This is a genomic window from Bosea beijingensis (assembly GCF_030758975.1).
Lineage (GTDB): Bacteria > Pseudomonadota > Alphaproteobacteria > Rhizobiales > Beijerinckiaceae > Allobosea > Allobosea beijingensis.
In genome coordinates this window covers 4,829,021-4,939,882 of sequence record NZ_CP132359.1, presented here as the reverse complement: position 1 = coordinate 4,939,882, position 110,862 = coordinate 4,829,021, and the positions used below count along the sequence as shown (strand labels likewise).

Here is a 110,862-nt window from a genome sequence, read left to right as displayed (position 1 = left end):
TCGTCGTGACCTCCGGCGCCGGCGGCGGCACCGACAATTTCGCCCGCATCATCCAGTCGATCATCACCAAGCACAAATTCACCGAGCAGCCGATCGTGGTGGTGAACAAGGGCGGCGGCTCGGGTGCCGAGGGCTATGTCTACGGCAAGGGCGCCAAGGGCGATCCGAACCGCGTCATCTTCGGCACCAACAACGCCTATCTGCTGCCTTACGTCGCCAAGCTCGGCTACAAGGTCTCTGACCTGACCCCGGTCGCGGCGCTGGCGCTCGACGAGTTCCTGCTCTGGGTCAAGGGCGACGCCCCCTATGCCGATGCCAAGGCCTATATCGAGGCGGTCAAGGCCAAGCCAATGGGCTTCAAGATGGGCGGCAGTCAGTCGAAGGACACCGACCAGACGCTGACCTCGATGATCCAGGACGCCACCGGCGTGAAATGGATCTATGTGCCGTTCCAGGGCGGCAGTGCCGCGGCCGTGCAGCTCGCCGGCGGCCATATCGACTCCAACACCAACAATCCCAACGAGAATATCGGCCAGTGGAAGGCTGGACAGGTGAAGCCGCTCTGCGTCTTCTCGCCAGTGCGCCTCGCCAAGGGCGAGCCGGTCTTCGAGGGCAAGGGCTGGGGCGACGTCCCGACCTGCAAGGAAGCCGGCCTGCCGCTGGAGACCTTCCAGATGCCGCGCACCGTCTGGCTGCCGGCCGACGTTCCCGCCGATGCGGTGACCTATTATGCCGGCCTGCTGGAGAAGGTCAGCCAGACGCCGGAGTGGAAGGAATTCGTGACGCGCACGGCTCAGACCGGCAAGTTCATGAAGGGCAAGGAGCTCGCCGATTTCGTCGCCAAGGACGAAGCGGCGAACAAGAAGGTCTTCGAGAACGAAGGCTGGGTCGCGAAGTAAGCGACCGACCGGACAAGACATCGAACCTGTACGTCATCCCGGGCGGCCAGCGGCCGACCCGGGATCCATCGAAGGGCGCTTGAGCTCTAGGATGGATTCCGGATCGACGCTTCGCTGCGTCCGGAATGACGAGGCGCCTTCCCGCCGCTCCCGCAAGGAGGAACCCACCGCATGATCACCCGCTTCTGGGCAGAGATCGGGATGGCCGTCCTGACACTGGTCTTCGGGCTCGTCATCGTGAAGGGCTCGCTCGAATTCGGCATCGGCTGGGATAATTCGGGCCCGCAGCCCGGCGCCTTTCCCTTCTACGCAGGCGCGCTGATCGCTCTGGCGAGCCTCGGCACGGTTGCCGTCACCATCGGCCAGCGCTTCGCGGGCAAAGCGGTGCTTGCGGAAGCCTTCCTCGATGCCGAACGCGGCAAGCGGGTGCTGTCCTTCCTGCTGCCGCTGATCGCCTTCGTGGTGCTCAGCGCGACGCTCGGCATGTATGTCGCGACGATCCTCTATCTCGTTTTCGCGATGCGCTTTCAGGGCGGTTATGGCTGGCTGCAGAGCCTCGTGACCGCCTTCGTGACCGCGGTCTTCTTCTATTTCGCGCTCGAGAAATTCTTCCAGATCGGCCTGCTCAAGGGCCCGATCGAGCCGCTCATCGGCCTCTGAGACGGCGGGGATATCAGCATGGATAACGTCGCCAACCTGATGCACGGCTTCTCGGTCGCGCTCACCACGCACCATATCCTGCTGATGATGGCAGGCGTGCTGCTCGGCGTGCTCGTCGGGGTGCTGCCGGGGCTTGGTGCGCCCAACGGCGTCTCGCTCCTGCTGCCGCTGACCTTCTCGATGGATCCGGTCTCGGCGATCATCCTGCTGACCTCGCTCTACTGGGGCGCGCTCTTCGGCGGCTCGACGACCTCGATCCTGTTCAACATTCCCGGCGAGCCCTCATCGGTCGCGACGACCTTCGACGGTCACCCGATGGCCAAGCAGGGCAAGGCGACCGAAGCGCTCTCCTTCGCCTTCCTGTCCGCCGGCTTCGGCGCCATGGCCGGCGTCATCCTGATCACGCTGCTCTCCGGCTGGGTCGCGAAATTCGCGCTGCGCTTCTCCTCGCCCGAATATTTCGCCGTCTATTTCATGACCTTCGCGAGCTTCATCGGGCTCGGCGGCGCCTCGCCCTTCAAGACGGTGGTCTCGATGGCGATCGGCTTTGCGCTGGCGACGATCGGCATGGACTCGGTCTCCGGCAATGTCCGCCTGACCTTCGAGTTCGACGTGCTGCTCGCCGGCGTCAGCTTCCTTATCGCGGTGATCGGCCTGTTCGGCATCGGCGAGTTGCTGCTGACCATGGAAGAAGGGCTGAAATTCGAGGGCGTCGCCGCCAAGGTGCGTGTCGGTGACGTGCTGCGCACGGCCGCAAAGCTGCCGCGCTATTGGCTCGCCCTGCTGCGCTCCTCGCTGATCGGCATCTGGATGGGCATCACGCCGGGCGGGCCGACGGCCGCCTCCTTCATGAGCTATGCGATGGCCAAGCGCTCCTCGCGCAACCCGGCCAAGTTCGGCAAGGGCGAGCCCGAGGGTGTGATCGCGCCGGAGACCGCCGACCATGCCGCCGGCTCCGCCGCCATGCTGCCGATGCTGGCGCTCGGCATTCCCGGTTCGGCGACGGCGGCGGTGATGATGGGCGGCCTGATGATCTGGGGTCTCAATCCCGGCCCGACGCTCTTCACCGACCGGCCGGACTTCGTCTGGGGCCTGATCGCCTCGATGTATCTCGGCAATGTCGTGGCCGTGGTGATCGTGCTGGCGACGGTGCCGCTCTTCGCCTCGATCCTACGCATCCCCTTCTCGATCATCGGGCCGATCATCGTGGTGATCTGCTTCATCGGCGCCTTCACCGCCGCGAGCAAGGAGTTCGATATCTGGCTCGCGCTGATCTTCGGCCTCGTCGGCTATGTCTTCAAGAAGCTCGATTATCCGATCGCGCCTCTGGTGCTGGCCATGGTCATCGGCGACAAGGCCGAGGACGCCTTCCGCCAGTCGATGATCTTCAGTCAGGGCTCGCTCTCGATCTTCTGGTCGAACCCGCTGGTCTCCACGTTGATGGCGATCGGCCTCGCGCTCTTGGTCATGCCGGTCATCGGTTCGGTCGCGCGCCGCTTGCGCGGCACCAAGGCCGCCAGCACTGTCTGATCCCCTCCTGTCCGCCACCGACGAGATGACGCCATGACCGAGCCTTACAAGGGCATCCTGCCGATCGCGCCGACCATCTTCCACGAGAACGGCGATCTCGATGTCGAGGGCAACAAGCGCGTCATGGACCTGATGGTCGACCAGGGCGTCGACGGCATCTGCATCCTCGCCAATTTCTCGGAGCAGTTCCTGCTCACCGACGAGGAGCGCGAGCAGGTCATGCGGCTCTCGCTTGAGCAGGTCGCCGGCCGCGTGCCGGTCATCGTCACCACCTCGCATTTCGCGACCCGCATCGCAGCCCAGCGCGCCAAGGCCGCAGCGGACGCCGGCGCCAAGATGCTGATGATGATGCCGCCCTATCACGGCGCGCTGCTCAAGGCCGACGAGCAGGGCATGATCGAGCATTTCAAGGCGGTCGCCGATGCCTGCGGTATCCCGATCATCCTGCAGGACGCGCCGCTCTCCGGCGTGACCATGACCGTGCCCTTCATGATCCGGCTGGCGAAGGAGGTTCCGCTCGTCCGCTATTTCAAGATCGAGGTGCCCGGCACGGCCAACAAGCTGCGCGCGCTGATCGAGGCCGGCGGCGATGCCGTGGTCGGCCCCTTCGACGGCGAGGAGGCGATCACGCTGATGGCCGATCTCGATGCGGGGGCCACCGGAACGATGACCTCGGCGATGATCCCGGACCTGATCAAGCCGATCCTCGCCGCGCACGCTGCTGGCGATCGCAAGCAAGCGGCGGCGCTCTATGCCCGCGTCCTGCCGATTATCAATTACGAGAACCGCCAATGCGGCCTGCGTTCGGCCAAGGCGGTGATGAAGGAGGGCGGTGTCATCAAGTCGGAGGCCGTGCGCCATCCATTGACGCCGCTGCATCCGAAGACCCGCGACGGCCTGATCGAGCTGGCCCGCGAGCTCGATCCGCTGGCGCTGCGCTGGGGCAAATAGGCGATATCCCGACAGGCAGAGGCGGGTTGCGTTTTTTGCTGATCGCACCGCCTTTACAAAGCAGGTCGGATCGCGGGAACCTCGCCGCCGCCTGCCGCCCGGCGGGATGCCACGGACGTCGGAAGGTGAACGCATGCCCAGTCTCAAGCCGGAAACCCGCGAGAAGCTGCGCGGGGTTTCCGTCGCCACGCTCTGCACCGCCCTGTTCAAACGCGGCCTGCGCAACCAGTTCATCCAGGATGTCCGCCCGCTCAACCCTGGCGCCGGCACCATGGTCGGCGAGGCCTTCACGCTCCGCTACATCCCGGCGCGCGAGGACCTGAACTCGCTCTCGGTCTTTCAGGATCGTGCCCATCCCCAGCGCAAGGCGGTCGAGGATTGCCCGCCCGGCGCCGTGATGGTGATCGACAGCCGCAAGGACCCGCGCGCGGCCTCGGCCGGGGGCATCCTCGTCTCGCGCCTGATGAAGCGCGGCGTCGCCGGCGTCGTCACCGATGGCGGCTTCCGGGATTCCTACGAGATCGCCGAATTGCCCTTCCCGAGCTATCACAACCGCCCGTCTTCCCCGACCAACCTGACCCTGCATCAGGCCATCGACATCAACGTCCCGATCGGCTGCGGCGACGTCGCGGTCTTCCCGGGCGATGTCGTGGTCGGCGATGCCGAGGGCGTCATCGTCATCCCCGCCCATCTCGCCGACGAAGTCGCAGTCGAAGCGGTCGAGATGACCGCGTTCGAGGATTTCGTCACGGAGGAGGTCCTGAAGGGCCGCTCGATCCTCGGCCTCTATCCGCCGACGGAGGAGCAGAGCAAGGTCGATTTCGCGGCATGGCGGAAGGCCAACGGCCGCTGATCCGGCCTGCCTGCCGGTTTGAGGTAGGTCAATTGGGGGTCGTCGGCGCCAGTTGCGCCCGGCCCAGAACCATCATCCGGTCGACCTGGAAGCCCGAGCGCTGGAGCGCGTCATGGTCCTGCGGCCAGGCCGCCGATCGCTCCAGCGAGATCGCGATCCGCGGCAGGTCGAGCTCGACCGCGAGCTGGTTGGCGAAGCGCAGCAGCGCGTTGACCAGATGCGTGCCCGGCAGCCGGAGCATCGCCAGTTCCGAGATTTCCAGCGCCGCGCCGCCCGCGATCGTCTGCGCGACGCGGAAGGTGAAGACGGCATGCGGCATGGTTCGCGCGTCGCGCAACGTGAAGACGCCGCGGGGCCGCGCGCCATCATGCGAATTGTCGCGCACGAAGGCGGCCCAGCCCTCCGGCGTCACCTCCGGATGCAGCATGGCGACGAGGCTGAAGACCGTGTCGGCGCCGGCCGGCGCGATGCGCGCGACCTCGAAGATATCATCGCCCGTCACCGTAGCCTCTCCCGAATTCAGGGCCGCACGGTGGTTGCGCTGGGCCTGTCGTCGCATTGATCTGGATCAATTTCGCCGGCTGCGGCAGGAAGCGTGCTTTGAGCCCCTGTCCGCCTCGGTTATGATCGAGCCGACAAGCGGGAAGATGCGATCGTGAACTGTCACCCTTCGGCCTGTAGCGCCGCGCACCGTGGTGAAGGCAATTGCCGAAGCTGCATGGTGCGTCTCGTCAGCGTCTGCGCGTCTCTTTCGGACGATGAGCTGTCGCTGCTGGAATCCCTCGCGCATCCCACGCATTTCGCCTCGGGCGAGACGTTGTTCACGCAGGGGCGCGAGGCGCATTCCGTCTACAACGTCACGGCCGGCGTCGTGCGCCTCTACAAGCTTCTCTCGGACGGTCGCCGTCAGGTCGTCGGCTTCGCCCTGCCGGGCGATTTCCTTGGCCTCGCGATGCGCGACGCCTACGGCTTCTCGGCCGACGCGATCGGCGAGGTCGCGGCTTGCGCCTTCTCGCGCGGCGCCTATACGGCCCTGGTCGATGCCAAGCCGCATCTGCTCAAGCGGCTGCACGAGTTCGCCACCCATGAGCTGACGCTCGCCCATGAGCAGATGATGCTGCTCGGCCGGCGGACCGCCGAGGAGAAGCTGATCTGCTTCCTGCTCGGCATGCAGCAGCGCTGGGCCAGGCTCGGCAAGCCCTCGGTCACGGTGCCCCTGCCGATGACGCGGCAGGACATCGCCGATTTCCTCGGCCTCACCATCGAGACCGTCAGCCGCACCTTCACCCGCCTGGCCAAGGACAAGACCATCCTGATCGTCCCGGGCGGCGTGCGCGTGATGAATGCCGAGCGCATGAGCGCCGTCGCGGCCTGAGCCTGCGCTGCGGCGCCGCACTCTACGCGGTGCCGCCCTTGACCTGAATCAACGCCCCTCCGCCCCCCGCTCGTTAAGTCTCACGCGAATGGCGCGCTCATGCGCTGGCGACGAAGCGGGGTCAGAAGGTGACGGCAACGGCAAGCCCAGTCAGGCAAGCGACTGTCGGCGAAATGATGGGAATGCTGATCGCGGCGGCCTGCGTGCTGCCTTTGATCATCATCGCCGCGCTGACCGAGAATTCCGGTTACGCCTTCCACGCCATGCTCGGCGTCCTGGCGTCCGTCGTCAGCATCGTCCTCATCGCCAATCGCTGCTTCGACGGCACCGTCCCGGTCGAGCCGCAGGAGATCGATGGCAAGCCCAACTACAATATGGGGCCGGTCAAGTTCGCGACCGTGGCCTCGATGATCTGGGGCATCGCTGGTTTCGCGGTCGGGCTGATCATCGCGCTGCAGCTCGCCTTCCCGGATCTCAACTTCGACCTGCCCTGGACCAATTTCGGCCGGATGCGGCCGCTGCACACCTCGGCGGTGATCTTCGCCTTCGGCGGCAACGTGCTGATCGGAACGTCCTTCTACGTCGTGCAGCGCACCTGCCGCGCGCGCCTCGCGGGCATCTTGTCGCCCTGGTTCGTCGTCCTCGGCTACAATTTCTTCATCGTCATCGCCGGCACCGGCTACCTGCTGGGGATCACCCAGGCCAAGGAATACGCCGAGCCGGAATGGTATGCCGATCTCTGGCTGACCATCGTCTGGGTCGTCTACCTGCTGGTCTTCCTGGGCACGGTGATGAAGCGCCGGGAGCCGCATATCTATGTGGCGAACTGGTTCTATCTCGGCTTCATCCTGACCATCGCGGTCCTGCATATCGGCAACAACGTTGCCGTGCCGGTCTCGCTGTTGTCGCCGCGCTCCTACGGTCTCTGGTCGGGCGTGCAGGATGCGATGTTCCAGTGGTGGTACGGCCATAACGCGGTCGGCTTCTTCCTCACCGCCGGCTTCCTCGCGATCATGTACTACTTCGTGCCCAAGCGCGCGGAGCGGCCGATCTACAGCTACCGGCTCTCGATCATCCATTTCTGGGCGCTGATCTTCATCTATATCTGGGCCGGCCCCCACCACCTCCACTACACCGCTCTGCCCGACTGGGCGCAGACGCTGGGCATGACATTCTCGATCATGCTGTGGATGCCCTCCTGGGGCGGCATGCTCAACGGCATCATGACGCTCTCCGGCGCCTGGGACCGGCTGCGCACCGATCCCGTGCTGCGGATGATGGTGGTCTCGCTCGCCTTCTACGGCATGGCCACCTTCGAGGGACCGCTGATGTCGATCAAGGCGGTGAACGGCCTGTCGCATTACACCGACTGGACCATCGGCCATGTCCATGCCGGCGCGCTCGGCTGGGTCGCCTATATCTCCTTCGGCGCGATCTACTGCCTCGTGCCCTGGCTCTGGAACCGCAAGGGTCTCTACTCGCTCAAGCTGGTGAGCTGGCATTTCTGGATCTCGACGCTCGGGATCGTCTTCTACATCTGCGCGATGTGGGTCTCCGGCATCCTCCAGGGCCTGATGTGGCGCGCCTACACCTCCCTCGGTTTCCTCGAGTACTCGTTCATCGAGACCGTGGCGGCGATGCACCCCTTCTATGTGATCCGCGCACTGGGCGGCGCCCTGTTCCTGATCGGCGCACTGATCATGGCCTTCAACCTCTGGATGACCGTGCGCTCGGAGAGCGCGGCCGAGATGCCGCGCGTGGACGAGGCGCCGGCGCCGCTGGCCATGGCCGTCTGAGGAGTTCCGGGCAATGACGAGCATCGAACACAAGCCCGTGCGCAAGTCGCTCTGGGCCAAGCACAAGATCTTCGAGACCAACTCGATCGTCCTGGTCATCGGTACGTTGCTGGTGATCTCGATCGGCGGCCTCGTCGAGATCGCGCCGCTTTTCTACCTGAAGAACACGATCGAGACCGTGCAGGGCATGCGCCCCTACACGCCGCTCGAACTCGCCGGCCGCGGGATCTATGTCCGCGAGGGCTGCTATAACTGCCACAGCCAGATGATCCGGCCGCTGCGCGACGAGGTCGAGCGCTACGGGCATTACTCGCTCGCGGCCGAGAGCATGTACGACAAGCCCTTCCAGTGGGGCTCCAAGCGCACCGGGCCGGACCTCGCCCGCGTCGGCGGCAAATATTCCGACGAGTGGCAGCGGGCGCATCTGGCCGAGCCGCGCGCGGTCGTGCCGCAATCGATCATGCCGGGCTATCCCTTCCTGGCGAAGACCGAGCTGAAATACGGCGACATCGCCGATGAATTGCGCGCCAACCGGGCCGGCGGCGTGCCCTACACCGACGCGATGATCGCCGAGGTCGAAAGCGACCTGAAGGCGCAGGCGACGCCGGACCACCCCGGCCAGTCCGAGCTGGAGAAGCGCTACCCCAAGGCGCAATCGCGCGATTTCGACGGCGACCCGCAGCGCATCACCGAAGCCGACGCCCTGATCGCCTATCTCCAGGCGCTCGGCACGTTCGTCGACTTCAAGCTCTACGACGACAAGGCCAACATCCGCTGAGCGAGGCTGCCATGCAAACGACCTATCACTGGCTTGCCGGTTTCGCCCAGTCCGCCGGCCTTCTCTACTTCGTCGCCGTCTTCCTCGGCGTCTGCGTCTACGCCTTCTGGCCGAAGAACCGCGCCCGCTTCGATCAAGCCGCGCTCAATCCGCTGCGCGAGGACTGATCATGGACCAGAAGAGCCACGACGCCCCGCATGTCGATCCGCATACCGGCATCGCCACCACCGGCCATGAATGGGACGGCATCCGCGAGCTCAACACGCCGCTGCCGCGCTGGTGGCTCGGCATCTTCTACGCCACCATCGTCTGGTCGATCGGCTACTGGGTCGTCTACCCGGCCTGGCCGCTCTTGACCGACACCACCAGGGGCGTGATCGGCTATGCCAGCCGCGCCGATATCAGCGCCGACATGGCGCAGCTCAAGGCGCAGCGCGCGGCCCAGGCCGCCGGAATGGCGGATGCCACGCCAGCGCAGATCAAGGCCGATCCGGCCCTCTTCCTGATCGCGATGGCGCAGGGCAAGGCCGCCTTCGGCGACAACTGCGCCGCCTGCCACGGCGTCGGTGGCGCCGGCGCCAAGGGCTATCCCAACCTGAACGATGACGACTGGCTCTGGGGGGGCTCGTTTGAGGCGATCATGCAGACGCTGCGCCACGGTATCCGCGTCGCCGGCAATGACGAGACGCGGGTGAGCCAGATGCCGGCTTTCGGCCGCGACGGCATGCTCAAGCGTGACGAGATCAATGCCGTCGCCAACCATGTCCGCGAGCTCGCCAGCCTTTCGACGGAGCCCAAAGCCAATCTTGCGCTCGGCCGCAAGCTCTTCGCCGATAACTGCGCCGCCTGCCACGGCGAGACCGGCAAGGGCAACGTGGAGATGGGCGCACCGAATCTGACCGACGCGATCAGCCTCTACGGCATGGACATGGCGTCGCTGACCGAGACCATCACCAACAGCCGCAACGGCGTGATGCCGGCCTGGGGCGGGCGCCTCGACGAGGCCACGCTGAAGGCACTGACCATCTACGTCCACTCGCTGGGGGGAGGGCAGTAGCGTGAGCACGGCCGGGGCCGACCCTGACGACACCCCGCTCTTCGCGGCGTCGGCGAAGGTCTATCCGCAGAGCGTGTCCGGCCCGTACCGGCGCGCGAAATGGGCGATCCTGTTCCTGTGCCTCGGCATCTACTACCTGCTGCCGTTCCTCCGCTGGGACCGCGGCCCGTATCTGCCCGATCAGGCGGTGCTGGCCGATATCGCCAATGGCCGCTTCTACTTCTTCTTCATCGAGATCTGGCCGCAGGAGGTCTACTATTTCACCGGCCTGCTGATTCTGGCCTCCTTCGCGCTCTTCCTGATGAACGCGCTCGCGGGCCGGGTCTGGTGCGGCTATCTCTGCCCGCAGACGGTCTGGACCGATCTGTTCCTCGCCGTCGAACGCGTCTTCGAGGGCGACCGGCGCGAGCGCATGCGCCTGGATGACGCGCCCTGGAGCTTCGGCAAGCTCTGGCGCAAGGTGACCAAGCACGCGGTCTGGATCGTCATCGCCTGGTGGACCGGTGGTGCCTGGGTTCTCTATTTCTCCGATGCGCCGACGCTGGTGCGGGAGCTCGCGACCTTCGCCGCGCCGCTCTCGGCCTATGTCTGGATCGCGATCCTGACCTTCACGACCTATACGCTCGCCGGCATCATGCGCGAGCAGGTCTGCAAGTTCATGTGCCCCTGGCCACGCATCCAGGCGGCGCTGACCGACGATGAGGCGCTCAACGTCACCTATCGCTATGATCGCGGCGAGCCGCGCGTCTCGGTCAAGCAGGGCTTGAAGCTGAAGGCGCAGGGCGCGCCGGCCGGCGATTGCATCGACTGCCATCAATGCGTCGCGGTCTGCCCGGTCGGCATCGACATTCGCGACGGCGCCCAGCTCGACTGCATCCAGTGCGGGCTCTGCATCGATGCCTGCGACACCGTCATGGCCAAGGTCGACCGCCCCAAGCGGCTGATCGCCTATGACACCGAAACCAACGTCAAGCGCCGCATGGCCGGCCAACCCGCCATCTACCGCCCGTTTCGGGCGCGAACGGCGATCTATGCGGCGCTGATCGTCGTGGTGGGCGGGGCCATGCTCTGGCAGCTCGCGACGCGCCGCACCGCCGGTATCTCCGTGCTGCACGAGCGTGCCCCGCTCTTCGTGACGTTGAGCGACGGCTCGATCCGCAACGCCTATGCGGTCCGCCTGCTCAACAAGCGCCCGGAAATCCGCCCCTTCGCGCTGACTGTCGATGGCCTGCCCGGTATCCGCATCGAGGTGGTCGGTGTTGCACCTACGGCCGATGTCAGGCCGGTCGTGACCGTCGATCCCGATTCCTCGCGCGAAGTGCGCGTGCTCATCACCGTGCCGGCCGGCGTGCCGCTCGAGGCGTCGCAGTCCATCACCATCACCGCCTCGGACCTTTTCGCCGGGGAGACCGTGCGCGCGGCCGACCATTTCATGGCGCCCGGAGCCAAACCATGAGCTGCTGCGGAGTTTTCCTGATGCCCTGCGACGCCCCTGCCGCCCCGCGCCCGCGCCGCCCCTTCAAGCTGACCGGCGGCATGGTCGCGGCGATGCTGGTGCTGTTCTTCGGCGTCATCGTATCGGTCAATGCGACGATCCTGACGGTCGCGCTGCGCACCATGCCGGGCGTCGAGACCAAGAGCGCTTACGAGACCAGCCAGCACTTCAACGAGGAGATCGCCCGCCAGCAAGAGCGCGACGCGCGCGGCTGGAAGGCTGTGGCCACGCTCGCCCGCCAGGGCGAGGGCGCCGCGCTCGGCGTGACCCTGGCGGACCGCCTCGGTCAGCCGCTCTCCGGATACACCGCGACGGCGCGACTGCGCCACCCCGCGACCTCGGCGCGCGATCACGCCGTCACGCTGAACGAGCGCCAACCCGGCCGCTACGAGGCCGGTCTCGACCGCGTCGAGACCGGTTCCTGGATACTGGAGCTGCAGGTGCGACGAGGCGAAGAAATCGTCTTCGCCTCGCGCAGCCGCATCACCCTGCCGGAGAAATAGAATGGCAGCGCAGGACCTCTCCGTCTTCGTGCGCCATCGCGATGGCGGCATCGCCAGCATGGAACTGGCGGTCGACGGCATCCGCTGCGCCGGCTGCATGCAGGCGATCGAGAGCGGGCTCGGCCGCGAGCCCGCCATCCTCGGCGCCCGCGTCAATCTCGCACTGAAGCGCGTCTCGGTCGAATGGCGCGAAGCGCTGCTCAGACCGGAGGCCGTCGTCGACAAGCTCGGCGCGCTCGGCTTCAAGGCCTATCCTTTCGTCGCCGAGCGGCAGGAGGACGGTGCTGTCGCCGAGGAACGCAGCCTGATGCGCCGGCTCGGCGTCGCCGGCTTCGCCTCGATGAACATCATGCTGCTCTCGGTCGCCGTCTGGTCCGGCAATAGCGGCGATATCGACCCGACGACGCGCGATTTCTTCCACTGGCTCTCGGCGCTGATCGCCCTGCCGACGGCCGCCTATGCGGGCCGCCCCTTCTTCGATAGCGCGTTGCGTGCCCTCAAGGCCGGCGCCGTCAACATGGACGTACCGATCACCATCGGCGTCGTGCTGGCGCTGGTCATGTCCGTCGCGGAGACCTGGACCCATGGCCGCCATGCCTATTTCGACGGCGTGGTGATGCTGCTCTTCTTCCTGCTGATCGGGCGCTATCTCGACCAGCTCATGCGCCGCCGCACCCGCGACCTTGCCGGCAATCTTGCTGCGCTCAAGGCCGAGACCGCGACCAGGCTCACTGACGACGGCAACTGGACGATCACGCCAATCGCGGCGGTCCAGCCGGGTGACTGCGTTCTCGTGCGTCCGGGCGAGCGCGTCTCGGTCGACGGCATCGTCGAGACCGGCCGCTCCGAGCTCGACCAGAGCCTCGTCACCGGCGAGACCGCCCCCGCCGCGATCGGTCAGGGCGAACGGGTCCATGCCGGCACGCTGAATCTCACGGGCGCCCTGACCATCCGCGTCGAGGCGGCCGGGCAAGGCACGCTGCTCGACGAGATCGACCGGCTCATGAATCAGGCCGTTGGCAGCCGCTCGCGCTATGTCCGCCTCTCGGATCGGGCGGCACGGCTTTATGCGCCGGTCGTCCATACCCTGTCGGCAGCGACCTTTCTCGGCTGGCTCGCCTGGGGACTGCCTTGGCCCGAAGCCTTGATGATCGCCGTGACCGTGCTGATCATCACTTGTCCCTGTGCGCTCGGCCTCGCGATCCCCGCCGTGCAGGTCGTGGCGGCCTCCGCCCTGTTCAAATGCAGGATCATGCTCAAGGAGGGTGATGCGCTGGAGCGCCTCGCCGAGGCCGATATCGCCGTCTTCGACAAGACGGGCACGCTCACCCTGCCCGAGCCCGATATCCTGAACCCTGAGGCATTAGCACCTGAGCGCCGGGCCGAGATCGGTGCGCTCGCCGCAGCCAGCAGCCACCCGCTGGCGCAGGCTCTGGCCCGCGCGCTCGGTAACACCTCTCCGCGAACGGATGTTCGCGAGGAGCGTGGACACGGCCTGTCGGCGGGGGAGGAGGCTGACGAGCAGCGGCTCGGCAGCCTCGCCTTCTGCGATGCCGAAGCTGAGGCCCTCGCGGTCAAGGCGCGGCACCCGGGCGCCTCCTTCATCGCCTATCGGCATGGCTCATATCGCACCGTACTGGCACTCGGTCAGAGCCTGCGTCCGGATGCGCGCGCGACGATCGACGCCCTGCGCGCGGCAGGCCTGGAGGTCGCGATCCTCTCCGGCGATCGGCTGGAAGCGGTCGCGCCGATCGCGGCCGCGCTCGACATCGCACATATCCAGGCCGGCCTGCTGCCGGCCGATAAGCTCGATCGGCTCGACAGCATGGCGGCGAATGGCCGCAAGGTGCTGATGGTCGGAGACGGGCTGAACGATGCGCCGGCGCTCGCTGGCGCGCATGTCTCGATTTCCCCGGTCAGCGCCACACATCTGGCGCAGGCCGCGGCGGATATCGTCTTCCTCGGCGACAGCCTCGCGCCGGTTGCGTCCGCGCTCGGCATCGCCCGGAAGGCGCGCGGGCTGATGCTGCAGAACCTCTGGTTTGCCGTGCTCTACAACGCGGTCGCGGTACCGATCGCGATTGTGGGGCTGGCGACGCCGCTGGTCGCTGCCATCGCCATGTCGGGCTCGTCGCTGGTGGTGACGCTCAACGCCCTGCGCGCACGCCGCGCGAGGTCTTCGGAGGCAGAGGCATGAACATCATCGTCATCCTGTTTCCCCTTGCGCTGGGGCTCGGCCTTTTGGGCCTGGGTGCCTTCTTCTGGTGCATGCGATCAGGTCAGTTCGCCGATCTCGAAGGCGCCGCCTGGCGCGTGCTCCAGGACGACGATGCTGCCGCGCCGACTGCGGAAAAGCAGACGCGTTGATGCTTGTCGCAAGCCTGAGCGCGCCAGCTTCGGACACCGGAAAGCGGACCGGCGGAACGGTCTCTTAACCCTGCCGGGCTAGGACTGGGTTTCAGGTTAACGAAGCGTAGTGTTCGCCTAAGCCCATGCAAAAACTGGATCGTCTTCGCCGCGCGAACGCCGTCGTTTCCGAGGATAATCGCCTCGTTCAACCACAGCAGACCGCACTCTCCGCAACCCCGGAAACCTCTGCCGCAGAGCCGCTTCACAGCGATCCGGCATCGTCCAGTCTCTGGCCGACCTATGTCCGCCCGTCGCGCTCCGCCGACGCCCAGCGCAAACTGGCACAGGCCGAGCGGGAACTCTCCGCTTCGCCGGTCCTCGGGCAGCGTTTCGACATCAGCCTGTCCCCGAACGCTCCTGTGCAGGGCGAGAGCCGCGTCCGCTTCTGGCGCACGCCGGATCACCTGATCCGGCAGGTCTGGGGCGCGCCGGGCACCGAGCCGGTGCCTGAAACCCTGATGGATGAACCGGTCGATGTCGAATTGACTTTCGACGCCGGCGAGAACGCCTTCGTCGATGAGATGCAGCCCGTCGAGATGGCGTTCGAGACGCCTGTGGAGATCGCTGCTCACCCTGAACAGGATGTCGCGACACCGCTCGATTTCATCTCGGACCACGCCTTCTGGGAATGCGTGCCCGAGGCCGAGCGCGACGACGCCGATTTCGCGTTCGATCCCGTTGCGCCGTCGATGACGGCGGAAGCGATGACCCATGCTCCGACGGCTGCCTTTGGGCAGCCTCCGGTCACAACGCCTGAACCCGCGCTGCTCGCGATGACAGCTCCGGTTCTAGCGCCCGCCTGGTCTGGCTTCGGCTGGGGGCAGGGCTATCAGGTGAGCTTCCAGATTGCGACACCGTCCTGGCAGGTGCCTGCCACTGAGACCTCTGTGACCGAGGATGACGCCCCAACTGCGGCCGAACCTGTCGCTGCGGCAAAGCCCGGCGTGCCGCTGGCGCGCAGCACGCGGCCTGTGGTCGAGTCCAAGCCCGTTCAGCCTCAGCCGGCCCAGCCCGCACCGGTTCAGCCTGAACCCGTTCGTCCCGAGCCGGTGGCGGTCGAATCGGCCAAGGTCACCCCGTTCCGGGCAAAACTTCGCCTCGTCGAACTGCCCGTCGTGCAGGATGCCGGCTTCCAGTTGCCGCCGATCGAGTTTTTGGCCGAACCGCCGCCAACACAGGATGAGAGGCTGCCGGTCGAGGTGCTTCAGCAGAACGCCGGCCTGCTCGAAGGCGTTCTCGAAGACTTCAACATCCGTGGCGAGATCGTCCAGGCCTGCCCCGGCCCGGTCGTCACCTTGTACGAACTCGAGCCTGCCCCCGGCATCAAGAGCTCCCGCGTTATCTCTTTGGCGGACGACATTGCGCGTTCGATGAGCGCTGTGTCGGCTCGTGTTGCGGTGGTTCAGGGCAAGAACGCGATCGGCATCGAACTGCCCAACACCCGCCGCGAGACCGTCTTCCTGCGCGAGCTTCTGGCCAGCCAGGATTTCGAGGCGACCAAGCACAAGCTCGCGCTCTGCCTCGGCAAGACCATCGGCGGCGAGCCGGTGATCGCGGACTTGGCGCGCATGCCTCACCTGCTCGTCGCCGGCACCACCGGCTCGGGTAAGTCCGTCGCGATCAACACCATGATCCTGTCGATCCTCTACCGGCTCAAGCCGGAGGAGTGCCGCCTGATCATGGTCGATCCCAAGATGCTCGAACTCCGCTCAGCGGCGGCGCCGTCTCGATGGCCGGTTTATAGGCCAGGCCCGGATTGGAAGTCAACACGCCTGATGAAGTTTTTTTGACGGATCGCATTTCTTGTTCCGAAGCCCGCTGAAACAGGCCTGGAAGGCCCTTGTTTGCACGCTTTGGCGTGGTTCCAAGTCGGGGCCGGCTATCCAATCCCGGCCTCGACCCTTGTCTGGCTCTGCTGCGGTGCGAAGTTTTTTCCCGCGAAGATCGACCGAGGTCCGGCGTTTCGAATGGTCGGCCTTCCCGACACAGCTTTCGAACGACGAACGGGCGGAGTTGTCCGGCCCGGTATATAGTACATGCAAGCGCGCTCTTGCGCGCGAGCGCGTCGAAGGCAGGCGGGCGATATCCGCTCTATCCCAAAACAGCCGCAATCTCCCAGCACAGGAGGTCGTCCACGGCTGAACGGATTGATTCCGGCTCCCGGCACGGGCATGGTCCTGGCGCGCTTTCGTCAGGGCGCGCTCAAGGCGCCTTCGCGGCAGCGAGGGTTGCCATCGAGATTTCGAGACAGCCCGCAAGAAGCAGCCGCCACACGATGAACGCCCATCCCGAGTTCGCACAGCCGGCCGAGCCGCTCGCCCCCGAGGCGGCGGCCCTGCTGGTCGATCTCGGGATCGAGCCGCCGATCCAGCCCGGCGATTCCCGCCAGCAGCCTTTGGATCGTCGTGGCGTCTCGCTGCGCTGGCTCTTCGCCTGCGCGCTCGTCGGTTCCTGCGGTGCGGCTCTGCTCGGCGCGGCCATCCTGGTAGCGATGCGCGGCGACACCAGCTATCCCGAACAGCCGGAGACGGTCGCGATCCGCGCCTCCTCGGCCGCCGGCGAAGGCGGCGGCGCACGCAAGGCCGACAAGCTCGTCGCGGACCAACCGGTCATGTCGGCGCGCCACACCTTGCGCGCGCCGATGTCACAGCGCACCGGCAACCGCGAGGTCATTCGCGTCCGCCCCTTCGTCCGCCTGGCTTCCAACCTGTCGCTCACCACCGGCGTCTATGCCAGCAATATCCCGCCCTTCAATCCGCTGCGCCTGTTCGCCGAGGGAGGCCAGCCCGAGGAACGCTATGCCGAGCCGGCCCAGGACATGCCGGATGCCGACGTCACCATCGTCAAGCGCGATCTCGGCGACCTGACCCTGCCCTCCGGCAAGCCGCAGCTCAGCGATGCCGAGGTGATCTCGCAGGTCGAGGAAGAGCGCGCCAACATGGCCAATTCCGGCCGCCAGCGCAGCTTGCCGATCCCGCCGCAACTGATGCTGAGCCGCACGCTCACCGGCACGGCGACGCCCGGCACCGATATTCTCGCCTACGCGCCGGCGACCGATACCCGCTTTTCCGGCATCGAGGTCCGCGTCGTGCCGGAGAACGTCACCAACGCGCCTAAGACGCCGATCCCCGCCTCGCGCGAGCCTCTCGTCGAGGACAAGCTGGTGATGGCCAAGCGCGGCGAGAATTTCGAGCAGGTCATGCGCGGCGCCGGCGCCGCGCCCGAATTGGTCCGCACGATGATCGCGGCCTTCGGCAGCAAGGTCCGAACCTCGGCCCTGCCCGACGGCCAGGTGCTGCAGGTGCTCTATGCGCCGGGCCCGCGCCCGGGCGACCCCCGGCAGATCATGCGCGTCTCGCTGCTCAGCAACGGCCAGCCCGATGCCTCGATCGCGATGAGCGACAAGGGCGCTTTCGTGCCGGTCGACCTGCCCCGCCAGGATGCCGCCGGCCCGCAGAGGCCGCAGCGGCGCAATACCGAGGATAGCGAGGACGACGAGAGCTCGGGCGGCGCCCGGCTCTACGAGAGCCTCTACGAGACCGGCGCCCGCCACGATCTGCCGCGCCCTCTGGTCGATGAGCTCGTGCGGATCTTCTCCTATGATCTCGATCTCCAGCAGCGCGTCCATGGCGGCGACAATCTGGAGGTGATCTTCACCGAGGAGGACGAGAGCGAGCGGGCCGAGATTCTGTCGGCGAGCCTGACCGTCAATGGCGAGACCCGCCGCGTCTTCCGCTACCAGGCCCCTGATGACGGGCTGATCGAGTACTTCGACGACGAGGGCAAGTCGCTGAAGAAGTTCCTGCTGCGCAAGCCGATCGCCGACGGCGAGCTGCGCTCCGGCTTCGGCATGCGCTACCATCCGATCATGCGCTATTCGAAGATGCATACCGGCATCGACTGGTCGAACCGGATCGGCACGCCGATCCTGGCTGCCGGCAATGGAACCATCCAGCAGGCCGGCTGGTCGTCCGGCTATGGCAAGCACACGGTGATCCAGCACGCCAACGGCTATGCCACCACCTATTCGCACCAGTCGAATTTCGCGGCCGGCATCGTGCCGGGCGCCAAGGTGCGGCAGGGCCAGGTCATCGGCTATCTCGGCAATACCGGCCTCTCGACCGGCCCGCACCTGCATTACGAGGTCAAGGTCAACGGCAATTTCGTCAATCCGATGAAGATCCGCGTGCCCCGGGGGCGTGAGCTCGAGGGCGCGACCCTGGCCGAATTCAAGCGCCAGCGCGACGAGATCCGCGGCCTGATCGAGAAGGCCGGCGGGACGCTCGCGCAGTTGCGTTGAACGCATGACGGCAAAGCGTCCGGTCCCTCGTCACGCTTGCAAAGCTTGACAGAGCGCGCGCAAGCGGACACCGCGGAAGCAGGCGTTCCTCTCTCGCGAGCTCCGAAGCCATGGTCGCTTCTCTCCTCGTCGTCCTGCCCGTCTTCGGGCTGATCGGCCTCGGCTATCTCGCGCGCTGGACCAAGCTCCTGCGCGAGACCACCGGAGAGGGCCTCTCCGACTTCGTCTTCGTCCTCGCCGTGCCTTGTCTGCTGTTCCGCACGCTCGCCAAGGCCGATATCCCGGTGACCCAGCCCTGGGGTTACTGGATCGCCTATTTCGCCGGGCTCGCCGTCGTCTGGGCCCTGGCCATGGTCATCGCCTCCCGCTTCTTTGCGCGAAAGGGGCCGGAACTGGTCGTCTCGGGCTTTGCCGCCGCCCAGTCGAACACCGTCTTCGTCGGCGTGCCCATGATCCTGAAGGCCTATGGTGATGCCGGCGCCGTGCCGCTCGGTCTGCTCCTTGCCGTCCATCTGCCGGTCACGATGACGGCGGCGACGCTGCTGGCCGAAGGGCGCTCGGCCTCGATCCCGCTCCTGATCAAGCGCCTCTTCACCCATCCGATCATCATCGGCATCATCCTCGGCTCGGCCGTGCGGCCGGTCATCCACCTCATCCCCACGCCTGTCTGGACGCTGGTCGACCTGCTCGCCGGTGCCGCCGTGCCCTGCGCGCTGATCAGCCTGGGCATCGCCATGCGGCGCTACGGCCTCGAATCCGGCCTCGCCTTGCCGACAGTGCTGAGCGGGCTGAAGCTCGGCCTGCATCCCCTGCTGGTCTATTGGCTGGCGACGCGGGTCTTCGAGATGCCGGCCCATTGGTCGGGCGTCGCCGTGCTGTTCGCGGCCTGCCCCTGCGGGATCAACGCCTATCTCTTCGCCGAGCGCTACCGGCAGGGCGTGGCGGACGCATCGAGCGCGATCACGCTCTCGACCCTGCTCTCGCTCTTCTCGACCGCGGCCTGGCTGACCTTCCTCGGCGTCGGCTGAAGGGATCAGGCGAAGCCGAGCTGCCGGCGAATCTCGGCCGCGGTAACGCTCCCGGCACGCAGAGCTGCCAAGCTTTGCGAATCGCGGCTCTTGGCGAGCTTTTGCCCGTCATTGTCGAGCAGCAACCGATGGAAATGATAGAGCGGCGTCGGCAGGCCGAGCAGGCGCTGCAGCAGCACATGGACATCCGTCGCCGCCTCCAGGTCACGGCCGCGCACGACATGGGTTACGCCCTGCAGCGCATCGTCGACCGTGACGGCGAGATGATAGCTCGTCGGCACGTCCTTGCGGGCGAGAACCACATCGCCCCAGCGTTCCGGCGCGGTCTGGACAACGTGCCGGGCATCCTCCGCATCGAAGACCGTGTAGGCCAGTGATCGTCCCGCCGCCGCGATCGCCGCGGTCATGTCGAGCCGCAGCACATGCGGCTTCCCGGTCGCGCTGCGTCGCGCCGCCTCGTCCGGATCGAGTCCCTTGCAGGAGCCGGGATAGAGCGGCGCGCCATCGGGATCGACCGGCCAGGGTTGCCCGGTCGCGGCCTGCCGCTCCGCGACCGCATTGCGGATCTCCTGTCGCGAGCAGAAGCAGGGATAGATCAGCCCATGCCGGCGCAAGCTTGCGAGCGCCGCGGCATAGTCGTCAAAATGTGCGGATTGCTTGCGGACACCAGGCTCGAACCGGATGCCGAGCCAATCCAGGTCCGTCTCGATCCCGCCGACGAATTCCGGCCGGCATCGCATCAGGTCGATATCCTCGATCCGCAGCAGCAGGCGTCCGGCGAAACGCTGCGCCAGCGCCTCGTTGGTCAGGGCCGACAGTGCATGGCCGAGATGGAGGCGCCCGTTCGGACTCGGCGCGAAGCGGAAAACCTGCTGACTGGAATCGGGTGGAGCGGGCGCCATCTCTTCTGTCTAGGGATTACGCACCCGGGCGCCAAGCCGCTCCCTGCTGACGAGAGCCGTCGCCTCTGCCAACGATAGCGGGATCATGATCGAGAGAATCACATCCAACGCCGATCTCGAGGAAGGCATGGCCGCGCTGGTCGCCCTCCATCCCGACTGGCAGCCGATCGTCGCGCGGACCGGCCTGCCGCCGCTCAGGCTGCGCGAGGGCGGCTTTCCAGGCCTCGCCGCGATCATCGTCTCCCAGCAATTGTCGGTTGCCAGCGCACGCGCGGTCTGGAACCGCTTCGCCAGCGTCTTCGTGCCGCTGACGCCTGAGCGCGTCCTGGCCGCGACAGATGACGACATGCGCCTGTCCGGCCTGTCGCGTCCGAAGCAGCGCACCCTGCTCGCGCTTGCTAGCGCATTGGTCGAGCGGCGCTTTGCCTTCGAGGCGCTCGACCATGCCTCTCCCGAGGAGGTCCACGCCCGGATGACGGCGATCTCCGGCATCGGCCCCTGGACCGCTGATGTCTATCTGCTGTTCTGCCTCGGCCATCGCGACGGCTTCGCCGCCGGCGATCTCGCCATCCAGGAGGCTGCGCGCCACGCCTTCGGCCTCACCATGCGCCCGAAGCCGGCCGAGCTGCAGGCGATGGCGGAGGCCTGGCGCCCTTGGCGCGGTGTCGCGGCGCGACTGCTCTGGGCCGATTACGCCCTGCTGAAGCGCCGCGAAGGTATCAATGCCTGAGGCGCAGCGTTTTCAATAAAGAGCACGGGTCATCCCGGACGCAGCGAAGCGAAGATCCGGGATCCATGCCAGAACCCTCACTGTAAGCGCTCCGGCATGGATCCCGGGTCAAGCCCGGGATGACGCGTGTTTCCGCGTCAGAACAAGAAACGAAGAGACATGATCCAGGATCAGCCCCGCGTGATCTTCAGTGCCGTCTGCGCCGCCGCTTTCAGCATGCCGGAATCGCTCATCACCGTGACCATGCGCGCACCCATTTCAAGGCCCTGTTTGGCGCGTTCGGCGGTCGCGCAATAGAACGCGACGGGCTTGTTCACCGCCGAAGCGCGGGCCACGACATGCTTGAGCGCTTCGTCGACCTCGCGCGCGGTGGCATCGACCTTCGCCCCGCCGGAGAGCGCGATCGACAGGTCGGACGGCCCGACGAACAGGGCGTCGATCCCGTCCAGCGCCAGGATATCGTCGACGATCGCCATCGCTTCGCGCGTCTCGATCATCGCGAAGGTCATCGAGAAGCTGTTGGCGGTCTTGAGATAGCTGTTCTGATCGAGACCAGAGGCCCCGAGTCCGCCATAGCTGCCCCAGCTCCGCTCGCCCATCGGCGGATACTTGGCATAGGCCGCGAAGCGGCGGGCATCCTCCATCGTGTTGATCATCGGCGCGATCACGCCGGAGGCACCGCTGTCGAACAGCTTCGAGACGTTCTGGAATTCGCCGACCGGAATGCGCGCGATCACCGGCTTGCCGGCGGCATTGATCAGCGGGATCGCGCGGATGACCTCGGCCAGCGTGATCGGCCCGTGCTGCATGTCGAGCGTGATCGCGTCGAAATCCTCCTGCGCCAGGAGCGCCGAGACGGACGGATCGGGCAGGCCGCACCAGGCCGAGACGACGCTGTCACCCCTGGCGAAACGATCGGCGAGGGAAGCGAGGACGGTGGGCTTGGCCATGGTCGAGTTCATCCGGTTTGGGCCGCATTCCGGGCGTTGCGGCAATCGCTGCAGGTTGACCAGTGCCGGGCCGGAAAAGCAAACGGGCGCCCATGCGCCCGTTTCAGAGACGTCCTGCGTCAGCCGGGACGCGCCCGGCGAGGTCGGCTCAGCGGCCGGCCTGGATGTCGTCGGCCGCCTTGATCAGGAGCTCGGTCATCACGGTGCGGATCTCGGCATCCGCGACAGTGACGCTGGCGAGCGCGAAGTCGTTCTTGACCTTGCGCACCACGTCCTCGTCGCCGGCCTCCTCGAAATCGGCCACGACGACCGACTTGGCATAGGCTTCCGCATCTGCGCCGCTCTTGCCGAGCTTCTCGGCAGCCCAGAGCCCGAGCAGCTTGTTGCGCCGGGCCGTCGCCTTGAAGCGCAGCTCCTCGTCATGGGCGAACTTGTTCTCGTAGGCGTCCTTGCGCTGTTCGAAGGTCGTCATGCGGCGTCCATGTCCTTGTCTGGAGCGATATATGCCCAATCATATAGGCTGCCGGCAGGACGAGGACCAGCCTACATCGTGCCCGCTTCAGCGCTCTTTAAGCCTGCGGAGGCCTCGAAATGCCGATTTGTTGCGTTTGCGGCCGAGACACTCCATATAGCAGGCGCGAGGGCGCCCCCTGGGCGCTCCCGTATGCAACCGGCTCCGTTGCCGCCGCTGGAATCGTCGTGGACGAGCCCGGCTGGCCGGTGGCGCCGGACAAGAACAGAACAGGGGCCAGATCCCGCCGCGACCCCATCGCGTCCAGAGAAGGGCCGACCTTTGGATTTCCTCAAGCCACGGTACATACCCATGAATCGCCGCCGTCGCATTTACGAAGGCAAGGCGAAGGTCCTCTATGAGGGACCCGAGCCCGGTACGCTGATCCAGCATTTCAAGGATGACGCCACCGCCTTCAATGCCAAGAAGCATGAAGTGATCGACGGCAAGGGCGTGCTCAACAACCGCATCTCCGAGCACATCTTCTCGAATCTCAACGATATCGGCGTGCCCACGCATTTCATCCGCCGGCTGAACATGCGCGAGCAGCTCATCCGCGAGGTCGAGATCATCCCGCTCGAGATCGTCGTGCGCAACATCGCCGCCGGCTCGCTGGCGACGCGGCTGGGCCTCGAGGAAGGCACGCAGCTTCCGCGCTCGATCATCGAGTTCTACTACAAGAACGACGCGCTCAGCGATCCGATGGTCTCGGAAGAGCACATCACCGCCTTCGGCTGGGCGACGCCGCAGGAGATCGACGACATCATGGCGCTGGCCATCCGCGTCAACGACTTCCTCTCCGGCCTCTTCCTCGGCGCCGGCATCCGCCTCGTCGACTTCAAGATGGAGACGGGCCGCCTCTGGGAAGGCGAGATGATGCGCATCGTCGTCGCCGACGAAATCAGCCCGGATTCCTGCCGGCTCTGGGACATCAAGTCCAAGGACAAGATGGACAAGGACCGCTTCCGCCGCGACATGGGCGGCCTGATCGAGGCCTATTCGGAAGTTGCCCGCCGCCTCGGCATTCTCGGCGAGAACGAGAACCCCGGCCCGACCGGCCCGCGTCTGGTGCAGTGAAGGCCATCGCGGCGCCATTTTCGCGACTGACACGGGAGCGCATGCGCTCCCGTTTTCATTTCGCGGCCCTGCTTCTTGCGAGTAGTCTCCTGCTCGGCGCCTGCTCGCATCATTTCGGGCCGGGCATTGCCGACCTGCCGGCCTCGCAGGGCTGGCAGCCCATGCCGATCGGCTCCTGGGTGCTGAATGACGGGCTCGAAGCCCGCTCCATGGTGTTCTGCCCGCGCGATACCTGCACGCGCCAGGGCTTCGCCGCGGTCATCGCCCTCGAAGGCGAGCAGGCCCGCGACATGGAAAAGGCCCTGTCGGAAAGCCCGGCGAGCCTCGGGCAGGTTTTCGCCCGCCTGGCCGCGGCGAAGGCGGCCGAGCGCCGCAAGGCACAGCGCAAACTGAAGAAGAAGCCGGACGCGAAACCGGAAGCCCGCAGCGCAACCGATGTCGTCCGCATCGATTCAAGCGAAGCCAAAGGCGTGCTCGTCACGATTCGCTCGCTCGATACCGCCGGTCGCCAGGCCGTCACCGCGATCCTCTATGGCCGCGAGACGGACCGTCTCGTCCTCGCGCTCGCCGTGAGCGAGACCGCCGAGGCCGCCCGGCGCGATGCCGAGGCAGCCTGGCGCGGCCGCTGATTCACGTGAAACGGCGGGAAACGGTTGAGCCCGCCCCGATTCACCAGCGCGCTTTCCGTTCGGCTGATATCAGCCGAACGGAGAGAATTCGCGCAAAACTGAAGGATTGAGCATGTTCTGATCGCAAAAGTGGTTTCCACTTTTGCGGAACATGCTCTAAGGCACCCCGTAACAATCCGCGTCCGGAGATCCCCATGAAAGCCCGCGTCACCGTCACCCTGAAGAACGGCGTGCTCGATCCGCAGGGCAAGGCGATCGAGGGCGCGCTGAAGTCGCTCGACATCGCCGGCGTCGAGTCGGTGCGCCAGGGCAAGGTCTTCGATATCGAGCTTTCGGGCTCGGACAAGGCCGCCGCCGAGGCCGCCCTCAAGGCCGCCTGCGAAAAGCTCCTCGCCAATACCGTGATCGAGAACTACCGCGTCGAGATCGGAGCCTGAGCGATGAAAGCCGCCGTCATCACCTTCCCCGGCTCCAATCGTGACGGCGACGTCGCCAAGGCGCTGAAGCAGGCCGGCGCCGAGGTCAATCATGTCTGGCACGGCGACACCGCATTGCCTGATGGAACCGATCTCGTCGTGCTGCCGGGCGGCTTCTCCTATGGCGACTATCTGCGCACCGGTGCCATCGCCGGCCGCGCCCATATCATGGACGCCACCCGCGCCCATGCCGCCCGCGGCGGCTATGTGCTAGGCATCTGCAACGGCTTCCAGATCGCCTGCGAGGCGGGTCTCCTGCCCGGCATCCTCGTGCGCAACGCCCATCTGAAATTCGTCTGCAAGCGCCAGCACCTCAAAGTCGAGCGCAACGACACGCCCTATACCAGCGCCTATGCCAAGGGCCAGGCGATCGATGTCTGCATCGCCCATGGCGAGGGCAACTACATCGCCGATGCCGAAACGCTCGCCCGCCTCGAAGGCGAAGGCCTCGTCGCCTTTCGCTATGCGGATGCGGAGGGCAACGTCACCCCGGCGGCGAACCCGAACGGCTCGCTCAACAACATCGCCGGCATTTACTCGCCCGGTTTCAACGTGCTCGGCCTGATGCCGCACCCGGAGAACCTGATCGATTCGCTGGTCGGCGGCACCGATGGTCGCGGCCTGTTCGACAGCCTCGTCAGCTCCAGGCGCGCAGCCTGATCCTCAGCGGGCCTTCAGCGCCCGCTGCAGCAGCTTGCTCGCCGCCGCCTGATCGAGCGGGCCGACATGCTTTTCCAGGATATGGCCGTCCGGCCCGATGACGAAGGTCTCGGGCACGCCGTAGACGCCCCATTCGATCGCACCGCGCCCAGCCCGGTCGACGCCAACAGCCGAGAACGGATTGCCGAGCGCGCCAAGGAAGCGGCGGGCATTCTCGGCCTCGTCCTTGTAGTTCATCCCGACCAGCGCGACCTTGCCCTGCTTCACGGCATCGGTCTCGGCCAGGCCCATCAGCACGGGATGCTCGACACGGCAGGGCGCGCACCAGCTCGCCCAGACATTGACCAGCGTCGCCTTCCCCCCAGCGAGATCGGCATTGCCGAAAGCCGGCACGGGCTTGCCGTCCCGCTGCAGCCCCTCCAGCGGGGCAAGAGCTATCGTGGGAGCGGCGCGCCCGATCAGGGCGGAGGGAACCTTGCTCTTGTCGCCGCTGAACAGCCCGACACCGAACACGATCGCGAGCAGGCCGAAAATGACCAATGGCGCGAGGAAGACGAGCGGCGAGCGCCGCCGCGGCACGGTTTCGACCTGGCTCATGCCGCCTCCCGGCCCGAACGACGGCCTGCACCGCGGCGCTCCAGCGCATCGAGCGCGCGCTTCTGGGCAGCGTGGTCGCGCAGGATCATGAGCGTCAGCCCGGCGAGGACGAGCGCCGCAGCACCATAGGAAGCCAGGATGAAACCGGCATGCGGCCCGATTGCGTCGAGAAGCCCGCTCATGCCGGCACGCCCTGGACGGCCAGCCGGTCGAGCCGCTCCGCTTCAAGGATGGTCAGCGTCCGCACGCGTCGGCGCATGATCTCGGCGCGCATCGCGATCATGTGCAGGGACAGCGCCATCAGCGTGAAGCCGATCGCGAGGATCAGCAGCGGCCAAAGCATCGAGGGATGGATCGTCGGTCCGCCCATGCGCAACACCGAAGCCGGCTGGTGCAGCGTGTTCCACCAGTCGACCGAGAACTTGATGATCGGCACGTTGACGAAGCCGACCAGCGTCAGGATGGCGACCGCCCGCGCCGCGCGCGAGGGGTCGTCGAGCACCCGCCAGAGCGCGATCAGGCCGAGATAGATCAGCAGCAGCACGAGCATGGAGGTCAGCCGCGCGTCCCAGACCCAATAGGTGCCCCACATCGGCTTGCCCCAGAGCGAGCCGGTGATCAGGCAGATCAGCGCGAAACAGGCCCCGATCGGCGCCGCCGCCTTCTGCGCGACATCGGCGAGGGGATGGCGCCAGACCAGAGTGCCGAGGGCGGAAAGCGCCATCATCGAATAGAACATCATGGCGAGCCAGGCGGCGGGCACATGGATGAACATGATGCGGATGGTCTCGCCCTGCTGGTAATCGGCAGGCGCCTTGAACCAGGCAAGATAGAGCCCGACGACGATCAATAGCGTCGCGATGGCGGCGAGCCACGGCAGCACCACGGCCGAAAAGCGCATGAAGCGCGTCGGATTGGCGAGGTCGATCAGGCCGGCCATGATGCGGGCGATGTCAGTTGCGGGAGCTTGAGCGCCATGACGAGAGCTTTAGCAATCTCGACCCGTTCCAAGCAATCCATGCCTGGGGGATGCGACAATCACGCTTCGGCTAGGCATCCTCGTCCGACGAGGCATCCGCACCGCCCTTGTCGACGATGCCGAACTGCTTGGAACGAATGCCCTCGCCGGCGAGGTCGAATCCTTCGGCCGCCAGCCCGCGCCGCAACAGCTCGCGCACCGCTGCCGCCCGGCTCGGCATGCGCTTGGCGAAACGCCAATCCTCCAGAGCGCGCAGCTCCTCCTGACTGAGCATGATCTGGAGGCGTTCGCCCCGTTCGTCCGCCGGCATTTTTGTGCAACCGCATCAAAATAAGTAAATGACGATAGCAGGGCTGACGGCTGCGATGCAAGCAGCGCCCCCGATGCCGCTACCAGAGTCTATGCCTCCAACTTGTTATTTTGCTAAGGCATTGAAAATATTATTCTTTTTATGGATTCAAGGTTGCATCGACAGCTCTCTTACGCTAGCTTGTCAATCAGGAGGATCGACCATGTTGATCAAGCTGTCGGAAGACATGCAACGTGCCGTCGAAATGAAGGTACGCAGCAAAATCGACGAGACACCCATCCTCGACGTCAATGCCGCGGCCGAGGAAATCCGTCTTGTTTTCGCCGAGCGGAACATCGCTCTCGAGGATATCGCAGCCAGCGTCGCCAGATTCGCGACCCAATGCGGCCACCCCGTCGAATTCGTCGCACTGGCGCCCCAGCGCGACTGAACTCCCTACTCGGCTGACCTCAGGGCTGCCGCTGCAGCCACCGTACCGACCACGATCGCGCCAAGCGAGATCGCACACAGGATCAGGAACGGCGTCAGGAAGGGCACGGTGCCGCCCACGGCCGCATTCGCGGCGGAAACACCGAAGATCAGGACCGGCACCGTGAGCGGTGCAACCAGAACCGGCACGATCAACCCACCTCGCCGCAAGCTCGCGGCCAGCGCCGCCCCGCCCGCCCCGATGAAGCTCAGCGCCGGTGTACCGACCAGAAGCGTCGCGACCAGCGGCAACACGCCCTCGCCCGGCAAGGCGACCAGCAGGCCGAGCAATGGCGAGACCAGCGCCAGCGGCAGCCCGGTCGTCAGCCAATGCGCCAGGCCCTTGGCCAGCACGGCGAGTTCCAGCGGCAGGGCCGAGGCGCGGATCAGGTCGAGCGAACCGTCTTCCTCATCGCTCTGGAACAACCGGTCGAGCCCGATCAGCACCGAAAGCAGCGCGCCGAGCCAGAGTATCGCCGGCCCGATCCGCGAGAGCAGGTTGAGATCGGGTCCCAGAGCGAAAGGCACGAGCACGACCAGCGTCAGGAAGAAGACGAGCGCGAGCTCGCCACCCCCGCCGGCCCGGCCGGCGACGGCGAGGTCGCGTTTCAGAATGGCAAGGAAGGCGCGCTTCACCGGCCGATCCTGACTTCGCGCGCGCCCTCGATCCCGAGCGGTCCATGGGTCGCGGCCAGGATCGCGCCGCCTTCGGCCAGATGATTCCGCATCAGCCCCGCGACCATCGCTTGCGAGGCCGTGTCGAGCGCCGAAAGCGGCTCGTCGAGCAGCCAGTAGGGCCGGCGCGACACTAGAAGTCGCGCCAGCGCGACGCGCCGCCGCTGCCCCGCAGACAGATAGCCCGCCGGCAGCTCCGCGGCATGGCCGAGCCCCACGACGGCCAGCGCCTCGTCCGGGGTCGCGGCGGTATCGCCCAGCACATCCTGCGCGAAGGCGAGGTTTTCGCGCGCCGTCAGCGCCGTCTTCAAACCGTCCCGATGTCCGACAAGATGCGAGATTTCGGCAAGTTCGGCCTCGTCCTCGCTTCCCTCCAGCCGAATCCGGCCGCCATCGGGCCGCAAGCGCCCGCAAAGCATGGCGATCAGGCTCGACTTGCCGGCGCCATTGCGGCCGGTGAGCGCGATCGCCTCGCCCGGTTGCAGCGTGAAGCTCAAGCCTTCGAAAATCAGCCTGCCGCCACGTCGGCAAGCGAGATTCTCGGCGAGAAGGCGCGTCGGCGGGAATGAAACTTGCTTCAAGGCAGCGCTGCCGCAGATACGTCCGAGCTCATTTCGTTCATCTAGCGCGCTTCTTGGAATTGCTCTATAGAACCCGCGGCTACGCCGCACGCCGATCCGGCGCGGGGCTCGGGCACTCCCGAGGCGGCGCGCGCGTCATGCGCATTAGGCCTTCGAACGGCGGTGTCCGCAAGGGCGCTCCGGTCGCGACCGCAACCCCTTGATCAGGATCAAGCCCGAATGGCCTCGCTCGACTCATTCAAAGCCCGCAAGACGCTCACCGCCGGCGGCAAGACCTACACCTATTATTCCCTCCCCGATGCCGAGAAGAACGGCCTGCCCGGTATCTCGAAGCTGCCCTTCTCGATGAAGGTGCTGCTCGAGAACCTCCTGCAGTTCGAGGACGGCCGCTCCGTCACCAAGACCGATATCGAGGCCTTCGTCGCCTGGCTCGACGACAAGGGCACGGCCGGCAAGGAGATCGGCTTCCGCCCGGCGCGCGTGCTGATGCAGGACTTCACCGGCGTTCCCGCCGTGGTCGACCTCGCCGCGATGCGCGACGGCGTCAAGGCGCTCGGCGGCGACCCGCAGAAGATCAACCCGCTCGTGCCGGTCGATCTCGTCATCGACCACTCGGTCATCGTCGACGAGTTCGGCACGCCCAAGGCGCTCGCCCAGAACGTCGAGCTCGAATACGAGCGCAATGCCGAGCGCTACAAGTTCCTCAAGTGGGGCCAGGGCGCCTTCGACAATTTCCGCGTCGTCCCGCCCGGCACCGGCATCTGCCACCAGGTCAACCTTGAATACCTTGCCCAGACCGTCTGGACCCGCAAGGAGACCATCGACGGCGTCGAGGTCGAGGTCGCCTATCCCGACACGGTCGTCGGCACCGACTCGCACACCACCATGGTCAACGGCCTCGCCGTTCTCGGCTGGGGCGTCGGCGGCATCGAGGCGGAAGCCGCCATGCTCGGCCAGCCGCAGTCGATGCTGCTGCCGGAAGTGATCGGCTTCAAGCTGACCGGCTCGTTGAAGGAAGGCATCACCGCGACCGACCTCGTGCTCACCGTCACCCAGATGCTGCGCAAGAAGGGTGTCGTCGGCAAGTTCGTCGAGTTCTTCGGCCCCGGCCTCTACAACCTGACGCTCGCCGATCGCGCCACCATCGCGAACATGGGTCCGGAATACGGCGCGACCTGCGGCTTCTTCCCGGTCGATGCCGAGACGCTGGACTATCTCACCACAACCGGCCGCACGGCGGACCGCATCGCGCTGGTCGAGGCCTACAGCAAGGCGCAAGGGTTGTTCGCCACCCGCGAGACGCCCGATCCGGTCTTCACCGACACGCTCGAGCTCGATCTCTCCTCGGTCCAGCCCTCGATGGCCGGCCCGAAGCGTCCGGAAGGCCGCGTCGATCTCTCCGCCGTCAAGGCCGGCTTCGCCGCCGCCATGGACACCGACTACAAGAAGGGCGCCGAGATCGCGCGCCGCGTCCAGGTCGAAGGCGAGGATTTCGATCTCGGCCATGGCGACGTCGTCATCGCCGCCATCACCTCCTGCACCAACACCTCGAACCCGTCGGTGCTGATGGCGGCGGGTCTGCTCGCCCGCAACGCGGTCGCCAAGGGCCTCAAGGTCAAGCCATGGGTGAAGACCTCGCTGGCCCCCGGCTCGCAGGTCGTCGCCGAATATCTCGCCAAGTCCGGCCTCCAGACCGATCTCGACACGCTCGGCTTCAACCTGGTCGGCTTCGGCTGCACCACCTGCATCGGCAATTCCGGCCCGCTGCCGGCGCCGATCTCGAAGGCGATCAACGAGAAGGGCCTGATCGCGGGCGCCGTCATCTCCGGCAACCGCAACTTTGAAGGCCGCGTCTCGCCCGACGTGCAGGCGAACTACCTCGCTTCGCCGCCGCTGGTCGTCGCCTATGCGCTCGCCGGCTCCATCCAGATGGACCTGACCACACAGCCGATCGGTCAGGGTTCGGACGGCAAGGACGTCTACCTGAAGGACATCTGGCCCTCCAACAAGGAGATCCAGAGCTTCATCCGTGAGAACGTCACCCGCGCCATCTTCGAGGCGAAATATGCCGACGTCTTCAAGGGCGACGCGCACTGGCAGGCGGTCAACGCTCCGACCTCGGAGACCTATGCCTGGGACGACGCATCGACCTATGTGCAGAACCCGCCCTATTTCCAGGGCATGGGCAAGAAGCCTGCCGCGATCGGCGACATCAAGGGTGCGCGCATCCTCGGCCTGTTCGGCGACAAGATCACCACCGACCACATCTCCCCGGCCGGTTCGATCAAGGCGGCCTCCCCGGCCGGCTCCTATCTCACCGAGCATGGCGTCGCGGTGGCCGACTTCAACCAGTACGGCACGCGCCGTGGCAACCATGAGGTGATGATGCGGGGCACCTTCGCCAATATCCGCATCCGCAACCACATGCTCGGCCCGAACGGCCGCGAGGGTGGCTACACCATCCACTACCCCTCGAAGGAAGAGCTGCCGATCTACGACGCGGCGATGAAGTACCAGGCGGAGAAGGTGCCGCTGGTGATCTTCGCCGGCGTCGAATACGGCAACGGCTCCTCGCGCGACTGGGCGGCCAAGGGCACCAACCTCCTCGGCGTCAAGGCGGTGATCGCCCAGAGCTTCGAGCGCATCCATCGCTCGAACCTGGTCGGCATGGGCGTCGTTCCCTTCACCCTGCAGGAAGGTACGAGCTGGGCCTCGCTCGACCTGAAGGGCGACGAGAGCGTCACCATCCATGGCCTCGCCAACGTCAAGCCGCGCCAGATGATGGAAGCCGAGATCACCTATGCCGACGGCTCTGTGAAGAAGGTGCCGATCCTCTGCCGCATCGATACGCTGGACGAGATCGACTACTTCAAGAACGCCGGCATCCTGCACTACGTGCTGCGCGGGCTGGCCGCCTGACGGCGACCTCACCGCATTCGCCCGACCAACAAGAAAGCTCCCGAGGACATCCTCGGGAGCTTTTTTAGTTCAAGCCACAGCGCGTCCGGTTCGGTCGGTCAGCCTGCTCGCAACCAGGCCGTCTTGCCCGGGGTTGCAACGCGCTCGCCATCGTTGGCCGTCCGGAATGCCGCCACCAGCGTGTCGAGCTGTTCGATCTTCTGGCTCAACAGGATCGCCGACGCCGCGCTCTGCTCGGCAAGCGCCGCGTTCTGCTGGGTCATCTCGTCCATATGGGCCACGGTCTGGCTCATCTCGTCGATGCCGTTGGCCTGCTCGCCGGACGCCGAGGAAATCTCGGCAATGGTGCTCGCGACCTTTTGCGAAGCGCCGACGATCGCGCCCAGCGCTTCGCCCGCATTGCGAACGAGTTCGACGCCGTTCGCAACCTCGTGGGTCGAATGGGCGATCAGGGACGAGATGCTCTTTGCTGCATCCGCGGTTTGCTGCGCCAGCGTCCGCACCTCGGAGGCAACCACCGCGAAGCCCTTGCCGGCTTCGCCGGCGCGCGCCGCCTCGACCGCGGCGTTGAGGGCCAACAGATTGGTCTGGAAAGCGATGTTGTCGATGACGGAGGTGATGTCGGTGATCTTCCCGCTCGCCTGCTCGATCCGGCTCATGGCGTCGATCGCATTCTTCACAATGCCTCCGCCACTCTCGGCGACCTGCGTGGCCTCCCGCGCGAGATTGAGCGCCCGATGCGATGCATGGGCCGAAGCTTTCACCGACGCGGCCAGCTCCTCAGTCGTGGCGGCGGTTTCCTCCAGCGACGAAGCCTGGCTTTCGGTCCGGTGCGACAGATTCTCGGCGCCCGTCTGGATCTCGCTCGCCGACAACCGCACATCAGTCGCCGTTTCCTTGATGACGCTCACCGTCTGCGACAGCTTGCCGACCATCTCGTTGATCGACCCACTGAGGTCGGCGAGCCGCCCGGAATAATCGTCTGCGGCAACTCGAGTGAGGTCTCCCCCGGCAATCGCGGTGAGGATTGTCGCGAATTTCGTTGTAGCGTCGTCGATCGCTTCGTTGATCCGGTTGATGCCAACGACGAGCGCTGCCATCTCGCCCTCGGCCAGCCGCGTATCGACGCGACGGCTGAAGTCACCGCGCGCGGCCGCCTCGACGACAGTCTGGATCTGCCGGGCTGTTTCCGCAGTCGACAGGCGCTGATGCTCGACGGCTGCGAGCTCGTCCTCCGCCCGGCGCCTGTCGGTAGCAGCGCGCTCGTGGAGCGAGCTCTGGAAGGAGCCGATCGCCCGCGCCATCTCGCCGATCTCGTCGCGCCGGCCGGTATGGGGGATATCCGCCGAGGCGCCGGTCGCTCCGAGGCCGCGCATTGCCTGGACGATGCCCGAAACGGGACGGACCACACTGAGGAGCACCGTCGCGAAAAGGCCGAGCGCGGTCGCGATGGCGATCACCAGGCCGCCGATGGCCGCGATATTGGCGAACTGGCGGGCCGTGCTGGCCTCCGCCTGCGCCTTCAGCGCCTCCGCCTCCAGCGCATCGCCGACCGTCTTCATCGAGACTTCGAGCGCTTTGAAGCGATCGTCGAAGCGCGGCATCGCAGCCAGCGCCGCCGCACGATCCCGGAAGGCAAGCGCCACGATGTCGAGCGCCTGGCTGATGTACTGCTCCAGGGGCTCGTCGAGCGTCCGGAGCCGATTGGCGCTGTCCTCCGATCTGACGAGGCTTTTCGTGGCGGCGATCTTCTCGCGGAACTCCTTGGCATGCTCCTGGACCTGCTCGATCGTCTCCGCCCCATCCTTGCCCGCCGCAGACCGGATCAGGGCAGCGTAGACATCGGCTCGCATGCCATCATGGAGCATGTCGCCGATCGTATGATTGCGGATCGACGTAGCGGAATTGGCGATTTCGTCGATCGTCGCGCCCATCTCGCGAGATGTGTAGATCCCGATGATGGCTGCTGCACCAGTGATCGCTGCCAGGAAGAGGCATAGAACGGCGAAGCGATGCTTGAGCGATGACATCGTTGTTATCCGGCCCTGCTGGAACGGAAGCATCGTGAAGGGCTATCGTTAACACGCCGTCAACCAACGTCGGCCCGCTAGGTTTTCATGCGCTTTTCCAACGGCGTGAGGAGTCTCCGCTCCGCATCACCGCGCAGTTGTCCTCGAGCGACTTGCAGTGTAAGGGGGCGGTTCAGTCATCCTCGGTGGCGACTTGGGGCAAGCGCAGGGCGATATCCCGCGCTCGGATGTCGTCCGCCATCACCGATACCAGACGGGAGCACCCGCAGCATGTCCGCCACGTTCGAGACGGTCGCCGGCATCATTTCCGAAACCTGCGACATTCCGCGGGAGAAGATCACGCCGCAGAGCCACGCGATCGAAGATCTCGGCATCGATTCCCTGGCCTTCCTCGACATCGCCTTCGCGATCGACAAGGCCTTCGGCATCAAGCTGCCGCTCGAGCAGTGGACGCAGGAAGTCAACGAGGGCAAGGCCCCGGCCGAGCAGTATTTCGTGCTCGAGAACCTCTGCAAGCGCATCGACGATCTCGTCGCCGCCAAGAAGGCCTGAATCGGTCAGGCGTGATCGCCTTCCGCCGCCGCCGGACTTGAGCCGGCGCGCGGCTCCCGATAGAGCATAGGGGCCGTTGCGCGGATCGCCCGATCCGTGTCGCGGCCTTGCGCCGTTCTGGCGCCGATAGAGCCAAGGATCGCATGCGCCTCGAATATTTCGACATGATCGACAGGGTCGTGACCTTCGATCCGTCGCAGAAGCGCATCGTGACGCGCTCCACCGTTCCCGCCGAGAGCCCGGTCTTCGAGGGCCATTTCCCCGGCCACCCTCTGGTGCCCGGCGTGCTCCTGACCGAGACCATGGCGCAGGCCTCGGGCTATCTCCTGCTCGGCCTCAACGGGCTCTCGCAGATGCCGTTCCTGATGACGGTCGACAAGGCGCGCTTCCGCACCTTCGTCGAGCCCCGCACGGAACTGGAAGCCAGCGCCGAACTCGTCATCGAGGGCTCCGGCTATGCCGCAACCAAGGTAAAGCTGACCAGCGAAGGCAAGCCGATCTGCGATGCCGAACTGCGCTTCCGCCTGATGCCTTTCCCCGCCGATATGCGCGCGCTGATGCTAAGCCGCATCGAGACAATCGGCCTGACGCCGGAGCCTGCCCCATGAACCGCCGCGACGTGGTCATTACCGGCATCGGCATCGCGTCGAGCCTCGGCGAGGGCGTCGAGACCCATGCCGCTGCGCTCGCCGCCGGCGGCCCGCCGGTCGTCGACACCGAGAATTTCAAGCCCTATCCGCTCCACCCGCTGGCGGCGCTGGAGCTGGACAGGCAAATCCCGAAGAAATCCGACCAGCGCCAGATGGAGCCCTGGCAGCGGCTCGGCGTTTATGCGGCCGGCCTCGCCCTCGATTCCGCGGGCTTGAAGGACGATGTCGAGGCCAAGAGCGCCCTGCAGGTCATCGTCGCGGCCGGCGGCGGCGAGCGCGACCATGCGGTCGATGCCGCCATTCTCGAAGGCCTGCGCGGCGCCAATGAGCCCGGCTCCTTCCTCAACGAGCGCCTGATGGGCGACCTCCGGCCGACGCTGTTCCTGGCGCAGCTCTCCAACCTGCTCGCCGGCAATATCGCGATCGTCCACGGCATCACCGGTCCGTCCCGCACCTTCATGGGCGAGGAGCAGGCCGGCGTCGACGCGATCCGCACCGCCCATGCCCGCATCGCATCGGGCCAATCCGACCTGATGCTGGTCGGCGGCGCCTATAACGCCGAGCGCCGCGACATGCTGCTGCTCTTCGAGCTCGGCGGCTATCTGCACCGCGACGATTTCAAGCCGGTCTTCGAGCGCGAGGACGCACCCGGCCTGATCACCGGCAGCGCCGGAGCCTTCCTCGTACTGGAATCGGCCGAGCGCGCTGCCGACCGCGGCGCCAAGGCCTATGCGAAGCTGAATCACACCGGCGCGGCGCGCAGCCGTCGCGAGGCGGGCACGGTCCAGTCCGCCTTGAACGGCTTGCTCGGCAGCTTCGGCCCGATCGCCAGCAATGCTCTTGCAATCTCCGCCGCCACTGGCTGCGCCGGCATCACCGCTGAGGAAACCGCAGCCATCGCCGCGGCGGCGCCCTCCGCCAAGCGTATCGCGAGCGGCGATCTCGTCGGCCATGGCGTCGAGGCTGCCTTCCCGGTTTCGGTGGCGCTGGCGGCAATCGCCCTGTCAGCCGGACAGGCCAGGGAAGCGATCGTTACCGGCGCCGGCCACTGGCGCGGCGAAGGCGCCGCGCATCTCGTTCAAGCGTGAGGGTTGAAGCCATGACCACGCATCGCGACGCCAAGGGCCGTCCGCTCGTCGCCGTCACCGGGCTCGGCGTCGTCACCTCGCTCGGCCAGGGCAAGGAGACCAACTGGCAAGCCCTGACATCAGGCAAGTCCGGCATCCACCGCATCGACCGCTTCCCGACCGACGGGCTGAAGACCAGCATCGGCGGCACCGTCGATTTCCTGTTCGACGGCCCGTTCACCGCCCCGCAGCTCTCCGAGAAGCTCGCGACGCTCGCGGCCGAGGAGGCTGTCGGCCAGAGCGGCATCGGCACGGCTGGCGATTTTCCGGGCGAGCTCTTCATGGCGGTGCCGCCAGTCGAAATGGAATGGCCGCAGAAGCAGGAGATGGCTCAGGCGACCGCGGGCGAAGCCGATTACGACGGTCTGCTGCGCACTGCCGCGACCGGCAAATTCCGGGCAATGCACGAGCTCTTCGTCTTCGGCGGCGTCGCCGACCATATCGCCGACCGCTTCGGCACCAAGGGCTCGCCGATCTCGCTCTCGACCGCCTGCTCCTCGGGCGCAACCGCGATCCAGATGGGCGTCGAGGCGATCCGCCGCGGCGATACCCAGGCCGCGCTCTGCATCGGCACCGACGGCTCGATCCATGCCGAGGCGCTGATCCGCTTCTCGCTGCTCTCGGCGCTCTCGACCCAGAACGACCCGCCGGAAGGCGCGGCCAAGCCGTTCTCGAAGAACCGCGACGGCTTCGTCATGGGCGAAGGCGCCGGTGCGCTGGTGCTGGAGGATTACGACCACGCGCTGGCGCGCGGCGCGACCATCCTGGGCATCGTCGCCGGCTGCGGCGAGCGCGGCGACGGCTTCCACCGCACCCGCTCCAGCCCGGACGGCAAGCCCGCCATCCTCGCCATGCAGGACGCGCTCGCCGATGCCGGCCTGACGCCTGACGATGTCGACTACATCAACGCCCACGGCACCTCGACGCCCGAGAACGACAAGATGGAGGCGATGAGCTGCGCCGCCGTCTTCGGCGAACGCATGGCGAGCCTGCCGATCTCCTCGAACAAGTCGATGATCGGCCACACCCTGACGGCGGCAGGCGCGGTCGAGGCGGTGATCTCCTTCATGACCATCGCCAACGGCACGATCCCGCCGACGATCAACTATGTGAACCCCGATCCCGCGATAGCACTCGACGTCGTGCCGAATACCGCCCGCAAGGTGAAGGTGAAGACGATTATCTCCAACTCCTTCGGCTTCGGCGGCCAGAACACCTGCCTCGTGCTGACGGCGCCTCCGGAGGCTGCATGACAAAAGTTCTCGTCACCGGCGGCGCCAAGGGTGTCGGCGCCGCGATCGTGCGCGCGCTCGCCGCGGCCGGCCATGATGTCGATTTCACCTTCCGCTCCTCCGCCGACCAGGCGAAGGCGCTGGCGCAGGAGATCGCCGCGAGCCACCCTGGCCGCGCCATCACCGCGCTGCCGCTCGACCTCTCGGACAAGGAGGCGCTCGACGCCTTCTGCGAGGCGCGCGAAAGCGAAACCTATTTCGGCCTCGTCCACAATGCCGGCCAGCCCTATGATTCGCTCGCCGCGATGATGGCGCAGGACAAGGCCGAAGCGGCGATGCAGGTCAATTTCTGGGCGTTCACCCGCCTCGCCAAGAGCCTGATGCGCGCCATGATCCGCGCCCGCGCTGGCCGCATCGTCGCGATCGGCTCCGTCGCGGCGCTGCGCGGCAATCCCGGCAATGCGGCTTACGCGGCCTCCAAGGGCGCGCTGATCTCCTATGCCAAGACGCTGGCCGTCGAGACCGGCAAGCGCGGCGTCACCGTCAACGTGATCGCACCGGGCTTCGTCGACACCGACATGATGGCGCCCTACGCCGCCTATCGCGACAAGATGCAGGGCCAGATCCCGGCCGGCCGCTTCGCGAGGCCGGAGGAGGTCGCCGGCCTCGCCGCCTTCCTGATGAGCGAGCCCGCCGCCTATATCAGCGGCACCGTGCTGCCGATCGATGGCGGCCTGACCGCCCAGCTCGGCGTCCACCGCTGAATCGACCGGGGTATCCTCTCGTGATATGGTTCGCTCCGAACCGGAGTGAACCGACATGACGGCAGCCTTCACCATTCGCCTCGACGACGAGATGCTGGCCAGGCTCGACGCGCTCGCCGCCGACACCGACCGCTCGCGGAGTTGGCTCGTTACCAAGGCGATCGAGAGTTATGTCGAGCTGAACGCTTGGCAAATCGAGCAGATCAAGGCGGGTTTGGCCGAGGCCGACCGCGGCGAGTTTGTCACCGAAGCCGATCTTGATGCGATCGAGGCCGAGATTCAGGCCAAGATCGACCGGCAATGAGAATAGTCTGGACGCCAAGGGCGCAGCGCAATCTGCGCGACGCGGCGCGCTATCTGGCGCAGTTCAATCCCTATGCCTCCCTGTCGATGATCCGCATGATCCGCGCCGCACCGGCGCAACTGCTGCATCATCCGGCAAGCGGCCGGCCAGGGCGCATCGAGGGCACTCGCGAACTCGTGGTTCCCGGGACGTCGCATATCCTGCCCTATCGCGTGCATGATCACTCCGTTCAGATCATCGCCGTGATCCATACCTCCCGGCAATGGCCGGACAAGCTCTGAAAGCGTTCGAATCTCATGCGTTCTCTCCAGCTCCATGGTGACCGTGATCTCCGTCTCGAAGACATCGAGCCGCCGCCGTCGCCGGCTCCCGGCGAGGTGCAGATCCGCATCAAGGCCGTCGGGCTGAACTATCTCGACCTCTGGGGCTTCCGCGGCATGGCCTTCGCCAAGCGCAAGATGCCGCAGGCGGCCGGCGTCGAAGCGGCCGGCGAGATCGTCTGCGTCGGCGAGGGCGTCACCGGCTTCGCACCCGGCGACACCGTCACCGCCTATGGCGCCGATACCTGCGGCCAGTGCAAGGCCTGCCGCGAGGGCCGCGACAATCTCTGCGAGAACGTCGCCGGCATCATGGGCTTCCATATCGACGGCTTCGCGCGCGAATTGCTCAACCGCCCGGCCCGCCTCACCATCAAGGCGCCGAAGGGCGTCTCCTTCGAGGATGCCGCCTGCGCCCCGATCGGCTTCGGCACGGTCCAGCACATGCTGTTCGACAACGCGAAGCTGGAGCCCGGCGAATCCGTGCTCGTCCATGCCGGCGGCTCCGGCATCGGCACGGCCGCGATCCTGATGGCCAAGGCGATCGGCTGCACGGTCTACACGACGGTCGGCGACGACGAGAAGGGCGCCAAGGCCAAGGCGCTCGGCGCAGACCACGTCATCAACTACCGCGAGGACCGGTTCGAGGGCGTCGTCCGCAAGCTGACCGGCCGCAAGGGCGTCGATGTCGTGTTCGAGCATGTCGGTGCCGACACCTGGAACGGCTCGCTGCTCTGCCTGAAGCGCGGCGGCCGGCTCGTCACCTGCGGCGCGACCTCCGGCCCCTCGGCCACGATCAACCTGATGCAGCTCTTCCAGCAGCAATATCGCATCACCGGCTCCTTCGGCTGCCGGATGGAGAATATCGCGCAGTCGCTGGAGAAGATGGCCGGTGGGATGAAGCCGGTGATCGACTCGGTCTTCCCGCTCGCCGAATTCGAGAAGGGGCTCGCCCGGATCGAGGGCCGCAAGGTCTTCGGCAAGGTCGTCATCGCCTTCTGATTGCGACCTGTTTCCCGTCAAAGACTTGACGCGGGCGCGTTCCTGCCCCAGATCGCGCCTTCAAGGCCCGGTCTTGCTCTCGGCACGGGCGTTTCAGGCAGGACCGACCTTGAGACGATTGAAGGCTATCGCCGCGCGCGCCGGCGCCGCGGTGATGATCGGCGTGATCCGCGCCCTGTTCGGCTTCCTGCGCCTGCTCGGGCCGGAGCGCGCCAGCGACCTCGGCGGCTGGCTCCTGCGCAGCGCGAGCCCGCTGATTCCGGTCAATCGCGTCGCACTCGCCAATATCCGCGCCGCCTTCCCCGAGAAGGACGAGGCCGAGGTGAAGCGCATCGCGCGCGGCGCCTGGGAGAATCTCGGCCGCGTTGCCGGTGAATATGCCCATCTGAAGACGCTCTTCGATTACGATTACCTCAACCCCGACAAGCCTTCGCGCGTCGAGGTCAAGGGCATCGAGCATTTCATCGCGCTCAAGGACGACGAGAAGCCCGGCCTGATCTTCTCGACGCATCTCGCCAACTGGGAGCTGCCGGCGATCTGCGCGCAGGCCTATGATCTCGAGACCACCGCGGTCTTCCGGGCGCCGAACGACCCGGCGATCGCCGCTGTCGTCCACGAGATCCGCTCCGGCACGATGGGTGGGCTCGCCGCCGCCAAGCAGGGAGCGGCCTTCGCCATGCAGGGCGTGCTGGAGAATGGCGGCCATCTCGGCATGCTGATCGACCAGCATTTCACCCGTGGCGTCGTGGTGCCTTTCTTCGGCCGCCCGGCGCTGACCAACCCGATCATGGGCAAATTCGCCAGGCGCTTCGAATGCCCGGTCCATGGCGTGCGCGTCATCCGCCTGCCGAACCACCGCTTCCGGCTGGAACTGACGCCGCCGCTCGACCTGCCCCGCGACGCCAATGGCGAGATCGACGTCCAGGGCGCGATGGCGATGATGACGGCGGTCGTCGAGGGCTGGGTGCGCGAGTATCCCGAACAATGGCTCTGGATGCATCGCCGCTGGCGGCCCAACATGATCTCGGCCGCCGCGCGTGAGGCCTTCGATCACGCCGGCGCGACCGTGCCGGTTTTCAAGGCAACGTGATTTCCCTCGCGTGCAGATTGCGGGCTTTGGTAACCTCCGGAAAAGAAGTCGTCCGCAGAGTCCAGAACATGTCCCCTCGCCCGCGCCATCTCGCAGCGACCGTCGCCGCCTTTGCCCTCGGCATGGCTGCGGCGCAGGCGCTGGCGCAGACGCCCGCGAAGCCCCTGAAGGCGGTGATCGAGCTCTTCACCAGTCAGGGCTGCTCCTCCTGCCCGCCGGCCGATGCGCTCGTCGCCGAACTGGCCAAGGACCCGGAGTTGATCGCGCTGACCCTGCCGGTGACCTACTGGGACTATCTCGGCTGGAAGGACACGCTCGGCAAGGATTCCTTCGCGAAGCGCCAAAAGTTTTACGCCAAGGCCCGCGGAGACGGGCAGGTCTACACCCCGCAGGTCGTGATCAACGGCGCCACCCATGCGATCGGCTCGGAGCGGGCGGAGATCGAGAAGGCGGTCAACCAGTTCGCGACGACCGGCTTCGCCGCCAAGGTCAGCCTGAAGGAAGAGAACGGCGCTCTCCAGATCCAGGTCGCTCCGACGGGGAGCGAGAGCGAGACCACGGCCGGCATCTGGATCCTGCCGACCACGCATCAGGCGGCCGTGCCGGTGACGCGCGGCGAGAACCAGGGCCGCACGCTCGCCTATGCCAATGTCGTGCGCGGGATGGTCCGCGTCGGCGAGTGGGCCGGCAAGGAGGCGACGGTCACCGCGCCGCTATCCGCCACCCAGGCACCCGAGGCCGATGGCTATGTCGTCGTCGTCCAGACCGAGCGCCCCAACAAGTACGGCTATATGATGCCCGGCGCGATCCTCGGCGCCGCGAAGGGGCTGGCGAAGCGCTGAACCTGCCTGCGGCGTCGCCCGCTTAAAGCAGGATGACCTTGTTCGAGAGTTCGTCGACATCGCCGGGCACGGGCGGCACATGCTGCCCCAGCACGGCCCCGACCGAACCCACGGCTGCAATCAGACCTTCGGTCAGGCGGTCCTCCCGCGCAGCGGCAAGCAATGGCTCGATGATTCCGCGCCAAGTATCCTTCTCGACCAGCCCGTCGATGCCGGTATCGGCGATAATCTCGGCATAACGCTCCTGCAGCGCGATATAGAGCAGCACACCGGTGCGTCCCTTCGTCCGCGTCAGCCCGCGCGCCGTGAACTCGCGCAGCGCCACGTCATGCGCGCGCCGGCGTTTGACGAAACCCGGCACGAAACGTCCGCCTCGGCCATACCAGAGCAGGCTCGCCAGCAGGCCGGCAGCGCAGATCAACTGGATCAGGAAGATCCGCGGCGCGCTCATCACCGTGAGCCACAAAAGCGGCCAGGGCACGAACAGCGCCAGCGTCAGCGCCATGATCACCGGGACGTTGCGATAGCTTGACGCCGCGCGGTCGATCACCACGACGATCTCGCCCGCGGTCATGCTCTCGGCCCGGCGCACGGCTTCCGAGATCGCGTCCCTGTCGGCTGTATCCATCACCAGTCTCCCGAAGCCCCGCCGCCGCCCGAGGAGCCGCCGCCACCTGAAAATCCGCCGCCGCCCGAGCTCCAGCCGCCTCCACCGCCGCTCCAGCCCGAGTTGGAACCGGAGCCGGTGCTCCAGCCCGTGCTCTGCGGCAGCGTCACCCACTGGCCGTTGCGCAGGCGATGCCGGCGCACGCCGCCCTGCTGGCTCAGCCCGCGCAGGAAGGCGACGATGAACAGGAAGATGAAGATCATCGCGATGATGACCGCGATATCCTCGCCCAGCGTGCTCTCGTCCGAGCGCACCTCGGCCTTGCGCTGCCATTCCTCGGCATCCCCCGCAAGGATCGTCAGGATGGCGTCGACGCCAGCCTCGATACCCCCGGCAAAGTCGCCGGTCTTGAATTTCGGCGCGATCGCCGTGGTGATGATGACCTTGGAGAGGGCATCGGTCAGAGCCCCTTCCAGGCCGTAGCCCACCTCGATGCGGACCTTGCGCTCCTTCGGCGCGACGATCAGCAGGGCGCCGTTGTTCTTGGCCTTCTGGCCGAGCTTCCAATACCGGAAGAGCCCGTTGGCGAAATCCTCGATCGTGACGTCCTGCAGCGACGGCAGGGTCGCGACGACGACCTGGTCGGAGGTCTTGTCCTCATGCGCCTTGAGCTTGTCTTCGAGCCGCTGCCGGACATCGGGCGCGAGCAGATTGGCGCCGTCGACGACCCGCCCGGTCAGGGCCGGATAGGTCGGCTCGGCGGCGAACACGGGAAGAGCGCAGAGCAGAAAAACGAAGAATGCGGAAACACGACGCAGAAACCCTCTCCCACACGGGGGAGGGGTTTCCCGCGCCTCTTCCGGCAAGGTCGTCACAACCTTAGAACTTCACCGCCGGCGGCCGCTCGGCACCCGCGGTCGCCGTGAAGGTCTCCATCGGCTTGGCGCCCCAGAACAGCTTCGCCCAGATCACGCCCGGGAAGGTACGGATCTCGGTGTTGAAGGCCTGCACCGCCTGGATGTAGTCGCGCCGCGCCACCGCGACCCGGTTCTCGGTGCCTTCGAGCTGCGATTGCAGGGCGAGGAAGTTCTGGTTGGATTTCAGGTCCGGATAGCGCTCGACCGTGACGAGCAGCCGCCCCAGCGCGCCGGTGAGCTGGTTCTGCGCGTCCTGGTATTCCTTGAACTTCGCGGGGTCGTTGATCGTGGAGGCATCGACCTTGACCTGGCTTGCCTTGGCGCGGGCCTCGACGACCGCGGTCAGGACTTCGCGCTCCTGCGCGGCGTAGCCCTTCACCGTTTCCACCAGATTCGGGATCAGGTCGGCGCGGCGCTGGTACTGATTCTGCACCTCGGACCAGGCGGCTTTCGCCTTTTCCTCCAGCGTCGGCACGTTGTTGTAGCCGCAGCCGGCGAGCACGATTCCGAGCATGCCGAGGACGAGCCAGGAGAGCGGCCGGCGAAGGTGGGTCGAAAACGACATGCCGAAAACCCCTTTTTGGCAACGTCAGAACAAGCGATTCGGACCTTACCCGCCAGCGCTTATCGATCCAAGCTGTCAGGCCGCGGCGAATAGCCTATCCTGCGCGCCTCACCGGAGCTTCGCCCATGCGCCTGTCTCTCTTTCTCTCGGTTCCCGCAGCCCTGCTCGCCACCCAGATCGCCATCGCCCAGCCACAAGCCCCCGCCCCGGAGGCAGCGACCGGGCGCGCCGTCAAGACGCTCGGAACGGCCCAGCGTTTCATGGCGGCCGCTGCCAATCCGCTGGCCGCGACGGCCGGGCGCGACATCCTGCGCGCCGGCGGCAGCGCCACCGACGCCGCGATCGCCATCCAGCTCGTCCTCAATCTCGTCGAGCCGCAGAGCTCCGGCATCGGCGGCGGCGCCTTCTTCGTCCATTGGGACGAGGCCGGCCGAAAGGTGACGACGCTTGACGGCCGCGAGACCGCCCCGGCCGCCGCCAAGCCCGACCGCTTCATGAAGGACGGCAAGCCGATGCCGTTCAAGGAGGCCGTGGTCGGCGGCCGTTCGGTCGGCGTCCCCGGAACGCTGAAACTGCTGGAGGAGGCGCATCGCCGTTGGGGCAAGCTGCCCTGGCCTGACGTCGTCGCCCCTGCCCTGAAACTGGCGGAGGAAGGCTTCGCGATCTCGCCGCGGCTCAATGGCCTGCTCGCCGGCGAAAAGGACCTGCCGAAAAACGCGCTCGCCGCCGCCTATTTCTACGAGCCGGACGGCAAGCCCAAGGCTGTCGGCACCGTCCTGAAGAACCCGGCCTTCGCCGCGACGCTGCGGGCCGTTTCATCCCAAGGCTCGGAGGCGCTCTACAAGGGACAGGTCGCCGAGGATATCGTCGCGACGGTCACCGGCCATCCGACCAATCCGGGCGATATCACGCTCGCCGATCTCGCCGCCTACAAGGTTGAGGAGCGGGAAGCGGTCTGCGGGGCCTACCGCATCTGGCGCCTCTGCGGCATGGGGCCGCCAAGCTCGGGCGCGGTCGCGCTCCAGCAGATGCTCGGCATCCTCGAAAGCCAGGACCTGCGCCGGATGGGACCGGGCGCTGACGCCGCGCACTGGTTCAGTGAAGCCGGCCGGCTCGCTTTCGCCGACCGCGCGCTCTACCTCGCCGATCCCGCCTTCATCAGCGTGCCCGTCAGCGGCCTGATCGATCGCGACTATATCCGCTCGCGCGCCGGGCTCGTCAGCCCCGAACGCTCGATGGGCCGCGCCAAGCCCGGCGATCCCCCGAACAAGCGCGCGCAATTGCTCTCCCCCTCCGACGGCATCGAGAACGGCACCAGTCATATCTCCGTCGTCGACGCGGACGGCAACGCCGTCGCCATGACCACGACGATCGAGGACGGCTTCGGCTCCCGCCTCATGACCAGGGGCGGCTTCCTGCTCAACAACGAATTGACCGACTTCAACTTCGCACCGGAGGAGGACGGCAAGCCCGTCGCCAATCGCGTCGAGCCCGGCAAACGCCCGCGCTCGTCGATGGCGCCGACGCTGGTCTTCGATGCCTTCGGCCGGCTCTATGCCGTGGTCGGCTCGCCCGGCGGCAGCCAGATCATCGGCTATGTCGGCAAGACGCTGGTCGCCCTGCTCGACTGGAAGATGGATCCGCAACAGGCCGTGGATTTCGGCAATTTCGGCAGCCGCAACGGCCCGACCGAGCTGGAGAAGGGCACCGAGGCCGAGGCTTGGAAGGCCGCGCTGGAGGCGAAGGGCCACGAGGTCCGCCTGCTGGAGATGACCTCTGGCACGCAAGCCATCGTCAAGACGCCGGAAGGCTTTCTGGGCGGCGCCGACGGCCGCCGCGAAGGCGTCGCGATCGGGGACTGAGGTGGCTAGGGCTGCGCCGGGCGCTCGCCACCAGCGCCGCGCCCGGCGATCAGCCAGTAGACGAAGCCCGTCGCCGCGCCGACCAGGAAGAGGCCGGAGATGATCTGGATCTCGGCCGTGCTCGGCGCGCGCGACAACCTCAGCATGGCAAGCGGCAACAGCGCGGCCAGAAGTCCCGTGAAGCCGCTCTGAAGCAGGCCGCTGCGCAAACGGAACAGCTCCGAGCCGACTGCGACCAGCACGACCGGCGCGACAATGATCGCCAGACCCAGCTTGCCGATCAGCGCGAACGCCGCTTGCGCGGCCGGCGCCGGGTCGATGCCGCTTTCGGCGAGCCCGAACAGGATATCGATGAGGCGCTCGATGCCGCCGCCGATCAGCATGGCCACGGCGGGCGAAGCGAAGCTCGCCGCGCCCAGGAAGAACAGCCCCGCCCCCATCGCGACGAGGCAGGCGAACGGAATCAGCAGCAACCAGCGCAGCAAGGCTTATTCCGCCGCGACGGCCGGAGCGTCGGCTTGCGCCTCGTCCAGCATCAGGCGAGCGCGGGCGGAGAGCTTCTCCGTCTCGCTCTTGAGCTGGCCGCATGCGGCGAGGATGTCGCGCCCGCGCGGCGTGCGCACCGGCGAGGCATAGCCGGCACGGAAGACGATCTCGGAAAAGCGCTCGATCCGGTCCCAGTCCGAGCATTCGTATTTGGTGCCGGGCCAGGGATTGAACGGGATCAGGTTGATCTTGGCCGGAATGCCCTTGAGCAGGCGCACGAGCTCGCGCGCCTCGGCATCGGAATCGTTCACGCCCTTGAGCATGACATACTCGAACGTGATCCGCTTCGCGTTCGAGAGTCCCGGATAGTTCCGGCAGGCCTCGAGCAGGTCCTTGATCGGGTATTTCTTGTTGAGCGGCACCAATTCGTTACGCAGCTCGTCGCGCACGGCATGCAGCGAGATCGCCAGCATGGTGCCCATCTCGTCGCCGAGCGGGCCGATCTGCGGCACCACGCCCGAGGTCGAGACGGTGATGCGGCGGCGCCCGAGCGACAAGCCCTGGTCGTCGGTGATCACGCCGATCGCGTCGCGCACGCCATCGAAATTATAGAGCGGCTCGCCCATGCCCATGAAGACGATATTGGAGACGAAGCGCCCACCGTCATTCGGCACGAAAGCGCCATCCGGCGCCTTTCGGTTCGGGAAATCGCCGAGCCGGTCGCGCGCCACCATCAACTGGGCGACGATCTCTTCGGTCTTGAGATTGCGCACCAGGCGCTGCGTGCCGGTATGGCAGAAGGTGCAGGTCAGCGTGCAGCCGACCTGGCTGGAAACGCAAAGCGTGCCGCGATCGACCTCGGGGATATAGACGCATTCGATCTCGGCGCCGCGATCATGCGGCCCGGTCGAGGGCATGCGCATCAGCCATTTGCGGGTGCCGTCGGTCGAGACCTGCTCGGCGGTGACGGTGGGCAGGTCGAGCGAGAAATGCGCCGCGAGTTCACCACGCAGCCCCTTGCCGATCGTCGTCATCGCGTCGAAATCGCGCACGCCGTAATGATAGATCCAGTTCCAGAGCTGGCCGACGCGCATGCGCCGTTCCTTCTCGGGCACGCCGATCTCGGCCAGCGCCTCGATCAGGCCGGCGCGGGTGCGCCCGACCAGCGAGGGGCGTCGCAAAACGGGTTCGGCCGCCGGAGCGGCGGTGGCGGGAACGGATGCGGTCATCGGAGCTCTGTCGTCGCCCATCGGGGAAGGCGCGGGATTTCGCGGCTCCCTAGCACAATTCGGGAAGAATCGGAAATTGCGCGATTCGCAGGCGCTACCCGCCTAGGACGAATGCCCCTCGAATTGCGGCAGATCGTCGGTGATATCGTACCAGGGCGCCTTCGAGCCGACGAAGATGTGATGGTCGGGCCGGAGGCTGGGAGCATCATCGAGCGTCCCCAATGCGACATGGACATAGGCCCCTTCGCGAACCACCGAGAACAGCAGCGAGCCGCAGCAGCGGCAATGTGCATTGTGATTATCGGGCTCGCCGACGATCAGAAGGGCATCCGCGCCCGCGGTGACCGCGAGTTTCGCCCGCTCGATACCGGCGAAAGGCTTGAAGGCCGATCCGGTGGTACGCCGGCATTGCGAGCAATGGCAATTGGCGGCGTAGCGGAAGGCATCCGCAACCTCGAAGCGAGCCGCTCCGCAATAGCAGCGGCCCTTCAACCGGCGCACCGATCCGGTTACGCCCGAGGCCATGGCCCGAAATGCCTTACTTGCAGGCGTCCTCCGCCCGCTTCACGATCTGGCTGATGCCCGCGAGCGAGTACTTGTCGCTGGTCGGATTGCCGCGCTTGGAGGTGCCCTTGATCTCCAGCCCGGAGCCGCGGCGCAGCGCGTCGAGCATGCGCGGCTCCTCGGCGGGGTTCTTCAGCCACATGTTCTGGCCCTTGGCGACCAGCGCGAAGCGCTCGTTGCCGATGATCGCCTGATGCTCGACCCCTTCCTTGAGGTCGAAATTCATCACGAAGCTGATCTCGTTGCGCACGCCCTCGCCCGGCCGGCTGGAGACGAAGAGCAGGCCTTCGACTTCCTTGAGGTTGGCGGGGATGCGGGTCTCGGCCTTGGACAGCGCATAGCAGACCTTGGAGCGGCCCTGCTGGGAGGAGAAGGCCTGCCACTTGCCGGCGGTCTCCAGCAGCATGGCCTGGCCCTGGCCGGGAGCGGCTGCGGCCGGGGCGGGCTTGGCACGCTGCTGGGCGGCTGCGCCTGTCGGTAGCAACAGAACAGCGGTGCTGCCCGCCGCGAGGGTGGCAGCGAGAGCAGAACGGAGGGCAGCGGCGCGGGAGGTGCGGAGGAACGAGCTGATCATGGACCGCCATCAGTCACTAAAAAACTTAATACCGCGTTTACCACCTGTTGATCAGGCGCGCTCACGCGGGACGGCGGCATAGAGTGTCACGATCCTGGCGAAAATACGAATGATGACGAGGCGGTTCCGTGCCGCATCCGGCCATGCCAGGATCGGATGCGATGACGACGAAGGCGGATCGACGATGAAGGCCCTGCTCTGCGACCATCACGGCCCGGCCGAGGACCTGGCGATCCGCAACCTGCCGGATCCGAAACCGGGCCCCGGCGAGATCGTCGTCGCCGTTAAGGCCGCCGCGCTGAACTTCTTCGACACGCTGATCATCCAGGGTCGCTACCAGACCAAGCCTGCCTTCCCCTTCTCGCCCTCGGCCGAATGCGCCGGCACGATCAGCGCCATCGGCGAAGGCGTGGCCGGCTGGCAGGTCGGCGAGCGCGTGGCTGCCTGGCTGGGCTACGGCGCGGCGCGCGAAAAGGTCGCCGTCCCCGCCGACCAGCTCATCCGCATCCCCGACCGGCTCGACGATGCACAGGCGGCCGGCCTCTTCGTTACCTACGGCACCGCCATGCATGGACTGATCCAGCGCGCCGGGCTCAAGGCGGGCGAGACGCTCGCAGTCCTCGGCGCCTCCGGCGGAGCAGGGCTCGCGGCGGTCGAGATCGGCGCTCTTCTAGGCGCCCATGTCATCGCTTGCGCCTCCTCGCCCGACAAGCTCGCGCTTGCCCGCGAGCACGGCGCGCAGAAGGAGATCGATTATGCGCGCGACGACATCCGCGCCGAGCTGAAGAAGCTGACCGAAGGTCGCGGCGTCGACGCGCTCTACGACACGGTCGGCGGAGAGCTGGCCGAGCCGGCCCTCCGCTCGATGGCTTGGGAAGGGCGCTATCTCGTCGTCGGCTTCGCCGGCGGCGAGATCCCGAAGATCCCACTCAACCTGCTATTGCTCAAGGGTTGCGACCTGCGCGGCGTGTTCTGGGGCCAGTTCGTCGCGCGCGACCCGGCCGGCCATCGCCGCAACATGGAGCGCCTGCTGGACTGGGCGGCGGGCGGCCATATCCGCGCCCATGTCCATGCCACGATCCCGCTCGAACGCTGGACCGAGGCCTATGCGCTGATCGCCGACCGCAAGGCGAAGGGCAAGATCGTGCTGACGCTGTGACGGAGCCTTATAGCTCCGCCAGCGTCTGCCTCGCCCGCTCGCGATGCTCGGGCGTGATCGAACCGGCGACGGCTGCGATGGCAGCCGCGATCACCGCCGCGTCATCGGTGAAGCCGAGCAGCGGCATGATGTCGGGAATGGCGTCGACCGGCAGCACGAAATAGCCGAGCGCGGCGAGCAGCGTCAGCCGCACGCGCCGTGGCGTCGCCGGATCGCGCGCGCAGAACCACGCCGCCAGCAAATCCTCCGCAAACGGAATACGCTTCGCGACGCGCTTGAGCCGGGCCATGAAATCGGACCCGAACTTCGCCTCGTCGCGCAGGCTCTTGCGGATCGCCTCCATCTCCTCGCGGCTGAAGCTTGCGCTGAACCCCTCGCTCATCCCTGTTCTCTCCTTGGCACCTGTGATGCCGATCATCGCGCGCCTCCCATCAAAGCGCCATGTCGAAAGATGGCCCCGGCGCAATCCTGCACAAGAGGGCGCCAGCAAAACCCGCTTGGAGCGAGGCAAAACCCCCTCTAAACCGGCTGTCACAACAAGATTGACGGGAAACGCGCCATGAAACTCGATTCCTCCCTCGCTGCCATCGTCACCGGCGGCGCCTCCGGCCTCGGCGAGGCGACCGCGCGCATGCTGGCCAGCCAGGGCGTCAAGGTCGCGCTGCTCGATCTCAATGCCGAGCGCGGCGAGGCCATCGCCAGGGAAATCGGCGGCGTCTTCGCCCTCTGCGACGTCACCAGCGAGGCCTCGGTCGACGAAGCCTTGGCCAAAGCCCGTGCGGCCCATGGCGTCGCCCGCATCATCGTCAACTGCGCGGGCATCGCACCCGGCCGCCGCGTCGTCTCGAAGAAGCGCGACACCGGCGAGCTCATCGCCCATGACCTCGCCACCTTCGAGAAGGCGGTCGCGATCAACCTGACCGGTACCTTCCGCATCATCGCCAAATCGGCGGCCGCGCTCGCCGGCCTCGATCCCGTTACGGCCGATGGCGGCCGCGGCGTCATCATCTGCACGGCCTCGGTCGCAGCCGAGGACGGTCAGATCGGCCAGGCCGCCTATGCCGCCTCCAAGGCCGGCGTCGTCGGCCTGACTCTGCCGGTCGCGCGCGATCTCGCCGGCGTCGGCATCCGCATCGTCACGATCATGCCCGGCCTGTTCGAGACGCCGATGTTCGCCGGCCTCCCCGACGACGCCAAGGCCTCGCTCGCGGTCTCGGTGCCGCACCCCTCCCGTCTCGGCCGCCCGGCGGAATATGCCGCGCTCGCCCGCAGCATCATCGAGAACGACATGCTGAACGGCACCGCGATCCGCCTCGACGGCGCAATCCGGTTGGCGCCGAAATAGGCCTCAAACGATGCGGAAAACCTCGCCGGCACTGCGGTCCCGGTAGAGGTCCACCCGCTCGCCGTTCCAGTGATAGTCGAGATGCCGGCCCTGCACGGGGTGGCTCGCGCCATCCGGATAGAACAGCCCGACGCATTCGCCGCCAGGACAGCGCACGCTTGGATAGGCGATACCGGCCGAGCCGAGCGCCCGCAAGCCGATGCCGAGCGTCTGGCTCGCGACATAGTCGGCGGGATCGAGTACCGGTGCTGCTTCGGCCCCGAGTGGCCGGATGTCGTGAAGCTCCGCGTCGATCTCCAGCACGATCTCGCGGAATTGCGAGGTCCAACCCGGCGGCTGGGCCGTCGCCAGCATGAAGCGGGCATGGTGGTGGATCGTCTCCAGCAGCGCCACCTCGAAGCGATCGCCGACATAGAGCACGCCAAAACTGCCATCGCTGAAGCGGCTCGGCCGGTCCGGGCTGACATGGGTGAAGGGCGCCATCAGCCAGCTCGCCCCCGGCCCGGAGACGCGCCGCTCCGTGGGGACCAGATCGAGATTGCCGATCGTCTCCATCAGGCGCGGATTGGTCTTCTGCTCGGCCGCGATCAGCAGCGGCCAGTCGGCGGGATCGGCGATATCCTCGAACAGGTCGATCGGCGGGAAGATGCTGCGGATGATCCGGACCGCCCCGCGCCATTCGATCTCCGCGACCGGCAGGCTCGCCGGATCGATCACCAGGCGCCCCGCTCGGCATCGAGCAGCCGGCGCACCCGCATCAGGTCGGTGAGTTCGCCGCCGAGCATCACATCAACAGCCGATTTCCCGCCGAAACCGGCATTGGCCCGTTTGATCCACTCATAACCGCGCTGCGGCTCGGTGAAGATCAGGCGTAGCGCCTTATGGATGCCCATCAGGTTCGAGAGCCGGGCCTTGCCGTCGCGCGAGATGCGGCCGATCTCGCCGGCTTTCCAGCGCCGGTAGCTCCTGACCGGCAGGTCGACCAGCACCGCCGCTTCCTCGTCGGTGATCCGCCAGAGCCGGAACAGATTGACCGCGGCGCGAAACATCGCCGCCGCCTCGTCATCCGTGATCGGATCGGGGACAAAATCGCGCTGGGCCGTCTCGATGCGCAGCAGGCCAGTCATGGCGTCGCTCTCCATTTGGCATAAAATGGAGATAATATTGCCAAATGGCAATAGCCTGCCAAATCGAGCCTATTCCTCGGTCTTCGGCGGCTTGATCTCGTGCTTCAGGATCAGGGGTGTCTGCGCCAGCGCGAAGGCCATGGTCAGCGGCATCACGCCCCAGACCTTGAAGGCGACCCAGAAATCCTGGGTCTGCGTACGCCAGACCACCTCGTTGATGGCCGCCAGCACGAAGAAGAACAGGCCCCAGCGGAAGGTCAGCTTGCGCCAGCCCTCCTCGTCGAGCTGCAGCACCGTCTCCAGCACCAGTGAGAGCAGCGCGCGCCCGAAAAACAGCCCGCCGAGCAGTACCGAGCCGAACAGCGCGTTCACGATGGTCGGCTTGACCTTGATGAAGAAGGCATCGTCCAGGGCCAGCGTCAAACCGCCGAAGACGGTGACGACGATCGCGTTCACGATCGCCATGCGCGGGAGGTAGCCCATCAGCGCCCGCGACAAGGCCAGCGCGATCAGCGAAGCCGCGATGAAGATACCGGTCGCAACGAAGATGCGCCGGTCTTCGGTGACGCCGAACAGTCGGTCGCCATAGGAATTGGCGAAGAAGAAGATCGCCAGCGGCCCGAATTCCAGCGCGAGCTTGAGCAAAGGGCTGACCGTCTTGCCCTTGGCCGCCTCGACCGGAACTTGCTGTGTGGTCTCGCTCACGCCGCCTCTCCCGAAGCTGATTCCATGCCCGCCACAGCCCGCGCGAAATCGCGCGCCGAGAACGGCTCCAGATCCTCGACGCTCTCGCCGACGCCGATGAAATGCACAGGCAGGCCAAACTGCGCGGCGAGCGCCACCAGGATGCCGCCGCGCGCCGTGCCGTCGAGCTTGGTCATGACCAGCCCGGTCACCCCCGCGGTTTCGCGGAAGGCTTCGACCTGGCTGATCGCGTTCTGGCCGACGGTCGCGTCGAGCACGAGCAGCGCCGCATGCGGTGCGCTCGGGTCCTGCTTGCGGATGACGCGCACGACCTTGGCGAGCTCGTCCATCAATCCCTGCTTGTTCTGCAGCCTGCCGGCCGTGTCGATCAGCAGCACGTCGGTATTGTTCGCCTTCGCCTTCTGCAGCGCCTCGAAGGCGAGGCCCGCCGCGTCGGCGCCCTGCTGGCCATGGACGACCTCGGCCCCGGTGCGCTCGCCCCAGACGCGCAATTGCTCGATCGCCGCGGCGCGGAAAGTGTCGCCGGCGGCGAGCATCACGGACTTGCCCTCGCTGCGGAATTTCGCGGCGAGCTTGCCGATCGTCGTGGTCTTGCCGGAGCCATTGACCCCGACCATCAGCAGCACGAACGGCTTTTTCGTGGCGTCGATCGCCAGCGGCTGGGCGACGGGCAGCAGGATCGTCTCGACCTCGCGCGCCAGGATCGCCTTCACCTCGGATGGCTCGATCTGCTTGTCGTAGCGCCCGTCGCCGACGGCCTTGGCGATCTTGGCGGAGGTCGCGAGGCCGAGATCGGCCTGGATCAGGATATCCTCGAGGTCTTCCAGCGTGCCGGCGTCGAGCTTGCGCTTGGTGAAGAGATCGGTGATCCCCGTCGTCAGCGCCGAGGAGGTCCGCGACAGCCCCTCGGTCAATCGCCGCCACCAGCTCCGCTTCGGCTGCGGCGCAGGGACGGGAGCCGCAACGGGCTCGGACTGCGGAACGATGGCAACGACCGGCTCGGGCTCGACCGCAGGCGCAGCCTCTTCGACCGGAGCCGGCGGCGCAACCGGCTCAGGGGCCGACGCCTCGACGACAGGCGCTTCCGCCTCAGCCGCCGCCGCGGGAGCAACCTCTTCAGCTTCCGGCTTTCGCTCCTCGACCGGCTCGACAGCCTGTTCGGTCACCGCCTCCGGGGCGGGAGCCGGCTTGACCGGTTCCTCGTCGCGTCCGAACAGCCTTGAAAAGAAGCCGCGTTTCTTCGGTTCGGTCTCGCTCATCGTCGTCCTGTCTTCGGTTCGGCAGGCATATCGGGTTGCGCCGCCGGGCCGGCTTCGCTAGCGCAATGCCATGGCAGCGCCGGACCGACCAGAAAATTCGCAATCCCATGGGCAGATCGAGGAAGAACTGCCGGTGCCGCTGCTCTATCGCGACGCCATGATGCTCGTCATCGACAAGCCTGCCGGATTGCCTTCGCATCGCGGGCCGCAGGCCAAGCGCCGCATCATCCCGGTCCTGACCGATTATCTCGACGCATTGCGCTTCGGCCTGCCGCGCAAGCCTGAAGCGGCGCACCGACTGGACAAGGACACCTCCGGCTGCCTCGTGCTCGGCCGGCACCCTCGCGCCATGGCGGAGCTCAACCAGATGTTTCGTGATGGCCGCATCGACAAGACCTACTGGGCGATCGTGCAGGGCGAGCCTGCGCAGGACGAGGGATTGATCGACCTTCCCCTCGCCAAGCGCTCGCCCGAACGCGGCTGGTGGATGAAGGTCGATCCCGCCGGCCTGCCCTCGCAGACCCGCTATCGCGTGCTGGGCCGGGGCGAGAGCGAGCACGGCCCGCTCGCCTGGCTCGCGCTGGAGCCGCTGACCGGCCGCACCCACCAATTGCGCGTCCATTGCCAGGCTTCGGGCTGGCCGATGCTCGGCGACGAGATCTATGGCGATGCCCCGCGCGAAGGCGGGCCGGGCCTCCAGTTGCACGCCCGGTCGATCGCGATCCCGCTCCACAGGAAGCGCGATCCGATCACGGTCGAGGCACCGCCGCCGCCGCATATGCTGGCGGCGCTCGGTGCCTGCGGCTGGAACAGGGTTTAGGACGCGTCAACGCGGCGCCTGCGACCTGCCGGCAGCGATCAATCCTTCGCTAATCCGGCGCTGCTATACGACGGCTGCCCCTTCTCCCGTCATGTAGCCATGGCCGATAGCACCGTCGCCGAACCCGAGCTTCTGACCCTGCCCGAAGCCCGGGCCCGCTGCGCGGACGGCGCCGCGCCGCCGCTGGCCGTGCTCGTCGATTGGATCGAGACCTATCTGATGAGCGCCCATGCCGATCTCGGCCGCACCGGCGCCGTCTGCCCCTTCACCCGCCAGGCCGCGAAGCTCGACACCGTCCGCCTCGGCATTTCCACCGCAATCGCGGCCGATGAGGATGCAGCCTTCGCGACCGTGAACCGCAGCTTCGCCGATCTCGACGCGATTCCAGCCCAAGCGACCCTGCAGCATTTCCGCACGGTCATCATCGGCTTTCCCGGCTGCGCCGACGCGGCCGGCACGGCAATGCTGCAACGGGTTCAGAAGCGGCTGAAATTCGTATCGCTCCGCCGCTTCCGCATGATCGGGCTGATGCATCCGGACTCGGAGGCGCCAGGCCTCTGGAATCCCCGGTTCCGCCCGTTGCGCGCGCCGTTTCCGGTCGTGGCCGTTCGCCATATGGTCGAGCACGACGCGCCCTTCGCCGCGCGCCATCCGCTCTTGATGCTGCCCTATCTCGCCCGCTTCCGCATGGCGGGCGCGAAACGCCTCATCGCGCATCTGCGTGCGGGGCCATGAACGCGGCGATGCCCTTGCCCACCGCGCGCGACGATACCGTGACGCTCGATCTCGTCGAGGATGTCGCCGGCTTCCTGGCGCTGCGCCGGGACTGGGAGGCGCTGTTCGAGCGCTCGGCCGCGCCGTCGCAGCTCTTCCAGAGCCATGTCTTCCTGCGTCATTGGGTGGCGCATTACCTCACCCCCGGCACGCGGCTCAGCATCGTCACCGCACGGCGGGCCGGTGAATTGGTCATGGTCTGGCCGCTGATTCGCCAGAAGCGCTACGGCCTCGACACCCTGCGCTTCATGGGCGTTCCGGTCGCCCAGTTCGGCGATGTGCTTGTCGGCGATGGCGAGGAGGCGCTGCAGCGAGCGAGCTGGGCCTTCATCGAAAACATGCGCGCCGATCTCTTCGAGGCCCGCAAGCTGCGCGCCGATTCGCGCCTTGCCCGGAGCGGCCTGCTCGGCGGCGCGGTGCAGGGCGACCGGCAGGACGCGCCCTTCGCCGATCTCGTCCGCCGCGTGGGAGAGGCAGGCCCAAGCCTCGTCTATCCGGCCCGCGAACGCTCGAACCATCGCCGCCGCCTGCGCCGCCTCGAGGAGCGCGGCCCGCTCACCCATGCCATGCCGCCGCCCGGCCCGGAGGCGGCGCAACTCGCCGCCACCGCCATCGCGATGAAGCGCACGACACTCGCCCGGCGCGGCATCGTTGCGCCGGTCCTCAACGATCCCCGCTTCGCCGCCTTCTTCATCGATCTCGCCGCCGATGCTTCCGGCGAAGCCACGCTGCGAATCGCATCGATCTTCAGCGAAGGCGCCCCGATCGGCATCGACCTGTCCTTCGACTGCAAGGGACACAGCTTCGCGCATGTCCTCGCGACCGATCCCGGGCACGGGCAGGACGGCATCGGCAAGATCCTGATCCATCACAGCTTCGCCCGCGCCCGCGCCCGCGGCAGCACGATCTTCGACCTGCTCGCGCCGTCGGAGCCTTACAAACTCGAACATGCCGATGGCAGCGTCGCGGTCAGCGACCATCTCCGGCCGCTGTCGCTGAAGGGGCGGCTGGCCTGCCATCTCGGCATCCAGCACTGGCGCCCGCTGCTGAAGACCGTAGCGAAGCGCCTGCCGGCAAGCCTCGCGCGCCAGGTCATGCCCGCGCCGCGGCAAGGCGGGTAGCGCAGTCCCGACTCAATCCGAGATCGCGTCGATGGCGCGCGCCAGCTTCACGTCGAGCTCGGTCAGGCCGCCGGCATCATGGGTCGCCAGCGTGATGTCCACGGTGCGATAGACATTCGACCATTCCGGATGGTGATTCATCGCCTCGGCCAGCAGCGCAACCCGCGTCATCCAGCCGAAGGCCTCGCTGAAATCGCGGAAGACAAAGCGCTTGGCGATGGCCTCGCGACCTTGCGCGAGCTTCCAGCCGGTCAGGGTCGCCAACGCCTCGGCCTGTGCCTCGGGCGAGAGTCGCTTCGGCCGCGTCATCGCCGCATCTCCCGCGACAGGCGATTCGGGTAGGATGGGCCGAGCGGATAGGCCGCCTCCAGCACATAGGGCCCGCCGCCGATCGAATCACGCGAGGACATCAGGGCCACCCGGCGCGCAGTGAAGGTGAACGGACGGACGATCGGGTGCAGGCTGAGGAAATGCGCGAGCTCGACGGGAGTCGTGTCGCGCAACCGCGCCAGCGTGACATGAGGCACGAACTTGCGCGCTTCCGCCGGCAGGCCGAGGCGGCGCATCTGCCGTTCGAGATCGCCCTGGAGATCGGTCAGCGTCTTGCCGGGCTGCGCCCGCGCGAAGAGTGCCCGCGGCTTGTCGCCGCCGAAGCTGCCGAGCGCGTCGAGCGTGACCTCGAACGGATAGGCTGTGAGATCGGAGAGCATGTCGTCGATATCGTTCGCCATGCGCCGGTCGACATCGCCCAGGAAGCGCAGGGTGATGTGATAGTCGGCCGGCTCGATCCAGCGCGCGCCCGACAATCCGCCGCGATGCAACGTCAGCCCGGTCGCGACCTCGGCGGGGATTTCCAGAGCGATGAACAGCCTCGGCATGAGCGAATCCCTGCCAAGCGAATGTGACTCTGGCGAGACGGTAAGCGCGCAGCCGGCTCAAGGGAACCGTTTTTGCACTGTCGCAACCGACCAGCCCCGCCGNTCCCTGCCAAGCGAATGTGACTCTGGCGAGACGGTAAGCGCGCAGCCGGCTCAAGGGAACCGTTTTTGCACTGTCGCAACCGACCAGCCCCGCCGCGTCATCCCGGACAAGCCGCGAAGCGGCGCCGATCCGGGATCCATGCCGGAGCGCCTCCGATCAAGGTTCAGATGGATCCCGGGTCTCCCTTCGGTCGCCCGGGATGACTGCGGTTAGGTTGGAAACAAGCCGTTACGGGCAGGGATTGCCGACGAGCTGATGAATCGCGTCGATCCCGGCCTCGACCTCCGGCGAGAGCTTCACGTCGATCGAGGCAATATCGGTCCTGAGCTGCTCCATCGACGTGGCACCGATGATGTTGGCGGTGACGAAGGAGCGGCTGTTCACGAAAGCCAGAGCCATTTGCGCCGGGTCGAGCCCTGATTCGCGGGCAAGCGCGATATAGCGCTTGATCGCCGCCTCGGCGCCGGCCGTCTGGTAGCGCTGGCCGCGGTCGAACAAGGTCGTGCGCGCTCCGGCCGGACGGGCGCCGTCGAGATATTTGCCGGTGAGGAAGCCTTGCGCCAGCGGCGAATAGGCGAGCAGGCCGACATCCTCATGCAGCGCGACCTCGGCCAGAGCCGTCTCGAAGGTGCGGTTGAGCAGGCTGTAGGCGTTCTGGATCGACTGGACCCGCGGCGTGCCGCGCGCTTCCGAATCGGTGACGAAGCGCATCGTGCCCCAGGCGCTCTCGTTGGAAAGGCCGAGATGGCGGATCTTGCCGGCCTTGATCAACTCGGCGAAGGCGTCGAGCTGTTCGGCGATCGGGGTTTCGTCGGCCGCCGAAGCGTAGGCGTCCTTGGTGAAACGTGTCGGATTTGAGCCCCAGGGCATCGGCCGCTCGGGGAAATGCAATTGATAGAGGTCGATATAATCGGTCTGCAGGCGCTGCAGACTCTTGTCGACGGCTTCGAAGACCTGCTTGCGCGTCACCCGTGTCGGGCTCTTGTCGTCGCGGAACCAGGTGTTGCCGCCGCGCCCGCAGACCTTCGACGCCAGGATGATCTTGTCGCGGTTCTTCCGCGCCTTGAACCAGTTCCCGATGATCCGCTCGGTCGAGCCTTGGGTCTCCGGCTTCGGCGGGATCGCATAGAGTTCGGCCGTGTCGAAGAAATTGATCCCCTGCTCGACGGCGTAGTCCATCTGGGCATGGCCTTCGGCTTCGGTGTTCTGCTCCCCCCAGGTCATGGTTCCCAGGCAGATCACCGAGACCTTGAGATCGGTGCGTCCGAGGCGGCGGTATTCCATGGCGATGCAACTCCGGAAGCAGGGGCCGGCAAGCGGCAAGACGGGAAGCGGGGATACGCCGCGCGGAGAACCCGCGGGCGGCTCAGGTCCTGGGGGACAAGGAGAGGATGAAGCGCTCGACCGTCGGCAGGATGGTCCGGACGATGACGGCGACGCCATCGGCCGTGGGATGAAGCCCATCCGCCTGGTTGAGGGCACGGTCGCCCGCGATGCCTTCCAGGAAGAACGGGTAAAGCACCAGCCCATGCTTCTTCGCAAGCTCTGGATAGATCGCGTCGAAGCGTTTCGCGAAATCCTCGCCGAGATTGCGCGGCGCATACATGCCCGCGAGCAGCACCGGGATTTTCCGCTCGATCAGGCGCGCGACGATCGCCTCGAGGTTCTTTCGGGTCACCGACGGGTCGACGCCCCGCAAGGCATCGTTCGCGCCGAGTTCGAGGATCACGCCGTCGGCCCCTTCCGGCACCGACCAGTCGAGCCGTTCGAGCCCACCCTGCGTCGTGTCGCCGGAGACACCGGCGTTCACGATTTCGACAGAAAGGCCCTTCTGGCGCAAAGCCTGCTCCAGAACGGCCGGGAAGGCGGCGCTGCCCGGCAGGTTGTAGCCGGCCGTCAGCGAATCGCCGAGGGCGACGAGCTTCAGCGAGCGCCCGGCGCTGGCATCGGAGGGAGGAGTCTGGGCGCCGGCCATGTCTGTGACCCCGATCAGAAGCAGCAGCAAGCCGACGAAAAACGTCGCAGCCGATTGGACAAGCGCGAACCTGAGCCCATATGGCCGCAGACCACGCCGCGCCGTGGTTCCGCCTCGCTCGTGGCGCGATACGGTGCGAGCGGGGTTGGTGATGGAAGCGTAAGTCGGGATCATGGCGTGATGAGCGATAAGGCCGCTTCGGCAATCGAGTTGCAGGATGTCCACCTGAGTTTGGGGCGTGGCGCCGCCCGCGTCCATATCCTCAAGGGCGTATCGGTGTCGCTGGCCGATGGTGAGGCGACCGGCCTCGTCGGCCCCTCCGGCTCCGGCAAGTCGACCCTGCTGATGACCATGGCCGGCCTGGAGCGCCCCGATTCAGGCCTGGTCAAGGTCGCCGGCCAGGATCTCGGCGCCCTCGACGAGGACGGGCTCGCGATCTTCCGCGGCCGGCATATCGGCATCGTCTTCCAATCCTTCCATCTCGTCCCGACCATGACGGCGCGCGAGAACGTCGCCCTGCCGCTCGAACTTGCCGGCCACACGGACGCCTTTAGCCGCGCCGAGGCGGAGCTGCGCAATGTCGGGCTCGGCCATCGCATGGACCACTATCCCGCCCAGCTTTCCGGCGGCGAGCAGCAGCGCGTCGCCATCGCTCGCGCCGTCGCGCCGGACCCGGCAATCCTCGTCGCCGACGAGCCCACCGGCAATCTCGACGAATCGACCGGCCGTTCGATCGTCGATCTGATCTTCGCCCTCAAGCGCGAGCGCGGCGCCACGCTGGTGCTCGTCACGCATGATCTCTCGCTCGCCGCGCTCTGCGAGCGCACGGTCCGCCTGCGCTCCGGCGTGATCGAGGCCGAGCCCGAGACTGTGGTCGCCTGATGCACGCGCCCGTTAAGCCGACCTCGCTCCCTCCCGCCCGCGTTCCGGGCATCGGCCTCGTCCTGCGCCTCGCCATCCGCGACCTGCGCGCCGGCTTGCGCGGCTTCGGCATCTTCATCGCCTGCCTTGCGCTCGGCGTGATGACCATCGCCGCGGTGGCCTCGGCTTCGCGCGGCCTGACCGAGGGACTGGCCCGAGAAGGCCGGCGCATCCTTGGCGGCGATGCGGCCTTCAGCCTGATCCACCGCGAGGCCACGCCGCCCGAGCTCGCTTTTCTGACCGCCCGCGGCACCGTCTCCAGCATCGCCACCATGCGCGGCATGGCCAATGCCGGCGAGAAGGGCGCGGCCCTCGTCGAGATCAAGGCGGTCGACACGGCCTATCCGAGCATCGGCGCGGTCGAGACCGATCCGCAGGCGCCGCTACCCGGCCTGCTCGACCCGCGCGATGGCGCCTATGGCGCTGTGGCCGATCCCGTCCTCTTCGGCCGGCTCGACCTCAAGCCCGGCGACATCGTCACGGTCGGCGGTGCGAAAATCCAGTTGCGCGCCAATCTGATCTCCGAGCCCGACAAGATCGCGGCCGGCGTCGGCTTCGGCCCGCGCCTTCTCATGTCGCAGGAGGCGCTGAAGGCGACCGGCCTGATCCAGCCCGGCAGCCTGATTCGCTGGACCTACCGCCTCCAACTGCCGCAGACCGCGACGAGCGACGCTGATCTCGACAAGCTGATCGCCGACGCCGGCACGCAGCAGCGCGATGCCGGCTGGGAAATCCGCTCCCGCGCCAATGCGGCGCCGAGCTTCCAGCGCAATCTCGAACGCTTCACCCAGTTTCTGACGCTGGTCGGCCTCACCGCCCTGCTCGTCGGCGGCGTCGGCGTCGCCAATGCGGTGCGCCGCTTCGTCGAAGCCAAGAAGCTCGATTTCGCCACGATGAAGGCGGTCGGGGCGACCGGCGGGCGCGTCGTCGCGATCCATCTGACCGAGGTCATGCTCGTCGCCGCGATCGGCACCGCGATCGGCCTCCTGCTCGGCGCCGCCGCGCCCTTCGGCCTCGGCGCCATCGTCCAGAGCATCCTGCCGGTGCCGTTCGAACCCACGCTGGCTCCGGGCGAACTCGCCATCGCCGCGCTCTACGGCCTGCTGACCGCATTCGTCTTCGCCATCATCCCGCTCGGCCGTGCCCATGACATTTCCGTCTCGGCCCTGTTCCGCGACAAGGTCGAGCCCGATCCGCGCCGTCCGCGCGCGATCTATCTCGTGCTTTGCGCGCTCGCTTTGGCCGGTCTCGCCGGCGTCGCCATCGGCTTCGCCTATGAGCGTCGGATCGCGCTGATCTATATCGGCGTGATGTTCGGCGTCTTCCTGCTGCTGCGCGCCGTCTCGCTCGGCCTGATGGCGCTGGCTCGCCGCATCCCGCGCCCGCGCCGCCCGGCGCTCCGGATGGCGCTCGCCAACAGCCATCGCCCGGGCGCGCTGACGCCCGCTCTCGTGCTGTCGCTTGGCCTCGGCGTCGCCCTGCTCTCGGCACTCTCCTTCATCGATGTCAGCCTGACCCGGCAGCTCACCGGCGCCCTGCCCGACAAGGCGCCGAGCTTCTTCTTCCTCGACGTACCCAGCCGCGATTCCGAGCGTTTCGATGCCTTCCTCGCCGCGGAACGGCCGGGCGCGAAGACCGAGCGCGTGCCGATGATGCGCGGCCGCATCGTCTCCGTGAACGAGACCCGTGCCGAAGACATCAAGGCGAGCGAGCAATCCGCCTGGGTGCTCGACGGCGACCGCGGCATCACCTACGCCGCCGCGCTGCCGGAAGGCTCGCGCGTCGCAGCCGGCGAGTGGTGGCCGGCCGATTATCGCGGCGAGCCGCTGGTCTCCTTCGACTCCCAAAACGCCGCCGGTATCGGCCTGAAGATCGGCGACAGGCTCACCGTCAACGTGCTCGGCCGCAACATCACGGCCCGCGTCGCCAATTTCCGCACGGTCGACTGGCGCTCCTTCGGCATCAATTTCGTCATGGTGTTCTCGCCCAACACCTTCGCTGGTGCCCCGCACACCAATCTCGCCACCGTCGCGGCGAACCCGGACGGCCAGGGCGCGACCGACGCCGCCCTGATGCGACGCCTCGCGCTCGACTTCCCCGCCGTCACCGCGGTCCGGGTCAAGGACGCGCTCGAAGCGGTCAACACCATCGTCGCCCAGCTCGCCATGGCGATCCGCGGCGCGTCGGGCCTCGCCATCGCAGCCAGCCTGCTCGTGCTCGGCGGCGCGCTCGCCGCCGGTCAGCGGGCGCGGCTCTATGACGCGATGATCCTGAAGACGCTCGGCGCGACCCGCCGCTTCATACTTTCGTCGTACGCCCTTGAATACGCCGCCATCGGCCTCGTCGCGGCCGTCTTCGGCGTTCTCGCGGGTACAGCGGCAGGCTGGGGCATCGTCACGCAAGTGATGCGGATCGAGTTCGTCAGTGATCCCATAGGAGCTATACTGGCTGCGACTGCCGCCGTTGGCGTTACCGTCCTGTTCGGGCTCGTCGGTACGATAAAAATACTGACGAAAGCGCCGGCTTCTCATCTCAGGAATTTATGATGACTATCTGAGAACGACTCTCGATAGACATTAAAATCCTGTAATTCTGCATGGGTGCAGTGCCGAACTTCTATCCCGGCACCGGCCTTAACCATGGCGGGCTCTTGTAAGAACCGGCAAAGCCGCCCATATTCCCGTCATCGCGACTTTCGTGCGCGAGGACGGCTGGCGCCTGTGCGCCCTCCGTCGTCCGAAACTAAGTCAGGGGAAACTCTTTTAATGAGCAACTTCGACCGCAATGCTCCAGTCTGGGGTGCCGGCCGCGCACAGCAGACCAGCGCCGTCGAGATGGATCAGGGCCTGCGCTCGTTCATGCTCGGCGTCTACAACAACATGGTGATCGGCCTTGCGATCTCGGCGCTGTTCGCGCTGGGCATCAACAAGATGGCCGTGACCGATCAGGCCAACGCCGTCGCCAAGATCGGCAACACCTATCTCACCGCCTTCGGCAAGCTGCTTTATGGCACGCCGTTGATGTGGGTGGTCGCGCTGGCGCCGCTGGCCTTCATCTTCTTCTTCTCGTTCCGCGCCGACAAGATGTCGGCCGCGTCCGCCCGGACGATGTTCTTCGCCTTCGCGGCGGTGATGGGCGTCTCGCTCTCGACGATCCTGATCCGCTACACCGGCGCGTCAGTGGTGCAGGTCTTCTTCATCACCGCGGCGGCCTTCGGTGGTCTCAGCCTTTACGGCTACACCACCACGAAGTCGCTCTCCGGCATGGGCTCGTTCCTGGTCATGGGCCTGATCGGCCTGATCCTGGCCTCGATCGTGAACATCTTCCTGGCCTCGGGTGCGCTCGGCTTCGTCATCTCGCTGGTCGGCGTCGGCATCTTCGCCGGTCTGACCGCCTGGGATACCCAGCGCCTGAAGGAGATGTATCTCTCCTCGGACCTCGGCCCGGAGGAAGCTGCGAAGCTCTCGGTGAACGGCGCGCTGTCGCTCTACCTGAACTTCATCAACATGTTCCAGTTCCTGCTCTCGCTGATCGGCAACCGCGAGTGAGAACGACATGCTCCTGAACGGGAGCGCACGAGCCCCGGCCTCACGGCCGGGGCTTTTTCTTTGAGCGGGGCTTCCCTTCTGGCACGCGCATTGCTCATGCTTCGGGCATGACGACGCCTTCGATCCGCCAGGGCCATCCCGCCGACATTCCCGCCATCGCCGCCATCTACGCCGATGCGGTGCTGCACGGCACGGCCTCCTGGGAGCTGGAGCCGCCGGACGAGGCGGAGATGCAGCGGCGCTACGAAGCGATCCTGGCAGGTGGCTATCCCTATCTCATCGCAGAGCGGGACGGCGAGATCCTCGGCTATGCCTATGCCGGCGCCTACCGGCCGCGCCCGGCCTACCGCTCGACCGTCGAGAACTCGATCTATCTCGCGCCGACGGCGCAGGGACTCGGCATCGGCCGGCTGCTGCTCGCTGCCCTGATGCAGGCCTGCACCGAGCGCGGCTTTCGCCAGATGATCGCGGTGATAGGCGACGGCACCGGCGCCTCGGTCGGCTCGCGGCGCCTGCATGAGCGGGCGGGCTTCCGCCTGATCGGGGTCGCCGAGAAGGTCGGCTTCAAGCACGGCCGCTGGCTCGACCAGATGCTGATGCAGAAGGAGCTGGGCGAAGGCGCCAGCACGCCGCCCGGCATCTGACACCAGCCACGGACGGGCAGGCGCGTCAGCTCACCACGCTGAGCTTGTTGTCGAGCACCTTGAGCACGCGCGAGAGCTCCGAGCCGCGCTTCAGGATCAGCCCCGTCGCCGCGACGACCGAGTAGGCGCCCTGCCGCCGCGCCAGCGCCGGGTCCTTGACGATCCTGTAGAGCGGCATTTCGGACGAACGCCGGAACACCGAGAACTGCGCCTTGTCCTTCAGGAAATCGATGGCGTAGTCGCGCCATTCGCCGGCCGCGACCATCCGGCCATAGAGATTGAGCAATTCGCTGAGTTCGCGCCGGTCGAACGTCACGGTGGTTAGTCGCGCCGGCGCTGGGAAGTTCACGACCGCGCCGGCGGCTTGCGGTTGTGGCGTTTCGCTCTCGCTCATGGCGCCTCCCTGGTCGGGGCCTCACCAAATCATGCGAGGATGATGCTCCTGCAGTCCTGTGCTGGCAAGGGACTAAGCCGGCGCGGGACCGCTGCCTGGGTCGGCATTGTCAGCGAATGCCCCATTTTCGCCGCGAACGCGTCAAGCGAGCGCCAAGTTGCGACGTTCAACTCTCTGCGTTGCCTCGACGGCCCGGTTTCGCTGATCGCCGGTTTGTCAGCCCCCCAGCCCCCCGGAGTTCGGGCGGAGCCGGGCCACCGAGTCGAGGCCAACTAGCGGCTGGCATTGCGCCGGCCGTTTTTCTTTTCCGATACAGACTTGGAGATCGCGGCGGCCTCGCACCACCGCTGTCATTCCGGAGCGCCCTACCGAGCCTGCCCGTGATATTCGGCGTTGGGCCGCATATCGACCGCCGAGGCCATCCGGTTCGACATGTTGTAGAACGACGCGACGGCGCCGATATCCCAGATGTCGCGCTCGCCGAACCCGGCCTTGCGCAGCGCTTCCCTGTCGTCTTCGCCGATGAGATGCGGCGTCTCCGTCAGCTTGACCGAGAAATCGAGCATGGACCGGTGCCGAACCGACAAGTCCGCCGCCCGATAATTCATCACCATCAGCTCGCCCAGCACCGGGTCCCCGGAGAGCTGGCGCACCGCCGCGCCATGGGCAGTGAGGCAGTAATAGCAGCGGTTCACGCTGGAGACGGCGACCGCGATCATCTCCCGCTCCAGCTTCGACAGGCCGGACGGCGCCAGCATCAGGTCGTTGTAGAAGGCGGCGAATGCCGTGAGCTTGGCGTCGTCATGCGCGTAGGAGGTCAGGACATTCGGCACGAAACCGAGCTTCTCCTGGCATTTCGCGAAATAGGCCTGATTTTCGGCCGAGAGCGCACCCGGCTTCAGGTCCAGCGCCATCACGGCCGGCGGCGAATCCTGGCGCGCCGGCTCTTCTCCCACCTTGGGTTTGTCATGCTTTGTTGCCATGGTGTGTCCTGTCGAGTCGGGGAGCGTCGGTTTGCCGCTTTTTCAGGCACGGCAAGTTGAAAGGCTCCGCAGCCTATGTCATCGCTGCGGCAAAACAACTGGGGTTGGGATATGGGCAAACGGGTGACGAACGCGACTGCGAGTGCAATCGCAGCGATCGAGGCCGCAGCCACCGGACTGAAGAGTTCGATGCCTGCCGAGTTCCCCCGCCTGCTCTTTGGCCGCTCAGTCGCCGAGGATCTCGAAGCCCTTCCGGCCGACATGCTGGCCCGTACCGCAGCCGCCGCCTTCGAGCAGCTCGCCGAGCCGCGCAAGCCTGATAGGATCAACCTGCGCTTCCGCGACGAGGAATACGGCGAGGGCGAGCGCAAGAACCAGCTCACCGTTCTCGAGGTCGTCAACGACAACAAGCCGTTCCTGCTCGATTCGACGCTGGCCGAATTGCAGGAGCAGGGCCATGAGCCGCGCCTCGTCGCCCACCCGATCCTGGCCGTCGCCCGCGACGCCAAGGGCAAGTTCGCCTCGCTCGCCGGCGAGGCCGCCGGTCGCGCCCCCGAGGGCACGCGCCGCGAGAGCCTGCTCCACATCCATGTCCCGCGCATCGACACGCCGGAAGCCCGCGAGAAGCTGCGCGCCGGGCTCGACCACGTCTATGCCGATGTCGCGCTCGCCGTCGATGACTGGGCCGCGATGCGCGGCCGCATCACCGAGGTGATCCAGGCCTATCGCGCCAATCCGCCGCCGCTGCCGGAGGACGAGATCAACGAGGCGCTGCAATTCCTCGAATGGATCGCCGGCGACAACTTCACCCTGCTCGGCATCCGCGCCTATCGCTTCCCGGGCGGCGACGTCGCGGCCGACCCGATCGAAGGCTCGGGCCTCGGCATCCTGCGCGATCCCACCGTCAAGGTCCTGCGCAAGGGCCGTGAGCTGGTCACGGTCACGCCGGAGCTGCGCTCCTTCCTGGCCAAGCCCCAGGCGCTCATCATCACCAAGGCCAACGTCAAGAGCCGCGTCCACCGGCGCGTCCATCTCGACTATGTCGGCGTCAAGCTGTTCACGCCGGACGGCCGTCTCGACGGCGAGTTACGCATCGTCGGCCTGCTGACCTCGAACGCCTATACCGGCTCGGCCCGCGCGATTCCCTATCTGCGCCTCAAGGTCGCGCGCGTCGCCAAGAATATCGGCTTCGACCCGGCGAGCTATTCCGGCCGCGCCCTGATGAACGTGCTCGACGCCTATCCGCGCGACGAACTCTTCCAGATCGACGTGGCGACGCTGGAGCAGTTCGCGCTCGACATCCTCCAGCTCACCGAGCGGCCGCGCATCCGCGCGCTCGCCCGCGTCGACGAGTTCGACCGCTTCGTCTCGATCCTCGTCTTCATCCCGAAGGACCGCTACGACACCACGGTGCGCCTGCGCGTCGGCGATTTCCTGGCGCGGGTCTATGGCGGGCGCCTTTCGGCCGCCTACCCCGCCTACCCCGAGGGTCCGCTCTCGCGCACCCACTACATCATCGGCCGCGACGAGGGCAAAACCCCGCGCGTCGAGCGTTCGACGCTGGAATCCGGCATCAGCGCCATCGTCCGCACCTGGGGCGACGGACTGAAGGACGTGCTCGACCAGGAGAAGGCCGGCCCCGCCGCCCGGGCGCTGGCCGAGCGCTATGCCGAGGCCTTCGGCGCCGCCTATCGCGAGCGCTTCTCGGCCGCCGACGCGCTCGTCGATATCGAGATGCTCCAGCAGCTCACGCCGGAGCGGGCGCGCGCCGTCAATCTCTACCGGCGCGAGGGCGACGACGCCAAGCGCGCCAATCTCAAGGTGTTCTCGCGGGGCGCGCCGATCTCGCTTTCGGCCCGCGTCCCGGTGCTGGAGAACATGGGCTTCCGCGTCGTCAACGAGCGGACCTACAACGTCATGCCGCAGGGCAACGGCGACGCGGTTCGCATCTGGCTGCATGACATGACGCTGGAGCGCGCCGACGACGGCGAGATCGATATCGAGCATCTCGATCCGACCATTGAGGCGGCCCTGATGGCGCAGTTCCGCGGCCTCGCGGAATCCGATCGCTTCGACCAGCTCGTGCTCGTCGCCGGCCTCGCCTGGCGGGAGGCCGCGCTGCTGCGTGCCTTCGGCCGCTACCTTCGCCAAGCCGGCGCACCCTATGCCCAGGGCTATATCGCCGATGCGCTGACCAGCCATCCCGATATCGCTGCCGGGCTCGTCGCCTATTTCACTGCCAAGTTCGACCCGCGCGTCCCGGCGGACGAACGCGAGCAGCGCATGGCCCAGAAACATGCCGAGATCGAGGAGGCCCTCGACGCCGTCACCAGCCTCGACGAGGACCGCATCCTGCGCCGCCTCGTGAACCTGGTCGACGCTGCGCTACGCACCAACTTCTTCCAGATCGGTCCCGACGGCCAGCCGCGCCAGACCATCACCTTCAAGTTCGACTGCGCCAAGGTCGACGGCCTGCCGCTGCCGCGCCCGCTCTACGAGATCTTCGTCTATTCGCCGCGCGTCGAGGGCATCCATATGCGCTTCGGCAAGGTTGCCCGCGGCGGCCTGCGCTGGTCCGACCGGCCGCAGGATTTCCGCACCGAGGTGCTCGGCCTCGTCAAGGCTCAGCAGGTCAAGAACGCGGTGATCGTGCCGGTCGGCGCCAAGGGCGGCTTCTTCCCCAAGCAGCTCCCGCCGGCCTCGGACCGCGCCGCCTGGCTCACCGAAGGCACCGAGAGCTACCGCATCTTCATCCGCAACCTGCTCGAGCTCACCGACAATCTCGACGGCGAGACCATCGTGCCGCCGCCGGATACGGTGCGCCATGACGGGGACGACCCCTATCTCGTCGTCGCCGCCGACAAGGGCACCGCGACCTTCTCCGACACCGCCAACGCGATCTCGCTGGAGAAGCATCACTGGCTCGGCGACGCCTTCGCCTCGGGCGGCTCGCAGGGCTACGACCACAAGGGCATGGGCATTACGGCGCGAGGCGGCTGGGAAGCCGTGAAGCGCCATTTCCGCGAGGTCGATGTCGATATCCAGACCACGCCCTTCACCGTCGCCGGCGTCGGCGACATGTCGGGTGACGTCTTCGGCAACGGCATGCTGCTCTCGCCGGCGATCAAGCTGGTCGCGGCCTTCGACCACCGCGACATCTTCCTCGATCCGGGCCCCGACCCGGCGAAGTCTCTGGCCGAGCGTCAGCGCCTCTTCGCCCTGCCGCGCTCGTCCTGGGCCGATTACGACAAGAGCCTGATCTCGAAGGGCGGCGGCGTGTTCTCGCGCCAGGCCAAGAGCATCCCGCTCTCGGCCGAGGTTCGCGCACTGCTCGACCTCGACAAGAAGGAGGTCTCGCCACCTGAGCTGATGACGGCGATCCTCAAGGCGCGCGTCGACCTGCTCTGGTTCGGCGGCATCGGCACCTATATCCGCGCGACCGACGAAACCGACGCCCAGGTCGGCGACCGCGCCAATGACGCGATCCGCATCACCGGCAACGATCTCAGGACGCGTGTCGTCGGCGAGGGCGCCAATCTCGGCGTCACCCAGCGCGGCCGCATCGAGGCGGCCCGCAAGGGCGTCAGGATCAACACCGACGCGATCGACAACTCCGCCGGCGTCAACACCTCCGACGTCGAGGTCAACATCAAGATCGCGCTCGCCGGCCCGGTGAAGGACGGTCGCCTGAAGGAAGACAAGCGCAACGAGTTGCTGGCGGCGATGACCGACGAGGTCGGCGATCTCGTCCTGCGCAACAACTACCTGCAGACGCTGGCGCTCTCGCTGACCGAGGCGCAAGGGGCGGCCGCGACGCCGGGCCTGCGCTTCCTGATGCAGACGCTGGAGCAGGACGGAAAGCTCGACCGCTCCGTCGAATACCTGCCGAGCGATGCCCAGCTTGCCGAGCGCGAGAAGCGCAGCGAAGGCCTGACCCGGCCGGAACTCGCCGTGCTGCTCGCCTATGCCAAGCTCTCGCTGCACGACGCATTGCTCGAATCCTCGGTGCCGGACGATCCCTATCTCGCGACCGAACTCGTCCGCTATTTCCCGAAGGCGCTGCGCGAGGCCTATCCGGATGCGATCGCCAGCCACAAGCTGCGCCGCGAGATCGTCGCGACCCAGCTCGCCAATGCCATCGTCAACCGCGGCGGCCCGGCCCTCGTGCCGGTGCTGGCGGCGCTGACCCGCTCGGATGCGCCGGCCATCGCGGCGGCCTACGCGATCGCGCGCGATTCCTTCGATCTCATCGCGCTCAACGGCGAGATCGACGCGCTCGATGCGAAAATCCCCGGCAGGACCCAGCTCGGCCTTTATGGCGCCGCGCAGGAGCTCGTCACCAACCGCATGGGCTGGTTCCTGCGGCGCAGCGTCGCCAAGCCGGGCACGATCGAGCAGACCATCGCCCGCTATGCCAAGGGCGTGAAGGAACTGTCCGAGCATCTCGGCAGCCTGCTGCCCGAGGCCGCTTCGCAGGCAAGGCTCGCGCGCATCGCCGTGCTGACCTCCGAGGGCGTACCGGAAGCGCTGGCGACGCGCGTCGCCAGCCTGCCGGCGCTCGCCGAAGCCACCGACATCGTCGACATCGCCGAACGCAGCAAGCGCAAGATCGGCGAGGTCGCCCGCATCCATTTCGGCGTCGACGCGCTCTTCGGCCTGTCGAGCCTGAAGGCCGCGGCGGCGGCCGTGCCTGCGACTGACGATTACGAGCGCCTCGCCCGTGAACGTGCGGTCGAGACCCTCGACGACGCCCAGTCCAACCTGACGCAGGAGGTTTCGGCCTCGGCCAAGGGGCAGGGCACGCTGGAGAGCTGGCTCGGCGAGCGCGGCGAGGATGCGGAGCGCACCCGCAGCACCGTGAACGCGATCGCCAGCTCCGGTCTCACCTTGCCGAAGCTGATGGTGGCGGCCGGCATGCTGGCCGATCTGCCGCGCAAGCGCTAGGTTGCCGAGCGCGCCACGCGCCAAACGACCTGAGCTCTATGTCTTGACATCGGACCGGAGGGCGGTAGCCGCTTTTCGGTCCGATGCACTTGTTGAACGGAAACACCGATGACCGGCGAAGCCGACACGACCACCCGCATCGACCCCAAGCTGCTCGAAATCCTGGTCTGCCCGCTGACCAAGGCGACGCTGGAATATGACGCTGCGAAGCAGGAACTGATCAGCCGGCCGGCCAAGCTCGCCTACCCGATCCGCGACGGCATCCCGATCATGCTGCCGGAAGAGGCGCGGCAACTGGAAGATTGAGACAGGGCGTCGTTCTGGGGCAGCGTGCGGCGGCTAGAGCGCCTCGCCTCTCAGCAGCCGCGGCGGCGCGCCGGCGACGCCTGCCGCCTCGCGGATGAAGAAGCGCTTCAGCCCCGGCATCCGGTCGACGATGCCGAGCCCGAGATCGCGCGCCAGCCTGAGCGGCGTCGCATCGTTCGAGAACAGCCGATTCAGCCCGTCGGTCACGGCACCCATCGCCACCGTGTCGAAGCGCCGCGCTTTCTCGTAATCTTCCAGCACATCGGCCGAGCCGGGATCGAGCCCGAGCCTCGCCGCATCGACGACCGCCTCGGCCAGCGCCGCAACGTCCTTCAGCCCGAGATTGAGGCCTTGCCCGGCGATCGGATGTATCAGGTGTGCGGCATCGCCCAGCAGGGCCAGCCGCTCGCCGACGAAGCGCCGCGCGACACCGAAGCCGAGCGGATGTGCGCTGACAGCGCTTTCCAGCGCGATCTCGCCGAGTTCGAGCCCGAAGCGCCGCTCGATCTCGGCCAGCATGTCCTGGGCGTCGAGCGAGAGCAGTGGCGCGACATTCTCCGCCCGCTCCGTCCAGACGATCGAGGAGCGATGCCCGAGCGTGCCGCCATCGGCCAGCGGCAGGATCGCGAACGGCCCCGACGGCAGGAAATGCTCGACCGCTCGGCCGTCATGCGGCCGCTCATGCCCGATCGTCGCGACGATACCGGACTGGCCGTAATCCCAACCGACCCAGCCGATACCTGCCTGCTCGCGCAGTTTCGAGCGGGAGCCATCGGCCGCGACCAGCAAAACAGCCGCGCAGCGCGTTCCGTCACTGAAAACCAGTTCGACCGCGGCATCATCGGCCGTGAAACGCTGCACGCCGGTGCTGCGCAATTCAACGCCCGCCTTCTCGCAGGACGCCTTCAACGCCGCGACCAGCGCCGCGTTCTCGATCATATGGGCGAAGGGTTCGCCGGGTTCGATCTCGCCGTCGAAGGTCAGGAAGACCGGGCGGACCGCATCTTCGGTCCGGCTGTCCGAGACGATCATCTCCAGCATCGGCTGGGCGGTATGCGCAATCGCATCCCAGATGCCCAGCGTCTTCAGCATCGCCCGACCGCCAGCCGCGACCGCATAGGCCCGATTATCGACGCGGGGCGCCGCCGCCAGAGCCGGATCGGCCAGGATGACCGAGAAGCTCTCGCCCAGCCCCTGCTTCAGCGCGAGCGCCAATGCCAGCCCGGCGATGCCGCCGCCGGCGATGACGATGCGCATGGCGCCGCTGCCTTGTTCGATAGCCATACCGTCCTTCTCTCCGCGCCAACTTGACGCCACGGGATGCCTCGGTGCTGATGCCAGGCGAAACCGGTTGTCCCTGTGCGGGGCGCCGGCTCGTCCGTCAACCAGACCGCGATACCGCCGAACATGTCCCAGATCAGCGCCTCCCTGACGGCGATCCTCGACCTCGAGCAGCTTGAGCGCAACCTGTTCCGCGGTCGCAGCCCCAAATCGAGCTGGCCGCGCGTCTTCGGCGGTCAGGTCATCGCGCAGTCGCTCTATGCCGCCTGCAAGACGGTCGAAGGCCGGCAACCGCATTCGCTCCATGCCTATTTCCTGCTGGCGGGCGATCCCGAGGTGCCGATCGTCTACGAGGTCGACCGCCTGCGTGACGGCCGCTCCTTCACCACGCGCCGCGTGCTGGCCGTGCAGAAGGGCGAGGCGATCTTCGCCATGTCGGCCTCCTTCCATGTCGAGGAACCCGGCTACGAGCACCAGATGCCGATGCCGAAGGTGCCGATGCCGGAAGAGCTGCCGGATCGCGAGGAGATGGTGAAGCTCTTCACCGCGCCGGAGCACAACCCGCTCCAGACCTTCTATCAGCGCAAGCGGCCGATCGAGATTCGCCCGGTCGAGCTGGATCGCTATCGCGGCGGCGGCAGCCTGGAGCCGAAATTCAACGTCTGGATCCGCGCGATCGAACCTTTGCCGGACGAGCCGGCCTTTCACCGTAGCGTGCTCGCCTACGCATCCGACCTGCTGCTGCTCGATTCCAGCCTGATCGCCCATGGCGCGACCGTTTTCGACCAGAAGATCCAGGCCGCGAGCCTCGATCACGCCCTGTGGTTCCATCGCCCGTTCCGGGCCGACGACTGGCTGCTCTACTCGCAGGACAGCCCCTCGACCTCCGGGGCGCGCGGCTTCTCGCGCGGCCTCGTCTTCGATCGGCAGGGCCGCCTCGTCGCTTCTGTCGCCCAGGAAGGGCTCGTCCGGCCCCGGCCCGATCTCGGCTGACCGGATTTCGGGCAGATGCGTAGAATCCAAGCTACTGCCTGATTCTTAGGCAAATCTCCCCGCCATTTCGCTGTGACCTTCGTGATTCCACCTCCGGATGCGCCTCTGCGCCGTCCGGAGCGGGTTGGCACGTCCCTTGAATTGCATGTTGCGACGCAACTGCGATCCCGCAGGCGCGAGAGGTGCAACGAGATCGCCGGGGCTGACGACCGGGCGGCGCAGACGGGAAACCCAGCTCATGAAAATCGTGATGGCGATCATCAAGCCGTTCAAGCTGGAGGAGGTGCGCGACGGGCTCACCGCCGTCGGTGTCCATGGCCTGACCGTGACCGAGGTGAAGGGCTATGGCCGGCAGAAGGGTCATACCGAAATCTATCGCGGCGCCGAATATGCCGTGAGCTTCCTGCCGAAGATCAAGATCGAGGTCGCTGTCTCCGACGAGCTCGTCGACCGGGTGATCGAGACGATCACGGCCGCTGCCCGCACCGGCCAGATCGGCGACGGCAAGATCTTCGTTTCCTCGATCGAGAAGGCCGTGCGCATCCGCACCGGCGAAACCGATGCCGACGCGCTCTGAGCCACGCCCCTTCCAGGAGTTTTCGACGATGATTTTCAGGAACTCGTTGCGGGCCGGGTCCGCCAGCCTCGTTCTCACCGCGCTTTCGGCCGGCGCCGTTCTGGCTCAGGCCCCGGCGACTGCGGCCGCTGCCGTGCCCAACAAGGGCGACACCGCCTGGATGCTGGTCTCGACCCTGCTCGTGCTGTTCATGACGCTGCCGGGCCTTGCGTTGTTCTATGGCGGCCTCGCCCGCTCGAAGAACATGCTCTCGGTGATGAGCCAGGTCACGGCCGTCGCCGCCATGATGTGCATCGTCTGGGTCGTCTACGGCTACAGCCTGGCCTTCACCGGCGGCGGTGCGCTGACCAGCTTCATCGGCTCCTTCTCCAAGGCCTTCCTCGCCGGGGTCACCGTCGAGAGCACATCCGACACCTTCACCAAGGGCGTCGTCATCCCCGAATACGTCTTCATCAGCTTCCAGATGACCTTCGCCATGATCACGCCGGCGCTGATCGTCGGCGGCTTCGTCGAGCGCATGAAGTTCTCGGCCCTGCTTCTCTTCGTCCTGCTCTGGGCGACCATCGTCTATTTCCCGATGGCGCATATGGTCTGGTTCTCGGAGGGTTACCTCTTCACGCTCGGAGCGCTCGATTTCGCCGGCGGCACGGTCGTCCACATCAATGCCGGCATCGCCGCGCTCGTCGGCGCGCTCGTGATCGGCAAGCGCATCGGCTACGGCCGCGAGCTGATGTCGCCCCACTCGCTGACCATGACCTTTATCGGCACCGCCGTGCTTTGGGTCGGCTGGTTCGGCTTCAATGCCGGCTCGAATCTCGAAGCCACGGGCGGCGCGGCGCTCGCCATGATCAACACCTTCACGGCGACGGCCGCCGCGGCACTGGGCTGGCTCTTCATCGAATGGATCATCAAGGGCAAGCCCTCGCTGCTCGGCATGCTCTCCGGCATCGTCGCCGGCCTCGTCGCGGTCACCCCGGCCGCCGGCCTCGTCGGTCCGATGGGCGCGATCGTGCTCGGCGCCATTGCCGGCGTGGTCTGCTTCTTCTTCTGCACCACGGTGAAGAACGCGCTCGGCTACGATGATTCGCTCGATGTTTTCGGTGTCCACGGCGTCGGCGGCATCATCGGCTCGATCGGCACCGGCATCTTCGTCGCGCCCGCTCTGGGCGGCGTCGGCGTCGCCGACTACGCCATGGGCGCCCAGGTCTGGAAGCAGTTCGTTGCGGTCGTCATCGCCGTGGCCTGGTCCGGCATCGGCTCCTTCGTCCTGTTCAAGATCATCGACGCGGTGATCGGCCTGCGCGTCACCTCCGATCAGGAGCGCGAGGGCCTCGACATCGCCGAGCACGGCGAGCGCGCCTACAACATGTGATCCTCCCACCGCCTCGGCGGTACCTCGACCCCGGCGGGCAACCGCCGGGGTTTTTTCTCGGCCTCAACCCGGCTCGTTCACGGCGATCTCGAGAACCTGCACGGCAGCGGGCAGTTCGATCAGGAACTCGGCATCGCGCGGCAAGTGGTGGATGCGCCGCGGATCGGGCCCGGCGAAGCGGGACATCGCCTCGACGCTCTCCCAATAGGAGATCGTGACGAACTCGCTCTCGGTCTCGCGATCCTCCCGGAACATCTGCGCGCCCAAAGCCTTCTCCAGCAGCGGCGTCACGCCCTCTCTGCGCAGGTAAACGGCATAGTCATCGGCTTTCTCGCGCGTCGTGCGGCCACGCCAGATCCGTGCGATCCGGGCTTGAACGGTCTTCGATCCGGTCATGGAACACCTCCTGTCCGTCTCGGATTCAAAAGGCAGGGCACCGCGATCCGTTCCATCCGCTCCCGACAATCGGCGGCAGGAGTCCACGAGCGCGGTTCAAGGTTAAGCGGGTCTTAACCTCGGCTTCCTAACCTTCCGCTGATGGCCGGAATGATGCGGCCCGACAGCCCGGACAAGACCCGAAACCGCATGCGCACGATCCGCCGCTCCCAATCGCTCATGGACCGCCTGCCCGACTCGGTGCGCGAGTTCCTGTCGCGCCGCGCCTCGGAGCTGACCGGCATGGGCGTCCTCGCCCTGATGATCGCGGTATCCACGGCGCTCGCGAGCTGGTCGGTCGACGATCCCAGTCTCAACAACGCCACCAGCGGCGCGGTCCGCAACTGGCTCGGCCGCCCCGGCGCGATGGTCGCCGACCTCCTGATGCAGCTCATCGGGCTCGGCGTCATCGCTTTGCTGTTCCCGCCGGTGATCTGGGCGCTCCGGCTCGTCCGTTTCCACATTTTCGATCGCGGCGCGCTGAAACTCGGCCTCTGGGTGATCGGCGTCGCCGCCACGGCCGCCGTCGCCAGCGCGCTCCCCGCGACCCCGCGCTGGCCCCTGCCCACCGGTATGGGCGGCGTCATCGGCGACGGCCTGCTCTTCGGCACCCGCAATATCGCGGGCATTGCCGGCAGCGCGGTCGGCAGCCTCGTCGGCTTCCTCTATGCCGGCATCGCCATTCTCGCGGTCACCGCCGCCGCCGGCTTCGGTTTCGTCACCGATGAAGATCCCCCCCTCGACAGCGACGAAACCGAGGATAGCTGGTCCGATAACGACGAGCGTCGCGACGACGAGCCCGGCATCGCCGTCATCCTGATCGGCTGGCTCGCCCATGGCGCGATGGCGCTGCGCGCCGCGATCCTGCGCCGCCTGCCGCAACCACCCGAGCCTGCCGTGGATGCCGGCGTGGTTCCGACGCGCGACAGCAGCCGCGTCCGCCGCGAGCCGCAATTCGGCGAGGCACAGGCCGGCCGCCGCAGCTTGCCCGAATTCGATCCCGAGCCCCTGCCCGGCACCCGCCCTGCCGTGTCCGGCCGGGCGGCCGACGATTACGATGCGCCCTTCGATCTCGATGACGAGCCGCAAGACCTGCGCGACCTCAACGCGCCGCGCGTGACCATGCCGCGCGCCGCGCCGAAGCCCGGCAAGCGCATGCAGCGCGAGGCGCAGCCCTCGCTGCTCGACCGCGACACGTTCGAATTGCCGCCGCTGACCTATCTGGCGGAGCCGAAGAAGGTCGCCGCCAATGCGGTCTCGACCGATGCGCTGGAACAGAACGCAACCCTGCTCGAAGGCGTGCTGGAGGATTTCGGCGTGCGCGGCGAGATTTCGCAGGTGCGCCCCGGCCCGGTCGTGACGCTCTACGAGCTTGAACCCGCTCCGGGCACGAAATCGTCCCGCGTGATTTCCTTGGCGGACGACATCGCGCGTTCGATGAGCGCTGTGTCGGCGCGTGTTGCGGTGGTGCAGGGCAAGAACGCGATCGGCATCGAACTGCCTAACACCCGCCGCGAGACCGTCTTCCTGCGCGAGTTGCTCGCCAGCCAGGATTTCGAGGCGACCAAGCACAAGCTCGCGCTCTGCCTCGGCAAGACCATCGGCGGCGAGCCGGTCATCGCGGACTTGGCGCGGATGCCTCACCTGCTCGTCGCCGGCACCACCGGCTCGGGCAAGTCGGTGGCGATCAACACCATGATCCTGTCGATCCTCTACCGGCTGAAGCCGGAAGAGTGCCGCCTGATCATGGTCGATCCCAAGATGCTCGAACTTCGCGCAATCCATGCCGCCGACCTTCCAGGACAGAAGCTGGGCTGTGGTTTCGGGGCGGGTGGCCATGACGTGTTTCCATCTCGATTTCGCTATGGGACACGTCTCTACAAGCTGTAGTCACTATAGGTTCAAGAGAGAAAATGCGCTTCGCGAGCATGGCCGTCATGCTCTGGCCTGACCCGAGCATCTCAGACCGGAGGAGGCCCCTCCCACCTACCCGGCATAAGATTCCCGGGTCTGCGCTTCGCTTCACCCGGAAATGACGGCTGGCATCAATCCAGCGGAAACACCGGCCGGCGCAGCCGCTTGTAGGGTAGGCCCGCGATCCGGCTGGTGCAGGGGCCGGGCGTCGTCACGGTGAAGCTGCCCCTGGCGATCTTGTCGTAGGCGCGCCGGTGCGCGACCGCAGCCTTCACGCCGATCGCCTTCAGCGTCTCCGGCTGGATGCCCTGCGAGCGGAGCTGACCGAGATCGAAGGGCGGGGTCTTGCGGCTGCTCAGCAGCACGGTAACGCCCTCGACCTGTACGACCGCACACGGTCCCATGCTGAAATGCGAGCCCTGCGCCGCCGCAAGGTGGCTGCTGAGGTCCTCCAGCGCGAATTCGCCATCGCTGGCGCTGACGAAGCTGGCCTCGATCTCGACCGGCCCCTCGGCGATGGGACTGCCCTTGCCACCGATCGAGAGCTTGCGGGTTTCGCCGGGCTTCGCGCCCGCCATGGCAGCGACGGCCGCCGGATCGGCGATGGCAACGGTGCAGTTCTCGACGCCATGGCGCAGGAAGGCGCGCAGCACCGAGGTCGCGTCGCCCGGCGCGCCGCCGCCGATATTGTCTGATGGCTCGACCACGATATACGGCCCGCCCTCGGAGCGCAGGATCTCCGCGACCGCCTCATCGAGATTCCATTCCGCCGGCAGGCCGGATTCGCGCAGCTCCGTCGCGGTCGCGGTCAGGCGATCCAATGCGTCGCGGGCCGCTGCTTCTGGGCCGGTGAAGGCAACAGCGAAGGCGACGCCGGCCTCGGGCACATCGGAGAAGGAATAGCCGCCGACGACATTCGCCACCCAGATATCCGGATTCTCCTGCTCGATCCGGCGCGCCAGCGCCTCCAGGTCGTGCATCGGCCGGTCGGCGGTGCCGGTGCCGGTCGGCGGCCAGATCACGGGAGCGTTGCAGGAGAGCATGCGGGGCAGCTTCCCGCTGGCGAGCGATTTTGCCAGCAATCTCGCGGAGCGGACGGCGGATTCTCGGGCATCCGTGTGCGGATTCTCGCGATAGGCGACGAGGGCGTTGGCATGCTCGGCCATCGCCGCAGTGAAATTCGCGTGCAGGTCGAAGACCGCGAAGACCGGCAGCGTTTCGCAGCCGGGCACCGAGCGGATATGGGCCAGCAACGCACCTTCCGGGTCGAGGCATTCGGTCGTGACCATGGCGCCATGCAGGGCAAGCCAGATGCCGTCGAGACCACCATTGGCGAGGGCCGCTTTCAATCCGGCGTCGAATTCCGCGAGGAAGCGCTGGAACACCGCGTGGTCGACCGTGCCGGCCGGCAAGGCGCCATAATCGATGGTCGGCAACACCTCCCAGCCTTCGGCCTCGGCGACCTCCAGGAAGCCGTCGAGCGTCGAGCCGTCGCCGCGGCGGGCCAGCAATTCTTCACCCTCGCGGATGGTGAAATCGGCGAGCGTCGTCTCTTCGTCGACGAAGCTGTGGGTCTCGTGGAAGAGCGATCCCAGCAGGATGCGGCGGCGGGACATGATCGGCTGAAGCTCCTTGCTCACAGGATGCATTCATCTCGGCTACCGATCTGTTCCGGATCAAGCCTGCATTGTTCCATTCGGAGGAACGCGGGTGCTTTGACAGGCCGCGCCCAGTCCCGGCTTCATGGGCGGGTCGGCAGTCCGAAGGGGCGGCTGCCGCCTCTGACCGAAAGAGCATGCGAATGCGCGTCTTCACTGCGTCGCTGGCGACGGAAACCAATACCTTCGCGCCGCTCTTCGTCGATCGCAGTGCCTTCGAGGGCGGCTTCTACTGCCCGCCCGGCACGCATCCGGACACGCCGACGCTGTGCTCGGCGCCGACCGTCGCGGCGCGCCGCCGGGCCGCCAGCGAGGGCTACGAACTGGTCGAGGGCACTGCGACCTGGGCAGAGCCCGCGGGCCTCGTCTCGCAGGAGGCCTATGAGAGCCTGCGCGACGAAATCCTCGATCAGCTCAAGGCTGCACTGCCGGTCGATATCGTGCTGCTCGGCCTGCACGGGTCGATGGTGGCGCGCGGCTATGACGATTGCGAGGGCGACCTGATCACGCGGGTCAGGGCGCTGGCCGGGCCGGATTGCGTGGTCGGAGCCGAGCTCGACATGCATTGCCATCTGACAGCCGAGATGGTCGAGGGGGCCGACATCATCGTCGCCTTCAAGGAGTTCCCGCATACGGATTTTCTGGCGCGAGCCGAGGATTTGCTGGAGCTCTGCCTGAAGACGGCGCGCAAGCAGGTGAAGCCGGTGAGCGCTGTGTTCGACTGCCGCGGGCTCGCCGCCTTCATGACCAGCCGCGAGCCCGGCCGCAGCTTCGTCGACCGGCTGCTCGCGATGGAGGGCAAGGGCGGCATCCTCTCGATCTCGGTCGCGCATGGCTTCCAGGCGGCCGATGTCGCCGATGTCGGGACGAAGGTGCTGGTCATCGCCGATGGCGACGAGGCCAAGGCAACGGCGCTGGCGAAGGAGCTCGGCCTCGAAATCCTGCGCTGGGGGCAGGGCGCCTCGCCGAAACACTACAAGCCCGAGGAGGGGATCGCGGCGGCGCTGGAGCTGGCGCAACCCGGCAAGCCGGTCGTGCTGGCGGATCGCTGGGACAATCCGGGCGGCGGCGTCGCCGGCGATTCCTCGGTGATGGTCGAGGCGCTGCTGAAGCATCCCGAGGTTCCGGCGGCGATCGGTGCGATGTGGGATCCGGTTGCCGTGAGCCTGTGCCGGGCGGCCGGCGTCGGCTCTGAGATCCCCTTGCGTTTCATAGGCAAGGCTGCGCCGTCCTCGGGCCGGCCGATCGATGCGGTGGTGACGGTCATCGGCACGACCGCGGACCTGTTGATTCCGTTCGAGCAGAGCTGGGTCTCGCTCGGGCCGGCGGCTGCGATCCGGATCGGCAAGCTCGACGTCGTGCTGGCCTCGACGCGGGCGCAGACCTTCAGCCCGCCGGTCTTCACCGATCTGGGCATCGATCTGCGCGCGAAGAGGGTCGTTGTGGTGAAATCCTCCAACCATTTCCACGCCGCCTTCGCACCGATCGCGGCACAAGTGCTTTACCTCGACAGCGGTGGACCCTATCCGCCCGATGCGAGCAAGATCCCCTATACCAAGGTGAAACGCCCCTTCTCTCCGCTGGACCCGAACCCATGGCTGTGACTGCTTCCGCTCCGCTTCCACGCCTCTCGCTCCGCGAGATCGAGGACCAGCGCCTCGATGTGCTGGTGAAGGGCCTGCCGCCGGGCGCGTCGCTCCGGCTCGGCGATGTCGGCAGGCAGGGCTGGAACGTGCTCGCCGGCGACATGCCGATGCCGCTCGCCGTGATCCGCGAAAGCGTACTCAAGGCCAACAGCGCCTGGATGAGCGCTTTCAGCGCCGCGAATGGCCTGCTCATCGCGCCGCACGGCAAGACCACGATGGCGCCGCAGCTCTTCGACCTGCAGATCGCGGATGGCGCCTGGGCGATCACCGTCGCGACGATGCAGCAGCTCGCCGTCGCCCGGCACTTTGGCGTCAAACGCGTCATCCTCGCCAATCAGCCGATCGGGCGACAGGAGGTTGCGGCCTGTTTCGAGGCGCTGCGGGAGCCGGGCTTCGAGCTTTACTGCCTTGCCGACAGCGTCGCCGGGGTCGGTCTGCTGGCGGAGGCTGCGAAGGGACATGCGGGTGACAATCCGTTGCGTGTCTTCGTCGAAATCGGCTTCATGGGCGGGCGCACCGGCGCACGGACCCGCGAAGAGGCGCTGGCCGTGGCGCGGGCCGTTGCAGGTACGCCGGGTTTGCGGCTTTCCGGCTTCGAATGCTTCGAGGGCCTGCACAGCGACAGTGCCGGCGCGGATAAGCTGCTCGACGAGGTGATTGCTGTCGCGGCGGCGGCGAATACCGAGGGCCTGCTCGGTCCCGAGCCTCTGGTCCTGAGCGCCGGCGGAACCGCTCTGTTCGACCGCGTCGGCGAAAAATTCAACGCGGCGAGCCTCGGGCGCCCGCTGCTCAAGGTGCTGCGCTCCGGCTGCTACCTGACGCATGACGATCTCGGCTATTCGGCCTCTTTCCGTCGGATCATACTGGAGACCAGCCTCAAGCTGCCGCCGGGCGGGCTCGAACCCGCTCTCGAGGTCTGGGCCTATGTCCAGTCGCGGCCGGAGCGCGGACGCAGCCTGCTCACGCTCGGCAAGCGCGACGTAACCTATGATTCCGCTTTGCCGGTTCCGCTGCGCTGGTATCGCCCGGGCAGTGGGATGGCGCGCCCCGCGGCGATGCCGCCCGGCCACCACGTCCTGTCGCTCAACGATCAGCACTGCCATCTCGGCACGCCTGACGAGAGCCCGCTCCAGGTCGGTGATCTGGTGGCCTTCGGCATCGCCCATCCCTGCCTGACCTTCGACAAATGGGCGGTGCTGATGCTGGTCGACGATGACTGGAACGTCACCGGCGCAATCCGGACCTTCTTCTGACGCGCTTCCGAATCTGTTCCTTCTGGTGAAACCTGCAATCCTTGACGTGAATTCAGGCCGTTCCTAGCCTGCATCTCACAGAGGGAAGGCCCGCCATCCGCGACGCGGACGAGACGGGCAGCGATGGCGGGAAGCACGGCGAAGGCTGGCTCCCGTTTCGCGCCGAAGCGGCCAGCCTGGCCGGCAAGCAGGATGCTGGAGGATCGTTCGTGACGACACCGTCATTCCCGATGACCGATGATGCCGACCTCGCCGCGCAGGGCCTGCACCGGCGCAGCCTGCTGCAACTGCTGACGGCAGGCGGCGCGGCGGTTGCGGTGCCCGGCCTGTGGAGCAGCCTGGCTCAGGCGCAGACGCCGGTTGCCGGCGGCACGCTGACGATCGGTGCCGATGCCGACCCGATCGGGCTCGATCCGGTCACGGTCAACGCCTTCTCGTCCTTCGATTTCACCAGCCTGCTCTATACCGGCCTGCTGCGCTGGAACGCTGAGATGAAGGTCGAGCCGGACCTCGCCACGGGCTACGAGCAGCCCGATCCGAAGACTTATGTCTTCAAGCTCCGGCAGGGCGTGAAATTCCACAACGGCAAGGATTTTTCCGCCGCCGACGTCAAGCACACGTTCGACCGGATCATGAACCCTGCGACGGGCAGCAGGCTCAAGGCGCTCTATTCCAGCGTCGAGTCGGTGACGGTGGTCGATCCCTTCACGGTGAAGTTCCAGCTCAACGCCACCGATGCGGCCTTCCTCAGCAACCTCGCCAGCAACCCGAACGGCGCGATCGTGCCGGCCGGCGTCGAGAACCTCGTCACCCAGCCGGTCGGCACCGGCCCCTTCGCCTTCGAGGCCTATCGGCCGAACCAGCAATTCTCGCTGACGCGCTTCGACGGCTATTACGAGAAGGGCGAGCCCTATCTCGCGAAGGTGGTCTTCAAGTTCTACAAGGACCAGGCGACGCTGACCTCGGCGCTGCGCTCGCGCGCCATCGACATGACCTGGGTGAAGGACCCGAAGGTCGCGACCGCGATCTCGCGGGCCTCGCAAAGTTTCGTCTCGGCGCCCGGTCAGACCTCGCGGACCTTTCCGATCTGGCTGAACATGAAGGCGAAGCCCCTGAACGACGTGAAGGTGCGTCGCGCGCTCAGCCTCGCGACCGACCGCAAGGCCTGCCTCGACACCGTGCTCGGCGGCGCCGGCAAGGTCGGTGCGATGATCCCGGAAAGCCAGGTCGGCGGCTATGATGGCGTCGGCGAGCTCCCCTATTACAAGCACGATCCGGCTGCGGCGAAGACGCTGCTGGCCGAGGCCGGCTATCCCAACGGGATCGACCTCGGCGACTATATCGTTGTCGCAGCCAACCCGCTCGACGTCGCCTGCGCACAGATCCTGCAGCAGCAATGGCAGGCGGCCGGCATCACCGTGAAGCTGGTGCCGATGGAGACCGCGCCGCTTCTCGCAAAATGGGCGAGCGGTGACTGGCCGACGCTGCTCTCTGTCGCGTTGTCCTGGACGCCTGATCCGGATGGCATTTTCCAGTACATCGTCTCGACCAGCGGCTATGGCAAGGCGATGGGCTCGAACGATCCCGAGCTCGACAAGATGATCGCCGAGGCACGGTCCGAGCTCGACGTGCCCAAGCGCGCCGCGAAGAACCAGGCGATCCAGAAGCGCATCGCCGAGAATGCCTATGTCATCCAGATCTACCAGTACCCGCTGCGCTGGGAGATCTGGTGGAACCATGTGCAGGGCTATGTGCCGCTCGCCGCGAATATCCGCTCCTTCGTGCGTACGACATGGCTGAAGAAATAGGTCCGGCCTGCCGCCTCCCGGCGGAGGCCTGCCGATGACGCGTTTCGTCCTCGGGCGTCTCGCCTGGATGGCCGCGATCCTGCTCGGCGTCTCCTTCGTCGCCTTCATGCTGATGCGGGCTATCCCCGGCGATTTCGCCATCGCGGCGGCAGGCTCACAGAGCGTGGCGCCGGAGGTTCTCGCGACGATCCGGCGCGACCTCGGCCTCGACCAGCCCTTGATGGCGCAATATCTGAGTTGGCTGGGTGCGGCGCTGACCGGCGATTTCGGCAAGTCCTTCGTCACCCGCCAGCCGGTGCTCGGCGAATTGCTGAACAGGCTCATCGTGACCGTCCAGCTCACGCTCCTTGCCGCGGTCATCGCGGCGGTGATGGGTGTCGTCTCCGGGCTCGCGGCGGCGCGGCTGCGGGGCGCGACCGACTGGCTGGTCCGGCTCTGGAACGGACTGATGCTGGCGGTGCCGAACTATGTCGTGGCGACGCTGATCGTGCTGCTCTTCGGGCTGTATTTTCCCGAGATCACGGTGCTCGGCTACACGCCGTTTCTTGAAAGCCCGCTCGGCAATCTCGCCAGCCTTCTGCTGCCGGCCTTCGCGCTGGCGCTCGCGGTCTCGGTGACCATCGCGGAGAATACGCGGGCTGCCGTGCTCGAAGTCGCCAACCAGGATTTCGTCATGGTCGCCCGCGCCAAGGGGCTGACCCCGGCCGCGATCCTGCGAAACTACCTGATGCGCAACGCACTGACGCCGGTGATCACCGCCGCCGGCCTGAAGATCGCGGCGTTGCTCGGCGGCAGCATTCTGGTCGAGACCATCTTCGCCATCCCCGGCATGGGGCAGTACCTGTTCGATTCCATCAACAGCCGGGATTATCCGGTGATCCAGGCGATCGTGCTGGTCGCCGCTGGTATCGTCGTGCTGGTCAACACGATGATCGACATCGCCTATGCCCGCGTCGATGCACGGGTGCAGATGTGAGCGGCGCGATGCAGGACAGCGCGCCGGTTGCGACACCGCGCAAAGGGGCGGGGATCACACAGGGCTGGCTCTTGCTCGGCCTCGGCCTCGCCATGCTGGCGGCAATGCTGGTGCTGACGATCTTCGCGCCGCTGGTCGCGCCGTACAGTCCTTCAGCCACATCTCCGGATTCGCTTGCGCCGGCCAGTGCCGCGCATTGGCTCGGCACGGATTCGATCGGGCGCGATGTGCTGAGCCGCCTGATCGTGGGTGGGCGCACGACGCTGCTCATTACCGTCTCGGCCGTGCTGATCGCGCTGGTGGCGGGGCTGATCCTCGGGCTGGCGGCCGGCTATCTCGGCGGGCGGACCGACGAGGTCATCATGCGCCTGCTCGATGTCGTCTTCGCCTTCCCGGTGCTGCTCCTGGCGATCGCGGTGGTGGCGGCGCTGGGGCCGACCGTTCCCAACCTGATCCTGACCATCGCCATCGTCTACACGCCGGCCATGGCGCGGGTGGTCAGGGCGCCGGTGCTCAGCGTCAAGCAATGGGACCATGTCGAGGCTGCCCGCAGCGTCGGCATGAGCGAGATGCGCCTCGTGCTGCGCCATATCCTGCCGATCGTGGTCTCGCCGATCCTCGTCGCGACGAGCCTGACGCTGTCGCAGACGATCTTCACGGTGACGGCGCTGTCCTTCCTCGGCCTCGGACCGCCGCCGCCCGATCCGAATTGGGGCGGCATGCTTTCGGAGGCGCGCCAGTTCATGGAGCTGGCCCCGCTGACCGTGGTCGGTCCGGCGCTGGCGATCGTCTTCGCGACGCTGACCTTCATCATCATCGCCAATGGCTTGCGCGAGGTTCTCGACGTGGGAAGCGTGCGATGACCGGCCCGCTGCTCAGGGTGCGCGACCTGACCGCGACCGTGACCACGCGCCGCGAGGTGATCCAGGCGGTGCGCGGCATCTCCTTCGACATCAATGCCGACGAGGCGGTCGGCTTCGTCGGCGAATCAGGCTGCGGCAAGAGCGTCACCGCCAAGGCGCTGATGCGGCTCGCGCCTGAGGGGGCATCGATCGGGCTCGGCGGTTCCGTCGCCTTCTGGGGGCAGGAGCTGCTCGGGCTCGGCGAGGACGAAATGCGCGACCTGCGCGGCCGGCGCATCGCCATGGTCTTCCAGGACCCGATGACCTCGCTGAATCCGGTGATGAGCATCGGTGCGCAGATGGGCGACATGCTGCGCCGCCATCTCGGCCTCTCCGTGAGGGACGCGCGCGAGCGCAGCATCGAACTGCTCGCACTCGTCGGCATTCCCGATCCGGCGCGGCGCATCGACGATTTCCCGCATCAGTTCTCGGGCGGGCAGCGCCAGCGCGTGCTGATCGCCATCGCTATCTCCTGCGAGCCTGACCTGCTGATCGCCGACGAGCCGACGACTGCGCTCGACGTCACCGTGCAGGCGCAGATCCTGCGCCTGCTGATGCGGCTCCGGGAGGAGCGCGGCATGGCGCTGATGCTGATCACCCATGATTTCGGCGTTGTCGCCGGCATGGTCGACCGGGTGAACGTGATGTATCGCGGCGAGATCGTCGAGGCCGGGCCGGTCGACACCGTCTTTGCCGAGCCGCAGCACGCCTATACGCGGGCGCTGCTCGATGCGGTGCCACGCCTGCAAGGAGCGGGGGGCCCGCGATGACGGAGCCGTTGCTGCAGGTCCGCGATCTCTCGGTGCTGTTTCCGGCGCGGCGCGGGGCGCCGCCGGTCAAGGCGGTGGAGCGCCTCTCCTTCGAGATCGCGCCGGGCCAGACGCTCGGGCTCGTCGGCCAGTCCGGCTCGGGCAAGACAACGGCGGGACGCGCCATTCTCCAGCTCCAGAAGGCGAGCGAGGGCTCGGTCAAGCTGATGGGGCAGGAGCTGACGACGATGCGTTCGGGCGAATTGCGCCGGATGCGCCGGCATATGCAGTTCGTGCTGCAGAACCCCTATTCAAGCCTGCATCCGCGCATGACGATCGGGCAGATCCTGAGCGAGCCCTTGCAGGTGCATCGCTCGGTGCCGGGCAACCGCATCCGCGAGCGTGTCGAAGAGCTGCTGGAGTTGGTCAATCTCGATCCCGCGATGGTCAGGCGCTATCCGCACGAGTTCTCAGGCGGGCAGCGCCAGCGGGTCGTCATCGCCAGGGCGCTCGCGGTCAATCCCGATTTCGTCGTCTGCGACGAGCCGGTCTCGGCGCTCGATGTGCGCACGCAGGCGCAGATCGTCGCGCTCCTGCAATCCCTGCAGGAGAAGCTCGGCCTGTCCTATCTCTTCATCGCGCATGATCTCGCGATCGTCAGGGAGATGGCGCATCGCGTCGCGGTGATGTTCCGTGGGCGGATCGTCGAGATGGGCAGCGGGGACCAAGTCTATGACAGCCCGGCCCATCCCTACACCCAGCTCCTGCTCGATGCGGTGCCGGTGCCTGATCCCTCACTTCAGCGCGAGCGGCTCCGGCGCGCGCCGCCGGATCTGCGCTTCCTCGACGGCGATGGCGGTGCTTGCGTCCATGGCGTCGATCATGCGCGGGACGGAACGTCCGAATGGCACGAGGTCGCGCCGGGGCATGGTGTCTCGTGCCGCTACTGGCCGAAGCAGCAGAGCGCGGCAGCGTGATGGGCTGTTCCTTCGGGTGGAACATTCAATCCTTGACGCGAAATATCTGCGGCAACTACGTTTTTGACGATACTGCCGGCCTGAAAATGCAGCCGGGAACGATGCCCTGAAGTCCGAGAAACCGCTTCGCCCGGCATCGGCCGGAGCAGCGGTTGCAATCCGGGAGGATGCCCGTGCGTTTGGCGCTGATCCACATCGTTCAGGAGACGAACGACTTCAATCCGCTGCTGACGACGCTCGCCGATTTCGAGGCTTTCGGCCTCGTCGAGGGCGAGGAGATCGCCCGGCAATTCGGCGAGATCGGCCAGATCGGCGGTCATTACGCGGCTGTGAAGGAGAGCGGGCTCGCCATCGAGACGATCCCGATCATCCGGGCCTGGGCCGTGGCGGGCGGGCGCATTTCGCGCGAGGCTTTCGATTTCTTCCAGGCGAAGATCCGGGCCGGGCTGGAGACGGTCGGGCCGATCGACGGGCTCGTCCTGCATCTGCACGGCGCCTGCGCGGCGGAGGGCATCGACGATGTCGAGGGCGAACAGGCCGAGCTCTGCCGCAAGATATTGGGGCCGGACGTGCCGATCCTGCTCGGGCTCGATCACCACGCCAATGTCACCCACAAGACCATGGCCAATTGCACCGCGATCGTCGGGCACCGCACCCAGCCGCATGACGTGTTCGACACCGGCAAGGTCGGCACCGAGGTGCTGCTGCGCATCCTCACCGAGAAGTGCAGGCCGGTCATGGCCTGGCGCAAGATTCCGCTGCTCTCGCATCAGGAGCAGTTCCTGACCTCGAAGGGGCCGATGAAGATCTGGTTCGACCGGGCCCGCGCCATCGAGGCCGACCGGCGCGTGCTGCAGGCCTCGAACTATCCGATGCAGCCCTGGCTCGATGTCGCCGAGGGCGGCTGGTCGACGATCGTGGTCACCGATGGCGATCAGGCTTTGGCCGAGAAGCTTGCGGACGAACTCGCCGATCTCGCCTGGTCGATGCGCGACGACTTCCAGATACGCGAGGCGGTGTCGATTGATGACGCGGTGCGCAAGGCGGACGCGGCCGAGCGCGGCATGGTCGTGGTCAGCGACACCGGCGACACCGTCTTCGGCGGCGCGGCCGGCGACAGCAACCTGCTGCTGGAATCGATGTTGCGGCTCGGCATCAAGAGCAAGGCGCTGATCCCGCTGATCTCGCCCAATGCCGTCGCGACGCTGACGGCGGCGGGCGAGGGCGCCGAGGTGACGCTGCCGCTGGGGGGTGATGCGGCGACCGCCTTCTTCAAGCCGCTGACCGTGACGGGCCGCGTGCGCAAGCTCGGCGGCGGCTCGATTCCGCTCAACTTCAACCACCAGCCGGAGGTCGACATGGGCCGCGTCGCGGTCTTCGATGTCGGTCCGGTGACGCTGCTGATCTCGGAATTGCGCGGCGTCGCGGGCAATGTGCCCGATGTCTACGAGGCCTTTGGCATCGACCTCTCCGAGTACAAGATGGCCGTGCTCAAGACCGCCTCGAATTTCCAGTATTTCGACCGCATCGCCTCCGGGCTCGTTCGCGCCGATACGCGCGGGCCGGGGCAGTCGGACGTGTTCACCTTGCCGTGGCAGCGGATTCCGCGCCCGGTCTATCCGTTGGAGACAATAAGCGACTGGCGGGCGCATTCGTCCCAGCCGGGAGCGGGGAAAAGCTGAGACGAAACCAACACAACAAGAGGGGAAAGCGATGACAAAGCTGTCGCGACGTCAATTCGGCATCACCGGCCTTGCGCTGGCGGGCGCATCCCTGGCGGGAGCGTTTCCAGCCTCCGCCCAGCAGCTCAAGGGCGGGAGGCTGCGCGTCGCCGTGCTGAGCGAGCTGGCGAATTACGATCCGCAGCAGCTCTCGACGGTCAATTTCCACGTCATCAAGAACCTCTATGACAGCCTGATCGAATACACGCCGGAGGGGAAGCCGGAGCCGAGCCTGGCGACGGAATGGACGATCGCGCCTGACAAGACCTCTGTGACGCTGAAGCTGCGCAGCGGCGTGACCTTCCAGAGCGGCACGCCGTTCAAGGCCGATTCCGTGCTGGCGACCCTGCAGAAGGGCGCCGATCCCAAACGCGGCAAGAACGTCTTCGCGACGATGTCGATCGTCAAGGACTGGTCGGCCCCGGACGATTCCACGGTGACGATCAATTTCAAGGCGCCGGTGCCCGAGCGCCAGATCCTCGACCTGCTGCAGTTCCTGCTGCCGATCGACCCGAAGGGCATCGATACGGTCGAGACCGTGCCGGCCGGCACCGGGCCCTACACGCTGGTCAACCGGGCCGTCGGTCAGAGCCTGACGCTCAAGGCCAATCCGAAGTACTGGCGCGACAAGCAGCCGATCGTGCAGGATCTCGTCTTCACGGTGTTCAGCGAGGATGCCTCGGCGAGCGCGGCGCTGGAATCGGGCGCGGTCGACATCGTCTATAACGGTTCCTCGCGCAGCGCTGTCCGGCTCAAGAATGCCGGATTCCAGGTCTTCGCCGGGCCGGGGCCGTTGGTGCAGGTCTTCCGTATCAATTCGACCCGCGGACCATTCCGCAACAAGGCGTTCCGGCAGGCCTTCAACCACCTGATGGATCGGGCGAGTATCCTGCGCGTCGGCTATGCCGGGATGGGCAAGGTCGTGGCGCTGCCCTGGGCCCCGGCGAGCCCGGCCTATGACGAAAGCTACAACGCGACCTATGCCTATGACCTTGAGAAGGCGAAGAAGCTGATCGCCGCGTCAGGTCTCTCCGCCGACGAGGTCAAGAACTGGAAGCTCCTGGTCAACGGCAGCGACGAGTCGTCCGTCGCGATCAGCCAGATCGTGCAGGGCTCGCTGCAGAAGATCGGCCTTCCCGTCGAGCTCGACATGCGGCAGGGCGCGGAATACGTCACCGCGCTGCTCGGCGGCGATTTCGCGGCGACCTTCGGCGCGGTCGGCAACGTCCAGAAATTCCCGTCGCGCGTCGCCACCAACTCGATCTACAGGACCTCGGGCAATCCGGTCCTGAAGGACCCGCATCCGCATCCCGATTATGTCGCGGCGATCGCCAGGGTCGATGGTGCGTCCGGCGGCGCGGCCGAGGTCAAGGCGGCCTATGACAACCTCAACAAGGTCATGGTCGAGGAGGCCTTCGGCATCCCCACGAACTCCTACGATGTCGGCCTGATCGTCGCCTCCGACAAGATCGGCGGCGTGACGCTCGATATCGACAACCTCTTCGTCGCGCGCACCATCGGCTTCAAATGATGCGGCTTGACGGGGCCGGGCGGCGCGAGCGCGGCGCCCGGCTATGATGGAGACGTTGGCCCGGATGAAAGGCCTGCTGCGCCGGCTGCTAGCCCGGCGTGGCGCGGCCCTGGGGCTCGGCTTCCTCGTGCTGGTCGCGTTGGCTGCGGCTTTCGCGACCGTGCTGCCTTTCGACCCGCTGTCGCAGAGCGTCGCGGCCTCGCTGCTGCCACCCTCGGCCGAGAACTGGTTCGGCACCGACGAGCTTGGCCGCGATATCCTGGCCCGTGTCATCTATGGTGCGCGGACCTCGCTGGTCACCGCAGTCGGCGCAGTTGTCATCGCGGCGCTCATCGGCGTGCCGGTCGGGCTTGCCGCCGGCTTCTATGGCGACTGGCGCGATTCCCTGCTGATGCGCTGCATCGACGTGCTGCTGGCGCTGCCGAACATCCTGTTCGCGATGGCGCTGATCGCCGTGCTCGGGCGCAGCCAGGGTGCGGCGCTGATCGCGGTCGGCATCGCCGGCATTCCGGGCTTCGCCCGCATCGCGCGGGCGCAGGTCATGGCTCTGCGCCAGCTCGACTTCGTTACGGCGGTGCGCGGCTTCGGCGGCAGCCCCGGCTACATCATGTTCAGAACGATCCTGCCCAACGCCTTGAGCCCGTTGGTGGTGCAGGCGATCGTGCTGGCCTCGATCGCCATCCTGCTGGAGGCGGCTCTGGCCTTCCTCGGGGTCGGTGTCCCCCCGCCGACGCCGAGCTGGGGCGAGATGCTGCGCACCGGCAAATCCTATCTCTACGAGGCGCCGACCTATGCGGTTTTGCCTGGCATCGTGCTGACGCTGACGATCCTCTCGCTCGACACGATCGGCCGGGCGCTGACCGCGATTCTTGACCGCGACGAGACCGATGCCAGCGGCGAGATCATCGGGGGGCGGCGATGACGGCTTATGTCCTGCGCCGCCTGTTCCAGATGCTGCCGGTGCTGCTGCTCGCCTCCTTCGCGATCTTCGCGATGATCTATGCCGTGCCCGGCGGGCCGGTCGCGGTGATCGTCGGGGAGAATGCCGGGCCGGAGGAGATCGCCGCCGCGATCCAGCGCTACGGGCTCGACCGGCCGATGGTGGTGCAATATCTGGATTGGCTGGGCCGCGCGGCTACGGGCGATTTCGGGCTCTCGCTGCATAGCCGCCAGCCGGTCCTGCAACTGATCGGCGAGCGCTTGCCGGCAACGTTGCAACTGGCGCTGGCGGCAATCTTCGTCGCGCTCGTCATCGGCATCCCGGTGGCGATCGCGAGCGCCGTGAAGCCGAATTCCTGGCTCGACCGCCTGCTCAGTGGCTGGAGTGCGCTCGCGCTGGGCGTGCCGACCTTCTGGCTCGGCATCCTCCTGATCCTGCTGTTTGCGGTGGAACTGCGCTGGCTGCCCTCGGCCTCGCGCCACGTTCCATTCTGGGAGTCGCCGGTCGATGCTTTGCGCAGCCTGGCGCTGCCGGCGATCACGCTCGGCACCTATGTCTCCGGCATTCTGGCGCGGTTCCTGCGGGCGTCGCTGATCGGAGAGGCGCGGGCCGATTACGTCCGCACGGCGCGGGCCAAGGGCGTGCCTGAAAACCGCATCGTCGGCTTCCACATCATGCGCAACGCGCTGCTGCCCTTCGTCACCATCGTCGGCTTGATGATGGCGAATTTCATCGGCGGGGCCGTGGTGACGGAGGCTGTCTTCACCTATCCGGGGCTCGGGCGCCTGCTGATCCAGGCGATCAGCACGCGCGACTATCCGCTGATTCAGGGCTGCATCCTGGTGATCCTGGTCGCGTACATGCTGATCAACCTCACGGTCGACATGCTCTATGCCTGGATCGACCCGCGGATCGAATACCGATGAGGGCGCTAACGCAGGTCCGCGGTCGGGCGCGAGCCGAGATGGGTCGAGATGCCGGCTGCGACCTCGCGCAGACGAGTCCCGACCTTGGCCGCCAGCGAATGCGGCATCCGCATGAGGGGCGCGGAGATGCTGAGCGCCGCGACGGGATAGCCGTCCTCGTCGAGTATCGGCACGCCGACGCACATCGCGCCGTCCTCGTTCTCGCCCATTTCCGTGGCGTAGCCGGTGCGGGCGACCTGCCGGAGCTGCCGCTCGATCTCCTCGCGCTCGAGCAGGGTGCGGCCGGTGCGTTCGGTGAGCGGCAGGTCGAGTTGCCGCTGCCGTTCCGCCTCGGGCAGGAAGGCCAGGATCGCCTTGCCGAGTGCGGTCGAGTGCATCGGGTGACTCTCGCCGATGCGGGCCTGCATCCTGAGCGAGCGGTTGGCCTCGATCAGGTCGATATAGACGACCCTGCCATTGCCCTTGACCGCGAGGTTCACGGTCTCGTTGAACTCCTGCATCAATTCGATCATGGCCGGGCGGGCCAGCTCGCGGACCTTGCTGACGCTGGCATCCGCGCGGGCGATGGATCGCAGTTGCGGCCCGAGATTGTAGCGGTCGGTAGCGCGGTTGTGGTCGAGGAAACCGGCTGCCGTCAGCGTCTGCAGATAGCGGAAGGTCGTCGTCTTCGGAATCTTGAGCTCCTTGCTGACGGCGGTGAGCGCGATCTCGTGGCCGTGGCGGGCGACCAGCTCAAGCACCTTCAGCGCCTTCATCACCGGCTGCACGACATAGGGGTTGTCGGTTTTCTTAGGCATGGCCGCTCCGGTGGTCGGGCTCGCTTCAGAGCCAGCATGGCCAAGGCCAACGAATTCCGCAAGACGAAACCGCTGTTCCTTTACGCGGAGCGGGCGGTCTGGTCTGGTCGAGCGCAACAGCAGGAGGCAACGCAGTGACAGACACTGGCAGCCAGCAGGCGGGCGCTCTGCGCTTCGACGAATCCGCCCGGCAGATCGCGGCGAATGCGCGTTTCATCGCGGGCGGCGTGAACAGCAATTTTCGGTTGGGCATGCAGCCAGGGCCGCTCGTCTTCGAGCGCGGCGAGGGCGCCTATCTGATCGATGCCGATGGCAACCGGATCATCGACTATTACTGCGGCATGGGCGCGACCGTGCTCGGCCACACGCCGGCTGGCGTCATCGAGGCCGTGAAGCGCCAGGCGGAGAAGGGCATCCTGTTCGCAGGCCAGATGCCGATCGAGGCGGAAGCCGCGCAACTGATCTGCGAGCGCATTCCCTCGGCGGAACGGCTGCGCTTCGGCTCATCGGGTTCGGAGGTGGCGCAGGCCGCGATGCGACTGGCGCGTGCGGCCACCGGCAAGCACACCATCGTCAAGTTCGAGGGGCATTATCACGGCTGGTTCGACAACATCCTGTGGTCGACCGCGCCGGGGCTGAACGCGGCAGGCCCGGAGGAGGCGCCGACGCCGGTGATCGGTAGCAAGGGCCAGGACCCGGAAGCGGGCGCGGGGCTCTCGATCCTCGGCTGGAACGATCTCGCGGCGCTGGAAGCCCGGCTCGCGAAGGGCGATGTCGCCGGCGTGCTGATGGAGCCGGCGATGTGCAACCAGGGCGCCATCGCGCCTGCGCCGGGCTATCTGGAAGGTGCGCTCGCTGCCTGCCGCAAGCATGGCGCGATCCTGATCTTCGACGAGGTCATCACGGGCTTCCGGCTCGGACGCGGCGGGGCGCAGGAGCGCTTCGGCGTGACGCCGGACCTCACCTTGATGGCGAAGGCGATCGCCAACGGCTTCCCGGTCGCGGCGATTGCGGGCCGGGCCGACCTGCTCGACCTCTTCGCCGACGGCGTGCTGCATGGCGGCACCTTCAACGCCCAGCCGGTCGCGATGGCGGCGCTGGTTGCGACACAGAAGGCGCTGACGCCGGAGCATTACGAGCGCAGCTCCGCCCATGGCCAGCGCTTGCAGGACGGTATCCGCACCATCCTGAAGGAGGCGGGCATCAAGGCACAGGTCGCCGGCTTCCCGCTGATGTTCCATGTCGCCTTCGGGCTCGACGCGCCGGCGCGGAACTACCGGGACGTCGCGCGGGCCGATAAGGCCGCCTATAGCCGCTTCGCCCATGAACTGCTGAAGCGCGGCGTGCGCGTGCTGGAGCGCGGCGCCTGGTTCGTGTCGTCGGAGCATGATGCGGCGGTGGTCGATGCGACGCTGGCCGCGGTGCGGGACGCGGCGCGGGCGGTGGCGTAGCTCCGACAACGAGGGAAACCCAGGCAGCGCCCGGCCTTAAGCCGGGCGCGCTTTCTTTGTCATGCGCTCTGTTCCTGCATGCAGCATGCACGGCGCCATTGACCGCGCCGCACGCCGTACCGGATAGTTCGCTCCGAGAGGGAGCGAAGACCGATGCCGCAGCCGAGACCGTCCACCGCGCTTGCCGGGCTCAAGGTGCTGGATTTGACGCGGGTGCGTGCCGGGCCGACCTGCGTGCGCGTCTTCGCCGATTTCGGGGCGGACGTGATCAAGGTCGAGAGCCCGCCGGGGCTCGATCCCAACGAGAACATGAGCGGGCCGCGCCTCGGCTACGACATGCAGAACCTGCATCGCAACAAGCGCTCGCTGGCGCTGAACCTCAAGACGCAAGAGGGCAAGGCGATCCTGATGAAGCTCGTCGACGAGGCCGATCTCGTCGTTGAGAATTTCCGGCCGGACGTGAAGGAGCGGCTCGGGCTCGATTTCGAGACGCTGCATGCGCGCAATCCGCGCCTGATCCTGGTCTCGATCTCCGGCTTCGGCCAGTCCGGCCCATACCGGACGCGCGCCGGCTTCGACCAGATCGCGCAGGGCATGGGCGGGATGATGTCGGTGACCGGCCTGCCGGGACAAGGGCCGGTGCGGGCCGGGATCGCGCTCGCCGATTCCTCGGCCGGCCTCTATGGCGCGGTCGGCGCGCTGGTCGCGCTGCAGGAGCGGGCGGTCTCGGGGCGGGGGCAATGGGTGCAGACCTCGCTGCTCGAAGCCCAGATCGCGATGATGGATTTTCAAGCCGCGCGCTATCTCGTCGAGGGCTCGGTGCCACCGCAATCGGGCAACGATCACCCCTACCAGACGCCGATGGGCGTCTACCGGACGCGCGACGGCGCGATCAATCTGGGCGTTGGCGGCGAGGAGCAGTGGCGCGCCTTCTGCCGGGCGATCGGACGGCCGGAATGGGGCACCGATGTGCGCTATGACAGCTCGGAGAAACGCTTCGCCCGCCGGCCGGAATTGCGGGAACTGATCGAAGAGATTTTCGCCGGGGCGGACAGCGCCCATTGGCTGGAGGCGATGGAACGCAACAGCGTTCCGGCCGGGCCGATCTATGCGGTCGACGAGATGTTCGAGGACCCGCAGGTGCGCCATCTCGGCATCGCCAAGCCGCTGAACCATCCCGAGCTTGGCGATATCCGCCTGATCGGCCAGCCGGTGACGCTGTCGCGCACGCCGGCCGATGTCGCGACGCCGACGCCTGCGGCCGGTGCGCATAACGACGAGATTCTGGCCGATCTCGGTTATGACGAAGCCGGGCTCGCGCGCTTGCGGGCCGATGGCGTGATCTGACGGAGAGCCTGCGTGAACGACGAAATCCTGTATGCGGTCGAGGGCGGGGTCGGCACGATCACGCTCAACCGGCCCCAGGCGCGCAACGCGCTGACCTTCGCCATGTACGAGCGCATCGCCGAGATCTGCCGCGACCCGGCCGCCCATGGCGATCCACGCGTCATCGTCATGACCGGGGCGGGCGACAAGGCCTTCGCGGCGGGCACCGACATCGCGCAGTTCCGTTCCTTCTCCAGCGCCGAGGATGCGCTGGCCTATGAGGAGCGGATCGAGACGGTGATCGGCACGATCGAGAGCTGCCCGGTGCCGACGCTGGCCGCGATTTCCGGCGCCTTCACCGGCGGTGGGGCGGCGATCGGGCTCGCCTGCGACCTGCGCATCGCGACGCAGACGGCGCGTTTCGGTTTCCCGATCGCGCGCACGCTCGGCAACTGCCTGTCGATGGAGAATTACGGGCGGCTCTACGCCATTCTCGGCCCGGCGCGGGTCAAGGACATCGTCTTCACCGCGCGGCTGGTCGAGGCGGAGGAGGGGGCGCGGATCGGGCTCTATAACGAGCTGGTGCCTGACCATGAGGCGCTGATGCGCCGGGCTCGCGAGCTGGCGGAGACCATCGCCGGGCATGCGCCGCTGACGATGCGGGCGACCAAGGAAGCGATGCGTCGCCTCACCGCCGCGACCGCCGCCGGGATCGACGGCCACGACCTCGTGACGCTCTGCTACACCAGTGCCGACTTCCGCGAGGGCATGGAAGCCTTCCTCGGCAAGCGGACGCCGGATTGGCAGGGCAGGTAGCTCCTCCAGATTTTCATCGGAACCACGCCGTCATCCCGGGCGGAGCGAAGCGGAGATCCGGGATCCATTCCGGAGCGCTCCCGATGAAGGTTCCGGCATGGATCCCGAATCGGCGCCGCTGCGCGGCTTGTCCGNAACCACGCCGTCATCCCGGGCGGAGCGAAGCGGAGATCCGGGATCCATTCCGGAGCGCTCCCGATGAAGGTTCCGGCATGGATCCCGAATCGGCGCCGCTGCGCGGCTTGTCCGGGATGACCCGCGGTTTGTTTTTTTGAGCGTCATGCTCGCCCTTGTGGCGAGCATCCACGTCTTGAACACGATCGTCGCCCGGCGAAGACGTGGATGGTCGGGACAAGCCCGACCATGACGGCGAGGATCGCTCAGTCCGCCTTCCCCAACTGGCCGAGCTCGTGCAGCAGCGCCGCGCCCGTGCGAAGGCCGCTGTAGAAGCAGTCCAGCGTCATGTTCTCGTTCGGGGCGTGGTTGGCCTCGTCGTGATTGGCGTAGGGCGTCACGAAGGCCGGGATGCCCAAAATCTTGGTGAAGACGTAGTTCGGCAGGCTGCCGAAGCCGGCCGGGATCAGCAGGGGCTCTTCACCCTGGGCCGCCACGAAGGCGCGGCGCAGCGGTGCGGTATAGGGCGAGGCGATCGAGGTCTTGGAGGGCTGCATGCCCTTTTCCTCGCAGATGAACTCGACTTCGGGCGCGTGCTTTTCGACGTGCGCCCGGACCTTGCGCAGGATGTCCTCCGGGTCCTGCGCCTCGACGAGGCGGATATCGCATTTCACCAGCGCCTCGTTCGGCAGCACGGTCTTGGTGCCCGGCCCGCCATAGCCGCCATGGAAGCCGTTGATGGTCAGCGTCGGACGGAAGCAGAGGCGCTCGTAGAACGGGCGATCCGCCGGCGCGTCGAGGCGAGCGAGGCCCACACCCTTCTTGAAGGCCTCGATGTTGAGCGGCAGGCGCTCGACCGCTTCCAGCTCTTCGGCCGTCGGCGGCTCGACCGCGTCATGCAGACCCTCGATGGTGATCTCGCCCTCGGGGTTCTTCATCGTCGCGAGGAGATGGACCAGCGTCCAGATCGGGTTCGGCACGACGCCGCCGAAATTGCCGGAATGGACGTCGCGGCTGGCATGGCGGCAGCGCAGGTCGAAGGAGACGACGCCGCGCGAACCGAACTTGATCGAGGGCGCGCCGCTGGCATGGCGCGGGCCGTCGGCGGTGACGGCGAGGTCGGCCTTGAGCAGATGCGGGTTGGCGCGGACGAAGCCGGCGATGTTCGGGCTGCCGATCTCCTCCTCGCCCTCAAGCACGAGGATGACGTTGCAGGGCAATTCGCCATGGACCTTGAGATGGGATTCGATCGCGAGGATCTGGGCGAAATGCTGGCCCTTGTTGTCGCCGACGCCGCGCGCATAGAGTCGGCCGTCGCGGATTGTCGGCTCGAAGGGCGGCGAGACCCACTTGTCGAGCGGGTCCGGCGGCTGCACGTCGTAATGGCCGTAGAGCAGCACGGTCGGCTTGCCCGGCGCCTTTTCCCAGCGCGCGACGACGACCGGGTGTCCCTCGGTCGGGATCAGGCTGGTCTCGAGGCCGATCTCGGTCAGCAGGTCGACGAGCAGCAGGCCGACCTCGGCGATCCCGATATTCTCGGCGCTGATGCTGGGGTGGCGCAGATAGGCGATGAGCCGGTCGAGGAAGGCGCTGCGATTGGTTTCGATATGGTCGAAGACCGCGGCGAGTGCGTCTGAGGAAGCCATGACGATGCCTGACAGGAGAGGAATCCGTGCCGCCCGCCAAGCGGGGGCGCAAGTGGCAGCCGTGCGGCTGCCGAAGGCAGCCTAGACGCGGGGTCTGTGGTGCTCAAGCGCGGGCAGGGCTGTTGCGGCGACTGGCAGCCCCGCGATTTTCGCTGGGCAGTTTGCGGCTTGTATTGTTCTTGTTTTGTTCTATGATGAGATATGCAGCTCATTCTCGACCTCAACGGTGGGCGAGAGTTCCGGCCGCGCAAAGGCGGTCGGCCGCCCCGCTATTTCTTCGCGCTCCTTCCGGATGCGGATGTCGAACCGCAGATTCACGGATTGGCGCAAACCCTGCACGATCGGCTTCGCCCCATGAAGCCACCGCGTGGCTTGGGCAAATATCATGTGACCTTACGTGGAATTGCGGTGCCCGATGGGCCGTTCGGGCAGACCGTCGAGATGGCACGCACGATTGCAAAGGAGATTCAAAAGACTTCCTTCGCAGTCAAACTCAACCAGGGGGCGAGTTTCGGTGCCGCGCCGAAACATGCTTTCTCACTGACGACGTGGGAGGACTTGCCCGGAGTCAACGGCTTGTCAGTCTCTCTTGATGGAGCCTTACGGCGGGCCGGGATCAAGACTGACAAGCAGAAATTCTGGCCACACGTGACCATATTCTATGATCGAATTACGCGCCCGCCCATCGATGTGCCGGCGTTGCACTGGCAAGTGCGAGAGTTCTTCCTGATCGAGAGTATCGACCGCAGGCCCTATCAGATTCTGGGCTCCTGGCCGCTCGGCTGACGTCCATGCAGCCTTGCAAGGCCGCTTTGCGGCAATCGAGGGCGTGCGCCGTTGCTTTGGGCGCGGCCGGCTCTATCGTCTGCGGCCGAAGCCTCATCCGATTCAGACGGAGCCTTTCATGGCCGATCTCTCCGCTTTCCCGATCACCAAGCGCTGGCCGGCAGCGCATCCCGACCGCATCCAGCTCTATTCGCTGCCGACGCCCAATGGCGTGAAGGTCTCGATCGCGCTGGAGGAGCTGGAGCTGCCCTATGAGCCGCATCTCATCGATATCGGCAAGAACGAGACCTGGGGGCCAGAATTCCTGTCGCTGAACCCCAACGGCAAGATCCCGGCGATCATCGATCCCAACGGCCCGGATGGAAAGCCGATGGGCCTGTGGGAATCCGGCGCGATCCTGCTCTATCTCGCGGAGAAGACCGGCAAGCTCCTGCCGAAGGACCCCGCCACCCGCTACGAGACCATCCAGTGGGTGTTTTTCCAGATGGCGGCGATCGGCCCGATGTTCGGCCAGCTCGGCTTCTTCCATAAATTTGCCGGCCGCGAATACGAGGACAAGCGCCCGCGCGACCGCTACGCCAACGAGAGCAAGCGCCTGCTCGGCGTGCTGGAAGATCGGCTCGCGAGCCGTACCTGGATCATGGGCGACGACTACAGCATCGCCGATATCGCGATCCTCGGCTGGGTGCGCAATCTCGTCGGTTTCTACGGCGCGGGCGAGCTCGTCGACTATGCGAAGCTGACGCATGTGCCGATCTGGCTGGAGCGCTGCCTGTCGCGCCCGGCCGTGCAGCGCGGCCTCGACAGCCCGAAGCGCCCGGCCTGAAAGGTTCGCGACGTGGCTATCACGATCTACGGCATCAAGAACTGCGACACGATGAAGAAGGCGCGCACCTGGCTCGACGGCCATGGTGTAACTGTGGCGTTCCATGACTACAAGGCGAGCGGGATCGACAAGGCTTCGCTCGAACGCTGGGTCAAGGAGCACGGCTGGGAGACGGTGCTGAACCGCGCCGGGACGACCTTCCGCGCGCTGCCCGATGCCGAGAAGCAGGGGCTCGATGCGGGCAAGGCGATCGCGCTGATGCTGGCGCAGCCCTCGATGATCAAGCGGCCGGTGCTCGACCTGGGCAAAGGCAAGACGATCGTCGGCTTCAAGCCGGAGGTCTACGCGGCGGCGGTGGCGAAGGGCTGAGGCCCGCCCATGACGGCGGCGAACGGCCATCCGGCGCGCGGGTCTCTTCCCTAAACCCGCGCGCTGCTCTACCTCGCAGGCCATGACCGTTCAGCCCCATCCCGCGCAGCCCGAACTCGCTGCCACTCCCGAATTCACCTTCAAGGTCGCGGCCCGCGACGGCGCCGCGCGCACCGGCGCGATCAGCATGCCGCGCGGCGTCATCCGCACGCCGGCCTTCATGCCGGTCGGTACCGCCGCGACGGTCAAGGGCATGTATCCCGATCAGGTGAGGGCGCTCGGCGCCGATGTCGTGCTCGGCAACACCTATCACCTGATGCTGCGGCCCGGCGCCGAGCGCGTCGCGCGGCTCGGCGGCCTGCACAAGTTCATGAACTGGCCGCATCCGATCCTGACGGATTCGGGCGGGTTCCAGGTGATGTCGCTGTCGCAGCTCCGGAAGTTGACCGAGGAGGGCGTGACCTTCCGCTCCCATATCGACGGCTCGAAGCATGTGCTCACCCCGGAGCGCTCAGTCGAGATCCAGAACCTGCTCGGTTCCGATATCGTCATGCAGCTCGACGAATGCGTGGCGCTGCCCTGCGAGGAGAAGGTCGCGGAGAAGGCGATGCGCCTGTCGCTGCGCTGGGCCGAGCGCTGCAAGACGGCATTCGGCGACCATCCGGGGCGGGCGCTGTTCGGCATCGTGCAGGGCGGAGACGTGCCGCATCTGCGCGTCGAGAGCGCGCGTGAGCTCGCCGCCATGGACCTCAAGGGCTATGCGGTCGGCGGATTGGCCGTCGGCGAGCCGCAGGACGTGATGCTGGCGATGATCGATACGGTCGAGCCGCATCTGCCGCAGGAGAAGCCGCGCTACCTGATGGGCGTCGGCACGCCCGACGACATCGTGAAATCGGTCGCACGGGGCATCGACATGTTCGACTGCGTGATGCCGACGCGGGCCGGCCGCCACGGCCAGATCTTCACCCGCTTCGGCCGGATGAACCTGAAGAACGCCAAGCATGCCGAGGACCCGCGCCCGGTCGACGAGCAGTCCTCCTGCCCGGCCGCCAATGGCTGGTCGCGCGCCTATCTGCACCATCTCGTCAAGGCCGAGGAGATGCTCGGCAAGATGCTGCTGACCTGGGTCAACCTCGCCTATTACCAGGACCTGATGGCCGGCCTGCGCGCCGCGATCGCCGCCGGGCGGCTCGACGATTTCATCGCCGAGACCAAGGAAGGCTGGGAGAGGGGCGAGCCGGCTTGAGCATGGGCCTCGCCCTGCTGCCTCTCAAGATGGCGCTCGCGGCCTGCGTGGTCGTGAGCTGCTCGATGCTGGCCGAACGGGCCGGGCCGCTAATGGCGGCGATGATCGCGACCTTGCCGATCTCGCTGGGGCCGGTTCTCGTTTTTCTGGCGCTGGACCATGGGCCGGACTTCATCGCGGGCGCGGCGCTCGGCACGATGAACGCCAACGCGACCCATGCCAGCTTCGTGCTGAGTTATGTGCTGCTCGCCCAGCGCCATGGCGTGGTCGCCTCCCTCGGCGGAGCGCTTGCGATCTGGGCGGTGCTGCTGCTGGGGCTTCGCAGCATGGCGCTGACGGTTGTTCCGCTCACCGTGCTGACCGTGCTTGCCCTGTTCGTCGTACACCAATTGGTGCGCCCCTATCTCAAGGTGCGCGCCAGGCCGCCGGCCGGCATCTCACGCTATGCGATTCCCGTCCGTGCCGCTTGCGTCGCGGCGCTGGTCGGGGTCGTGACCGGCCTCAGCGAGCGCGTCGGTCCGCAATGGTCCGGCATTCTCGCCGGCCTGCCGATCATCCTCTCCAGCCTCATCATCATCCTGCATACCCGGGCCGGCGGCCGGGCTGCGGCGGCGGTCATCGGCAGCAGCGCGCTCGGATTGCTGGGTGCCGGGCTGGGGTTGGCGGCAGTGCATCTTGCCGCCGTGCCCTGGGGCTCATGGTCGGCGCTGGGCCTCGGCCTCGCCATCGCGGTCATCTGGAACCTGATCCTGCTTGGGCTGGCGCGCCGGTCGGCGCCATGACGCGACGAACAGGCCGCCGATGATCAGCACGATGCCGGCGAGCTGGAGCGAGGACGGGATTTCGCTCAGGATCGGGATTGCCAGCAGCGTACCGGTGACCGGAATCAAGGGCGGGAAACGTCCGACCACGGACGGTCCGAGCACATGCGCGGCCCAGCCCCAGACCCAGAGCCCGACGATGACGTTGAGCACGCCCTGATTGAAGCCGTGGAGCACCAGCACCCACCAGGGCGCGACGTCGAAACCGCGGAAATAAAACAGGAAATAGATAGGCAGGTAGACCAGCGACAGCACCGAGACGATCGCCGTCGCCTTGAGGCCGTCGACCTGCCAGCGCTGGATCATCAGGGGATAGAAGCCCCAGAGCAGGCCGACACCGAGGAAGCAGAGATCGCCGCGCAGCGTCATGGCGCTGGCGCCGGCGCTGCCGGCGATGCCGAGGCAGACGAGGCCGGCGAGCACACCGGCGATGCCGATCATCAGGCGCCCGGTCAGCGCGGCGCCGAACATCACCACGGAGCCGATGATGCCGATCAGCGTCACCGTGCCCGGCCCGATCGTCGCGCCATGGGCGGCGGGTGCCATGGTGAGGCCGGTCAGCATCAGATAGGTCATCGGGAAGCCGCTGCTCAGCGTCAGCCAGAGGCCACGCTTCCAGCCGACACCGCCGCAGGACGCGAGGCCGGGCCGCAGGAAGATCGGCAGGAGCAACAGGCCGGCAGTCGCGAAGCGCAGCGCCATCAAGTCATGCTGGGTCAATCCGTTCAGGACGGCGTGGCGGCTGATGACGAAATTGGAGCCGTATATCAGCACGGCCAGCAGCATGCCCAAGGCCGCGAGGCGCTTGCGACGGCGCACCCTCGCATCCGTCTCGAGCATGGCGGCGGGGGTGATCTGGTCCATTGCCCCTCTCTAGCGCCGGGCGGGCGAGCCGGTTACGGGCCGGCGCGCATGGCGCCCGCGCGTACGGCGGCAGATCGTATTTGCGCCCCGTTTCGGCCCTGCTGGTGCCCAGACGCGGCGGCTTCCTGACGCCGCAAGATGCGAAGGGGCGCAGTGATGCGGAGCGCAACCGATGTCGAAGGATTCTGATTTTCCCGTGCCAGCCAACATGGCTGCGCGGTTGGGGAGCGACCTGCTGCTGTCGCTGGGCATCGCCACGGCCACGGCGCTGCTCGTGATGGTGCCGACTTTGATGTCCGATGCTGCGCCCGAACGTGCTGTGGCGCCAACGCTGACCCTTTTGCGCGACGGCAAGATCTCAGATCGCCTTGCGGATGTCGGACAGGCCGGTGAGGGAGAGTTCGCTGCCGAGCGTCCGCTTACGCCCGCGACGCTGGCGATGCCGATGGTGCTCGCCTGGCCGGAACAGGGTGACTGGACGCCGCCGCAGATCGTCGCGCAGGCGAAGGCTCCGGCCGCAGCCAGCGCCGTCGCGCTGCCGCCGCGTCGACTCGCGGTGCTATCCGAGAAGAGGGGGCAGGGATCGGCCGCGCCGCTGGTGATCCTGCCCCCCGTGGCCATGAGCGTCGTCGATACGGATCAGACGACGGGAGTTCCAAGTGGCGAGGCTGCCGATTCATCCCTGCGGCAGTACGTCGTCGCACCGGCGATGAAGGTCGTCGATGCGGTGTCCGGCGCGGCCGGAAGCGTGCAGGCGGCAGGATCATGGACCCTGACGCAGGCGAACGGCCTGCTGCCGCGCTGGTGAGCGCGGCAGCCTGAACCTATCGATCAGGCCAGCGCCTTCAGGGCGCTACGGCCGGCATAGATCGCCTGCGCGCCCAGTTCCTCCTCGATGCGCAGGAGCTGGTTGTACTTCGCGGTCCGGTCCGAACGGGCGAGCGAGCCGGTCTTGATCTGCCCGCAATTGGTGGCGACGGCGAGGTCGGCGATGGTCGAATCCTCGGTCTCGCCGGAGCGGTGCGACATCACGGCGGTGTAGCCGGCGCGCTGCGCCATCTCGACGGCGGCGAGGGTCTCGGTCAGCGAGCCGATCTGGTTGACCTTGACCAGGATCGAGTTCGCCGTCTTCGTCCTGATGCCCTGCGACAGGCGCGTGACGTTGGTGACGAAGAGATCGTCGCCGACGAGCTGGCACTTCGAGCCGACGAGATCGGTCAGCGCCTTCCAGCCCTCCCAGTCATCCTCGGCCATGCCGTCCTCGATCGAGACGATCGGGTAGTTGCCAACGAGCTTGGCGAGGTACTTGGCCTGCGCCTTGGGATCGCGGGTCTTGCGCTCGCCTTCGTAGACATAGGCGCCGTCCTTGAAGAACTCGGTCGCGGCGCAGTCGAGCGCCAGAGCGACATCCTGGCCGGGCTTGTAGCCGGCGGTCTCGATCGCCTGCATGACGAAATCGAGCGCAGCTTCCGCCGACTTGATGTTCGGGGCGAAGCCGCCCTCGTCGCCGACATTGGTGTTGTGGCCGGCGTCGTGCAGCTTCTTCTTCAGGGTGTGGAAGATCTCCGCGCCCATGCGCAGGCCTTCGGCGAAGGAGGGCGCGCCGATCGGCATCACCATGAATTCCTGGAAGTCGATCGGGTTGTCGGCATGGGCGCCGCCATTGACGATGTTCATCATCGGCACGGGCAGGACGCGGGCCGAGGTGCCGCCGACATAGCGGTAGAGCGGCAGGCCGGAGGCTTCGGCCGCGGCCTTGGCGACGGCGAGCGAGACGCCGAGGATGGCGTTGGCGCCAAGCTTCGACTTGTTGGGGGTGCCGTCGAGATCGATCATCACCTGGTCGATCGCGGTCTGGTCCTCGGCGTCCATGGCGACGATCGCCTCGGCGATGGCGACGTTGACCGCTTCGACCGCCTTGAGCACGCCCTTGCCGAGATAGCGCGACTTGTCGCCGTCGCGCAGCTCCACCGCTTCATGTGCGCCGGTCGAGGCGCCCGACGGAACGGCGGCGCGGCCCATCGAGCCGTCTTCAAGCACGACATCGACCTCGACCGTCGGATTGCCGCGGGAATCGAGGATCTGGCGTCCGATGATGTCGATGATCGCGGTCATGGCAGGCTCCGTGAGAGGCGGGGCGAATGAATAGGGCGCTTCTAGCCAAGAGCCTGTCGCGGGGAAAGCCTCAATCCGCATGACCTTGACGACGCGGCAGCGGCTCGATGGCGCGCAGCTTGCGGATTTGCCGGGCATTCCGACGCTTCGTCCCATCGGGAAACGATTATGTTCCAGACCATGCCTGACCGCCGCCGGCCGTCACTCACCTCTGTCCTGTTCTGGTCCGGCCTGACCGTCCTGTGGTGGGCGGGGCTGTGCCTCCTCGCGGGGCGGCCGGTCTGGTTCTGGTAGTTCCTGTCCCTCTTCGGGCAGGGCGAGATATCCGCCGAGCAGGAAGCCGGCCTGTAGCGCAAAGAGATAGCCGATCCAGACGAGGGCGACGAACAGACCGAGCTCACCGCGGATGATCCAGGTCGGAAAGGCGATGAGCGTGACCGCAGCGCTGGCGAGAAGGATTGCCGGATAGCCGCGGGACAGGCCGATCAGAAGGCCGATCAGGAATAAAATGCCGGCAATGATCATATAGCTCGGTCTAGGATTCTGATTTCATGAAATCGACCTAGATTGTACGGGACGATCACGCAAACAAGCGTGTGGAAGATCGAGAAATATTTAAGAAAACTATTGGGTTCAATCGTATAAAATTTGACTATTCAACTGAATATTCCATTTGCGATCGGGCTTAGGGCATCGCCGCTTCATGTCGAGCCCGCGCTGTGCAGTGTGCGAAACGGCGGCAGTTCACAGATCGGCCGGAGATGCTCTAGAACCCCGCCCAAATCCAGGAGCATCCCATGACCATCGACGCCTCGACCTTGCAGCTCGGCCAGAGCAGCGCCTTGCCGACCTCGCCGGAAGAAGCACGGCTCGACCGCGTGCCAAATGTGCATGCCGGCACGAATTATCTCGCCCGCTTCACCTGCCCGGAATTCACCTCGATCTGCCCGGTCACCGGTCAGCCGGATTTCGGCATCCTCGTCATCGACTATCTGCCGGGCCAGTGGCTGGTGGAGTCGAAGTCGCTGAAGCTCTATCTCGCCTCGTTCCGCAACCACGGCGCCTTCCACGAGGATTGCACCGTCGGCATCGGCAAGCGGCTGGTCGACCTGCTGGAGCCGGAATGGTTCCGCATCGGCGGCTACTGGTATCCGCGCGGCGGCATCCCGATCGACGTGTTCTGGCAGACGGGGGAGCCGCCCAAGGGCCTGTGGCTGCCTGACCAGGGCGTCGCGCCCTATCGCGGCCGCTGAGCTTCCGCCGCGCCGAGCATCGGCAGGATGCGCGGCGCGGCAATGCCGAGCAACCCGATCCCGACAGCGAAGAGGGTGATGGCGCCGGTCGTGCCGAACACGTGGAGCGCGGTGCCCATCAGCACGGGGCCGAGTGCGTGGCCGGCGAACAGCGAGCAGGCGAAGAGAGAGACGGCCGAGCCACGGGCGCCGGGCGCGAGTTCGGTGGCCTGGGCCTGGAACGTGCCGTGCATCAGGAAGAAACCGAAGCCGTTGACCACGAAGAACGGCACGGCGGTCCACCACGGCAGGAAGGGCAGCGCAAACAGCCCGTAGCCGATCGCCATCAGGACTCCGCCGACAACCGGCATGCGGGCAGGGCCGATCCGGTCGACCAGGATACGGGTCGAGAGGCCGTAGATCAGCCCGCCGATGCCCGTTCCCGCGATGACCAGCCCGGCGAGCGACGGGCCGATGCCGGCCCGCTCCTGCAGGATCGCCGCGACGAAGGGAGGCATGCCGAAGATGAGGCTGCCCTCGGTGATCACCAGCGCATAGAGGAGCTTCGAGCGCGGGTTCGAGAACACGGCCGCGTAGCTCGCGACCGCTCCCCCCAGGGTCGGACGGCGGCGCACCGCATCGGCGCGCGGCCGCATCGTCAGGCTCAGCATCAGAAAGGCGAGCGCGGCAATGCCGGCTGCCATCAGGAAGACGCCACGCCAGCCGAGATATTCGGCGATCACGCCGGAACAGGCGGCGCCGGCCATCTGGCCGAAGATCATGATGACGGTGAAGCGGCCGAGCGTGATCTGACGCTGCGCCATGGTCGCCCGGTCGCCGATCGCCGCCATCGCGATCGGGATGATCCCGCCGGCGACGATGCCGCTGGCGGCGCGCAGCGCGAGCAAGGTCTCGAAGCTCGGCGCGAAGGAGCAGGCGGCAGACAGCAGGACCAGAAGGGCGAGGCAGGTGCCGATCGTGCGGATCTTGCCGATCGCGTCGGCGATGGGGCCGAGGATCGGCTGCCCGAAAGCGTAAGAGAACGAGAAAGCCGTCGCCATCACCGCGACCTGCGCGATCGATCGGCCGAAATGAGCGGCGAGCGTCGGGACCAGCGGATCGATAAGCCGCATGGTGAAGGTCGAGGCGAATCCGCAGGCCCCCAGGACGAGGACAAGCGTTCTGAGCGATGTCTCAGATGGGGCGGGCGAAACCGGTTCAGACATAGGCGACGGCCGTCGGGGCCGTGCGCGACTTGGCCAGGCGGTCGAAGCCCTGAAGCTCGGCGATCAAGCCCTTGAACTCGGAGAGCGGCACCATGTTGGGACCGTCCGAGGGCGCCTTGTCGGGATCGGGATGGGTCTCGATGAACAGACCGGCGACGCCGACCGCGACCGCGGCGCGCGACAAGACCGGCACGAACTCGCGCTGTCCGCCGGTCGAGGCGCCCTTGCCGCCGGGCTGCTGCACCGAATGGGTCGCGTCGAAGATCACGGGGGCGCCGATCTCGGCCATGGTCGGCAGCGCACGCATGTCGGAAACCAGCGTGTTGTAGCCGAAGGAGGCGCCGCGCTCGGTCAGCATCACGTTCGGATTGCCGCTCTCGGTCACCTTGGCTGCGACATTGATCATGTCCCAGGGGGCGAGGAACTGGCCCTTCTTGACGTTGACGACGCGCCCGGTCTTCGCGGCGGCGACGAGCAGATCTGTCTGGCGGCAGAGGAAGGCCGGAATCTGGAGGATGTCGACGACTTCGGCCACGGGCGCGCACTGGTCGGCCTCGTGGACGTCGGTCACGACCGGCAGGCCGGTGCGCTCGCGGATTTCGGCATAGACGGGCAGGCCAGCCTTCATTCCCATGCCGCGGGCGCCCTTGACGCTGGTCCGGTTGGCCTTGTCGAAGGACGCCTTGAAGACGAGGCCGATCTTCAGTTCGTCTGCGATCTCCTTCAGCGCCAGCGCGCATTCGAGCGCGTGGTCGCGGCTTTCCATCTGGCAGGGACCGGCGATCAGGGCGAGCGGCAGCGCATTGCCGAAGCGCACGGGGCGGGCGAGATCCTCGCCGATGGTCACGATGGCGTTGGGAGTCATGGCAGCGTCCTTGTCCAGCGGGCCGCCGGGCTTATGTCCGTGAACCCTGTCGGGTCAAGTCAGGATGGTCCTGCGGAGAGCGGATCGGCCATGTTTGCTGCGAACGGGCTGGCGAAGCGGGAGCGAGGTCTGTAAATTCACAGGCGAAGCACTATCTCGGGTGGCGATGCAGGATCGATGGATACGGCGCGGACGGGAATGATGCAGTCAGGCCAGGACAAGGCAAGGCAGGCAGGGCGTCCGGTGCGCGCGGGCGGTGGATTGGCCATGGCCGATCGCCCCAAGCGCGGCCAGCCGCCTAACGATGGCGGCGGGCGCGAAGGCAATGGGCGCGAGGGCAGCGGCACTGCGGTCCTTACCCGGACGCGGACGCGCAAGCCCAATCTCTACCGCGTCCTGCTGCTCAACGACGACTACACCCCGATGGAGTTCGTCGTTCACGTTCTGGAGCGGTTCTTCAACAAGGACCGCTCCGAGGCCACGCAGATCATGATGCATGTGCATCAGAACGGCGTCGGCGAATGCGGCGTCTTTACCTACGAAGTCGCCGAGACCAAGGTTACGCTCGTCATGGATCTGGCGCGCAAGCACATGCATCCGCTGCAATGCGTGATGGAGAAGAAATAGGGTTTGCCCTCAGCATGGACATCGTTTCGATCGAGCCAAAACGGCCGAGAGCCAGGAGGAGCCCGCCGCCCGATGCCCCAGGCATCGGGCAAGGGACCGACACAGCTATCGTCCGTTTTCGCTCGACCCCGCAGGGGCGCGGGCCTTTTGGGCGGCGGGTGCGTCGCGCGACCTTGCAAACCGGACGGTTTGCTGCGGCCACGCTCCTGCCCGCCGACCAAAATGCCCTGCGTCGAAACGGTGTCCATGCTGAGGGCA

General features: G+C 66.8%; 110 protein-coding genes and 1 pseudogene (1 of these 111 running past the window's edge). 72 read left to right on the top strand and 39 right to left on the bottom strand.

The window, feature by feature from the left end:
- The 5 genes from Q9235_RS23640 to Q9235_RS23620 all read left to right on the top strand — a co-directional run.
- A protein-coding gene (locus Q9235_RS23640; protein WP_306224247.1) for a Bug family tripartite tricarboxylate transporter substrate binding protein crosses the window boundary here: on the top strand, positions 1-899 show its 3' portion. It extends 97 nt beyond the left edge of the window; 899 of the gene's 996 nt are visible here — the last part of the coding sequence; its start codon lies beyond the left edge, outside the window; its stop codon occupies positions 897-899.
- Positions 900-1,070: 171 nt separating this feature from the next.
- Entirely contained in the window at positions 1,071-1,559 is a 489-nt protein-coding gene (locus Q9235_RS23635) for a tripartite tricarboxylate transporter TctB family protein (protein ID WP_306224246.1), read from the top strand.
- An 18-nt stretch (positions 1,560-1,577) separates the two neighbouring features.
- Positions 1,578-3,089: a tripartite tricarboxylate transporter permease gene (locus tag Q9235_RS23630; RefSeq protein WP_306224245.1), complete on the top strand. Its 1,512-nt coding sequence runs from the start codon at positions 1,578-1,580 to the stop codon at positions 3,087-3,089.
- A 33-nt stretch (positions 3,090-3,122) separates the two neighbouring features.
- Positions 3,123-4,040 carry a dihydrodipicolinate synthase family protein gene (locus Q9235_RS23625; RefSeq protein ID WP_306224244.1) on the top strand — a complete coding sequence of 306 codons (918 nt, stop codon included), beginning with the start codon at positions 3,123-3,125 and terminating at the stop codon, positions 4,038-4,040.
- A gap of 133 nt (positions 4,041-4,173) precedes the next feature.
- Positions 4,174-4,893 (top strand): ribonuclease activity regulator RraA, encoded by a 720-nt coding sequence (locus tag Q9235_RS23620; RefSeq protein WP_306224243.1) that lies wholly within the window; start codon positions 4,174-4,176, stop codon positions 4,891-4,893.
- A gap of 28 nt (positions 4,894-4,921) precedes the next feature.
- Here the strand turns inward: Q9235_RS23620 and Q9235_RS23615 are convergent, their stop codons facing one another.
- A complete protein-coding gene (locus tag Q9235_RS23615) occupies positions 4,922-5,395 on the bottom strand; it encodes a hypothetical protein (protein ID WP_306224242.1) in 474 nt (157 codons plus the stop codon).
- A 216-nt stretch (positions 5,396-5,611) separates the two neighbouring features.
- Between Q9235_RS23615 and Q9235_RS23610 the strand changes: the two genes are divergently transcribed.
- From Q9235_RS23610 to Q9235_RS23555, 12 genes and pseudogenes are all read left to right on the top strand, one after another.
- Positions 5,612-6,268 carry a helix-turn-helix domain-containing protein gene (locus tag Q9235_RS23610; protein ID WP_173048692.1) on the top strand — a complete coding sequence of 219 codons (657 nt, stop codon included), beginning with the start codon at positions 5,612-5,614 and terminating at the stop codon, positions 6,266-6,268.
- A gap of 182 nt (positions 6,269-6,450) precedes the next feature.
- Positions 6,451-8,064, top strand: a complete 1,614-nt coding sequence (ccoN, locus tag Q9235_RS23605) for a cytochrome-c oxidase, cbb3-type subunit I (protein ID WP_306224241.1) — start codon at positions 6,451-6,453, stop codon at positions 8,062-8,064.
- Between the two features lie 13 nt (positions 8,065-8,077).
- Positions 8,078-8,842: a cytochrome-c oxidase, cbb3-type subunit II gene (gene ccoO, locus Q9235_RS23600; protein ID WP_306224240.1), complete on the top strand. Its 765-nt coding sequence runs from the start codon at positions 8,078-8,080 to the stop codon at positions 8,840-8,842.
- Positions 8,843-8,853: 11 nt separating this feature from the next.
- Positions 8,854-9,009 carry a cbb3-type cytochrome c oxidase subunit 3 gene (locus tag Q9235_RS23595; protein WP_306224239.1) on the top strand — a complete coding sequence of 52 codons (156 nt, stop codon included), beginning with the start codon at positions 8,854-8,856 and terminating at the stop codon, positions 9,007-9,009.
- 2 nt (positions 9,010-9,011) lie between these two features.
- Positions 9,012-9,899 (top strand): cytochrome-c oxidase, cbb3-type subunit III, encoded by an 888-nt coding sequence (ccoP, locus tag Q9235_RS23590; RefSeq protein ID WP_306224238.1) that lies wholly within the window; start codon positions 9,012-9,014, stop codon positions 9,897-9,899.
- A gap of 1 nt (position 9,900) precedes the next feature.
- Positions 9,901-11,355: a cytochrome c oxidase accessory protein CcoG gene (gene ccoG, locus Q9235_RS23585; RefSeq protein WP_306224237.1), complete on the top strand. Its 1,455-nt coding sequence runs from the start codon at positions 9,901-9,903 to the stop codon at positions 11,353-11,355.
- Between the two features lie 20 nt (positions 11,356-11,375).
- On the top strand, positions 11,376-11,897 hold the full coding sequence (locus Q9235_RS23580) for a FixH family protein (protein ID WP_306224236.1): 522 nt from the start codon (positions 11,376-11,378) through the stop codon (positions 11,895-11,897).
- Between the two features lies 1 nt (position 11,898).
- A complete protein-coding gene (locus Q9235_RS23575; RefSeq protein WP_306224235.1) occupies positions 11,899-14,094 on the top strand; it encodes a heavy metal translocating P-type ATPase in 2,196 nt (731 codons plus the stop codon).
- On the top strand, positions 14,091-14,264 hold the full coding sequence (gene ccoS, locus Q9235_RS23570; RefSeq protein ID WP_306224234.1) for a cbb3-type cytochrome oxidase assembly protein CcoS: 174 nt from the start codon (positions 14,091-14,093) through the stop codon (positions 14,262-14,264). Before Q9235_RS23575 ends, ccoS begins: the two co-directional genes overlap by 4 nt.
- Positions 14,265-15,178: 914 nt before the next feature.
- Positions 15,179-16,012: pseudogene (locus Q9235_RS23565) on the top strand (DNA translocase FtsK); the annotation flags it as partial.
- A gap of 569 nt (positions 16,013-16,581) precedes the next feature.
- Positions 16,582-18,606, top strand: coding sequence for a M23 family metallopeptidase (locus tag Q9235_RS23560; protein WP_306224233.1), 2,025 nt, complete (start codon positions 16,582-16,584; stop codon positions 18,604-18,606).
- 110 nt (positions 18,607-18,716) lie between these two features.
- Positions 18,717-19,634: an AEC family transporter gene (locus tag Q9235_RS23555; protein ID WP_306224232.1), complete on the top strand. Its 918-nt coding sequence runs from the start codon at positions 18,717-18,719 to the stop codon at positions 19,632-19,634.
- Between the two features lie 5 nt (positions 19,635-19,639).
- Here the strand turns inward: Q9235_RS23555 and gluQRS are convergent, their stop codons facing one another.
- Positions 19,640-20,536, bottom strand: coding sequence for a tRNA glutamyl-Q(34) synthetase GluQRS (gene gluQRS / locus Q9235_RS23550; protein WP_306224231.1), 897 nt, complete (start codon positions 20,534-20,536; stop codon positions 19,640-19,642).
- Positions 20,537-20,621: 85 nt separating this feature from the next.
- On the opposite strand from gluQRS, the gene Q9235_RS23545 reads away from it, so the two are divergent.
- Positions 20,622-21,266: a DNA-3-methyladenine glycosylase family protein gene (locus Q9235_RS23545; protein WP_306224230.1), complete on the top strand. Its 645-nt coding sequence runs from the start codon at positions 20,622-20,624 to the stop codon at positions 21,264-21,266.
- 170 nt (positions 21,267-21,436) lie between these two features.
- Here the strand turns inward: Q9235_RS23545 and Q9235_RS23540 are convergent, their stop codons facing one another.
- Complete coding sequence (locus Q9235_RS23540) at positions 21,437-22,216, bottom strand: HpcH/HpaI aldolase family protein (RefSeq protein WP_306224229.1); 780 nt, start codon at positions 22,214-22,216, stop codon at positions 21,437-21,439.
- 148 nt (positions 22,217-22,364) lie between these two features.
- Positions 22,365-22,688 carry a DUF1476 domain-containing protein gene (locus Q9235_RS23535; RefSeq protein ID WP_306224228.1) on the bottom strand — a complete coding sequence of 108 codons (324 nt, stop codon included), beginning with the start codon at positions 22,686-22,688 and terminating at the stop codon, positions 22,365-22,367.
- A gap of 321 nt (positions 22,689-23,009) precedes the next feature.
- Between Q9235_RS23535 and purC the strand changes: the two genes are divergently transcribed.
- The 4 genes from purC to purQ all read left to right on the top strand — a co-directional run bounded on the left by purC (position 23,010) and on the right by purQ (position 25,569).
- Positions 23,010-23,804 carry a phosphoribosylaminoimidazolesuccinocarboxamide synthase gene (purC, locus tag Q9235_RS23530; RefSeq protein WP_306224227.1) on the top strand — a complete coding sequence of 265 codons (795 nt, stop codon included), beginning with the start codon at positions 23,010-23,012 and terminating at the stop codon, positions 23,802-23,804.
- A 41-nt stretch (positions 23,805-23,845) separates the two neighbouring features.
- Entirely contained in the window at positions 23,846-24,433 is a 588-nt protein-coding gene (locus Q9235_RS23525; RefSeq protein WP_306224226.1) for a hypothetical protein, read from the top strand.
- Between the two features lie 194 nt (positions 24,434-24,627).
- Entirely contained in the window at positions 24,628-24,870 is a 243-nt protein-coding gene (purS, locus tag Q9235_RS23520) for a phosphoribosylformylglycinamidine synthase subunit PurS (RefSeq protein WP_061966532.1), read from the top strand.
- Between the two features lie 3 nt (positions 24,871-24,873).
- Positions 24,874-25,569 (top strand): phosphoribosylformylglycinamidine synthase subunit PurQ, encoded by a 696-nt coding sequence (purQ, locus tag Q9235_RS23515; RefSeq protein ID WP_306224225.1) that lies wholly within the window; start codon positions 24,874-24,876, stop codon positions 25,567-25,569.
- Between the two features lie 3 nt (positions 25,570-25,572).
- Here purQ and Q9235_RS23510 read toward each other — a convergent pair whose 3' ends face one another.
- From Q9235_RS23510 to Q9235_RS23495, 4 genes are all read right to left on the bottom strand, one after another.
- Positions 25,573-26,166, bottom strand: a complete 594-nt coding sequence (locus tag Q9235_RS23510) for a DsbE family thiol:disulfide interchange protein (protein WP_306224224.1) — start codon at positions 26,164-26,166, stop codon at positions 25,573-25,575.
- Positions 26,163-26,348 carry a heme exporter protein CcmD gene (ccmD, locus tag Q9235_RS23505; RefSeq protein WP_306224223.1) on the bottom strand — a complete coding sequence of 62 codons (186 nt, stop codon included), beginning with the start codon at positions 26,346-26,348 and terminating at the stop codon, positions 26,163-26,165. The genes Q9235_RS23510 and ccmD overlap by 4 nt, the downstream gene beginning before the upstream one ends.
- Positions 26,345-27,106: a heme ABC transporter permease gene (locus Q9235_RS23500; protein WP_306224221.1), complete on the bottom strand. Its 762-nt coding sequence runs from the start codon at positions 27,104-27,106 to the stop codon at positions 26,345-26,347. Before Q9235_RS23500 ends, ccmD begins: the two co-directional genes overlap by 4 nt.
- Positions 27,107-27,215: 109 nt before the next feature.
- Entirely contained in the window at positions 27,216-27,455 is a 240-nt protein-coding gene (locus Q9235_RS23495) for a hypothetical protein (RefSeq protein ID WP_306224219.1), read from the bottom strand.
- A gap of 202 nt (positions 27,456-27,657) precedes the next feature.
- Between Q9235_RS23495 and Q9235_RS23490 the strand changes: the two genes are divergently transcribed.
- A complete protein-coding gene (locus tag Q9235_RS23490) occupies positions 27,658-27,885 on the top strand; it encodes a hypothetical protein (protein WP_306224217.1) in 228 nt (75 codons plus the stop codon).
- A 5-nt stretch (positions 27,886-27,890) separates the two neighbouring features.
- Here Q9235_RS23490 and ccmB read toward each other — a convergent pair whose 3' ends face one another.
- Positions 27,891-28,559 (bottom strand): heme exporter protein CcmB, encoded by a 669-nt coding sequence (ccmB, locus tag Q9235_RS23485; RefSeq protein WP_306224216.1) that lies wholly within the window; start codon positions 28,557-28,559, stop codon positions 27,891-27,893.
- The gene (gene ccmA, locus Q9235_RS23480; RefSeq protein WP_306224214.1) at positions 28,556-29,179 is read right to left on the bottom strand and encodes a heme ABC exporter ATP-binding protein CcmA; all 624 of its coding nucleotides are present in this window, start codon (positions 29,177-29,179) and stop codon (positions 28,556-28,558) included. Before ccmA ends, ccmB begins: the two co-directional genes overlap by 4 nt.
- A gap of 219 nt (positions 29,180-29,398) precedes the next feature.
- Here ccmA and acnA point away from each other — a divergent pair, with 219 nt between their 5' ends.
- On the top strand, positions 29,399-32,098 hold the full coding sequence (acnA, locus tag Q9235_RS23475) for an aconitate hydratase AcnA (protein WP_306224213.1): 2,700 nt from the start codon (positions 29,399-29,401) through the stop codon (positions 32,096-32,098).
- A 98-nt stretch (positions 32,099-32,196) separates the two neighbouring features.
- Here acnA and Q9235_RS23470 read toward each other — a convergent pair whose 3' ends face one another.
- Positions 32,197-34,128 (bottom strand): methyl-accepting chemotaxis protein, encoded by a 1,932-nt coding sequence (locus Q9235_RS23470; protein ID WP_306224211.1) that lies wholly within the window; start codon positions 34,126-34,128, stop codon positions 32,197-32,199.
- Positions 34,129-34,398: 270 nt separating this feature from the next.
- On the opposite strand from Q9235_RS23470, the gene Q9235_RS23465 reads away from it, so the two are divergent.
- The 10 genes from Q9235_RS23465 (at position 34,399) to Q9235_RS23420 (ending at position 42,008) form a co-directional block, all read left to right on the top strand.
- Positions 34,399-34,680: an acyl carrier protein gene (locus tag Q9235_RS23465; protein WP_047580420.1), complete on the top strand. Its 282-nt coding sequence runs from the start codon at positions 34,399-34,401 to the stop codon at positions 34,678-34,680.
- Between the two features lie 143 nt (positions 34,681-34,823).
- Positions 34,824-35,288, top strand: coding sequence for a 3-hydroxyacyl-ACP dehydratase FabZ family protein (locus Q9235_RS23460; protein ID WP_306224208.1), 465 nt, complete (start codon positions 34,824-34,826; stop codon positions 35,286-35,288).
- Positions 35,285-36,418 (top strand): beta-ketoacyl-ACP synthase, encoded by a 1,134-nt coding sequence (locus Q9235_RS23455; protein WP_306224207.1) that lies wholly within the window; start codon positions 35,285-35,287, stop codon positions 36,416-36,418. Before Q9235_RS23460 ends, Q9235_RS23455 begins: the two co-directional genes overlap by 4 nt.
- 11 nt (positions 36,419-36,429) lie before the next feature.
- Positions 36,430-37,710 carry a beta-ketoacyl-ACP synthase gene (locus Q9235_RS23450; RefSeq protein ID WP_306224206.1) on the top strand — a complete coding sequence of 427 codons (1,281 nt, stop codon included), beginning with the start codon at positions 36,430-36,432 and terminating at the stop codon, positions 37,708-37,710.
- Positions 37,707-38,453, top strand: coding sequence for an SDR family oxidoreductase (locus Q9235_RS23445; RefSeq protein ID WP_306224204.1), 747 nt, complete (start codon positions 37,707-37,709; stop codon positions 38,451-38,453). The genes Q9235_RS23450 and Q9235_RS23445 overlap by 4 nt, the downstream gene beginning before the upstream one ends.
- Positions 38,454-38,508: 55 nt before the next feature.
- Positions 38,509-38,757 (top strand): CopG family ribbon-helix-helix protein, encoded by a 249-nt coding sequence (locus tag Q9235_RS23440; protein WP_306224202.1) that lies wholly within the window; start codon positions 38,509-38,511, stop codon positions 38,755-38,757.
- Positions 38,754-39,038: a type II toxin-antitoxin system RelE/ParE family toxin gene (locus Q9235_RS23435; RefSeq protein WP_306224200.1), complete on the top strand. Its 285-nt coding sequence runs from the start codon at positions 38,754-38,756 to the stop codon at positions 39,036-39,038. Before Q9235_RS23440 ends, Q9235_RS23435 begins: the two co-directional genes overlap by 4 nt.
- A 15-nt stretch (positions 39,039-39,053) precedes the next feature.
- Positions 39,054-40,076 carry a zinc-binding dehydrogenase gene (locus tag Q9235_RS23430; RefSeq protein WP_306224198.1) on the top strand — a complete coding sequence of 341 codons (1,023 nt, stop codon included), beginning with the start codon at positions 39,054-39,056 and terminating at the stop codon, positions 40,074-40,076.
- Positions 40,077-40,230: 154 nt separating this feature from the next.
- Positions 40,231-41,166, top strand: coding sequence for a lipid A biosynthesis lauroyl acyltransferase (locus tag Q9235_RS23425; protein WP_422678396.1), 936 nt, complete (start codon positions 40,231-40,233; stop codon positions 41,164-41,166).
- Between the two features lie 68 nt (positions 41,167-41,234).
- Positions 41,235-42,008 (top strand): DUF1223 domain-containing protein, encoded by a 774-nt coding sequence (locus tag Q9235_RS23420; RefSeq protein WP_306224194.1) that lies wholly within the window; start codon positions 41,235-41,237, stop codon positions 42,006-42,008.
- 22 nt (positions 42,009-42,030) lie between these two features.
- On the opposite strand, the gene Q9235_RS23415 is transcribed toward Q9235_RS23420, so the two are convergent.
- The 3 genes from Q9235_RS23415 to Q9235_RS23405 form a co-directional block, all read right to left on the bottom strand.
- Complete coding sequence (locus Q9235_RS23415) at positions 42,031-42,636, bottom strand: TPM domain-containing protein (RefSeq protein WP_306224192.1); 606 nt, start codon at positions 42,634-42,636, stop codon at positions 42,031-42,033.
- Positions 42,636-43,385 (bottom strand): TPM domain-containing protein, encoded by a 750-nt coding sequence (locus tag Q9235_RS23410; protein ID WP_306224190.1) that lies wholly within the window; start codon positions 43,383-43,385, stop codon positions 42,636-42,638. The genes Q9235_RS23415 and Q9235_RS23410 overlap by 1 nt, the downstream gene beginning before the upstream one ends.
- A 109-nt stretch (positions 43,386-43,494) precedes the next feature.
- Complete coding sequence (locus Q9235_RS23405; protein ID WP_306228433.1) at positions 43,495-44,046, bottom strand: LemA family protein; 552 nt, start codon at positions 44,044-44,046, stop codon at positions 43,495-43,497.
- A 176-nt stretch (positions 44,047-44,222) separates the two neighbouring features.
- On the opposite strand from Q9235_RS23405, the gene ggt reads away from it, so the two are divergent.
- Positions 44,223-45,959: a gamma-glutamyltransferase gene (ggt, locus tag Q9235_RS23400; protein WP_306224189.1), complete on the top strand. Its 1,737-nt coding sequence runs from the start codon at positions 44,223-44,225 to the stop codon at positions 45,957-45,959.
- A 5-nt stretch (positions 45,960-45,964) separates the two neighbouring features.
- On the opposite strand, the gene Q9235_RS23395 is transcribed toward ggt, so the two are convergent.
- The 4 genes from Q9235_RS23395 to Q9235_RS23380 form a co-directional block, all read right to left on the bottom strand.
- A complete protein-coding gene (locus Q9235_RS23395) occupies positions 45,965-46,444 on the bottom strand; it encodes a hypothetical protein (RefSeq protein WP_306224187.1) in 480 nt (159 codons plus the stop codon).
- A gap of 3 nt (positions 46,445-46,447) precedes the next feature.
- On the bottom strand, positions 46,448-47,674 hold the full coding sequence (rlmN, locus tag Q9235_RS23390) for a dual-specificity RNA methyltransferase RlmN (RefSeq protein WP_306224185.1): 1,227 nt from the start codon (positions 47,672-47,674) through the stop codon (positions 46,448-46,450).
- A 102-nt stretch (positions 47,675-47,776) separates the two neighbouring features.
- Positions 47,777-48,199 (bottom strand): GFA family protein, encoded by a 423-nt coding sequence (locus tag Q9235_RS23385; protein WP_306224184.1) that lies wholly within the window; start codon positions 48,197-48,199, stop codon positions 47,777-47,779.
- 13 nt (positions 48,200-48,212) lie between these two features.
- Positions 48,213-48,812, bottom strand: coding sequence for an invasion associated locus B family protein (locus tag Q9235_RS23380; protein ID WP_306224183.1), 600 nt, complete (start codon positions 48,810-48,812; stop codon positions 48,213-48,215).
- A 184-nt stretch (positions 48,813-48,996) separates the two neighbouring features.
- Here Q9235_RS23380 and Q9235_RS23375 point away from each other — a divergent pair, with 184 nt between their 5' ends.
- Positions 48,997-49,971: an NADPH:quinone oxidoreductase family protein gene (locus Q9235_RS23375; RefSeq protein ID WP_306224181.1), complete on the top strand. Its 975-nt coding sequence runs from the start codon at positions 48,997-48,999 to the stop codon at positions 49,969-49,971.
- Positions 49,972-49,978: 7 nt separating this feature from the next.
- Here the strand turns inward: Q9235_RS23375 and Q9235_RS23370 are convergent, their stop codons facing one another.
- A complete protein-coding gene (locus tag Q9235_RS23370) occupies positions 49,979-50,314 on the bottom strand; it encodes a YkvA family protein (protein WP_306228430.1) in 336 nt (111 codons plus the stop codon).
- Between the two features lie 216 nt (positions 50,315-50,530).
- Here Q9235_RS23370 and Q9235_RS23365 point away from each other — a divergent pair, with 216 nt between their 5' ends.
- Positions 50,531-51,316 (top strand): SDR family NAD(P)-dependent oxidoreductase, encoded by a 786-nt coding sequence (locus Q9235_RS23365; RefSeq protein ID WP_306224180.1) that lies wholly within the window; start codon positions 50,531-50,533, stop codon positions 51,314-51,316.
- Positions 51,317-51,319: 3 nt separating this feature from the next.
- Here Q9235_RS23365 and Q9235_RS23360 read toward each other — a convergent pair whose 3' ends face one another.
- The 4 genes from Q9235_RS23360 to ftsY all read right to left on the bottom strand — a co-directional run bounded on the left by Q9235_RS23360 (position 51,320) and on the right by ftsY (position 54,407).
- Complete coding sequence (locus Q9235_RS23360) at positions 51,320-52,036, bottom strand: RES family NAD+ phosphorylase (protein ID WP_422678395.1); 717 nt, start codon at positions 52,034-52,036, stop codon at positions 51,320-51,322.
- Complete coding sequence (locus Q9235_RS23355) at positions 52,030-52,443, bottom strand: MbcA/ParS/Xre antitoxin family protein (RefSeq protein WP_306224177.1); 414 nt, start codon at positions 52,441-52,443, stop codon at positions 52,030-52,032. Before Q9235_RS23355 ends, Q9235_RS23360 begins: the two co-directional genes overlap by 7 nt.
- Before the next feature lie 69 nt (positions 52,444-52,512).
- Positions 52,513-53,148, bottom strand: coding sequence for a septation protein A (locus Q9235_RS23350; RefSeq protein WP_306224174.1), 636 nt, complete (start codon positions 53,146-53,148; stop codon positions 52,513-52,515).
- Positions 53,145-54,407, bottom strand: coding sequence for a signal recognition particle-docking protein FtsY (ftsY, locus tag Q9235_RS23345; protein WP_306224173.1), 1,263 nt, complete (start codon positions 54,405-54,407; stop codon positions 53,145-53,147). The genes Q9235_RS23350 and ftsY overlap by 4 nt, the downstream gene beginning before the upstream one ends.
- A 157-nt stretch (positions 54,408-54,564) precedes the next feature.
- On the opposite strand from ftsY, the gene Q9235_RS23340 reads away from it, so the two are divergent.
- The 3 genes from Q9235_RS23340 (at position 54,565) to Q9235_RS23330 (ending at position 57,122) form a co-directional block, all read left to right on the top strand.
- Positions 54,565-55,227: an RluA family pseudouridine synthase gene (locus tag Q9235_RS23340; RefSeq protein ID WP_306228427.1), complete on the top strand. Its 663-nt coding sequence runs from the start codon at positions 54,565-54,567 to the stop codon at positions 55,225-55,227.
- 99 nt (positions 55,228-55,326) lie between these two features.
- Positions 55,327-55,962 carry a DUF6875 domain-containing protein gene (locus Q9235_RS23335; RefSeq protein ID WP_306224172.1) on the top strand — a complete coding sequence of 212 codons (636 nt, stop codon included), beginning with the start codon at positions 55,327-55,329 and terminating at the stop codon, positions 55,960-55,962.
- An 8-nt stretch (positions 55,963-55,970) separates the two neighbouring features.
- A complete protein-coding gene (locus Q9235_RS23330; RefSeq protein ID WP_306224170.1) occupies positions 55,971-57,122 on the top strand; it encodes a GNAT family N-acetyltransferase in 1,152 nt (383 codons plus the stop codon).
- A 12-nt stretch (positions 57,123-57,134) separates the two neighbouring features.
- Here the strand turns inward: Q9235_RS23330 and Q9235_RS23325 are convergent, their stop codons facing one another.
- The 4 genes from Q9235_RS23325 to Q9235_RS23310 all read right to left on the bottom strand — a co-directional run bounded on the left by Q9235_RS23325 (position 57,135) and on the right by Q9235_RS23310 (position 60,078).
- Positions 57,135-57,431, bottom strand: a complete 297-nt coding sequence (locus Q9235_RS23325) for a 4a-hydroxytetrahydrobiopterin dehydratase (protein WP_306224169.1) — start codon at positions 57,429-57,431, stop codon at positions 57,135-57,137.
- A complete protein-coding gene (thpR, locus tag Q9235_RS23320) occupies positions 57,428-58,000 on the bottom strand; it encodes an RNA 2',3'-cyclic phosphodiesterase (RefSeq protein WP_306224168.1) in 573 nt (190 codons plus the stop codon). Before thpR ends, Q9235_RS23325 begins: the two co-directional genes overlap by 4 nt.
- Positions 58,001-58,331: 331 nt before the next feature.
- Positions 58,332-59,387 (bottom strand): aldo/keto reductase, encoded by a 1,056-nt coding sequence (locus tag Q9235_RS23315; RefSeq protein ID WP_306224166.1) that lies wholly within the window; start codon positions 59,385-59,387, stop codon positions 58,332-58,334.
- Between the two features lie 82 nt (positions 59,388-59,469).
- Positions 59,470-60,078 carry an arylesterase gene (locus tag Q9235_RS23310; RefSeq protein WP_306224164.1) on the bottom strand — a complete coding sequence of 203 codons (609 nt, stop codon included), beginning with the start codon at positions 60,076-60,078 and terminating at the stop codon, positions 59,470-59,472.
- A gap of 180 nt (positions 60,079-60,258) precedes the next feature.
- On the opposite strand from Q9235_RS23310, the gene Q9235_RS23305 reads away from it, so the two are divergent.
- The 4 genes from Q9235_RS23305 to Q9235_RS23290 all read left to right on the top strand — a co-directional run bounded on the left by Q9235_RS23305 (position 60,259) and on the right by Q9235_RS23290 (position 65,191).
- Positions 60,259-60,960: an ABC transporter ATP-binding protein gene (locus tag Q9235_RS23305; protein WP_306224163.1), complete on the top strand. Its 702-nt coding sequence runs from the start codon at positions 60,259-60,261 to the stop codon at positions 60,958-60,960.
- A complete protein-coding gene (locus Q9235_RS23300) occupies positions 60,960-63,545 on the top strand; it encodes an ABC transporter permease (protein WP_306224162.1) in 2,586 nt (861 codons plus the stop codon). The genes Q9235_RS23305 and Q9235_RS23300 overlap by 1 nt, the downstream gene beginning before the upstream one ends.
- Positions 63,546-63,764: 219 nt before the next feature.
- Complete coding sequence (locus Q9235_RS23295; RefSeq protein WP_306224161.1) at positions 63,765-64,547, top strand: Bax inhibitor-1/YccA family protein; 783 nt, start codon at positions 63,765-63,767, stop codon at positions 64,545-64,547.
- Between the two features lie 107 nt (positions 64,548-64,654).
- A complete protein-coding gene (locus tag Q9235_RS23290; protein ID WP_306224159.1) occupies positions 64,655-65,191 on the top strand; it encodes a GNAT family N-acetyltransferase in 537 nt (178 codons plus the stop codon).
- Positions 65,192-65,216: 25 nt separating this feature from the next.
- On the opposite strand, the gene Q9235_RS23285 is transcribed toward Q9235_RS23290, so the two are convergent.
- Both Q9235_RS23285 and Q9235_RS23280 read right to left on the bottom strand, forming a co-directional pair.
- Positions 65,217-65,585, bottom strand: a complete 369-nt coding sequence (locus tag Q9235_RS23285; protein WP_306224158.1) for a DUF2794 domain-containing protein — start codon at positions 65,583-65,585, stop codon at positions 65,217-65,219.
- A 365-nt stretch (positions 65,586-65,950) separates the two neighbouring features.
- Positions 65,951-66,499: a peroxidase-related enzyme gene (locus Q9235_RS23280; RefSeq protein ID WP_306228424.1), complete on the bottom strand. Its 549-nt coding sequence runs from the start codon at positions 66,497-66,499 to the stop codon at positions 65,951-65,953.
- A 180-nt stretch (positions 66,500-66,679) separates the two neighbouring features.
- On the opposite strand from Q9235_RS23280, the gene Q9235_RS23275 reads away from it, so the two are divergent.
- Positions 66,680-71,512 carry an NAD-glutamate dehydrogenase gene (locus tag Q9235_RS23275; protein WP_422678233.1) on the top strand — a complete coding sequence of 1,611 codons (4,833 nt, stop codon included), beginning with the start codon at positions 66,680-66,682 and terminating at the stop codon, positions 71,510-71,512.
- Positions 71,513-71,620: 108 nt separating this feature from the next.
- Complete coding sequence (locus Q9235_RS23270) at positions 71,621-71,818, top strand: Trm112 family protein (RefSeq protein WP_061966490.1); 198 nt, start codon at positions 71,621-71,623, stop codon at positions 71,816-71,818.
- A 33-nt stretch (positions 71,819-71,851) separates the two neighbouring features.
- Here Q9235_RS23270 and Q9235_RS23265 read toward each other — a convergent pair whose 3' ends face one another.
- The gene (locus Q9235_RS23265) at positions 71,852-73,102 is read right to left on the bottom strand and encodes a ubiquinone biosynthesis hydroxylase (RefSeq protein WP_306224154.1); all 1,251 of its coding nucleotides are present in this window, start codon (positions 73,100-73,102) and stop codon (positions 71,852-71,854) included.
- A 123-nt stretch (positions 73,103-73,225) separates the two neighbouring features.
- On the opposite strand from Q9235_RS23265, the gene tesB reads away from it, so the two are divergent.
- The 3 genes from tesB (at position 73,226) to Q9235_RS23250 (ending at position 76,041) form a co-directional block, all read left to right on the top strand.
- A complete protein-coding gene (gene tesB / locus Q9235_RS23260; protein WP_306224152.1) occupies positions 73,226-74,092 on the top strand; it encodes an acyl-CoA thioesterase II in 867 nt (288 codons plus the stop codon).
- A 238-nt stretch (positions 74,093-74,330) separates the two neighbouring features.
- On the top strand, positions 74,331-74,669 hold the full coding sequence (locus Q9235_RS23255; RefSeq protein WP_306224151.1) for a P-II family nitrogen regulator: 339 nt from the start codon (positions 74,331-74,333) through the stop codon (positions 74,667-74,669).
- Between the two features lie 28 nt (positions 74,670-74,697).
- A complete protein-coding gene (locus tag Q9235_RS23250) occupies positions 74,698-76,041 on the top strand; it encodes an ammonium transporter (RefSeq protein ID WP_306224150.1) in 1,344 nt (447 codons plus the stop codon).
- Positions 76,042-76,104: 63 nt separating this feature from the next.
- Here Q9235_RS23250 and Q9235_RS23245 read toward each other — a convergent pair whose 3' ends face one another.
- Complete coding sequence (locus tag Q9235_RS23245; RefSeq protein ID WP_306224149.1) at positions 76,105-76,437, bottom strand: antibiotic biosynthesis monooxygenase family protein; 333 nt, start codon at positions 76,435-76,437, stop codon at positions 76,105-76,107.
- A 189-nt stretch (positions 76,438-76,626) separates the two neighbouring features.
- Here Q9235_RS23245 and Q9235_RS23240 point away from each other — a divergent pair, with 189 nt between their 5' ends.
- On the top strand, positions 76,627-78,366 hold the full coding sequence (locus Q9235_RS23240) for a DNA translocase FtsK (RefSeq protein WP_306224148.1): 1,740 nt from the start codon (positions 76,627-76,629) through the stop codon (positions 78,364-78,366).
- Positions 78,367-78,521: 155 nt separating this feature from the next.
- On the opposite strand, the gene Q9235_RS23235 is transcribed toward Q9235_RS23240, so the two are convergent.
- Entirely contained in the window at positions 78,522-80,006 is a 1,485-nt protein-coding gene (locus Q9235_RS23235; protein ID WP_306224147.1) for a M81 family metallopeptidase, read from the bottom strand.
- Positions 80,007-80,191: 185 nt separating this feature from the next.
- Between Q9235_RS23235 and Q9235_RS23230 the strand changes: the two genes are divergently transcribed.
- The 11 genes from Q9235_RS23230 (at position 80,192) to Q9235_RS23180 (ending at position 93,477) form a co-directional block, all read left to right on the top strand.
- Entirely contained in the window at positions 80,192-81,652 is a 1,461-nt protein-coding gene (locus Q9235_RS23230; protein WP_306224146.1) for a M81 family metallopeptidase, read from the top strand.
- Entirely contained in the window at positions 81,643-82,947 is a 1,305-nt protein-coding gene (locus Q9235_RS23225; protein WP_306224144.1) for an alanine racemase, read from the top strand. The genes Q9235_RS23230 and Q9235_RS23225 overlap by 10 nt, the downstream gene beginning before the upstream one ends.
- A gap of 209 nt (positions 82,948-83,156) precedes the next feature.
- Positions 83,157-84,755, top strand: coding sequence for an ABC transporter substrate-binding protein (locus Q9235_RS23220; protein WP_306224143.1), 1,599 nt, complete (start codon positions 83,157-83,159; stop codon positions 84,753-84,755).
- A 34-nt stretch (positions 84,756-84,789) separates the two neighbouring features.
- Complete coding sequence (locus Q9235_RS23215) at positions 84,790-85,731, top strand: ABC transporter permease (RefSeq protein ID WP_306224142.1); 942 nt, start codon at positions 84,790-84,792, stop codon at positions 85,729-85,731.
- An 8-nt stretch (positions 85,732-85,739) separates the two neighbouring features.
- Positions 85,740-86,594: an ABC transporter permease gene (locus Q9235_RS23210; protein WP_306224141.1), complete on the top strand. Its 855-nt coding sequence runs from the start codon at positions 85,740-85,742 to the stop codon at positions 86,592-86,594.
- A complete protein-coding gene (locus tag Q9235_RS23205) occupies positions 86,591-87,403 on the top strand; it encodes an ABC transporter ATP-binding protein (RefSeq protein ID WP_306224140.1) in 813 nt (270 codons plus the stop codon). The genes Q9235_RS23210 and Q9235_RS23205 overlap by 4 nt, the downstream gene beginning before the upstream one ends.
- Positions 87,400-88,359, top strand: coding sequence for an ABC transporter ATP-binding protein (locus Q9235_RS23200; RefSeq protein ID WP_306224138.1), 960 nt, complete (start codon positions 87,400-87,402; stop codon positions 88,357-88,359). Before Q9235_RS23205 ends, Q9235_RS23200 begins: the two co-directional genes overlap by 4 nt.
- A gap of 173 nt (positions 88,360-88,532) precedes the next feature.
- Positions 88,533-90,041, top strand: a complete 1,509-nt coding sequence (locus Q9235_RS23195; RefSeq protein WP_306224137.1) for a M81 family metallopeptidase — start codon at positions 88,533-88,535, stop codon at positions 90,039-90,041.
- 31 nt (positions 90,042-90,072) lie between these two features.
- Complete coding sequence (locus tag Q9235_RS23190) at positions 90,073-91,611, top strand: ABC transporter substrate-binding protein (RefSeq protein WP_306224136.1); 1,539 nt, start codon at positions 90,073-90,075, stop codon at positions 91,609-91,611.
- Between the two features lie 43 nt (positions 91,612-91,654).
- Complete coding sequence (locus tag Q9235_RS23185; protein WP_306224135.1) at positions 91,655-92,533, top strand: ABC transporter permease; 879 nt, start codon at positions 91,655-91,657, stop codon at positions 92,531-92,533.
- Positions 92,530-93,477 carry an ABC transporter permease gene (locus Q9235_RS23180; RefSeq protein WP_306224134.1) on the top strand — a complete coding sequence of 316 codons (948 nt, stop codon included), beginning with the start codon at positions 92,530-92,532 and terminating at the stop codon, positions 93,475-93,477. The genes Q9235_RS23185 and Q9235_RS23180 overlap by 4 nt, the downstream gene beginning before the upstream one ends.
- Positions 93,478-93,482: 5 nt before the next feature.
- On the opposite strand, the gene Q9235_RS23175 is transcribed toward Q9235_RS23180, so the two are convergent.
- Positions 93,483-94,274 carry an IclR family transcriptional regulator gene (locus tag Q9235_RS23175; protein ID WP_306224133.1) on the bottom strand — a complete coding sequence of 264 codons (792 nt, stop codon included), beginning with the start codon at positions 94,272-94,274 and terminating at the stop codon, positions 93,483-93,485.
- A 134-nt stretch (positions 94,275-94,408) separates the two neighbouring features.
- Here Q9235_RS23175 and Q9235_RS23170 point away from each other — a divergent pair, with 134 nt between their 5' ends.
- The 3 genes from Q9235_RS23170 (at position 94,409) to Q9235_RS23160 (ending at position 97,867) form a co-directional block, all read left to right on the top strand.
- Positions 94,409-95,725 carry an aspartate aminotransferase family protein gene (locus tag Q9235_RS23170; protein WP_306224132.1) on the top strand — a complete coding sequence of 439 codons (1,317 nt, stop codon included), beginning with the start codon at positions 94,409-94,411 and terminating at the stop codon, positions 95,723-95,725.
- Between the two features lie 153 nt (positions 95,726-95,878).
- Positions 95,879-97,072, top strand: coding sequence for a CaiB/BaiF CoA transferase family protein (locus Q9235_RS23165; RefSeq protein ID WP_306224131.1), 1,194 nt, complete (start codon positions 95,879-95,881; stop codon positions 97,070-97,072).
- A gap of 12 nt (positions 97,073-97,084) precedes the next feature.
- Positions 97,085-97,867, top strand: a complete 783-nt coding sequence (locus Q9235_RS23160) for an enoyl-CoA hydratase/isomerase family protein (RefSeq protein WP_306224130.1) — start codon at positions 97,085-97,087, stop codon at positions 97,865-97,867.
- A gap of 380 nt (positions 97,868-98,247) precedes the next feature.
- Here Q9235_RS23160 and Q9235_RS23155 read toward each other — a convergent pair whose 3' ends face one another.
- On the bottom strand, positions 98,248-99,627 hold the full coding sequence (locus tag Q9235_RS23155; RefSeq protein WP_306224129.1) for a M20/M25/M40 family metallo-hydrolase: 1,380 nt from the start codon (positions 99,625-99,627) through the stop codon (positions 98,248-98,250).
- 201 nt (positions 99,628-99,828) lie between these two features.
- On the opposite strand from Q9235_RS23155, the gene Q9235_RS23150 reads away from it, so the two are divergent.
- The 5 genes from Q9235_RS23150 to Q9235_RS23130 all read left to right on the top strand — a co-directional run bounded on the left by Q9235_RS23150 (position 99,829) and on the right by Q9235_RS23130 (position 103,636).
- Positions 99,829-100,413, top strand: coding sequence for a 2'-5' RNA ligase family protein (locus Q9235_RS23150; RefSeq protein ID WP_306224128.1), 585 nt, complete (start codon positions 99,829-99,831; stop codon positions 100,411-100,413).
- Positions 100,414-100,531: 118 nt separating this feature from the next.
- Positions 100,532-101,239 carry a glutathione S-transferase N-terminal domain-containing protein gene (locus Q9235_RS23145; protein WP_306224127.1) on the top strand — a complete coding sequence of 236 codons (708 nt, stop codon included), beginning with the start codon at positions 100,532-100,534 and terminating at the stop codon, positions 101,237-101,239.
- 12 nt (positions 101,240-101,251) lie between these two features.
- Positions 101,252-101,608, top strand: coding sequence for an ArsC family reductase (locus Q9235_RS23140; protein ID WP_306224126.1), 357 nt, complete (start codon positions 101,252-101,254; stop codon positions 101,606-101,608).
- 82 nt (positions 101,609-101,690) lie between these two features.
- A complete protein-coding gene (gene tgt / locus Q9235_RS23135) occupies positions 101,691-102,854 on the top strand; it encodes a tRNA guanosine(34) transglycosylase Tgt (RefSeq protein WP_306224124.1) in 1,164 nt (387 codons plus the stop codon).
- Positions 102,851-103,636, top strand: coding sequence for a hypothetical protein (locus Q9235_RS23130; RefSeq protein WP_306224123.1), 786 nt, complete (start codon positions 102,851-102,853; stop codon positions 103,634-103,636). The genes tgt and Q9235_RS23130 overlap by 4 nt, the downstream gene beginning before the upstream one ends.
- On the opposite strand, the gene Q9235_RS23125 is transcribed toward Q9235_RS23130, so the two are convergent.
- A complete protein-coding gene (locus Q9235_RS23125; RefSeq protein WP_306224122.1) occupies positions 103,550-104,539 on the bottom strand; it encodes a DMT family transporter in 990 nt (329 codons plus the stop codon). The two genes, Q9235_RS23130 and Q9235_RS23125, sit on opposite strands and share 87 nt — an antisense overlap.
- 172 nt (positions 104,540-104,711) lie before the next feature.
- On the opposite strand from Q9235_RS23125, the gene Q9235_RS23120 reads away from it, so the two are divergent.
- Positions 104,712-105,347, top strand: a complete 636-nt coding sequence (locus tag Q9235_RS23120) for a hypothetical protein (RefSeq protein ID WP_306224121.1) — start codon at positions 104,712-104,714, stop codon at positions 105,345-105,347.
- 23 nt (positions 105,348-105,370) lie between these two features.
- Here Q9235_RS23120 and eno read toward each other — a convergent pair whose 3' ends face one another.
- Together eno and Q9235_RS23110 are read right to left on the bottom strand one after the other, a co-directional pair.
- The gene (gene eno, locus Q9235_RS23115) at positions 105,371-106,654 is read right to left on the bottom strand and encodes a phosphopyruvate hydratase (RefSeq protein ID WP_306224120.1); all 1,284 of its coding nucleotides are present in this window, start codon (positions 106,652-106,654) and stop codon (positions 105,371-105,373) included.
- 201 nt (positions 106,655-106,855) lie between these two features.
- Positions 106,856-107,179 (bottom strand): hypothetical protein, encoded by a 324-nt coding sequence (locus Q9235_RS23110; protein WP_306224119.1) that lies wholly within the window; start codon positions 107,177-107,179, stop codon positions 106,856-106,858.
- A gap of 272 nt (positions 107,180-107,451) precedes the next feature.
- Here Q9235_RS23110 and queF point away from each other — a divergent pair, with 272 nt between their 5' ends.
- Positions 107,452-107,907 carry a preQ(1) synthase gene (gene queF, locus Q9235_RS23105; RefSeq protein ID WP_306224118.1) on the top strand — a complete coding sequence of 152 codons (456 nt, stop codon included), beginning with the start codon at positions 107,452-107,454 and terminating at the stop codon, positions 107,905-107,907.
- On the opposite strand, the gene Q9235_RS23100 is transcribed toward queF, so the two are convergent.
- Together Q9235_RS23100 and kdsA are read right to left on the bottom strand one after the other, a co-directional pair.
- The gene (locus Q9235_RS23100; protein ID WP_422678232.1) at positions 107,892-109,019 is read right to left on the bottom strand and encodes an MFS transporter; all 1,128 of its coding nucleotides are present in this window, start codon (positions 109,017-109,019) and stop codon (positions 107,892-107,894) included. The two genes, queF and Q9235_RS23100, sit on opposite strands and share 16 nt — an antisense overlap.
- A gap of 85 nt (positions 109,020-109,104) precedes the next feature.
- Positions 109,105-109,977, bottom strand: coding sequence for a 3-deoxy-8-phosphooctulonate synthase (gene kdsA / locus Q9235_RS23095; protein ID WP_306224114.1), 873 nt, complete (start codon positions 109,975-109,977; stop codon positions 109,105-109,107).
- 261 nt (positions 109,978-110,238) lie between these two features.
- Here kdsA and clpS point away from each other — a divergent pair, with 261 nt between their 5' ends.
- Complete coding sequence (clpS, locus tag Q9235_RS23090) at positions 110,239-110,604, top strand: ATP-dependent Clp protease adapter ClpS (protein WP_422678394.1); 366 nt, start codon at positions 110,239-110,241, stop codon at positions 110,602-110,604.
- Positions 110,605-110,862 lie beyond the last annotated feature (258 nt).

What these genes read in the sequence shown, in the direction of transcription:
- Q9235_RS23375 (WP_306224181.1), top strand. Translation starts at nt 48,997, where the DNA reads ATGAAGGCCCTGCTCTGCGACCATCACGGCCCGGCCGAGGACCTGGCG.
- kdsA (WP_306224114.1), bottom strand. Translation starts at nt 109,977, where the DNA reads ATGACTCCCAACGCCATCGTGACCATCGGCGAGGATCTCGCCCGCCCC.
- Q9235_RS23450 (WP_306224206.1), top strand. Translation starts at nt 36,430, where the DNA reads ATGACCACGCATCGCGACGCCAAGGGCCGTCCGCTCGTCGCCGTCACC.
- purQ (WP_306224225.1), top strand. Translation starts at nt 24,874, where the DNA reads ATGAAAGCCGCCGTCATCACCTTCCCCGGCTCCAATCGTGACGGCGAC.
- Q9235_RS23280 (WP_306228424.1), bottom strand. Translation starts at nt 66,499, where the DNA reads ATGGCGCTGGACCTGAAGCCGGGTGCGCTCTCGGCCGAAAATCAGGCC.
- Q9235_RS23425 (WP_422678396.1), top strand. Translation starts at nt 40,231, where the DNA reads ATGATCGGCGTGATCCGCGCCCTGTTCGGCTTCCTGCGCCTGCTCGGG.
- Q9235_RS23185 (WP_306224135.1), top strand. Translation starts at nt 91,655, where the DNA reads ATGATGGAGACGTTGGCCCGGATGAAAGGCCTGCTGCGCCGGCTGCTA.
- Q9235_RS23500 (WP_306224221.1), bottom strand. Translation starts at nt 27,106, where the DNA reads ATGGCCGGCCTGATCGACCTCGCCAATCCGACGCGCTTCATGCGCTTT.
- Q9235_RS23250 (WP_306224150.1), top strand. Translation starts at nt 74,698, where the DNA reads ATGATTTTCAGGAACTCGTTGCGGGCCGGGTCCGCCAGCCTCGTTCTC.
- Q9235_RS23190 (WP_306224136.1), top strand. Translation starts at nt 90,073, where the DNA reads ATGACAAAGCTGTCGCGACGTCAATTCGGCATCACCGGCCTTGCGCTG.
- Q9235_RS23370 (WP_306228430.1), bottom strand. Translation starts at nt 50,314, where the DNA reads ATGGAGGCGATCCGCAAGAGCCTGCGCGACGAGGCGAAGTTCGGGTCC.
- ccoN (WP_306224241.1), top strand. Translation starts at nt 6,451, where the DNA reads ATGCTGATCGCGGCGGCCTGCGTGCTGCCTTTGATCATCATCGCCGCG.
- Q9235_RS23295 (WP_306224161.1), top strand. Translation starts at nt 63,765, where the DNA reads ATGAGCAACTTCGACCGCAATGCTCCAGTCTGGGGTGCCGGCCGCGCA.
- Q9235_RS23455 (WP_306224207.1), top strand. Translation starts at nt 35,285, where the DNA reads ATGAACCGCCGCGACGTGGTCATTACCGGCATCGGCATCGCGTCGAGC.
- Q9235_RS23435 (WP_306224200.1), top strand. Translation starts at nt 38,754, where the DNA reads ATGAGAATAGTCTGGACGCCAAGGGCGCAGCGCAATCTGCGCGACGCG.
- ggt (WP_306224189.1), top strand. Translation starts at nt 44,223, where the DNA reads ATGCGCCTGTCTCTCTTTCTCTCGGTTCCCGCAGCCCTGCTCGCCACC.
- Q9235_RS23120 (WP_306224121.1), top strand. Translation starts at nt 104,712, where the DNA reads ATGTCGAAGGATTCTGATTTTCCCGTGCCAGCCAACATGGCTGCGCGG.
- Q9235_RS23300 (WP_306224162.1), top strand. Translation starts at nt 60,960, where the DNA reads ATGCACGCGCCCGTTAAGCCGACCTCGCTCCCTCCCGCCCGCGTTCCG.
- Q9235_RS23210 (WP_306224141.1), top strand. Translation starts at nt 85,740, where the DNA reads ATGCAGGACAGCGCGCCGGTTGCGACACCGCGCAAAGGGGCGGGGATC.
- tesB (WP_306224152.1), top strand. Translation starts at nt 73,226, where the DNA reads ATGTCCCAGATCAGCGCCTCCCTGACGGCGATCCTCGACCTCGAGCAG.
- Q9235_RS23110 (WP_306224119.1), bottom strand. Translation starts at nt 107,179, where the DNA reads ATGATCATTGCCGGCATTTTATTCCTGATCGGCCTTCTGATCGGCCTG.
- Q9235_RS23325 (WP_306224169.1), bottom strand. Translation starts at nt 57,431, where the DNA reads ATGACGCGGCCGAAGCGACTCTCGCCCGAGGCACAGGCCGAGGCGTTG.
- Q9235_RS23100 (WP_422678232.1), bottom strand. Translation starts at nt 109,019, where the DNA reads ATGCGGCTTATCGATCCGCTGGTCCCGACGCTCGCCGCTCATTTCGGC.
- Q9235_RS23205 (WP_306224140.1), top strand. Translation starts at nt 86,591, where the DNA reads ATGACCGGCCCGCTGCTCAGGGTGCGCGACCTGACCGCGACCGTGACC.
- rlmN (WP_306224185.1), bottom strand. Translation starts at nt 47,674, where the DNA reads ATGACCGCATCCGTTCCCGCCACCGCCGCTCCGGCGGCCGAACCCGTT.
- purS (WP_061966532.1), top strand. Translation starts at nt 24,628, where the DNA reads ATGAAAGCCCGCGTCACCGTCACCCTGAAGAACGGCGTGCTCGATCCG.
- Q9235_RS23335 (WP_306224172.1), top strand. Translation starts at nt 55,327, where the DNA reads ATGGCCGATAGCACCGTCGCCGAACCCGAGCTTCTGACCCTGCCCGAA.
- Q9235_RS23575 (WP_306224235.1), top strand. Translation starts at nt 11,899, where the DNA reads ATGGCAGCGCAGGACCTCTCCGTCTTCGTGCGCCATCGCGATGGCGGC.
- Q9235_RS23255 (WP_306224151.1), top strand. Translation starts at nt 74,331, where the DNA reads ATGAAAATCGTGATGGCGATCATCAAGCCGTTCAAGCTGGAGGAGGTG.
- Q9235_RS23310 (WP_306224164.1), bottom strand. Translation starts at nt 60,078, where the DNA reads ATGGCCGGCGCCCAGACTCCTCCCTCCGATGCCAGCGCCGGGCGCTCG.
- Q9235_RS23330 (WP_306224170.1), top strand. Translation starts at nt 55,971, where the DNA reads ATGCCCTTGCCCACCGCGCGCGACGATACCGTGACGCTCGATCTCGTC.
- Q9235_RS23545 (WP_306224230.1), top strand. Translation starts at nt 20,622, where the DNA reads ATGATCGAGAGAATCACATCCAACGCCGATCTCGAGGAAGGCATGGCC.
- Q9235_RS23225 (WP_306224144.1), top strand. Translation starts at nt 81,643, where the DNA reads ATGGCTGTGACTGCTTCCGCTCCGCTTCCACGCCTCTCGCTCCGCGAG.
- Q9235_RS23540 (WP_306224229.1), bottom strand. Translation starts at nt 22,216, where the DNA reads ATGGCCAAGCCCACCGTCCTCGCTTCCCTCGCCGATCGTTTCGCCAGG.
- Q9235_RS23275 (WP_422678233.1), top strand. Translation starts at nt 66,680, where the DNA reads ATGGGCAAACGGGTGACGAACGCGACTGCGAGTGCAATCGCAGCGATC.
- ccoO (WP_306224240.1), top strand. Translation starts at nt 8,078, where the DNA reads ATGACGAGCATCGAACACAAGCCCGTGCGCAAGTCGCTCTGGGCCAAG.
- Q9235_RS23465 (WP_047580420.1), top strand. Translation starts at nt 34,399, where the DNA reads ATGTCCGCCACGTTCGAGACGGTCGCCGGCATCATTTCCGAAACCTGC.
- Q9235_RS23460 (WP_306224208.1), top strand. Translation starts at nt 34,824, where the DNA reads ATGCGCCTCGAATATTTCGACATGATCGACAGGGTCGTGACCTTCGAT.
- Q9235_RS23215 (WP_306224142.1), top strand. Translation starts at nt 84,790, where the DNA reads ATGACGCGTTTCGTCCTCGGGCGTCTCGCCTGGATGGCCGCGATCCTG.
- Q9235_RS23525 (WP_306224226.1), top strand. Translation starts at nt 23,846, where the DNA reads ATGCGCTCCCGTTTTCATTTCGCGGCCCTGCTTCTTGCGAGTAGTCTC.
- Q9235_RS23470 (WP_306224211.1), bottom strand. Translation starts at nt 34,128, where the DNA reads ATGTCATCGCTCAAGCATCGCTTCGCCGTTCTATGCCTCTTCCTGGCA.
- Q9235_RS23635 (WP_306224246.1), top strand. Translation starts at nt 1,071, where the DNA reads ATGATCACCCGCTTCTGGGCAGAGATCGGGATGGCCGTCCTGACACTG.
- Q9235_RS23235 (WP_306224147.1), bottom strand. Translation starts at nt 80,006, where the DNA reads ATGTCCCGCCGCCGCATCCTGCTGGGATCGCTCTTCCACGAGACCCAC.
- Q9235_RS23495 (WP_306224219.1), bottom strand. Translation starts at nt 27,455, where the DNA reads ATGCCGGCGGACGAACGGGGCGAACGCCTCCAGATCATGCTCAGTCAG.
- Q9235_RS23555 (WP_306224232.1), top strand. Translation starts at nt 18,717, where the DNA reads ATGGTCGCTTCTCTCCTCGTCGTCCTGCCCGTCTTCGGGCTGATCGGC.
- Q9235_RS23365 (WP_306224180.1), top strand. Translation starts at nt 50,531, where the DNA reads ATGAAACTCGATTCCTCCCTCGCTGCCATCGTCACCGGCGGCGCCTCC.
- Q9235_RS23290 (WP_306224159.1), top strand. Translation starts at nt 64,655, where the DNA reads ATGACGACGCCTTCGATCCGCCAGGGCCATCCCGCCGACATTCCCGCC.
- ccoP (WP_306224238.1), top strand. Translation starts at nt 9,012, where the DNA reads ATGGACCAGAAGAGCCACGACGCCCCGCATGTCGATCCGCATACCGGC.
- Q9235_RS23145 (WP_306224127.1), top strand. Translation starts at nt 100,532, where the DNA reads ATGGCCGATCTCTCCGCTTTCCCGATCACCAAGCGCTGGCCGGCAGCG.
- Q9235_RS23230 (WP_306224146.1), top strand. Translation starts at nt 80,192, where the DNA reads ATGCGCGTCTTCACTGCGTCGCTGGCGACGGAAACCAATACCTTCGCG.
- Q9235_RS23165 (WP_306224131.1), top strand. Translation starts at nt 95,879, where the DNA reads ATGCCGCAGCCGAGACCGTCCACCGCGCTTGCCGGGCTCAAGGTGCTG.
- gluQRS (WP_306224231.1), bottom strand. Translation starts at nt 20,536, where the DNA reads ATGGCGCCCGCTCCACCCGATTCCAGTCAGCAGGTTTTCCGCTTCGCG.
- Q9235_RS23355 (WP_306224177.1), bottom strand. Translation starts at nt 52,443, where the DNA reads ATGACTGGCCTGCTGCGCATCGAGACGGCCCAGCGCGATTTTGTCCCC.
- Q9235_RS23560 (WP_306224233.1), top strand. Translation starts at nt 16,582, where the DNA reads ATGAACGCCCATCCCGAGTTCGCACAGCCGGCCGAGCCGCTCGCCCCC.
- Q9235_RS23265 (WP_306224154.1), bottom strand. Translation starts at nt 73,102, where the DNA reads ATGGCTATCGAACAAGGCAGCGGCGCCATGCGCATCGTCATCGCCGGC.
- Q9235_RS23240 (WP_306224148.1), top strand. Translation starts at nt 76,627, where the DNA reads ATGCGCACGATCCGCCGCTCCCAATCGCTCATGGACCGCCTGCCCGAC.
- Q9235_RS23620 (WP_306224243.1), top strand. Translation starts at nt 4,174, where the DNA reads ATGCCCAGTCTCAAGCCGGAAACCCGCGAGAAGCTGCGCGGGGTTTCC.
- Q9235_RS23245 (WP_306224149.1), bottom strand. Translation starts at nt 76,437, where the DNA reads ATGACCGGATCGAAGACCGTTCAAGCCCGGATCGCACGGATCTGGCGT.
- Q9235_RS23200 (WP_306224138.1), top strand. Translation starts at nt 87,400, where the DNA reads ATGACGGAGCCGTTGCTGCAGGTCCGCGATCTCTCGGTGCTGTTTCCG.
- Q9235_RS23405 (WP_306228433.1), bottom strand. Translation starts at nt 44,046, where the DNA reads ATGCTCGGAATCGTGCTCGCCGGCTGCGGCTACAACAACGTGCCGACG.
- Q9235_RS23315 (WP_306224166.1), bottom strand. Translation starts at nt 59,387, where the DNA reads ATGGAATACCGCCGCCTCGGACGCACCGATCTCAAGGTCTCGGTGATC.
- Q9235_RS23340 (WP_306228427.1), top strand. Translation starts at nt 54,565, where the DNA reads ATGATGCTCGTCATCGACAAGCCTGCCGGATTGCCTTCGCATCGCGGG.
- Q9235_RS23630 (WP_306224245.1), top strand. Translation starts at nt 1,578, where the DNA reads ATGGATAACGTCGCCAACCTGATGCACGGCTTCTCGGTCGCGCTCACC.
- Q9235_RS23150 (WP_306224128.1), top strand. Translation starts at nt 99,829, where the DNA reads ATGCAGCTCATTCTCGACCTCAACGGTGGGCGAGAGTTCCGGCCGCGC.
- queF (WP_306224118.1), top strand. Translation starts at nt 107,452, where the DNA reads ATGACCATCGACGCCTCGACCTTGCAGCTCGGCCAGAGCAGCGCCTTG.
- Q9235_RS23535 (WP_306224228.1), bottom strand. Translation starts at nt 22,688, where the DNA reads ATGACGACCTTCGAACAGCGCAAGGACGCCTACGAGAACAAGTTCGCC.
- Q9235_RS23270 (WP_061966490.1), top strand. Translation starts at nt 71,621, where the DNA reads ATGACCGGCGAAGCCGACACGACCACCCGCATCGACCCCAAGCTGCTC.
- ftsY (WP_306224173.1), bottom strand. Translation starts at nt 54,407, where the DNA reads ATGAGCGAGACCGAACCGAAGAAACGCGGCTTCTTTTCAAGGCTGTTC.
- thpR (WP_306224168.1), bottom strand. Translation starts at nt 58,000, where the DNA reads ATGCCGAGGCTGTTCATCGCTCTGGAAATCCCCGCCGAGGTCGCGACC.
- Q9235_RS23595 (WP_306224239.1), top strand. Translation starts at nt 8,854, where the DNA reads ATGCAAACGACCTATCACTGGCTTGCCGGTTTCGCCCAGTCCGCCGGC.
- Q9235_RS23430 (WP_306224198.1), top strand. Translation starts at nt 39,054, where the DNA reads ATGCGTTCTCTCCAGCTCCATGGTGACCGTGATCTCCGTCTCGAAGAC.
- Q9235_RS23285 (WP_306224158.1), bottom strand. Translation starts at nt 65,585, where the DNA reads ATGAGCGAGAGCGAAACGCCACAACCGCAAGCCGCCGGCGCGGTCGTG.
- Q9235_RS23175 (WP_306224133.1), bottom strand. Translation starts at nt 94,274, where the DNA reads ATGCCTAAGAAAACCGACAACCCCTATGTCGTGCAGCCGGTGATGAAG.
- acnA (WP_306224213.1), top strand. Translation starts at nt 29,399, where the DNA reads ATGGCCTCGCTCGACTCATTCAAAGCCCGCAAGACGCTCACCGCCGGC.
- eno (WP_306224120.1), bottom strand. Translation starts at nt 106,654, where the DNA reads ATGACCGCGATCATCGACATCATCGGACGCCAGATCCTCGATTCCCGC.
- Q9235_RS23610 (WP_173048692.1), top strand. Translation starts at nt 5,612, where the DNA reads ATGGTGCGTCTCGTCAGCGTCTGCGCGTCTCTTTCGGACGATGAGCTG.
- tgt (WP_306224124.1), top strand. Translation starts at nt 101,691, where the DNA reads ATGACCGTTCAGCCCCATCCCGCGCAGCCCGAACTCGCTGCCACTCCC.
- Q9235_RS23420 (WP_306224194.1), top strand. Translation starts at nt 41,235, where the DNA reads ATGTCCCCTCGCCCGCGCCATCTCGCAGCGACCGTCGCCGCCTTTGCC.
- Q9235_RS23125 (WP_306224122.1), bottom strand. Translation starts at nt 104,539, where the DNA reads ATGGACCAGATCACCCCCGCCGCCATGCTCGAGACGGATGCGAGGGTG.
- Q9235_RS23625 (WP_306224244.1), top strand. Translation starts at nt 3,123, where the DNA reads ATGACCGAGCCTTACAAGGGCATCCTGCCGATCGCGCCGACCATCTTC.
- ccoS (WP_306224234.1), top strand. Translation starts at nt 14,091, where the DNA reads ATGAACATCATCGTCATCCTGTTTCCCCTTGCGCTGGGGCTCGGCCTT.
- Q9235_RS23180 (WP_306224134.1), top strand. Translation starts at nt 92,530, where the DNA reads ATGACGGCTTATGTCCTGCGCCGCCTGTTCCAGATGCTGCCGGTGCTG.
- Q9235_RS23415 (WP_306224192.1), bottom strand. Translation starts at nt 42,636, where the DNA reads ATGGATACAGCCGACAGGGACGCGATCTCGGAAGCCGTGCGCCGGGCC.
- Q9235_RS23380 (WP_306224183.1), bottom strand. Translation starts at nt 48,812, where the DNA reads ATGATCAGCTCGTTCCTCCGCACCTCCCGCGCCGCTGCCCTCCGTTCT.
- Q9235_RS23155 (WP_306224129.1), bottom strand. Translation starts at nt 99,627, where the DNA reads ATGGCTTCCTCAGACGCACTCGCCGCGGTCTTCGACCATATCGAAACC.
- Q9235_RS23445 (WP_306224204.1), top strand. Translation starts at nt 37,707, where the DNA reads ATGACAAAAGTTCTCGTCACCGGCGGCGCCAAGGGTGTCGGCGCCGCG.
- Q9235_RS23490 (WP_306224217.1), top strand. Translation starts at nt 27,658, where the DNA reads ATGTTGATCAAGCTGTCGGAAGACATGCAACGTGCCGTCGAAATGAAG.
- Q9235_RS23385 (WP_306224184.1), bottom strand. Translation starts at nt 48,199, where the DNA reads ATGGCCTCGGGCGTAACCGGATCGGTGCGCCGGTTGAAGGGCCGCTGC.
- Q9235_RS23510 (WP_306224224.1), bottom strand. Translation starts at nt 26,166, where the DNA reads ATGAGCCAGGTCGAAACCGTGCCGCGGCGGCGCTCGCCGCTCGTCTTC.
- Q9235_RS23305 (WP_306224163.1), top strand. Translation starts at nt 60,259, where the DNA reads ATGAGCGATAAGGCCGCTTCGGCAATCGAGTTGCAGGATGTCCACCTG.
- Q9235_RS23580 (WP_306224236.1), top strand. Translation starts at nt 11,376, where the DNA reads ATGCCCTGCGACGCCCCTGCCGCCCCGCGCCCGCGCCGCCCCTTCAAG.
- ccmD (WP_306224223.1), bottom strand. Translation starts at nt 26,348, where the DNA reads ATGAGCGGGCTTCTCGACGCAATCGGGCCGCATGCCGGTTTCATCCTG.
- Q9235_RS23440 (WP_306224202.1), top strand. Translation starts at nt 38,509, where the DNA reads ATGACGGCAGCCTTCACCATTCGCCTCGACGACGAGATGCTGGCCAGG.